The organism is Mycobacterium shunyiense, from assembly GCF_058270035.1.
Genome location: NZ_JBZDPT010000040.1, coordinates 1 through 113,017 on the forward strand (window position 1 = coordinate 1; position 113,017 = coordinate 113,017).

The window sequence follows — 113,017 nt, forward strand, 5'->3', positions numbered from 1 at the left end:
CCCGCATCGTCTACCGCCGACTCCATACCGACGAACAAGCACGCCTCAACGACCCCCAACCCGCCGCCGCTTGACATAGGAGCAATGCTCGCGGTGCAGAAGGGGCAAACGGGAGCGCGTTTTGGCTGATTGGTGAGTGTTCGGCTACTCTGGTCGGGTTCCACCGAAGACCGTCGGTCACCTAGCAATAGGTTGAAGGTCCGGGAAATGTCCCGGCGGCCCACGCAGGAGGACGAGGCTAGACCAGTTTTGTATTGGTTATTTCTGCGCCCCGACCTGTCTGCGTCGGGGCGTTCGTCATTTCACGGCCCCAAGTTGGTGGAGCGCCCGATACCCACCACAAGGAGGCATGCATGGCCAAGGCTGACAAAGCCACGGCGGTTGCCGACATTGCTGAGCAGTTCAAGGCGTCGACGGCCACCGTCGTCACCGAGTACCGCGGGCTGACTGTGGCGAACCTGGCTGAGCTGCGTCGTTCCCTCGGCGACTCCGCCACGTACACCGTCGCCAAGAACACTCTGGTGAAGCGCGCCGCTTCCGAAGCCGGCATTGAAGGTCTCGACGAGCTGTTCGCCGGTCCCACGGCGATCGCGTTCGTCCAGGGTGAGCCCGTTGACGCCGCCAAGGCGATCAAGAAGTTCGCCAAGGACAACAAGGCGCTCGTCATCAAGGGCGGCTTCATGGACGGCAAGGCGCTGTCCGTCGCCGAGGTCGAGAAGATCGCCGACCTCGAGTCGCGCGAGGTTCTGCTCGCCAAGCTGGCAGGTGCCATGAAGGGCAACCTGTCCAAGGCCGCAGGCCTGTTCAACGCGCCCGCTTCTCAGGTTGCCCGCCTCGCGGCGGCGCTGCAGGAGAAGAAGGCTGCCAGCGACGCTGCCTAGTAGCCGCTTCCGCTCAGCAATCGCAACCGCACAAACCACCCAACATCTGTAAGAAAAATCAGGAAGGACCATAAACATGGCCAAGCTGTCCACCGACGAACTGCTCGACGCGTTCAAGGAAATGACCCTGCTGGAGCTCTCTGAGTTCGTGAAGCAGTTCGAAGAGGTCTTCGAGGTCACCGCTGCCGCCCCGGTCGCCGTTGCCGCCGCGGGTGCCGCCCCGGCCGCCGCCGAGGCAGCCGAGGAGCAGTCCGAGTTCGACGTCATCCTCGAGGGTGCCGGCGACAAGAAGATCGGCGTCATCAAGGTCGTCCGCGAGATCGTCTCCGGCCTGGGTCTGAAGGAAGCCAAGGACCTGGTCGACAGCGCCCCCAAGCCGCTGCTGGAGAAGGTCACCAAGGAAGCCGCCGAGGACGCCAAGAGCAAGCTCGAGGCCGCCGGCGCCAGCGTCAGCGTCAAGTAGTCCAAACCCGGACCGCAAGAACCCCCGAATCCCGACGGATTCGGGGGTTCTTTGCTTGGATGATCACGATTGGTTCGTATGGAGCCCGGGTACTCCCGAATATTGGGAGACAACCATGTGTGTGCGATGCACCGTGCGCTATGGTGACTCAAGCCACAGGCGCAGCAGGTGGCGGGGTGAGCCGTAGGCGGAAGGATCTTTGATGGGCGTCCAAATCGACGTGACGGGACTGAGCAAATCTTTTGGATCGTCAAAGATTTGGGAAGACGTCACGATGTCGATTCCCGAGGGTGAGGTCAGCGTGTTGCTGGGCCCGTCGGGTACCGGCAAGTCAGTGTTCCTGAAGTCCCTGATCGGCCTGCTGCGCCCCGAGCGTGGCTCGATCGTCATCGACGGCACCAACATCCTGGAGTGCTCGGCCAAGGAGCTCTACGAGATCCGCACCCTGTTCGGTGTGCTGTTCCAGGACGGCGCGCTGTTCGGCTCGATGAACATCTACGACAACACCGCCTTCCCGTTGCGCGAGCACACGAAGAAGAGCGAGAGCGAAATCCGCAACATCGTGATGGAGAAGCTCGAGCTCGTCGGTATGCCCAACGATGGGCACAAGTTCCCCGGTGAGATCTCCGGTGGTATGCGCAAGCGTGCCGGCCTGGCCCGTGCCCTGGTGCTCGACCCGCAGATCATCCTGTGCGACGAGCCGGACTCCGGTCTGGACCCGGTGCGTACCGCGTATCTGTCCCAGCTGTTGATCGACATCAATGCGCAGATCGACGCCACGGTGCTGATCGTGACGCACAACATCAACATCGCCCGGACCGTGCCGGACAACATCGGCATGCTCTTCCGTAAGCAGCTGGTCATGTTCGGCCCCCGCGAGGTGCTGCTGACCAGCGAAGAGCCCGTCGTCAAGCAGTTCCTCAACGGACGCCGTATCGGCCCGATCGGTATGTCGGAGGAGAAGGACGAGGCGACCGCGGCCGCCGAGCAGGCCATGCTGGATGCCGGTCAGCACGACGGCGGTGTCGAGGAGATCGAGGGTGTGCCGCCGCAGCTGTCGGCCACTCCCGGTATGCCCGAGCGCAAGGGTGTGGCCCGCCGCCAGGCCCGCGTGCGCGAGATCCTGCACACCCTGCCGCCGGCTGCGCAGGCCGCGATCCTCGATGACCTTGAGGGCACGCACAAACTGCCGGTGCACGAGTTCGGCGACGAGCCCACCGCGCGCCACCACCGCCCGGTCGAGGACGACGCCCCCACCGGGGCCATCGAGGTTCCTCACCAGAGCTGAGTTTTGACAATCAGGCCGGACCCATCGGGTCCGGCCTGATTTGTGTCGTGAGAGAGCAGGAGCCGAATGCACCCGCAGCGGGGCCGCCCCACCCGATTCGAGAAATTGGGCGGTGGCGTCACCCGGGCGCACGGCGTCGCGCACGGGCACATGACCAACCAGCTGGCGCGCGCCGAATACCTCTCCAAACACTGGCTGTGGGTCGTTTTGGCCCTGGTGACCGTGGTCGTCCCCATCCTCGTCGTTCTGTCCGCCCGCGTACCGTTCTCGGGCGAGAATCTCCCTTATCTCCTGTACGGGCTGGTGTTCGCGGTCGCCATGGGGGTCGGGATCTTCACCGTGTTCGGGTTCGGCCTGCTCGTTCTCGCAGGACCCCGGAGTTGGGCGCTCAAGCTGCCTGCCGGCACCGCCATGTGGGCCGAGTTCAGGCCGGAGGCCATCGGTGTCGGCTGGTCGGAGCACTTCAATGCGCTCTACCTCGACCAGGTGCTTCGGGTCCGGCGTGTTGACTCGGTCCTCGTCGTGCAGGGCGTCGGTGACATCGAACTGCTGATCCCCGACGAACTCGTACCGCCGGACATCGCCGCCACGTTGCTGTCCACCTTCAAAGGGCCTCGTCGGGTGGTTCCGTCGTATCCGGACGCGACGCCCGGTGCGAGGCAGCGGACGGGTCCCGACGGGGTGACCCGCACCAGGGACATTGCCGACGCCGGTTTGGCCGGCCAACTGGGCGCCGCGGTCAAGCGCAGTGTCGTGACGCGGTTGGCGCTCGCACTCGCGATCCTGGTACCGCTGGCGGTGCTCGGCTATTCGTACGTCGAGGACGGGGAGCTGACCGCGTCTTCGGTGCTCCGCGCCGCTGTGCTGCTGATCGCGGCCGTCGGTGCGCTCACGTACGTGGTGTACTTCGCCACGCCGGCGAAATTCCGTCAGTTGGTTCCGCCCGGAGCGCCGATCGCCGCCGAGTTCGGTCCGCAGCAGATCGGGGTGCGTCTGGGAGGCCATTTGCAGATCCTGAAGCTGGCGGGTATCGAGCGAATCTGGCACGCTCACCACGTATTTCACGTCTCGGCGCGGGGTTTGGGAACAGGCCTGGTCATCCCGGAGCGGTTGGTCCCGGCGGATGTCGCATCAGGGCTGCTCGCGCAATTCGGCGCGGCGTGACCCGCGGACAAGATAACGCCGGTTCAACCGTTGCGCGAGCTGCGGATCCGGGGCAGAGTTGGGCGCATCAAACCGCGCGTCACCTCTTGACGGAAGGCCATGGACAGGCCAATCTGTTGGGCAGCATGTGTGAAGGGTTTAGTGGACGCCAGCCAGCGCCGGGTGACCCAATTCATGCAGTGGATGTGTGGTGGTTGAGGAATGCGCCGTCTTGCGCTATCGTTGGACGTTGCGCTGGCTGCACCCTGCCCACCCTCACCTGATCTGCACATACTGTTCTAGCCTGAGCGTTGCTCAGTATCTAGTCCTGTGCCGTGCGTATGGGGTTCTGGACAGGTCAAAGCCAGCCGAACCGACGCAGAATCGCGGCCCAGAAGGACGGCTCTTGCTGGCCCTTTCAAAAGTCGCATGAGGTGCTGGAAGGATGCATCTTGGCAGTCTCTAGCCAGAGCACAGCGAACGCTAACACCAATAACTCCGTCCCAGGAGCACCGAACCGAGTTTCATTTGCCAAGCTCCGCGAACCGCTTGAGGTTCCGGGGCTACTCGACGTTCAGACGGATTCCTTCGACTGGCTCGTCGGAGCGGACGGCTGGCGCCAGAAGGCCGTCGATCGCGGCGAGACCGACCCCAAGGGTGGTCTCGAAGAGGTGCTCGAAGAGCTCTCGCCGATCGAGGACTTCTCGGGCTCGATGTCGCTGAGCTTCTCCGACCCGCGCTTCGACGAGGTCAAGGCGCCGGTCGACGAGTGCAAAGACAAGGACATGACGTACGCGGCTCCGCTGTTCGTCACGGCCGAGTTCATCAACAACAACACCGGTGAGATCAAGAGCCAGACGGTCTTCATGGGTGACTTCCCGATGATGACCGAGAAGGGCACCTTCATCATCAACGGCACCGAGCGTGTCGTGGTGAGCCAGCTCGTGCGCTCTCCCGGTGTGTACTTCGACGAGAGCATCGACAAGTCCACCGAAAAGACGCTGCACAGCGTCAAGGTGATCCCGGGCCGCGGTGCGTGGCTGGAGTTCGACGTCGACAAGCGCGACACCGTCGGCGTCCGTATCGACCGCAAGCGTCGTCAGCCGGTCACCGTGCTGCTGAAGGCGCTGGGCTGGACCAGCGAGCAGATCACCGAGCGCTTCGGCTTCTCCGAGATCATGATGGGCACCCTCGAGAAGGACAGCACCGCTGGTCCCGACGAGGCGCTGCTGGACATCTACCGGAAGCTGCGTCCGGGCGAGCCGCCGACCAAGGAGTCCGCGCAGACCCTGCTGGAGAACCTGTTCTTCAAGGAGAAGCGCTACGACCTGGCCCGCGTCGGTCGCTACAAGGTCAACAAGAAGCTGGGCCTGAACGCCGGCCAGCCGATCACGTCGTCGACCCTCACCGAGGAAGACGTCGTCGCCACCATCGAGTACCTGGTGCGTCTGCACGAGGGCCAGACCTCGATGACCGTCCCCGGTGGGGTCGAGGTTCCCGTCGAGGTCGACGACATCGACCACTTCGGCAACCGTCGTCTGCGCACCGTGGGTGAGCTGATCCAGAACCAGATCCGGGTCGGCCTGTCCCGCATGGAGCGTGTCGTGCGTGAGCGCATGACCACTCAGGACGTCGAGGCGATCACGCCGCAGACCCTGATCAACATCCGTCCCGTCGTGGCGGCGATCAAGGAGTTCTTCGGAACGTCGCAGCTGTCGCAGTTCATGGACCAGAACAACCCGCTGTCGGGTCTGACCCACAAGCGTCGCCTGTCGGCGCTGGGCCCCGGCGGTCTGTCCCGTGAGCGCGCCGGCCTTGAGGTCCGTGACGTGCACTCCAGCCACTACGGCCGCATGTGCCCGATCGAGACCCCTGAGGGTCCGAACATCGGTCTGATCGGCTCGCTGTCGGTGTACGCCCGGGTCAACCCGTTCGGCTTCATCGAGACGCCTTACCGCAAGGTCAACGACGGTGTGGTCTCCGACCAGATCGACTACCTGACCGCCGACGAGGAGGACCGCCACGTCGTGGCGCAGGCCAACTCGCCGATCGACACCGACGGTCGCTTCACCGAGGACCGCGTGATGGTTCGCCGTAAGGGTGGCGAGGTCGAGAACGTGGCCCCGTCCGACGTCGACTACATGGACGTCTCGCCGCGCCAGATGGTGTCTGTCGCGACCGCGATGATCCCGTTCCTCGAGCACGACGACGCCAACCGTGCCCTGATGGGTGCCAACATGCAGCGCCAGGCAGTTCCGCTGGTACGCAGCGAGGCCCCGCTGGTCGGTACCGGTATGGAGCTGCGCGCCGCGATCGACGCCGGCGACGTCATCGTCTCGGAGAAGGCGGGCGTCGTCGAGGAGGTCTCGGCCGACTACATCACCGTGATGGCCGACGACGGTTCCCGGCACACCTACCGGATGCGCAAGTTCGCCCGGTCCAACCACGGCACCTGCGCCAACCAGCGTCCGATCGTGGACGCCGGGCAGCGTGTCGAGGCCGGCCAGGTCGTTGCCGACGGTCCCTGCACCGAGAACGGTGAGATGGCCCTGGGCAAGAACCTGCTCGTGGCGATCATGCCGTGGGAGGGTCACAACTACGAGGACGCGATCATCCTCTCGAACCGTCTGGTCGAAGAGGACGTGCTCACCTCGATTCACATCGAAGAGCACGAGATCGATGCCCGCGACACCAAGCTGGGCGCCGAGGAGATCACCCGGGACATCCCGAACGTCTCCGATGAGGTGCTGGCCGATCTCGACGAGCGCGGCATCGTCCGCATCGGCGCCGAGGTCCGCGACGGCGACATCCTGGTCGGCAAGGTCACCCCGAAGGGTGAGACCGAGCTGACCCCGGAAGAGCGCCTGCTGCGTGCCATCTTCGGTGAGAAGGCCCGCGAGGTTCGCGACACGTCGCTGAAGGTGCCCCACGGTGAGTCCGGCAAGGTCATCGGCATCCGCGTGTTCTCGCGCGAGGACGACGACGAGCTGCCCGCCGGCGTCAACGAGCTGGTCCGCGTCTACGTGGCCCAGAAGCGCAAGATCTCCGACGGCGACAAGCTCGCCGGACGCCACGGCAACAAGGGCGTCATCGGCAAGATCCTGCCCGTCGAGGACATGCCGTTCATGCCCGACGGCACCCCGGTGGACATCATCCTGAACACCCACGGTGTGCCGCGTCGTATGAACATCGGCCAGATCCTGGAAACCCACCTCGGGTGGGTGGCCAAGGCCGGCTGGAACATCGATGTGGCCGAGGGAACGCCGGAGTGGGCGAGCAGGCTGCCCGATGGTCTGCACTCGGCCCCGGTCGACAGCATCGTCAGCACCCCGGTGTTCGACGGCGCCCGCGAAGAGGAACTGGCCGGCCTGCTCGGCTCGACGCTGCCCAACCGTGACGGCGACGTCATGGTGAATGCCGACGGCAAGGCGACGTTGTTCGACGGCCGCAGTGGCGAACCGTTCCCGTACCCGGTGACGGTCGGCTACATGTACATCCTCAAGCTGCACCACCTGGTGGACGACAAGATTCACGCCCGCTCCACCGGCCCGTACTCGATGATCACCCAGCAGCCGCTCGGTGGTAAGGCGCAGTTCGGTGGTCAGCGATTCGGTGAGATGGAATGTTGGGCCATGCAGGCGTACGGCGCTGCCTACACCCTGCAGGAGCTGCTGACCATCAAGTCCGACGACACGGTCGGCCGCGTGAAGGTGTACGAGGCCATCGTCAAGGGCGAGAACATCCCTGAACCCGGTATCCCCGAGTCGTTCAAGGTGCTTCTCAAGGAGCTGCAGTCGCTGTGCCTCAACGTTGAGGTGCTCTCCAGCGACGGCGCGGCGATCGAAATGCGTGACGGTGACGACGAGGACCTGGAGCGTGCCGCTGCCAACCTCGGTATCAACCTGTCGCGCAACGAGTCCGCCTCTGTCGAAGATCTCGCCTGAGTTGTTTTCTAGTCCCGAAAGGGGAAAGGGAGTTACGTGCTAGACGTCAACTTCTTCGATGAACTCCGCATCGGCCTCGCCACTGCGGACGACATCCGTAACTGGTCCTTCGGCGAGGTCAAGAAGCCGGAGACCATCAACTACCGCACGCTGAAGCCTGAGAAGGACGGCCTGTTCTGCGAGAAGATCTTCGGACCGACTCGCGACTGGGAGTGCTACTGCGGTAAGTACAAGCGCGTCCGGTTCAAGGGCATCATCTGTGAGCGCTGCGGCGTCGAGGTGACCCGGGCCAAGGTGCGTCGTGAGCGGATGGGCCACATCGAGCTGGCCGCACCCGTCACGCACATCTGGTACTTCAAGGGTGTTCCGTCCCGGTTGGGCTACCTGCTCGACCTGGCCCCGAAGGATCTGGAAAAGATCATCTACTTCGCGGCCTACGTGATCACCGCGGTCGACGACGAGATGCGCCACAACGAGCTGTCGACGCTCGAGGCCGAGATGGCCGTCGAGCGCAAGGCCGTCGAGGATCAGCGCGACGCCGACCTGGAGGCCCGGGCCCAGAAGCTCGAGGCCGACCTGGCCGAGCTCGAGGCCGAGGGTGCCAAGTCCGACGTGCGCCGCAAGGTGCGCGACGGCGGCGAGCGTGAGATGCGTCAGCTCCGCGACCGGGCCCAGCGTGAGCTGGACCGGCTCGACGAGATCTGGACCACCTTCACCAAGCTGGCCCCCAAGCAGCTCATCGTGGACGAAGTTCTGTACCGCGAGCTGCAGGACCGCTACGGCGAGTACTTCACCGGTGCCATGGGTGCGGAGTCGATCAAGAAGCTCATCGAGACCTTCGACATCGAGGCCGAGGCCGAGTCGCTGCGCGACACCATCAAGAACGGCAAGGGCCAGAAGAAGCTGCGCGCCCTCAAGCGACTGAAGGTCGTCGCGGCCTTCCAGCAGTCGGGTAACTCCCCGCTGGGCATGGTGCTCGACGCCGTGCCGGTGATCCCGCCGGAGCTGCGTCCGATGGTTCAGCTCGACGGTGGCCGCTTCGCCACCTCCGACCTGAACGACCTGTACCGCCGCGTGATCAACCGCAACAACCGGCTCAAGCGACTGATCGACCTCGGCGCGCCCGAGATCATCGTCAACAACGAGAAGCGCATGCTTCAGGAGTCGGTGGACGCGCTGTTCGACAACGGCCGTCGTGGCCGGCCGGTCACCGGACCGGGCAACCGTCCGCTCAAGTCGCTGTCCGATCTGCTCAAGGGCAAGCAGGGTCGCTTCCGTCAGAACCTGCTGGGTAAGCGCGTCGACTACTCGGGCCGTTCGGTCATCGTGGTCGGCCCGCAGCTCAAGCTGCACCAGTGCGGTCTGCCCAAGCTGATGGCCCTGGAGCTGTTCAAGCCGTTTGTGATGAAGCGTCTGGTCGACCTGAACCACGCGCAGAACATCAAGAGCGCCAAGCGCATGGTGGAACGTCAGCGTCCCCAGGTGTGGGATGTCCTCGAAGAGGTCATCGCCGAGCACCCGGTGTTGCTGAACCGTGCACCTACGCTGCACCGCCTGGGTATCCAGGCCTTCGAGCCGCAGCTGGTCGAAGGCAAGGCCATCCAGCTGCACCCGCTGGTGTGTGAGGCGTTCAACGCCGACTTCGACGGTGACCAGATGGCCGTGCACCTGCCGCTGTCGGCAGAGGCTCAGGCCGAGGCCCGCATCCTGATGCTGTCCTCGAACAACATCCTGTCCCCGGCGTCGGGTAAGCCGCTGGCCATGCCGCGTCTGGACATGGTGACCGGTCTGTACTTCCTGACCACCGAGGTCGCCGGCGACCCCGGCGAGTACGTGGCCGCCGCCAAGGATCGTGCGGAGCAGGGCGTGTACAGCTCGCCCGCCGAGGCGATCATGGCGCTGGACCGCGGTGCTCTGTCGGTGCGCGCCAAGATCAAGGTGCGGTTGACGCAGCAGCGTCCGCCGGCCGCCGTCGAGGCTGCACTTTTCGGCTCCTCCGAGCACGGTGGCTGGAAGCCGGGCGACGCCTGGACCGCGGAGACCACGCTGGGCCGGGTGCTCTTCAACGAGCTGCTGCCCAAGGGCTACCCGTTCGTCAACGAGCAGATGCACAAGAAGGTCCAGGCCCGGATCATCAACGATCTGGCCGAGCGCTTCCCGATGATCGTGGTGGCGCAGACCGTCGACAAGCTCAAGGACGCCGGCTTCCACTGGGCCACCCGTTCGGGTGTCACGGTCTCGATGGCCGACGTTCTGGTGCCGCCGCAGAAGCAGGAGATCCTGGAGCGGCACGAGGCCGAGGCCGAGGCGATCGAGCGCAAGTACCAGCGCGGCGCGCTGAACCACAACGAGCGCAACGAGTCGTTGGTCAAGATCTGGCAGGACGCCACCGAAGAGGTCGGTAAGGCGATGGAGGAGTACTACCCGGCCGACAACCCGATCATCACGATCGTGAAGTCCGGCGCCACGGGTAACCTCACCCAGACCCGCACCCTGGCCGGCATGAAGGGTCTGGTGACCAACCCGAAGGGTGAGTTCATCCCTCGCCCGATCAAGTCCTCGTTCCGCGAAGGCTTGACGGTGTTGGAGTACTTCATCAACACCCACGGTGCCCGTAAGGGTCTGGCCGACACCGCTCTGCGTACCGCCGACTCGGGCTACCTGACCCGTCGTCTGGTGGACGTGTCGCAGGACGTCATCGTCCGCGAGACCGACTGCGAGACCGAGCGCGGCATCGTCGTCACGCTGGCCGAGCGCGGTCCCGATGGTTCGCTGATCCGCGATGCGCACGTCGAGACCTCGGCGTTCGCCCGCACCCTGGCCACCGATGCAGTCGATGACAAGGGCAACGTCGTCATCGAGCGCGGCCATGACCTGGGTGACCCGGCCATCGACGCGCTGCTGGCTGCCGGCGTCGCCCAGGTGAAGGTCCGCTCCGTGCTGACCTGTGCCTCGGCCTCCGGCGTGTGTGCCAAGTGCTACGGCCGCTCGATGGCCACCGGCAAGCTGGTCGACATCGGCGAGGCCGTCGGCATCGTCGCCGCCCAGTCCATCGGTGAGCCCGGTACCCAGCTGACCATGCGTACCTTCCACCAGGGTGGTGTTACCGGTGGCGCCGACATCGTCGGTGGTCTGCCTCGCGTGCAGGAGCTGTTCGAGGCCCGTATTCCGCGGAACAAGGCGCCCATCGCCGACGTCGCGGGCCGGGTCCGGCTGGAGGAGAGCGACAAGTTCTTCAAGATCACCATCGTCCCCGACGACGGTGGCGAGGAAGTTGTCTACGAGAAGCTCTCCAAGCGCCAGCGGCTGCGTGTGCTCACCCACGAGGACGGCTCCGAAGGCGTGCTGTCCGACGGTGACCACGTCGAGGTCGGCGACCAGCTGATGGAAGGCTCCGCCGATCCGCACGAGGTGCTGCGTGTCCAGGGCCCCCGCGAGGTGCAGATCCACCTCGTCAAGGAGGTCCAGGAGGTCTACCGGGCCCAGGGCGTGTCGATCCACGACAAGCACATCGAGGTCATCGTCCGGCAGATGCTGCGTCGCGTCACGATCATCGATTCGGGTGCGACGGAGTTCCTGCCCGGTTCGCTGACCGAGCGTGCCGAGTTCGAGACCGCGAACCGTCGCGTCGTGGCCGAGGGCGGCGAGCCCGCGGCCGGACGTCCGGTGCTGATGGGTATCACCAAGGCATCGCTGGCCACGGATTCGTGGCTGTCGGCGGCGTCGTTCCAGGAGACCACTCGCGTGCTTACCGATGCGGCGATCAACTGCCGCAGCGACAAGCTGCAGGGTCTGAAGGAGAACGTGATCATCGGTAAGTTGATCCCGGCCGGTACCGGTATCGCCCGTTACCGCGACATCCAGGTGCAGCCGACCGAAGAGGCCCGCGCTGCGGCGTACACGATTCCGTCCTACGAGGATCAGTACTACAGCCCGGACTTCGGTGCGGCCACCGGTGCTGCGGTGCCACTGGACGATTACGGATACAGCGACTATCGGTAAGGCCGACCGCTAGTTGTCAGTACGAGAAGGGCCCCCGCTTTCGAGCGGGGGCCTTTTTCGTGCGCCGACCGCTGCGAGTGGCCACTTGTCGCACGTGCACGGGCATCTCTGGTGCAATAGGTGGCCACTCGGCGGAGGAAGTGTGTGTCTGTGTGCCCGCCTAGACTTGGCGGCGTGCTCATCGGCTCGCATGTAGACAACACCGATCCATTGGCCGCGGCCGCCGCAGACGGCGCCGACGTGGTGCAGTTCTTCCTCGGCAACCCGCAGAGCTGGAAAAAACCCAAGCCCCGCGAGGACGCCGAGGTGCTCAAGGCCTCGGGGGTGCCGTTGTACGTGCATGCGCCGTACCTGATCAACGTGGCCTCGGCCAACAACCGGGTGCGGATCCCGTCCCGCAAGATCCTGCAGGACACGTGCGACGCCGCCGCCGAGATCGGCGCGACCGCGGTGATCGTGCACGGCGGCCACGCTGACGACAACGACATGGACGCCGGGTTCGAGCGATGGGCCAAGGCGCTGGACTATCTGAACACCGACGTGCCGGTGTACCTGGAGAACACCGCAGGCGGGGATCACGCCATGGCGCGGCATTTCGACACGATCAGCCGGTTGTGGGATCACATCGGGGACAAAGGAATTGGCTTCTGTCTCGACACCTGCCATGCGTGGGCGGCGGGGGAGGCGCTGATCGACGCGGTAGACCGGATCAAGGGCATCACCGGACGCATCGACCTCGTGCACTGCAATGACTCGCGCGATGCGGCCGGCTCGGGCGCCGACCGTCATGCCAATTTCGGTGCCGGGCAGATCGATCTGCAGTTGCTGGCGGCGGTGGTCAAGGCGGCCGATGCGCCCGTGATCTGTGAGACCGCAGAAGAGGGACGCAAGGACGACATCGCGTTTCTCCGCGAGCACGTCGGCTGACACGTTCGGCAACTTGAACCGTTTTCAACGGCACCGTGACGCAAAGGTGAACTAACGTCACCTCTGTGACCGCGGTAGATGATTCGGTAACCGAAGAAGCTCCCGCGCAATCAGGCGCGACCAACCGTGCCAGTCGGCTGCGCATACTGCGGTACTGCGCGATCGCCGGGTGGGCGGCTGTGGTCATCTACCGCACCGTCACCGACGGCTTCGCCTTCAACCGGGAATTGTTGCTGCTCTACATCGCGACCGGTCTGCTGGCAGCGAGTATCGGGCAGGGGCGCCGGATGCTCTACGTCATCCGCGACTGGCTGCCATTCGCACTGGTGCTGGCCGCTTACGACCTGAGCCGGGGCGCTGCCACCCTGGTCGGTCGGCCGACGCTGTGGCACTGGCAGGTCGACGCGGATCGGTGGATGTTCTTCGGCACGGTGCCCACGGTGTGGCTGCAGGAGCGGCTGAAACTGCTCCACCCGCCGTGGTGGGAGGTCGTGATCAGCACGGTGTACATGTCTTTTTTCATCCTTCCCTACGTCGTGGCCGGTGTGCTGTGGCTGCGTGACCGCGAGGAGTGGAAGCGGTTCGTGCGGTTGTTCGTCGGACTGTCGTTCGCGGCGCTGGTCATCTATGCGCTGTTGCCTGCCGCGCCGCCGTGGGCCGCGGCGAGATGCACCGCCGACGATGTCGACGGCGGCCCGTCGGGCCCGGGGTGCATGTTCCGGTCGGCGCGTGTAGCCGTCGACGGAGGCCTGCTCGGCGCCATGCAGGGCAGTCAGGACGGTGCGCACGACTGGATCGAACGGATCGTCACCCGCGGTTGGGGCAAGCTCCACCTGCACACCGCGACGGCATTGATCGACCAGGGCCAGGCCAGCGTGAACCTGGTCGCGGCCATCCCGTCCCTGCACGCCGGCCTGACCGCGGCGGTAGCGGTGTTCCTGTGGAACCGGGTGAACCGTGGATGGCGGCCGTTGTTGGTGGCCTATCCGCTCATCATGGCCTTCACACTCGTATACACCGCCGAGCACTACGTGGTCGACATCCTGCTCGGCTGGACCTTGGCGGCCGTGGTGTTGTTCGCGCTCAATCGGTACGAAACGCGGTCTGCGGGCTCGGCGGAGCGCGACGAACAACCCCGCGACAACGAGGACGTACCGACCGTCGTCGGAGAACTCGACCCGGCCTGATTCGCGGGCCGGGGGCGATCGGCCGGGGTGCCCCTGTTGCCACGCCAGTTCTGACGCGTTTGTCACGCCCGCTCTGTCAGGCCCGTTCTGTCACGCCAGCGTGGCCGTCGACCGCGAGCGCCACGCTGGCGTGACGCGCTCGGGTCCGGCACGTGGGCCCAATCGTCGAGCGTCACGCTGGGGTGGCACCCGGAGTCGAGAGCCACTCCAGCGTGACAACGGGCGATCGGCCGGGGTGGCCGTCCTATTACAACTATTGTGCAGTTGTCGAGAATTTGTAACACTGGGTGCATGGCTGATACGCACGTCGTCACCAATCAGGTCCCCACGCTGGAGGACTACAACCCCGCCACCTCGCCGGTGCTCGCCGAGGCCCTCATCCGCGAAGGCGGAGAGTGGGGCATCGACGAGGTCCACGAACTAGGTGCGATCAACGGCAGCGTCCAGGCGCAGCGCTGGGGTGAGCTGGCCGACCGCAATCAGCCGGTGCTGCACACCCATGACCGCTACGGCAACCGGATCGACGAGGTCGAATACGACCCGGCCTATCACGAGCTGATGAATGTGGCCGTCACCCACGGCCTGCACGGTGCCCCGTGGGCCGATGAGCGGGAGGGCTCGCACGTGGTGCGGGCCGCCAAGACCTCGGTGTGGACGGTCGAGCCCGGGCACGTCTGCCCGATCTCGATGACCTATGCCGTCGTGCCCGCGCTGCGGTTCAACCCCGAGCTGGCCGCGGTCTACGAGCCGCTGCTGACCAGCCGGGTGTACGACCCCGAACTGAAGCTCGCGACGACGAAAGCCGGTATCACCGCGGGCATGTCGATGACCGAGAAGCAGGGCGGCTCCGACGTTCGCGCCGGCACCACCGAGGCCACACCGAACGGTGACGGCACCTACTCACTGCGCGGGCACAAATGGTTCACCTCGGCCCCGATGGGGGACATCTTCCTCGTGCTCGCCCAGGCCCCGGGCGGCCTGAGCTGTTTCTTCCTGCCGCGCATCCTGCCCGACGGCAGCCGCAACCGGATGTTCCTGCAGCGCCTCAAGGACAAGCTCGGCAATCACGCCAACGCCTCCAGTGAGGTCGAGTACGACGGTGCCACGGCCTGGCTGGTTGGTGAGGAGGGCCGCGGCGTGCCGACCATCATCGAGATGGTCAACCTCACGCGTCTGGACTGCACCCTTGGTAGTGCCACCAGCATGCGCACCGGCCTGACTCGGGCCGTGCACCACGCCCAGCACCGGAAGGCATTCGGCGCCTACCTGATCGATCAGCCGCTGATGCGCAACGTCCTCGCGGACCTGGCCGTAGAGGCCGAGGCGGCGACCATGCTGGCGATGCGGATGGCCGGCGCCACCGACAAGGCGGTGCGCGGTGACGAGCGTGAAGCGCTGTTGCGCCGCATCGGTCTGGCGGCGGGCAAGTACTGGGTGTGCAAGCGGGCCACCCCGCACGCCGCCGAGGCGATGGAATGCCTCGGCGGCAACGGTTATGTGGAGGAATCCGGTATGCCGCGGCTTTATCGCGAGGCTCCGCTGATGGGCATCTGGGAAGGCTCAGGCAATGTCAGCGCGCTGGACACCTTGCGCGCCATGGCAACCCGGCCGGAGAGTGTCGCGGTGCTGTTCGACGAACTGTCCAAGACCGCCGGTCAGGATCCGCGCCTGGACCGTCACGTCACGTCGTTGCAGAACGACCTCGCGGACCTCGAGACCATCCAGTACCGGGGGCGCAAGGTGGCCGAGGACATCTCACTCGCACTGCAGGGCGCGCTGCTGGTGCGGCACGGCCACCCCGCGGTGGCCGAGGCTTTCCTGGCCAGCCGGCTCGGTGGGCAGCGGGGTCAGGCCTTCGGCACGCTGCCGACCGGGCTCGACCTCGCCCCGATCCTCGAGCGGGCGCTGGTCAAGGGATGAGCGTCGAGACGCTCAAGACGATGACCTACGAGGTCACCGACCGGATCGCACGAATCACGTTCAACCGCCCCGAAAAAGGCAACTCGATCGTCGCCGACACCCCACTGGAACTGCAGATGCTGGTCGAGCGGGCTGACCTGGACCCGAACGTCCACGTCATCCTGGTGTCGGGCCGCGGCGAGGGGTTCTGCGCCGGGTTCGACCTGTCGGCCTACGCCGATGGAACCGGCGAGGCCGGGGGTGGCCGTTACGACGGAACCGTGCTGTCCGGCAGAACCCAGGCCATCAACCACCTCCCGGACCAACCCTGGGACCCGATGGTCGACTACCAGATGATGAGCCGGTTCGTGCGTGGATTCTCCAGCCTGATGCATGCCGACAAGCCGACCGTGGTCAAGATCCACGGCTACTGCGTGGCCGGCGGTACCGACATCGCGTTGCACGCTGACCAGGTGATCGCCGCCACCGACGCCAAGATCGGCTATCCGCCCATGCGGGTATGGGGCGTTCCGGCCGCCGGCCTGTGGGCGCACCGGCTGGGGGATCAACGCGCCAAACGCCTTCTGTTCACCGGGGATTGCATCACCGGCGCGCAGGCCGCCGAATGGGGTCTGGCCGTGGAGGCGCCTGAGCCCGAGGATCTGGACGAGCGCACCGAGCGTCTCGTCGCGCGCATCGCCGCGATGCCCGTCAACCAGCTCATCATGGCCAAGCTGGCCTGCAACTCCGCCTTGCTGCAGCAGGGTGTTGCCACCAGTCGGATGGTCAGTACGGTGTTCGACGGCATCGCCCGGCACACTCCCGAAGGACACGCCTTCGTGGCCGACGCCGTCGAACACGGCTTCCGTGAGGCGGTGCGCCATCGCGACGAACCGATGGGTGACTACGGGCGCAGGTCTTCCGGGGTCTGAGATGTCCGCGCTCAAACGGATGACGGCCCGCTCGGTGGTGCTGAGCGTGCTGCTCGGCGCGCATCCGGCATGGGCGAGTGCCGCCGAGCTGATCAGGCTGACAGCCGATTTCGACATCAGAGAGCCGACGCTGCGGGTGGCGCTGACGCGCATGGTCAGTGCCGGTGACCTGGTTCGCTCCGAGGACGGTTACCGACTGTCGGACCGGCTGCTGACCCGTCAGCGCCGCCAGGACGACGCGATCGATCCCCGGTTGCGTGAGTATGGCGGTCAATGGCTGACGCTGGTCATCACCAGCGTCGGTACCGACGCCCGTACCCGCGCGTCGTTGCGGAACACCCTGCAGCAGTATCGGTTCGGTGAGCTGCGCGAGGGCGTGTGGATGCGCCCGGACAATCTCGACCAGGCGTTGCCGCAGGAGATCACCCATCGGGTGCGGGTCTTGCACACCCGGGACGACGATCCGGCCGGCCTGGTCGCCGCGCTGTGGGACCTTCCCGGCTGGCGGCGCACCGGCGAGCACTTGTTGGACGAGATGGCTGACGCGGCCGACGTTCCAGGACGGTTCGTCGCGGCCGCGGGCATCGTGCGTCACCTGCTCTCGGACCCCGTGCTGCCCGACGAACTGCTGCCGGGCAGTTGGCCGGGTACTGAATTGCGTAAGGCCTACAACGACTTCGCTGCCGAACTCGTTGATCGGCGCGATCAGAACGAACTCATGGAGGCGACGTGACCGAAGCTGTCCGGGTCGAACGCAACGGGGCGGTGACCACGGTCATCATCGATCGCCCGCACGCCCGTAATGCGGTCGACGGTCCTACCGCGGCGGCCTTGTTCGCCGCGTTCGAGCAGTTCGACGCCGATGACGACGCGGCGGTCGCGGTTCTGACCGGGGCCGGTGGAACCTTCTGCGCCGGTGCCGACCTCAAAGCCTTCGGCACACCTCAGGTGAACCGGCTGGACCCCGCCGGACCCGGGCCGATGGGACCGAGCCGAATGGTGTTGTCCAAGCCGGTGATCGCGGCGATCAGCGGCCACGCCGTGGCCGGCGGATTGGAGCTGGCCCTGTGGTGTGACCTGCGCGTGGTCGACGAGGATGCGGTGATGGGCGTGTTCTGCCGCCGGTGGGGAGTGCCACTGATCGACGGCGGCACCGTCCGGTTGCCCCGGCTGATCGGGCAGAGCCGCGCCATGGACCTGATCCTGACCGGACGCGCCGTCGACGCCGCCGAGGCCCACGCGATCGGTCTGGCCAACCGGGTGGTCCCGAAAGGCCAGGCCCGCGAACATGCCGAGGAGCTCGCCGCCCAGCTCTCTCGGCTCCCACAGCAATGTCTGCGGGCCGACCGGCTCTCGGCACTGCATCAGTGGGGCGAATCCGAGCAGGCAGCAATGGAATTCGAGTTCGCCAGCATCAACCGGGTCGCGGGTGAGGCGGCCGAGGGAGCCGGTCGGTTCGCCGGGGGAGCCGGCCGGCACGGTGCCAGCGCGAGCTAGCCCTTGTTGACCTTGTTGTTGCTGCCGGTATTGGTGACCTTCGGGTCGCCCGCCGCGTAGCTGACAGTGTTGTTGAGCCCGATGATGGTGAGGCCCTTGTCGATCCGCTCGAAGGTGATCTTGTTGTCGGAACCGCCGATGTTCACGTTCGCGCAGGTGCCCTTGACGGTCAGCGTGTTGTTGGTGCCGCCCACCGTGAGGGATTTGCCGTCGGCGCAGTCGATGTCGGTCGTGGTGCCGACCGACATGTAGTTGATGGTGTTGCCGACCTCGACATTGACCCCGGATTCTCCCGCAGTGGCGCTGGGGGTGGCGGTGTCCGAGCTTTCGGATCCACAGGCCGCCAGGGTGAGAGCGGCCGCGGCGGCGCCGACCGCGAGGACCAGCTGGGTATGGGGGAAACGGGTGAGCACGGGGTCTGCCTCTGCTTTCTTCCTCAGGCTTGGTCAGGCGGGAACGCGGCTGATCTGGTTGACCATCGCCAGTTCTCGGCCGCGGTCGACGATAATCGGGTCGCCGTTCTTGAAGAACACCGTCTGGTCCCAGCCGTACACGGTGATGTCGTTGATGACATTGTCGGCGACGATCACGTTGGACGTCCCCTGAACCGTGATCGCCCAGCAGGTGCCCAAGGCGTTGACCCGGTTGTTGGATCCGTTGACGAGCAGCGTGGCGTTGTTGCAGTCGATTGTTTGTTCCAGGCTCTGGCCGGTGACGGTGGTGTCACCGTTCTTGGCTGCGGCGCCGGGCGCGCCGACGGTGAGCGCCAACGGCAATGCGACCAGACCGGCCATCACTGTCCGGCTCACAGCTGTCCAATTCACGATGAGTTCCCCTTCCGATGCGCTGCGAGAAGAGTACGTGGCGCTGTCGCGGTGACGGCAGGTGTTCGTCAGTTTGACGGGCGGTTGCCGACGGGTCGCGTGTGGTGTCGGTGCTGGGTACCGTGTTCAGCAATGCGCCGGTGTGTTGTTCATGCTGCTGCCGTGGCAGTCACAGCCGTGGTGACCGTCGCGGGGTGTTCGCACACCATCGACGGGGCTGCCCGCCGTGCGTCGGCCGATACCGCCGATCCCGATCGCAGTTTCGGGTACGTCGACGACCGGTGCGGTCTGTTGGTCGACAGCACGGTCCAGGAGATCCTTGCCGCAGACAATGTGGTGCGCCCGTACAGCGGCGCGGTGTGCCAGTACGTGTTGTCGCGTAAGACCGGCGGGACGCCGAACGCCGGCGGGCCGGCAATGCTCGACGTGATCTTCTCCTGGTTCGAAGAAGGGTCCCTGGATCGGGAGCGGGCGGTGGCCCGCAGTCGCGACGCCCAGATCACCGACACCGTGGTGGAGCGGCACCAGGCATTCCTCGCCCGTCGCGATGTCACCGGCGCGGCCTGCTCGGCGACCGCCTCGGCCGGATCGGGCGTCATCAGCTGGTGGGTGCAGTTCCGTCGCGCGGCCGGTGCCGGACCGGCTGCCAAGGGCGACCCCTGCCAGGACGCCAAGAAGCTGCTCTCGGCCACCCTGCAATCGGAACTCTGACCCGTGACGCATCGCTGCCTCGCCGCGAGGTACTTGGTCGGCTTCGCAGCCGCAGTGGCGTTGCTGACCGCCTGCGGGCCGTCGGACACGTCGCCGGCTCCCGGGCCTGCAGCTCCCGGCGGCGGTTTCCATGGCGCGGACTGCAACGGGGTCACCGACGCCGATATCACCGATGCCGTCGGATCGTCGATGTTCACCAAGGCCGTGGTCAGCGACAACGGGTGCTTCTGGCAGGAGAACTCGGTGCTGGGCACGTTCGGTGCCGGCATGGGCATCTCCACGTGGTGGTACCGGGGCAGCGACATGGACACCGAACGGACATTGGAGACCCGGGCCGGACGCACGCTCACCGAATTGTCGATCGACGGGAACAAGGGCTTCCGGGCGGCCGACGCAAATGTGTGCAGCATCTATGTGGCCAAAGGCGAAGACGTCATCACGTGGTCGATCCAGACGATGAATCCGGCCACGCTGCCCGATCTGTGTCAGGTCATCGAGAAACTCGCCCGGCTCAGTCAGGGCCGGGTCAACTGATCTGCGCTGTCTGAGGGGCTACAGTTTCACGGCGACCCCAACGGTGGGGTCGATCACATCGACTCGAAGGCAGTACCTACATGTCAGCTCGGCCGGAGCCACAGGCGGCTGGCACTCGACGCTCTCCGTCACGGCCGGCGCGGACCACGAAGCTCAGCCGTGACGCGATTGTCAATGCGGCGTTGACGTTCTTGGACCGCGAGGGTTGGGACGCGCTGACCATCAATGCCCTGGCCAATCAGCTCGGCACGAAGGGCCCGTCGCTCTACAACCACGTGGACAGCCTGGACGACCTGCGACGCACGGTCCGGATGCGGGTGATCGACGACATCATCGAGATGCTCAACACCGTCGGCTCCGGCCGCACCCGTGACGATGCCGTGTCGGTGATGGCCAGCGCCTACCGCAGCTACGCCCACCACCATCCGGGTCGCTACTCGGCTTTCACCCGGATGCCGTTCGGCGGTGACGATCCGGAGTACTCGGCTGCCACCAGGAACGCGGCCGGACCGGTCATCCAGGTGCTGACGTCTTATGGGCTGGAAGGCGAGGATGCCTTCTACGCCGCGCTGCAGTTCTGGTCGGCTCTGCACGGCTTCGTACTCCTGGAAATGACCGGGGTTATGGACGATATCGACACCGATGCGGTATTCACCGATATGCTGCGACGACTGGCCGCCGGTATGGGGCAGCGAGAGTCGTAGCGTCTGACCTGGGGATAGGTCGTCGTGAGCGGGTTTGGTTCGGCGAGGCCAGCCCTGGTATCGTGGTAGATCGTGCCTGGCCGGAAGACGCCTGCGGCTGAGTGTTTCGCAGGCGTGCCCGCACGCCGGGCCAATCTGCATGTCTAACACGCATCGGAATTCCACCGGTGTAAGCACGTGCGACACGCCCGGACGCGGGGTACGCGGCCGGGGGATAACTGCAGTACAGAGACTTAGAACAGTAGAGAGCAACACAGAGAAAGCCGGTACATGCCAACCATCAACCAGCTGGTCCGCAAGGGTCGCCGCGACAAGGTCGCGAAGGTCAAGACCGCGGCCCTCAAGGGCAGCCCGCAGCGCCGTGGTGTGTGCACCCGCGTGTACACCACCACCCCGAAGAAGCCGAACTCGGCGCTTCGCAAGGTCGCGCGCGTCAAGCTGACCAGTGGGGTTGAGGTCACCGCCTACATCCCCGGTGAAGGCCACAACCTGCAGGAGCACTCGATGGTGCTGGTGCGCGGCGGTCGTGTGAAGGACCTTCCGGGTGTCCGTTACAAGATCATCCGCGGGTCGCTGGACACCCAGGGCGTCAAGAACCGCAAGCAGGCCCGTAGCCGCTACGGCGCCAAGAAGGAGAAGAGCTGATGCCGCGCAAGGGTCCCGCGCCGAAGCGTCCGTTGGTCAACGATCCGGTCTACGGGTCGCAGCTGGTCACTCAGCTGGTCAACAAGGTTCTGCTGGACGGCAAGAAGTCACTGGCGGAGCGCATCGTCTACGGTGCGCTGGAGCAGGCTCGCGACAAGACCGGCACCGATCCGGTCGTCACCCTCAAGCGCGCGCTCGACAACGTCAAGCCCGCCCTCGAGGTGCGTAGCCGCCGCGTCGGTGGTGCCACCTACCAGGTTCCGGTCGAGGTTCGCCCCGATCGCTCCACCACCCTGGCTCTGCGCTGGCTGGTCAGCTTCTCCAAGGCCCGGCGTGAGAAGACCATGATCGAGCGCCTCGCCAACGAGATCCTGGATGCGAGCAACGGTCTGGGTGCAGCTGTGAAGCGCCGTGAGGACACTCACAAGATGGCCGAAGCGAACCGGGCTTTCGCGCACTACCGCTGGTGATACCCGCGCCCGGCATCCAGCGTCGGGTGCCGGTACGCGCGCAATCGAACACCTAATCAAGCAAGCGAAAGAGTTGGGAAGACTTCCGTGGCACAGGACGTGCTGACTGACCTGAACAAGGTCCGCAACATCGGCATCATGGCGCACATCGACGCCGGCAAGACGACGACGACCGAGCGCATCCTTTATTACACCGGCGTCAATTACAAGATCGGTGAGACGCACGACGGTGCCTCCACCACCGACTGGATGGAGCAGGAGCAGGAGCGTGGTATCACCATCACCTCCGCAGCCGTCACCTGCTTCTGGAACAACAACCAGATCAACATCATCGATACCCCCGGGCACGTCGACTTCACCGTTGAGGTGGAGCGCAGCCTGCGTGTGCTCGACGGTGCCGTTGCCGTCTTCGACGGCAAGGAGGGTGTTGAGCCCCAGTCCGAGCAGGTGTGGCGTCAGGCCGACAAGTACGACGTGCCCCGGATCTGCTTCGTCAACAAGATGGACAAGCTCGGCGCGGACTTCTACTTCACCGTGCAGACCATCAAGGACCGCCTCGGCGCCAAGCCGCTGGTGATCCAGCTGCCGATCGGTGCCGAGAACGACTTCGAGGGCATCATCGACCTGGTCGAGATGAACGCCAAGGTGTGGCGCGGCGAGACCAAGCTCGGTGAGAGCTACGAGACCGTCGAGATCCCCGCGGATCTGGCCGACAAGGCCGCCGAGTACCGCAGCGAGCTGCTGGACACGGTCGCCGAGACCGACGAGGCGCTTCTGGAGAAGTACCTCGGCGGCGAAGAGCTCACGATCGACGAGATCAAGGGCGCCATCCGCAAGCTGACCGTGGCCAGCGAGCTGTACCCGGTGCTGTGTGGCAGCGCGTTCAAGAACAAGGGTGTGCAGCCGATGCTGGACGCCGTCATCGACTACCTCCCGTCGCCGCTGGATGTCGAGTCCGTCAAGGGCCACGTCCCCGGCAAGGAGGACGAAGAGGTTCTGCGCAAGCCGTCCACCGACGAGCCGTTCGCCGCGCTGGCGTTCAAGATCGCCGTGCACCCCTTCTTCGGCAAGCTCACCTACGTGCGCGTGTACTCGGGCAAGGTCGAGTCCGGTGCGCAGGTCATCAACGCCACCAAGGGCAAGAAGGAGCGGCTGGGCAAGCTGTTCCAGATGCACGCCAACAAGGAGAACCCGGTCGAGTCGGCCTCCGCTGGTCACATCTACGCCGTGATCGGTCTGAAGGACACCACCACCGGTGACACCCTGTGCGATCCGAACCAGCAGGTCGTGCTGGAGTCGATGACCTTCCCCGATCCGGTGATCGAGGTGGCCATCGAGCCCAAGACCAAGAGTGACCAGGAGAAGCTGGGCACCGCGATCCAGAAGCTCGCCGAAGAGGATCCGACCTTCAAGGTGCACCTGGACCAGGAGACCGGCCAGACCGTCATCGGCGGTATGGGCGAGCTGCACCTGGACATCCTGGTGGACCGCATGCGTCGCGAGTTCAAGGTTGAGGCCAACGTCGGTAAGCCCCAGGTGGCCTACCGCGAGACCATCCGCCGCAAGGTGGAGAAGGTCGAATTCACCCACAAGAAGCAGACGGGTGGCTCCGGCCAGTTCGCGAAGGTGCTCATCGACCTCGAGCCGTTTGTCGGCGAGGACGGTGCCACCTACGAGTTCGAGAACAAGGTCACCGGTGGCCGCATCCCGCGCGAGTACATCCCTTCGGTGGATGCCGGTGCGCAGGACGCCATGCAGTACGGCGTGTTGGCCGGCTACCCGCTGGTGAACATCAAGGTGACGCTGCTTGACGGCGCCTACCACGAGGTCGACTCCTCGGAAATGGCGTTCAAGGTGGCGGGTTCGCAGGTGCTGAAGAAGGCTGCTCAGGCGGCCCAGCCGGTCATCCTGGAACCCATCATGGCTGTCGAGGTCATTACACCCGAGGACTACATGGGTGACGTGATCGGCGACCTGAACTCCCGCCGTGGTCAGATCCAGGCCATGGAGGAGCGCAGCGGTGCGCGTGTCGTCAAGGCGCAGGTGCCGCTGTCGGAGATGTTCGGCTACGTCGGCGACCTTCGGTCGAAGACCCAGGGCCGGGCTAACTACTCCATGGTGTTCGACTCGTACGCCGAGGTTCCGGCGAACGTGTCGAAGGAGATCATCGCGAAGGCGACGGGTCAGTAAGCTCGTCGCGGCAACTGTCGCGGCTCACAACTGAACACATCATCATTGCTTTAACCAAAGCACCAACAAGTCCAGGAGGACACCACAGTGGCGAAGGCGAAGTTCGAGCGGACGAAGCCGCACGTCAACATCGGGACCATCGGTCACGTTGACCACGGCAAGACGACGCTGACTGCAGCAATCACCAAGGTTCTGCACGACAAGTACCCCGATTTGAACGAGTCGCGCGCATTCGACCAGATCGACAATGCGCCTGAAGAGCGTCAGCGCGGCATCACGATCAACATCTCCCACGTGGAGTACCAGACCGAGAAGCGGCACTACGCCCACGTGGACGCCCCCGGTCACGCCGACTACATCAAGAACATGATCACCGGTGCCGCCCAGATGGACGGCGCGATCCTGGTGGTCGCCGCGACCGACGGCCCGATGCCGCAGACCCGCGAGCACGTTCTGCTGGGCCGTCAGGTGGGTGTGCCCTACATCCTCGTGGCGCTGAACAAGTCGGACATGGTCGACGACGAGGAGCTCCTGGAGCTCGTCGAGATGGAGGTCCGCGAACTGCTGGCCGCCCAGGAGTTCGACGAGGATGCCCCGGTTATCCGCGTCTCCGCGCTGAAGGCGCTCGAGGGCGACCCGAAGTGGGTCAAGTCGGTTGAGGACCTCATGGAGGCCGTCGACGAGTCGATCCCGGATCCGGTTCGCGAGACCGACAAGCCGTTCCTGATGCCCGTCGAGGACGTCTTCACCATCACCGGTCGTGGCACCGTGGTGACCGGTCGCGTCGAGCGTGGCGTGATCAACGTCAACGAAGAGGTCGAGATCGTCGGCATCCGCCCGACCACGACCAAGACCACCGTCACCGGTGTGGAGATGTTCCGCAAGCTGCTCGACCAGGGCCAGGCGGGCGACAACGTCGGTCTGCTGGTTCGTGGCATCAAGCGCGAGGACGTCGAGCGTGGCCAGGTTGTGGTCAAGCCCGGCACCACCACCCCGCACACCGAGTTCGAGGGCAGCGTCTACATCCTGTCCAAGGACGAGGGTGGCCGCCACACGCCGTTCTTCAACAACTACCGTCCGCAGTTCTACTTCCGTACCACGGACGTGACCGGCGTGGTGACCCTTCCTGAGGGCACCGAGATGGTGATGCCCGGTGACAACACCGACATCTCCGTCAAGCTGATCCAGCCCGTCGCCATGGACGAGGGCCTGCGCTTCGCGATCCGCGAGGGTGGCCGTACCGTCGGCGCCGGCCGCGTTACCAAGATCATCAAGTGATGATCTGACCTAGCACTGCGAAAGCGGCGCTCACCTTCGGGTGAGTGCCGCTTTTGTATTTCCGGTGTGTTCTTGCTGCGTCCGGTGTAACGGCTGTGATAGGTGAGACGATCTTTATTGCATAGGTGAGCTACACGGGTTGGGGACGGACATGGTGCGACGGAAACGGGCATTGGCCTCGGTGGCTTCGGCTGTCGTGCTGGCCGGCACGGCGGTCGGATTTGCGGCGGGTGTGGCGCAGGCAGCGCCGGGATGCCCGGACGTGCACTGGATCGGCGTCGCCGGTTCGGGTGAGCGTGACGATCCCACGGTCGACGCCGGCATGGGCCGGGTGGTCTACAACTCGCTGCGTGATCTGTCCCAGTGGGTGCAGCAGGACGGTCGGACGATTACGGCCGAGGCAGTGGCCTACCCGGCGGCCCCGGTGCCGGCGGACGGCGATCTGCTGGGCTGGGGCGGTTTCATGAGCAGTGTCGACGCCGGGGTGGCGGCGCTGGGGAACCAATACGCGGCGTTCACCCAGCGGTGTCCCTCCAGCGAGGTTGTACTTGCCGGGTATTCGCAGGGCGCGATGGTGGTCCACCGTAACCTGGCAGGCTTGGCGGGCAGCCCGAATCTGGCTGCGGCTCTGTTGGTCGCCGACGGAGACCGCCTGCCTGCCGATCCCACCGTGAACCTGGGCACGGCCACCGCAGTGAGCACCAGGAAGGGTGTCGCGCAGGACTGGCCGATCCTGGCCCATGCGCCGGGCCCCATGTCGCCCTCGGTCGGCAGTCGCACGATCAGCGTGTGCGATCGCGGCGACGCGGTCTGTGACTACGATTCGGACGACGAAGAAGTGACGGCCACCGCTATCGCCGTGCACACCAGCTATGCCCGTTCGAGCGGCGGCGGCTACCGCTGGACCTGGCCGCTGTACCGGATGCTGGGCCCGTCGCCCATGCAGCAGCAGACCGTGCCGGTGGGCGGGTCGACGGATGGAGTCGTTCACTCCTGATCTCGGCGGCTGTTGGCGCTAATCTGATGGCGCCCAACCGACGGCAGGAGCCTGCGATGTCCACTTTCTGGCGGTACGTACGCATTCAGGCCTTCGTGCTGTTGTGTGGCATCGTCGGGCCCATCTTCCTGGTCATCTACTTCGTCGCGGGCGGCGATCCGATGATGAAGTGGATGTTCTGGGCCGGCCTGTTGATCACCGCGATCGACATCCTGATCGCGCTGGGGATCACGGCAGCCGGTGCGAAATCGGCGGCGCAGAACGAGAAACTCGAACAGGTCGGCGTGCTGGCCCTGGCCCAGGTCACCGGCATCCACGAGACCGGCACCCGCATCAACGAGCAGCCTTTGGTGAAGCTGGACCTGCAGATCTCGGGACCCGGCATCGCACCGTTCGCCACTCAGGATCGCGTGCTCGCCTCGGTGTCGCGGCTTCCGATGATCACCAACCGCAAACTGGTCGCCATGGTGGACCCGACCACCAACGAGTACCGGATCGATTGGGAGAGAAGCAGTCTGGTCAGCGGTCTGATGCCCGCGACGTTCACGATCGCGGAGGAGAACAAGACCTACGACCTCACCGGTCAGTCCGGCCCGTTGATGGAGATCCTGCAGATCCTCAAGTCTCACGGCATCGCCATCAACAACATGGTCGATCTGCGGGCCAACCCGGCGGCCCGCGAACAGGTTCAGGCCGTCGTGCGGCGCGCGGCCGCGCAACAGGCGCCGGCGCCGGCGCCCTCGGTTGCCGCGCCTGCAGCGGCCCCGTTCATGGCTCCGCCGGCCCCGTCGACCGCTCAACGCCTTCAGGAACTGGAGACCCTGCGTGCCACCGGTGCCGTCAGCGAAGAGGAATACGCGGCCAAACGACAGCAGATCATCGCCGATCTCTGATCAGGCGGTGGATGAACCCGCGCAGGCCCCGAGTGACCAGCCCCGATCGGCGGTCCTCCCACTGATCGGTATCGGCCAGGAACACGTTCTACTTCTGCTGTTAGCCTGTGGCCAGGCTCACTGAAAGGACCCTGGGATGGCGGCAGGTAACGGAACACTGGAAGGTCGCGTGGCATTCGTCACCGGCGCTGCACGCGGACAGGGGCGTGCGCACGCGGTGCGGTTGGCCAACGAGGGTGCCGACATCATCGCGATCGACGTCTGCCGGCCCGTCGACGGCACAATCACCTATCCGGCCGCGACATCGGAGGATCTGGCCGAGACCGTTGCCGCCGTGGAGGCTGCGGGCCGCAAGGTGCTCGCACGCGAGGTCGACATCCGCGACCTGGCGGCACAGCAGCAGGTGGTGGCCGACGGCGTCGAGCAGTTCGGCCGGCTCGACATCGTGGTGGCCAACGCCGGTGTGCTCAGCTGGGGTCGGTTGTGGGAGCTGAGCCCCGAGCAGTTCGACACCGTCATCGACGTCAACCTCAACGGCACCTGGCGGACCATCCGGGCCGCGGTGCCCGCCATGATCGAGGCAGGCAACGGTGGATCGATCATCATCGTCAGCTCCTCGGCCGGTGTGAAAGCCACCCCGGGCAACGGCCACTACGCTGCCTCCAAACACGGGCTGGTGGCGTTGACCAACACGCTGGCTCTCGAGGTGGGCGAGTACGGCATCCGGGTCAACTCGATCCATCCCTACTCGATCGACACTCCGATGATCGAGCCGGAGGCCATGGCCGAGATCTTCTCGAAGTTCCCCAGCTTCCTGCACAGCTTCGCCCCGATGCCGTATCACAAGGTGACCGACGGCAAGAACGAGGGACTTGCGGCCTTCATGGCGCCTGAAGAGGTCGCCGACGTGGTGGCGTTCCTGGCCAGTGACAACTCGGCAACGCTGTCGGGCAGCCAGATTGCCGTCGACCGCGGCGTGCTCAAGTACTGACCTTTCCGCGAGCCTTTCCCGGCGAGCAGACGCCCCGGTACCCGGAAACGGGCCAACCCGGGTGCTTCCGCGTCTGCTCGCCGGGGTTAGCCCGGTAGGAGCAGAACCGGAACCGGGCTGTGCCGCAGGATCTTTGACCCGTGCGAGCCCAGGAAAACCCGGGCGACCGCGCCGCCGGGTGAGGTTCCGATCGCCAGGATCTCGCCCTCGATCCAGTCGATGGCATCGATCGCCTCGCTCCAGTCGTTGCCGGTGACGACCTTCAGATCGACGTCCTCGCCGATCACCTTCTCGTCTCTCAGCCGGATCATCGCCTGCCGGGCCTGTTTCACCCACTCTTGCAGGATCGCGTCCTCGGCATGTAGCCCGACGGTCGGTGGGTACATGTTGCGTCCCCGCACTGCGAATGTGGCCAGCCGCATCGGCGTAGCCAGTCGCCGGCTCAGGTCGGCGACCTGCTGAACCACCGCCACCGCTTCGAGTGAGCCGGGGTAGGCGCACGTGATACGTGCCAGCGCAGCAGATTTCGACCGACGGTACCCGCGCGGGCTGATCGCCAACGGAACCGGGCAGCAGTGCAGCAGCCGGTCGGCGGTCGAACCGACCACCACCTGGCCCAGTTGGCCATCGGACGCCGAACCGAGAACGAGCACCTCGGCGCCGAGCGAATCGACGGCTTCCAGCAGTCCGCCGGAAACCGACCGGTGCGCGAACTTGTGGAAGCTGACGTCGAGGCGATCGTCGAGTGCGGATACGTGTTGCCGCGCCTGCTCGGCCGACGAGGCTGCCAACTGCGCTGCGTACTCGGCATATTCGGCGTCGACGCGCGCCGGTGACGGGTTCAGCCACGGACGCGGTACGACGGTGGCCACGGCCAGTGAGGTGTTCAGGGTGCGGGCCGCGCCGACTGCGAGGTGCAGCGCCGACGCTCCGCCCTTGCCGGCCAGATACCCGACGACGACGGTCATCGGCTGTCCTCGGTTCTGGGAGTGGTCTTGACGTCGTCCTCGCCGGCCGCCGCACCCGGGATGTAGCCGTCACCGCCGTCGTTCAATGCGCTGTGATGGCGGCTCCACAGCAGGTAGAACGCCAGGACGAAGGCGACCCAGAGGCTGAACCAGAGCCAGGTGATGTGTGGCAGGCCGTAGAGCACGAACAGGCAGGCCAGTACCGAAAGGACCGGTGTCACCGGGTAACCGGGAACCTTGAAGGCCCGCGGAAGATCCGGCTCACGCACCCGCAGGATGATCACCCCGACCGACACCACGATGAATGCCACCAGGGTGCCGATCGACACCAGGTCCCACAGGTAGTCCAGCGGCACCAATCCGGCCAGGGTGCCGGTCACCGCGGCGACCACGACGGTGTTGTTCACCGGAGTCATGGTGCGCGGGTTCACCTTTGCGAACATCGGCGGCAGCAGGCCGTCGCGTCCCATCGCGAACAGGATGCGGGTCTGGCCGTACATCACCACCAGGGTCACCGAGAAGATCGAGATCACCGCGCCCATGGCCAGCACGGTGCTGGCCCAGGTCTGGCCGTGCAGGATGTTGGTGAGCATCACCGACAACCCGGCCTCGGACTGCTCGTCGTACCCGAACTCGTCCGCGGATTGCGTGCCCAGGCCGGCGAACGCCACCAGGATGTAGATGCTGGTGACGACGATCAGTGCTCCGAGGATCGCCCGCGGCATGGTCTTCTGCGGGTTCTTCACCTCGTCGCCCGCAGTGGACACCGCGTCCAGGCCGATGAACGTGAAGAAGATGGTGCTGGCCGCGGCGGTGATGCCGGTGAACCCTTTCTCCCAGAACCCAGCGAAGTGATCGGTGGTGAACGCGGTGAACGCGATGGCGACGAACATGCCGAGCACACACAGTTTGAGGAGCACCATGACGGTGTTGACCGCGGCGGACTCGCTGGCGCCGCGGATCAGCAGGAGCGCACACATGACGATCAGGACTGTCGCCGGCAGGTTGATCAATCCGGGGTTGTCGCCCCATGGGGCCGCGGACAGGGCGTGCGGCAACCGCCAACCGAAGAGGTTGTCCAGCAGTTGATTGAGATAGCCGCTCCAACCGACCGCGGTGGCTGACATCGAGACGCCGTATTCGAGAAGCAGGCAGGCCGCGACGCCCATCGCGATGAACTCGCCCATGGTGGTGTAGGCATAGGAGTACGTGGAGCCCGAAACTGGTACGGCCGCTGCCATTTCCGCGTAGCAGATGGCCGACAGCCCCGCCGCGACGCCGGCGACTAGGAACGACACCAGCACTGCGGGGCCGGCTTTCGGGACGGCCTGCTGCAGCACGATGAAGATGCCGGTGCCGACGGTGGCGCCGACGCCGAACAGCGTCAGCTGGAATGTGCCGATACTTCGTTTGAGGTGGTCGGAAGCGCCGTGGGCGACAGGTGCTCCCATGACCGGCCTGCGCCGCAACATCTGGCTGGTCAGGTTGTTGGCTGGGGCGGACATGGTGCCTCCTTGCGGCCGGTCAACCGATTATCGGCGCGCCTCGGCCAGGGTGTCAGCGAATCGGTCAACGGCCCAGTCGAGCTCGTCGGCGGTCACCACCAGGGGTGGGGCGAACCGCAGCGTCGATCCGTGGGTGTCCTTCACCAGCACACCACGCTCGGCCAACGCCAGGCCGAACTGCTTGCCGGTGCCCAGATCCGGGTCGATGTCGACTCCTGCCCACAGGCCCAGGCCACGCACGGCCGTCACGCCGTGCCCGATCAACCCGGTGAGCCGGCTGTGCAGATGCTCCCCGAGTTGGGTTGAACGGAGCTGGAATTCGCCGCGGCGCAGCATGCCCACCACCGTGGAGCCGATAGCGGTGGCCAGTGGATTGCCGCCGAAGGTCGAGCCGTGTTCGCCGGGGTGCAGCACACCGAGGACATCGCGGTCGGCAACGACCGCGGACAACGGCACCACGCCACCGCCCAGTGCCTTACCGAGCAGGTACACGTCGGGCACCACACCCCAGTGCTCGCAGGCGAAGGTTCGGCCGGTGCGGGCCAGTCCGGACTGGATCTCGTCGGCGATCATCAGCACGTTGTTGCGGGTACAGATATCGCGGACACGTGGCAGGTAGTCGGCGGGCGGGACGATGATGCCCGCCTCTCCTTGGATCGGTTCGATCAGGACGGCGGCCGTGTTCTCGTCGATCGCTTCGGCCAGCGCCCGATCGTCGCCGAATGGCACCGAGCGGAATCCGGGCGTGTAGGGCCCGAAGCCGCGGCGGGCGGTGTCGTCGTCGGAGAAGCTGATGATGGTGGTGGTGCGACCGTGGAAGTTGTTGTGCGCTACGACAATATTCGAGCTGTCGGCTTTCACGCCCTTGACGTCGGTGCCCCACTTGCGGGCCACCTTGATGCCGCTCTCTACGGCCTCGGCGCCGCTGTTCATCGGCAGCACCATGTCTTTCGCGCACAGCCCGGCCAGTGCCTCGGCGAACGGCCCGAGCCGGTCGGAGTGAAAGGCGCGGCTCACCAGCGTCAGCCGGTCCAGTTGGGCGTGGGCGGTGGCGATGATCTCCGGGTTGCGATGACCGAAGTTGACGGCCGAATAGGCGGCCAGACAATCGAGATAGCGGCGGCCCGTCACATCGGTGATCCAGGCCCCTTCGGCGCTTTCGGCGACCACGGGCAGTGGTGAGTAGTTGTGGGCGACATAGCGATCGTCGAGTGTGATCGCGGCGGCGGTCGCAGGGTCCGGGGCGGCCTGGCTGTCCACTCTGTCCAGCATGGTCATCGATACCGCTCCAGGGTGCAGCATTTGACGGATCCGCCGCCTTTGAGGAGTTCGGACAGGTCGACGCCGATCGGCTCGAAGCCGGTCCGGCGCAGCTGGTCGGCGAATCCGGTGGCGGCGGCGGGCATCACGACGTGCCGACCGTCGGACACCACATTGAGGCCGAGGACGAAGGCGTCGGCGGAGCCCACTTCGATCGCGTCACCGAACAGGTCGGTCAGACGCTTTCGGGCCGCGGCAGTGAAGGCCGGGGGGTGGTAGGCGATGGTCGAATCGTCGAGGACGGCCAGCGCGGTATCGAGGTGATAGAACCGCGGGTCGACGAGTTCCAGACTGACCACGTCAAGGCCGGTAGCGGCCCCGATCTCGTCGTGGGCACGTCGGTCGGTGCGAAAACCGTATCCCGCCAACAAGGTTGATCCGACGAGCAGCAGGTCGCCCTGGCCCTCGTTGATGTGATCGGTGAACACGGTCCGGTAGCCGGCGGCGGTCATCCACTCGGCGTAGGCGTCGGCCTCACCGGCGCGCTGAGGGTAGGCGAAGCGGGCGACCACGGCGGTGTCGCCGACGAGGAAGCCGCCGTTGGCGGCGTAGACCATGTCGGGCAGACCGGCGCGCGGGGCCACCAGGTCGACGGTGTGGCCCAGATCGGCGTACACCCGGCGCAGCGTTTCCCACTGTGACAGTGCGAGCGCGGTGTCAACGGGGCTGGCGGGGTCCATCCACGGGTTGATGGCGTATTCGACGGTGAAGTACTGCGGGGCGGTCATGGCGTAGTGGCGGTTGGTCGCGGCCCGCGCGGGTGCTGCGGCCCCGGATGCGGGCGCAGCGTCAGGCATGACTTCATCGAAAATCGTCATGATTCGACGATATGAAGCCGCTGTGACGCAATCAATCGCTTCTTGTTGCGTCTTGAGCAGGGATACATTGCATGAATTGCCATACTGCGGCGGTTTGTTGCGTGGAGGTCGACATGGAGCGTCTGGACGACACCGACGAGCGGATCCTGGCCGAACTCACCGAGAACGCCAGGGCGACGTTCGCCGAGATCGGACAGCGCGTGAACCTGTCGGCTCCCGCGGTGAAGCGCCGGGTGGACCGGATGGTGTCCGACGGGGTGATCCGGGGCTTCACCACTGTGATCGACCGCAACGTGCTGGGGTGGCGCACCGAGGCTTACGTGCAGGTGTTCTGCCAGGGCACGATCGCCCCGGATCAATTGCGCACGGCCTGGATCGACATTCCCGAGGTGGTCAGTGCGGCCACGGTCACCGGTACCGCCGACGCGATCCTGCATGTGCTGGCTCGCGACATGCGCCACCTCGAAGAGGCACTGGAACGCATCCGGTCGACGGCTCGGATCGAGCGCAGCGAGAGCATCGTGGTGCTCACGAATGTCATCGAGCGGGGCCGGTCCTGATGTGACCCAGCGGCCTGCGCAAACATAGGGTGACGCACAACGCTTAACCGCGATCGTGTAAAAACCCCACGTGACTACTTCAACGGGATCAGCAGCGGGCATCGTCATCGTCGGCGGCGGCCTGGCCGCGGCCCGGACGGCCGAACAGCTGCGCCGGTCGGAGTACGGCGGGCCCATCACGATCGTCAGCGACGAGGACCATCTGCCCTACGATCGGCCGCCGCTGTCCAAGGAGGTGCTGCGCGCCGAGACGGACGACGTCACCCTCAAGCCGGCCGAGTTCTACGCCGAGAACAACATCGCGCTGCGGCTCGGCTCCGCTGCCCAGTCGGTGGACACCGCCGCCAAGACGCTGAAGCTGGCCGACGGCAGCGACGTCGCCTACGACGAGCTGATCATCGCGACCGGGCTGGTGCCCAAGCGCATCCGCTCCTTCGGCGACCTGGCCGGAATCCACGTGCTGCGCAACTACGACGAGAGCATGGCGCTGCGGGAGCACGCCGGTAAGGCCCGGCGGGCCGTGGTGGTCGGTGCCGGCTTCATCGGCTGCGAGGTGGCCGCGAGCCTTCGCAAGCTCGGTGTCGAGGTGACGCTGGTGGAGCCGCAGCCGACCCCGCTAGCCTCGGTGCTGGGCGAGCAGATCGGGGCCCTGGTGACCCGGTTGCACCAGGCCGAGGGCGTCGACGTGCGCTGCGGTGTGGGGGTCAGCGAAGTGCGTGGCGCCGACAAGGTCGAGGAGGTCGTGCTGGGCGACGGCACCGAACTCGACGCCGACCTGGTGGTGGTCGGCATCGGTTCGCACCCGGCGGTCGAGTGGCTCGAGGGCAGCGGGATCGCGCTCGACAACGGCGTGGTGTGCGACGAGGTCGGGCGCTCCAGTGCCGCAGGCGTGTGGGCCATCGGCGATGTCGCATCGTGGCGCGATCACGTGGGTGACCAAGCGCGCGTTGAGCATTGGAGCAACGTCGCCGATCAGGCGCGAGCAATGGTGCCGGCGATCCTGGGCCAGGAGGCCTCGCCCGTCGTGTCGGTGCCGTACTTCTGGAGCGATCAGTACGACGTCAAGATCCAGTGCCTCGGTGAGCCCGAGGCCGACGATGTCGTGCACGTGGTCGAGGACGACGGCCGCAAGTTCCTGGCCTTCTACGAGCGCGACGGTGTCGTGGTCGGCGTGGTCGGCGGCGGCATGCCCGGCAAGGTGATGAAGGCCCGCGGCAAGATCGCCGCAGGCGCTCCCATCTCCGACGTCCTGGGCTGACTTTTCCTCGCGGTTAGACCTGGCCGAGGTAGAAGCGGACACCCTGGTCGTCGGTGCACTCGGCCATGAAGCCGTAGTCCTGTCGTGACGGCTGCTGCAGCACGGTGCCGCCTGCCTCGCGGACCCGGGCGACCGCGGCGTCGATATCGGCGACCGTCCACATCGGCACAGCGGTGGCTCTCTCGGCGCCGCCGGCCACCCCCGACATCGGCTGACTGCCCTGTACGCCCCAACCGTCGTTGATCCGGCCGGGTTCGAAGGTCCAGAAGAAGACTCGGCTGTAGAACTCCTTGAACGCCGTCGAGTCGGGCACCTCGTAGGTGAGGTACGAAAGCTCGCCTGGCCCTGCGCCGTTCAGTTCCGGCCGCGGCGTGCCCGGTGTCGGCAGGAACACTGCGAACGGGGTGCCGGCCGGATCGGTGGCGTCGAGCACGGTGCCGAAGTCGAATTCCTGGGTCTGGCCGGGTTGGCCGCCGCCGGCGAGGATCGCCTGGCGTGCTCCGTCCAGGTCGGTCACCGCGTAGCAGCAGAACAGGTTGCCGGCGCCCGCGACGCTGAAGATGCCGATGGGCTGTCGCGTGTTGGTGACCTGGCCGGTGGCCGGGTCGTAGGTCCAGCCCAGCACGTGGCCGTAGAAGGCCGCGGCGCGTGCGGCGTCGGGAGCCCACACCGAGACGTATCCGACATCGCCGTGCTGGATCGTGACGGCCGCGCCGGTGACCGGTCCGGACAGCATCCACCGGTGGCCGAACGGGTCGATGATCGTGGCGTTGCGCGCCCCGTAGTTCTCGTAGGGCTCCCGGTGCACGACGGCGCCGAGCGCGCGCGCCCGTTCCATGGCGGCGTCGGTGTCGGCCACATGCAGCATCAGACTCACCGAATTAATCTGTGATACAGGTGCTTTGAGGCCCAGCTCGGGGTATTCGTCGGCCAGGTACAGCACGCCGTCACCGATCCGCAGCTCGGCATGTCCGATGCGGCCGTCGTCCATCTCGTACGTCTCGCCGACGACGGACGCGCCGAAGACATCGGCATACCAGGCGATGGCCTCACGGGCACCGGCCACGGCCAGGTACGGGATCGCGGCCGCGGCGGGCCGCGAATCGGGCCCGGGCCGTGGGGGAGCCGGGGTGGCCGGCGTGGCCGCGGGCTCGTTCAGTTCGGCGATGGCAGTTTCGGTTCCACTCATGTCAACTCCTTCGGTGCGTTGGGGAAGGGTGAGCGCCGATTCCAGCCGCGCGCGCAGCCGGGCGGCGAACGCCGGGTCGGGGGAGACCGGTGGGTCGTCGCCGCTGAGCACGGTCAACGGATCGTGGCTGTTGATCACGACGTCCCTCCCTCCGGTGTCGGGTACTGGGCTCTGAAGGCTCGGCGGGCCCGGACCAGCAGAGCCTCGGTGGCATGCACCGTGCGCCCGATCAGCTCGGCGCATTCACCCACCGAGCAGTCGTCGAGGTAACGCAGGGCGAGCACGGTGCGGTGCTGTTCGGGTAGCCGGGCCAGAACCGCTTCGGCGACAATGCGATCCAGTTCCGCGTCCCAGTCATCGGCCGGGTCCACCGGTTCGGGCAGTTCGGCCACCGGCACGGTGAACCGGTCGTGGCGGCGGCGGTAGTGGTCGGCGAGTTTGTGCCTGGCCACCCCGATCAACCACGGCACCGAGATCTGCGGCGGCGACGGTCTGCGGGCCGCGTCCATGGCGGCCAGGAACGTCTCCGACGTCAGGTCTTCGGCGGTTCCGCGGTCGCCGCAGCGGCGTACGAAGTAGCCGTACACCGCAGGCAGGGCCTCGTCGTAGCACCTCAGCAGCGCCCGCGGAGCGTCTGTTTCGGCGCTCACACCCTTATCGTCGCCGCCGGGCACCGAACTCCGACGGCCTTGGGCGAAGTTTTTTCGCCGGAAAACCATTGGCGCCGGTCAGGGGAGGTGCGTCATGGTGGTCGGCGTGGTGGACGTCGAGGCATTCAAGCGGGACGGGTTCGTCAAGGTCGAGCAGGCCGCGCCGGCCGAAATCGCCGATGCCGCGCGGGATCTGCTCTGGACGCAGATCGGACTGTCTCCGGATGAGCCCGCGTCGTGGACGAGTGCGGTGGTGTGGACGGCCGATCTGACCGGCGCCGGCCCGTTCCGGCAACTGGTGGACAACGCAGCGCTCACCGATGCCCTGGACGCGATCTGTGGACGAGGAGGTTGGCTGCCGCGTGGGGCCCTGGGCAACATCCCGGTGCGGTTTCCGGTCGATCCGCCCGCAGCGGACCGGGGCTGGCACGTCGACGCCAACACCCCCTTGCCGGGCGGGGAGTGGACGGTCAGCGGGCGTCCGCACACCGTCCTGGTGTTGACCCTGCTGTCCGAGGTGGGACCCGCCGACGCGCCGACGCGGATTCGGGTGGGTTCGCATCGCGACGTCGCCCGGGTGCTCGGGCCCGACCCCGTCGAGTTCATCGAGGCCGGTGCCATGGTGGACGTGGCCAGCCGAACCTGTCCGGTGGACCATGCGACGGGCCGGCCCGGCGACATGTACGTGCTGCATCCGTTCACCGCGCACGCCGCCGATGTACATCGCGGTCGCTCACCGCGTTTCATGTCGCAGGCGCCGATCCTGCTCACCGAGAGGCTCGGTCCGCAGGGCCCGGCGGCGCTGGCGGCAGCGTGGGACGGGTTACTGCGGGGCTAGCCGCTCCAACCCCGGACGCGCCACTTCGAAGGCCCGGCCGATGGCGTCCGGCAGTGCGACGGACTCGTCGGCAAGCCAGTGTTCGTAGGCCGAGAGCGCGACTCCGAGCATCAGCCATCCGACGGTCTGAGGCATCAGGTCCTCTGGGGTCGCGCCGATGCGTTGGGCCACGTAGGTGGCGATGACCTCACGCCATCCGGCGTACATCGTCATCGAATATGCCTGCAGCCCTGCGGTTTCCAGAATGACGCGCATACGCAGGCGGTGTTGGGCCATCTCCTGGGCGTCGTAGGTGTTGAACGACAGCAGTGCTTCGCGCAGGGCCTCGGCCAGCGGGATCTCGGAGCTCAGCGCGGCGAGCAGGTCGCGCAGGTGTTGCAGGTGGGCGTCGAAGTCTCCCCAGGGGATGGCGTTCTTGGAGGCGTAGTAGCGGAACAGCGTGCGTCGCGCGATGCCGGCCGCTTTGGCCACGTCGTCGACGCTCACCTCGTCGAAGCCGTGGGCGGCGAACAATGCCAGTGCGACGTCGGTGATGTGGTCCTGCGTGGTGGACGGACGCCTGCCGACGCGGGGCCCGGATCCCTGCCGCATAAAACCCGCCCTTCCATTTGTGCACTCGATGCCATATTCTTGCGACTCAGGTCACAATTGTCGAGACCCACAGTTACAGGAAAGGTGCGATTCATGGATCAGAACCCGCAGGCCGAAACCGAAACCCAGCTCGTCACCGAGACGCTCGTCGAAGAGGTCTCGATCGACGGTATGTGCGGGGTTTACTGACCGTGTCTACACAGGTTGCCGATACGGCCGGGCACGTCGGCGTCGTCTTCGACCCGAATGTCAGCTGGCGGTTGCACCACCAGGTGGCGGTGCGGCCGGAGCCGTTCGGTGCCCTGCTGTATCACTTCGGAACCCGCAAGCTGTCGTTTCTGAAGAACCGGACGGTCGTCGAGGTGGTCAACTCACTGGCTGACCACCCCGACGCCCGGTCCGCGTGTCGCGCTGTCGGTATCGCCGACTCCGACCAAGGCCCTTACCTGCACGCGCTGAGCGTGCTGGTGTCCTCGAAGATGCTCATCCCCGGGAATCCACAATGACTTCTGTTGCGCCCGTGCGCACGCCTGTTCCAAGGCTCGTCGAGCAGTTCGAACACGGACTCGACGCCCCCATCTGCCTGACCTGGGAGCTCACCTACGCCTGCAACCTGGCGTGTGTGCACTGCCTGTCCTCGTCGGGGAAGCGCGATCCTCGTGAACTGTCCACCCAGCAGTGCAAGGACATCATCGACGAACTGGAACGCATGCAGGTGTTCTACGTGAACATCGGCGGTGGGGAACCGACTGTGCGCCCGGACTTCTGGGAACTTGTCGATTACGCAACCGCCCATCATGTCGGCGTCAAGTTCTCGACCAACGGGGTGCGCATCACGCCCGAGGTGGCTGCGAAACTCGCTGCCAGCGACTACGTCGATGTGCAGATCTCCCTGGACGGCGCCAACGCCGAGGTCAACGACGCGGTGCGCGGCAAGGGTTCGTTCGACATGGCTGTGCGTGCACTGGAAAACCTTGCCGCCGCCGGCTTTTCGGACGCCAAGATCTCGGTGGTGGTCACCCGCCACAACGTCGACCAGCTCGACGAGTTCAAGGCGTTGGCCGACCGCTACGGTGCCACGCTGCGGATCACGCGGCTGCGCCCGTCGGGCCGTGGCGCCGATGTCTGGGATGAGCTGCACCCGACCCCGGAGCAGCAGCGCCAGCTGTACAACTGGCTGGTCGCCCACGGTGAGCGGGTGCTGACCGGTGACTCGTTCTTCCACCTGTCGGGGCTGGGTGAGCCCGGTGCACTGGCCGGGCTGAACCTGTGCGGCGCCGGCCGCGTGGTGTGCCTGATCGATCCGGTGGGCGACGTCTACGCCTGCCCGTTCGCCATCCACGACAAGTTCCTGGCCGGAAACATTCTGGAAGACACCGGTTTCGGCGCCGGATTCCAGAACGTCTGGCAGAACTCCCCGCTCTTCCGCGAACTGCGCGAGCCCCAGTCGGCCGGCGCCTGCAGCGGCTGCGGACACTACGACGCCTGCCGCGGCGGCTGCATGGCTGCCAAGTTCTTCACCGGTCTGCCGATGGACGGGCCGGATCCCGAGTGCGTCGAAGGCTGGGGCGAGCCCGCCCTCGCGGCCGAGCGCGTCAAACCCAAGCCCAGCGGTGACCACTCCCGCGGCACCAAGCAGGGCCCGGTCGCACTGAAGTTGCTGACCAAGCCGCCCGCCCGCATCTGTAACGAAAGTCCGGTGTAACCCCATGGCTCGTGATACCTGGTTCGAGACCGTCGCCATTGCCCAGCAGCGGGCGAAGAAGCGGCTGCCCAAGTCCGCCTACTCCTCGCTGATCTCTGCCAGCGAGAAGGGCGTGACGGTCTCCGACAACGTGGAGTCGTTCGCCGAGCTCGGTTTCGCGCCGCACGTGGTGGGTGCCACGGAGAAGCGTGAGATGGCGACAACGGTGATGGGGCAGGATATTTCGATGCCCGTCATCATCTCGCCGACCGGCGTGCAGGCCGTTGACCCCGATGGTGAGGTGGCCGTCGCCCGGGCCGCCGCAGCACGCGGCACGGCCATGGGGCTGTCCTCCTTCGCCAGCAAGCCGATGGAGGAAGTCACCGCGGTCAACGACAAGATCTTCTTCCAGATCTACTGGCTCGGGTCGCGCGACGAGATCGCCGAGCGTGTGCAGCGGGCCAAGGACGCCGGCGCCGTCGGGCTCATCGCCACGACCGACTGGAGCTTCAGCCACGGCCGCGACTGGGGTAGCCCGAAGATCCCGGAGCGAATGGACCTGCGCACGATGCTGCGGATGTCTCCGGAGGTGCTCACCAAGCCACGCTGGCTGTGGAGCTTCGGCAAGCACCTGCGTCCGCCGGACCTGCGGGTGCCGAACCAGGGTCGCGCCGGCGAGCCGGGGCCGACGTTCTTCGAGGCCTACGGGCAGTGGATGGGTACCCCGCCCCCGACCTGGGAGGACATCGCCTGGTTGCGGGAGCAGTGGGGCGGTCCTTTCCTGCTCAAGGGAATGGTGCGGGTTGACGACGCCAAACGTGCCGTGGATGCGGGTGTTTCGGCGATCACGGTGTCCAATCACGGCGGCAACAACCTGGACGGCACGCCCGCGGCGATCCGCTGCCTGCCTGCCATCGCCGACGCGGTGGGGGATCAGGTCGAGGTTTTGCTGGACGGTGGGATCCGCCGGGGTAGCGATGTCGTGAAGGCCGTGGCGCTGGGCGCCCGGGCGGTCATGATCGGCCGCGCCTATCTGTGGGGTCTGGCCGCCAACGGCCAGGCGGGTGTCGAGAACGTGTTGGACATCCTCAGCGGCGGCATCGACTCCGCGCTGCGCGGGTTGGGCAAGTCGTCGATCCACGACCTGACACCGGAGGACATCCTGGTGCCGGAGGGCTTCACCCGGACCCTCGGTGTGCCGCGCGCCTGACACTGACGTTCACCCTGAGGTGCAGCGTGACAGGGGTGGCGGGAGAGACGTACGTGATGTTCACGACCGGTGCCGGGAAAGCTACGGCAAATCAATTGCTGCCTGTGCTCCAACAATTGGCGCACAGTAGGTGAATTGGGCCTACCATCGGCACGTGGCTTTCCCCAGCGGGCTCGGGAACTCAACGTCGAGACAGCTACGCAGCATGTCGCCAATGTTGATCGTCCCAGTGGGCTCTACCGAGCAACATGGTCCGCACCTGCCTCTGGACACCGACACGCGCATCGCCGCCGCAGTCTCGCATGCGCTGCTCGAGCACGTCGATGACGCGTCGTCCGGTGACTGGGTGGTCGCGCCGCCCGTCCATTACGGGGCCAGCGGCGAGCACGAGGGGTTCCCCGGCACGGTGTCGATCGGCACCGCGGCCCTGCGGTTGTTGCTGCTGGAGTACGGGCGTTCCGCATTGAGTTGGACGTCGCGTCTGGTGTTCGTCAATGGTCACGGGGGGAATGTGGAGGCGCTGGCCGCTGCGGTGGCCCTGTTGCGCCAGGAGAGCCGCGACGTCGGCTGGGTCCCGTGCATCGCCGCGGGCGCCGACGCACACGCGGGGCATACCGAAACATCTGTATTGCTACATATTTCGCCCGGCGATGTCTGGGCTGACGGCCTGGCTCCCGGGAACACCGCCCCGCTGGCCGAGCTCATGCCGGCGATGCGCAGTGGCGGGATCGCGGCCGTAAGCGAAGTCGGGGTGCTGGGTGACCCGACAACCGCCACGGCTGCCGAGGGGGAGCGTATCTTTGCTGAGATGGTCAACGGCTGCGCCGGTCGGATACGGCGGTGGCAACCGGACCGGAACGGATTGCTGACATGACCGGACCGAGGCTGCCCGACGGTTTTGCCGTACAGGTGGATCGCCGTGTCAAGGTGCTGGGGGCCGGCGCGGCCCTACTCGGCGGGTCGCCGACCCGGTTGCTGCGGCTGGCGCCGACGGCGCAGACCATGCTCAACGGCGGCCGTCTCGAGGTGCACGACGCGCAGAGTGCGCAACTGGCCCGGACTTTGCTCGACGCCACGGTCGCCCATCCCCGTCCGCCCAGCGGTCCGTCCCACCGTGATGTGACGGTCATTATCCCGGTGCGCGACAACGTATCCGGTCTGCACCGGCTCATCTCGGCGTTGCGGGGCCTTCGGGTGATCGTGGTCGACGACGGCTCGGCGGTTCCGGTCTCGCAATCAGAATTCGCCGGGATGCACTGCGACGTGCAGGTCCTCCGGCACTTCCGTAGCAACGGTCCGGCGGCCGCCCGCAACACCGGCCTCGCCGCGACGGAGACCGATTTCGTCGCGTTCCTCGACTCGGACGTGGTGCCTCGGCGCGGGTGGCTCGAGGCGTTGCTCGGCCACTTCTGCGACCCGGCCGTGGCGCTGGTCGCACCCCGCATCGTCGGACTGCACACCGCCGACAATGTGGTGGCCAGGTACGAGGCGGTGCGTTCGTCCCTGGACCTCGGGGTGCGCGAGGCACCGGTGGTGCCCTATGGCCCGGTGTCCTACGTACCCAGCGCGGCGATCATCTGCCGGCGCGCGGCGCTGGCCGCGGTGGGCGGCTTCGACGAGACCATGCAGTCCGGTGAGGATGTCGATCTGTGCTGGCGCCTGGTCGAAACCGGGTCCCGCCTGCGTTATGAGCCCATTGCGCTGGTTGCCCACGATCACCGGACAGACCTGCGAGAGTGGTTCAACCGCAAGGCTTTCTACGGCACTTCGGCAGCTCCGTTGACGGTCCGCCATCCAGGCAAGACGGCCCCTGTGGTGATCTCCGGGTGGACGCTGATGGTCTGGCTGCTGCTTGCGATGGGGTCGTGTTTCGGGTACCTGGGCTCGGTGGTGATCGCGATCTTCACCGGTCGGCGTATCGCCCGGTCCCTCAGCACGGTCGACACCGAACCCACCGAGGTCGCCGCGGTGACCGCGCGCGGGCTGTGGTCGGCGGCTCTGCAGCTGTGTTCGGCGATCTGCCGGCACTACTGGCCGGTCGCCCTCGTCGCCGCCCTGATGTTCCGGCGGGCCAGACACGCGGTCCTGGTGGCCGCGGTGCTGGACGGTGTGGTCGACTGGGCGACCCGACGCGGCAATGCCGACGACGACACCAAGCCCGTCGGCCTGCTGACCCACATCCTGCTCAAGCGTCTGGACGATCTCGCCTATGGGATCGGCCTGTGGACCGGTGTGGTGCGTGAACGTCAGCTGGGCGCGCTCAAGCCGCAGCTTCGGAGCTAACCCGAGTTGGAGCGAGACGTCCTGATCGTCGGTGCCGGAAGCGCCGGATCAATTCTGGCTGAACGGCTTTCCGTCGATCCAAGCTGCCATGTCACGGTCGTGGAAGCCGGTCCGGAGCCCAGTGACCCCCGGGTGGCGGCGCAGATCACCGATGCGCTGCGCCTGCCGATCGGGGCTGCCAGTTCGGTGGTCCGTCACTACGCCTCGGTACTGACCGAACACCCGCCCCGGCACGCCGAGATCATCCGGGGATCGGTGGTGGGTGGCTCCGGTGCGGTCAATGGCGGTTATTTCTGCCGGGGGCTGCCAGGAGACTTCGACCGGTGGGCCGTGCCGGGCTGGGGCTGGGACGATGTACTGCCGCACTTCCGTGCCATCGAGACGGATCTGGATTTCGACACCTCCCTGCATGGCGATGCCGGGCCGATCACCGTGCGGCGGGTCCGCGAATTTGACGGTTGCACAGCATCTTTCGTCGACGCAGCGATAGGTACCGGATTCGGCTGGATCGACGACCTCAATGGGTCCACCGCTGCGGCGGCACTCCCGGCGGGGGTCGGTGCCGTTCCGCTGAACATCAACGGCGGCAACAGGGTTGGTCCGGGTGGTGCCTACCTGCAACCCGCGCTGGGTCGGCCCAACCTCCAGCTGGTGACGGACACCCGGGTCCACCGCGTGCTGTTCCGCGCGAACCAGGCCGTCGGAGTGCAGTGCGAAGACGGCTCTGTGCTCGGTGCCGAACGAATTGTTCTGTGTTCTGGCGCAATTGGGTCAGCGCACCTGTTGCTGCTGTCGGGCATCGGGCCGGCGGCAGAGCTCGAAGCGCTCGGCATCGAGGTGGTCTCCGATCTGCCGGTCGGCATGCACACCGTGGACCATCCGGAATGGGTGCTGCCGGTCTCCTGGACGCCGACTCACGACCTGCCGCCGCTGGAGGCTGTGCTGACCACCGACGACGGCATCGAAGTGCGTCCCTACACCGCAGGTTTTTCGGCCATGGTGCACGGGCCGGGGCACGATCCTGCCGAACTTCCGCACCTCGGTGTGGCGCTGATGCGCCCGCACTCACGGGGCCGGGTCGGGTTGGCATCGGCCGACCCGACGGTGGCACCGGTGATCGAGCATCGGTATGACACGGTGGCAGAGGATGTCGACACTTTGCGCCGTGGCGCGGAACTGGCTCGTGAATTGGTCAGTCACACAGCAGAAGTCGGTGAGGCTTCGTGGTCGACATCGCAGCATCTGGCCGGTACGGCGCCCATGGGCACCGGCGTGCAGGCAGTGCTGGATCCGACCTGCCGGGTGCTGGGCGTCGAGAATCTGTGGGTGGTCGACGGGTCGATCATGCCGGCCATCACCAGCCGCGGCCCGCACGCGACCATTGCCATGATCGGTCATCGGGCTGCGGAGTTCCTGGCGACCTGAGCCGCCGGATCACTCGGAGCTGCTCACCGTCGCGGCCCGGAGCCCAGATCCCGACGAACACCGCCGCCACCGCCAGGACCGCCGCCATCACCAGCAGGGCCGAGTTGGTCGCGTCGAGAAACGCCTGCTTGGCCAGCCCGGCGACGGTCACGCCCTGCGGACCCAAATGCCCGGCCACGGTGAGTGCCTCGGCCAGTGAGCTCAGGATGGGTTCACGCACCTCGGCGGGTAGCCCGGTCAGCTTGGGCCCCAGGTGGTTCTGGTATTGCGCGGCCAGGATCGAGCCGGCGACCGCGATGCCCAGGGCGGCACCGACTTCCCGAGTGGTGTCGTTGACCGCGGAGGCCACGCCTTGTTTCTCGTCGGGAACCGCGCCCATGATGGCCGAGGTCGTCGGCGCCGTGCACAGCCCGATGCCGATACTGATGATCAGCAGTGGCCAGGCGTACTGCGGATAGCTGGAGTCGATCTGCAGCCAGCGCATACTCAGCAGCCCCGCCGAGATCACCAGCAGTCCGACGAAAACACAGGTCCGGAGGCCGAGCCGAGGCAGGTACAGGTGTGTGGTGGCACTGAGGATCAGGAGCGGTATGGCCAACGGGCACAGGGCGATTGCGGTTTGGATCGGGCTATATCCCATGACCAGCTGGATGTACTGCATGCTGACGTAGAAGTAGCCGAAGTTGACGAAGAACAGGAATGTCACGCCCACTGCCCCGGTCGCGAAGTCGGGCTTTCCGAACAGTCGGACATCGAGCAGCGGGTGCCGGATCTTGAGTTGCACCACGGTGAACGCAGCAGCGAGGACGACCCCGCCGGCCATGCAACCCCACACCGCCGGGTGCGTCCAGCCTCGGATCGGGGCCTCGACCACGCCGAGCACGAAGACCGCCACGGCCGCGCCGATCAGGACGGCGCCGGTCCAATCCACCGGGGCGCTGTGTTCGTCGCGTGAAGAGGGCACGGTGCAGGTCAGGATGAACAACCCGACCCCGGCGACGACGAAGGTCGCGAAGATGGACTGCCATCCCCAGAAGTGCAGCAAGCCACCCGTGACGAGGAAGCCGACGATGGCGCCGGACCCCACCACGCCGGCCCAGATCCCAACTGCCTTGTTGCGCTCGGATTTCGGAAACGCCGCGGTGAGTAGGGACAGGGTCGCCGGCATGATGAAGGCGGCGCCTGCCCCGGCCACCGCACGAGAAATGATCAGGTGTACGGGATCGTCGAAAAGCAGGGGTGCCGCGGAGGCCAGGACGAAGACCACGAGGCCGGTCAACAGGGCGCCGCGGCGGCCGTAGCGGTCGCCGATCGCGCCGGCCGGGAGCAGCAGGCAGGCGAGCACCAGGGTGTAGCCGTCGATCACCCAGGTGAGTTGGGCCTGGGTGGCCGCGGTCTGGCGGGCGATGTCGGGCAGCGCGGCGTTCAGGGCCACCATCGAGGCGATCACGATGGAGACGTCCATGCAGGCGACCGCGAGCAGCCAGTATCGCTTCCGGATCGACAGATAGGACAGGCCGGGATCTATATCCTGGCCAGAATCGACGAGGGTGTCAGACATGCTGCGCCTCCTCGGTCGGTGAGGTTTCGAGACTATCAGTCTCGTAGCGAGACGGTAAGTCTGTTTTTATGGAGGTGTTGGCGCATGACCGCCGAAAGCAGTGACCCGCGTCCGGCCCGATCCCGGGCCCGGTTGCTCGAGGCGGCGACGACGCTGTTGCGGTCGGGCGGTCCCAGTGCGGTGACGGTGGACGCGGTCACCAGGGCCGCGAACGTGGCCAGGGCAACGCTGTACCGGCACTTCCCGAGCGGAAATGACTTGCTGGCAGCGGCATTTCGCGCACTCATCCCGGCCGCGCCGATGCCGCCGGCGGACGGAACGCTCCGCGATCGGCTGATCGCCCTGGTTCAGGCGCAGGCCGACTTGATCGCCGAGGCTCCGATCAGCATCACTGCTATGTCGTGGCTGGCGCTCGGTGGTGACATGGAGCAGTTGCCGTGGCGGACCGATGACAGCGCCGAGGTGCGGACGTTGCGCGAGCGGGTGGCCGAGCAGTACGCGTTGCCGTTCGAGGCGATCTTCGACAGTCCCGAGGCGGTCGACGAACTCGGCGAGGTGGATCGGACGCAGGCCGCCGCGCTACTGCTGGGGCCGATCGTGTTGGGTAAGCTCAGCACGCTGACCGAGTTCGATTACACCCGTTGCGTGCAGTCCGCGGTGGATGGCTTCCTGGCCACCCACCGGCGGACCGGGCAGACTCAGCGCAGCGAGTAACGAATCGGCAGGTGCTTGAGCCCACCGACGAATGTGGTCGCGGAAAGCTCTGGCGTCCCGGCCAATTCGATGGAATCCAGCCGACTGAGCAGTTCGGTGAACAAGCTGTTCATCTCCATCCTGGCCAGTGCTGCACCCAGGCAGAAGTGCACGCCGTATCCGAATGCCAGGTGCTTGTTCGGATCCCGGCCGACGTCGAAGCGATGTGGGTTGGCGAAGATCTCTTCGTCGCGGTTGCCGGAAACGTAGGCCAGGTAGACGGATTCGCCCTTGGCGATCGGTACGCCGCGCACGGTGGTATCCGCGGTGGCGGTGCGCATGAACTCCTTGACCGGGGTGGACCACCGGATCATCTCTTCGACCGCGGTGCCCATCAGATCGGGTTGCGCCTTCAGTCTGGCCAGTTGGTCGGGGTTCTCGATGAGTGCATGGAGTCCGCCGGAGATCGCGTCCTTCGTGGTGTCGTGTCCCGCACTGGCGACGATCACGTAATACGACGCGGTGTCGACGTCGGACAGCGGTTCCCCGTCGATGGTGCCGTTGGCGATCGCCGACGCCAGGTCCGCGGTCGGGTTGGCGCGGCGGGACGCGGTGAGCGTCGAGAAGTAGGCGAAGAAGTCCATCAGTACGGCGAGCTGGTCCTCCAGTGAGCCCCCCTCGCGCTTGTACTCGTCGTCGTCGCCGCCGAACATCTCCTGGGTCAGCATGTGCATGCGGGCGAAGTCCTCTTCGGGGAGCCCGAGCAGGGACATGATCACGTAGAGCGGGAAGTCGACGGCGATCGCGGTGACGAAATCGCACTCGGGCCCGATATCGCGCATCTTGTCGACATGCCGTTTGGCGAGCTCGTCCACCCGGACCTTGAGATCACGCATTGCCTTGGGGCGGAACCAATCTGCCCCGATCGCCCGAACCTTGCGGTGGTGCGGGTCGTCCATGTGGATCAAGGTGCGCAGGCCCATGCCGGCCTCGAGCTGTTGCTTGGCGAGATCGTCGGCGGCCGCGGTGGCCAGCAGGGGCCGGGGCTCGCTGATGAACAGCTCGTTGTCCCGCTCGATGGCCATGATGTCGGCGTGCTTGGTGATGGCCCAGAACGGCCGGTAGGGCCGATTGTCGACCCAGGCCACCGGGTTGTTGGCGCGCAGGTGGGTCAGCGCGGTGTGCAGGCGTGCATCGTCGGCGTAAGCCGTCGGATCGGCGAGCACCTTCGCGGCGTCATCCATTGTCGGCGCGCTCATACAGACTCCTCACTGGCAGAACTTGACGGGTGTCAATTGCCACCATATGTGATCGGCGCCACGTAAGGGAGTCGATTATGCCGATCGGCCCCGTACGCTCGCAGCCATGCGGTCCGGGCGTCGCGTCGTCGCGTTGCTGGCAGTGTTGGCCATGCTGGTGGGAGGCTGTGCACGAGGTGGCGGCCGGGCGGCGACGCCCGGCCGTTCAGCTGACCCTCCGGCCGGCCTGGTGCAAGGGCCGGACCCGGCAGTGGTCCGGACCGCGGCCGGAACCTTGCGCGGCACAGTGGTATCCGACCATCGGTTGTTCGCCGGGGTGCCGTACGCCGCCGCGCCGGTGGGCCCCATGCGATTTGCGGCACCGGTCCCCGCGCCGGGTTGGCCGGGTGAGCGCGACGCCACCCGCCCGGGCCCGCGGTGCATCCAGGACCCCGATTCCGATCCCGAACGCGGAGCCAACACGGCCGAGGACTGCCTGAACCTGAACGTCTGGACGCCGCCGGTCTCGGAGGAGAAGCGTCCCGTCATGGTCTGGATCCACGGCGGCGCGTTCGCCGGCGGTAGCAGTGGCATCTACGACGCGGGACGACTGGCCGCGCGCGGCGACATCGTCGTGGTGACGATCAACTACCGCCTAGGCACACTGGGCTTCCTGGCCCACCCTGCCCTGGGCGTCGGTGGGGACGTCGGCAACTACGGTCTGGCCGACCAGCAGGCGGCGCTCCGCTGGGTGCGCGACAACATCGCCAACTTCGGCGGCGATCCGGAAAAGGTCACCGTCGCCGGTGAATCCGCGGGCGGCATGTCGGTGTGTGACCACCTGGTGTCGCCGGGCTCGGCGGGATTGTTCCGAGCCGCGATCCTGATGAGCGCGCCGTGCCAGGCTCAGGCCGACCTCGCCTCCGCGACTCGCCGCTCGCTCGATTACGCGGCCGCTGCCGGATGCCCCGATCCCGCGGTGGCGGCCACTTGCTTGCGTGCCCTGCCGGTGGACAGTCTGCGGAAGCCGGTGTGGTACTTCAATATCGGCAGTGACGAGCTGACCGGTCCGGTCACCGGGTCGACTGTGATTCCGCAGGCCCCGCTGGCGGCGTTCGCATCGGATCGGGCCGAACCGGTGCCGGTGCTCATCGGCACCACCCGCGATGAGTTCACGCTCTTCGTGGCGTTGCGCTACCTGCGTCTGGGGCAGCGCTATGTCGCGGGGGATTACCCGCGGCTGCTGTCCGAGACGTTCGGTGCCGATGCCGTGGCCGTCGGCGCACACTACCCCGTCGACCGGTACGGCGGTGTGGCGCAGGCATATTCGGCGGCGGTCACCGACGGCGAATTCGCCTGTGTGTCGGAGCGGATGGCCGGTGAGCTCTCGCGCACCGGACCGGTCTACGCCTACGAGTTCAACGATCGCTCTGCCCCGGCGCCGGAGGTCATGCGAACGCTGCCCTTCCCGGTCGGAGCCAGTCACTCGCTGGAGCTTCGCTACCTGTTCGACGTCGGCGGGGCGCCGCCGTTGGACCCGGCGCAGCAGCGACTTTCGGACCAGATGATCGACTACTGGAGCGCTTTCGTGCGCACCGGCGAGCCGGCGGTCGAGGGGCAGCCCGACTGGCCCGGGTTCGATCCGGCGGGAGAGGGCGCCAGAATTTCGTTGCAGGCCGACGGCAGTCGCGTCGACAATGGCTACCCACAGGAGCATCAATGCCCGTTCTGGGCCGGGTTGAGGGAGAAGTGAACTCGATGGCGACACCGGATCCGCAGGCGTTCGCCGAGGAATGGGTGCGTGCGTGGAACGCGCACGACGTGGACGCGGTACTCGCCCACTTCCACGACGATGTGTTGTTCAGTTCGCCGGTAGCGGCCCGCCTCTTTCCCGAGACCGGGGGTGTGGTGCGGGGCAAGGACTCGTTGCGCCACTACTGGACGACGGCGCTGGCCGGCATGCCGGATCTGCAGTTCGAGGTGCTGGCGACCTACCGCGGCGAATCGGCCTTGGTGATCCACTACCGCAATCAGAACGGCGGGTTGGTCAACGAGGTGCTGCTGTTCGACGGTGCACTGGTGCGCGAGGGACACGGCACCTATCTGGACTAGCGCCGAGATCAACGCAGCGGCTGTCGCCGGGACGTGAACACAGCCATGGCGTTGATCTCGCGGGCCGCGAGCGTCTGGATCAGCGCCTAGGCCGGCGTCACCCAGGTGGTGATGTCGGCGTGCACCACCTCGACGCCGTGGCGGTCGGTGATGCTGACCGGCACCACGATGTCGGTGCCTTCGGTGATGGTGCCGAAATCCGGGGGCGTCAGCTCGGCGCGGGCCCGCAGCGAGGTGGTGGCCTTGGCGAGGTACTGCACGTTCATGGCCTTGGGGATCCAGCGGTGCGTTGTCGGCACAGTGGCCTCCATCAGCATGCCCATCGCCATCTCGGCGGCATTGCACGACGCGATGGCGTGCACGGTGTGCAGATGGTTGTAGACGTAGAACCACTTCGGCACCGTCACCTCAGCCAGCCCCGGTTCCATCCGGACGACGTGGGGGAGGATCGACGCGAAGTAGGGCACCCGGGCCATGGCTGCGGCGGAGAAGGCCCAGCTGCCGCCGGGAAGCGGTGACAACTTCGTCCATGCTCTATAGGTAGCGCTGGGTGTCCTCACGGGAGACTGCGTCATGCGCCATACCTTACTCAAAAGTAAGTTCGGTCGAGCGGTCCGCGGCGCGATCTTCCGCCGCGGCGCCACCTACGCGGACAGAGCCGGCCGGCCGGTGCCTGAGGTCGGAAAACACTGGGAAATCCGCGAGTTGGAGGCTCGATGCGTCCGGCCGCATCGACGGGCCCCGACCTGCTCGATCGCGGATTTGGAGCACGCCCGGATCTAAGGCATACTGTTCGGGTTGCCTTGAGCCGGGTATTCCTGGCCGGGCATCCGACCCGCGCCCCCACGGGCGCATCCGGTCCCAACATTAGATCGCGACTGATTTTCAGGGCGAGAAAATGTGCGCGAAGGCGACACGCCCGACCGCGGGGGCCGGTGGACCACAGACAGGTAAACAGCGGCGGCAATACTCGGCGCACCCGCGCCGGGGACCAGGCCCGACGGGTTTCGGTGGGTTTTCCCATCGTGGCTTCGATACGGCCGGCCGATGTACGAAGTAGAGGTAGGAGAAGCGTGGCGGGACAGAAGATCCGCATCAGGCTCAAGGCCTACGACCATGAGGCCATTGATGCCTCGGCGCGCAAGATCGTCGAGACGGTCACCCGTACCGGTGCCAGTGTGGTGGGCCCCGTGCCGCTGCCGACCGAGAAGAACGTGTACTGCGTGATTCGGTCGCCGCACAAGTACAAGGACTCGCGGGAGCATTTCGAAATGCGTACCCACAAGCGACTGATCGACATCCTCGACCCGACGCCGAAGACGGTTGACGCGCTCATGCGCATCGATCTGCCGGCCAGTGTCGACGTCAACATCCAGTAGGAGACCCGAGAAAAATGGCTAGAAAAGGCATTTTGGGCACCAAGCTGGGCATGACGCAGGTGTTCGATGAGAACAACAAAGTCGTCCCGGTGACGGTCGTCAAGGCCGGCCCCAACGTGGTGACCCTTATCCGTACCCCCGAGCGCGACGGCTACAGCGCCGTGCAGCTTGCTTATGGCGAGATCAGCCCGCGCAAGGTCAACAAGCCCGTCAGCGGTCAGTTCGCCGCCGCGGGTGTCAACCCGCGCCGCCACCTGGCTGAGCTCCGGGTCGACGAGGCTGCTGCCGCCGAGTACGAGGTGGGCCAGGAGCTGACCGCCGAGATCTTCGCCGACGGTGCTTACGTCGACGTGACCGGCACCAGCAAGGGCAAGGGCTTCGCCGGCACCATGAAGCGTCACGGCTTCGCCGGCCAGGGCGCCTCGCACGGCGCCCAGGCAGTGCACCGCCGCCCCGGCTCCATCGGTGGCTGCGCCACCCCGGGCCGCGTGTTCAAGGGCACCCGGATGTCGGGCCGCATGGGCCACGACCGGGTGACCACGCAGAACCTCAAGGTTCACAAGGTCGATGCCGAGAACGGCGTGCTGTTGATCAAGGGCGCCATCCCCGGACGCAACGGTGGTCTGGTGGTTGTCCGCAGCGCAATCAAGCGAGGCGAGAAGTAATGACTCTCAAAATTGATGTGAAGACGCCGGCAGGCAAGAAGGACGGCTCCGTAGAGCTGCCCGCCGCGCTGTTCGACGTCGAGCCGAACATCGCTCTGATGCACCAGGTCGTCAACGCACAGTTGGCCGCCAAGCGCCAGGGCACGCATGCCACCAAGACGCGGGCCATGGTGTCCGGTGGTGGCAAGAAGCCGTACCGCCAGAAGGGCACCGGCCGCGCCCGCCAGGGTTCGACCCGCGCACCGCAGTTCACCGGTGGTGGCGTCGTCCACGGCCCGCAGCCGCGCGACTACAGCCAGCGGACCCCGAAGAAGATGATCGCCGCCGCTCTGCGCGGTGCGCTCTCGGACCGGGCCCGCAACGAGCGCATCCACGCGATCACCGAGCTCGTCGAGGGTCAGACCCCGTCGACCAAGAGCGCAAAGGCGTTCCTGGGCAGCCTGACCGAGAACAAGAAGGTGCTCGTCGTCATCGGTCGCACCGATGAGGTCGGCGCCCGCAGCGTTCGCAATCTGCCTGGTGTGCACGTGATCTCGCCGGATCAGCTGAACACCTACGACGTGCTCAACGCCGACGACCTGGTGTTCTCGGTCGAGGCGCTGAACGCCTACATCGAGGCCAACACGAAGAAAGAGGAGGTGTCGGCCTGATGGCTACCGTGACCGACCCCCGCGACATCATCTTGGCCCCGGTCATCTCGGAGAAGTCGTACGGGCTGATCGAGGACAACGTGTACACGTTCGTCGTGCACCCGGACTCCAACAAGACGCAGATCAAGATCGCCATCGAGAAGATCTTCGACGTCAAGGTGAGCTCGGTGAACACCGCCAACCGGCAGGGCAAGCGCAAGCGCACCCGCTCGGGCTTCGGTAAGCGCAAGGACACCAAGCGCGCCATCGTGACCCTGGCCGCCGGCAGCAAGCCGATCGAGCTTTTCGGAGCCCCGGCGTAACGCCGGGAACTAAGAGGATTTAACTGATATGGGAATTCGCAAGTACAAGCCGACGACCCCGGGTCGTCGCGGTTCGAGCGTCTCCGATTTCGCCGAGATCACTCGCTCGACTCCGGAGAAGTCGCTCATCCGTCCGCTGCACGGCACCGGTGGGCGTAACGCGCACGGCCGCATCACCACCCGGCACAAGGGTGGCGGCCACAAGCGTGCTTACCGCCTCATCGACTTCCGTCGCCATGACAAGGACGGCGTCAACGCCAAGGTCGCTCACATCGAGTACGACCCCAACCGCACCGCGAACATCGCGCTGCTGCACTACCTGGACGGCGAGAAGCGCTACATCATCGCGCCGCAGGGTCTGAAGCAGGGCGACGTCATCGAGCAGGGGCCGAACGCCGACATCAAGCCCGGCAACAACCTGCCGCTGCGCAACATCCCCGCCGGCACCGTGATCCACGCTGTGGAGCTGCGGCCCGGTGGCGGTGCCAAGCTCGCCCGCTCGGCCGGCGTGAGCATCCAGCTGTTGGGTAAGGAAGGCACCTACGCCTCGCTGCGTATGCCGTCCGGTGAGATCCGTCGTGTCGACGTGCGCTGCCGCGCCACCGTCGGCGAGGTGGGCAACGCCGAGCAGGCCAACATCAACTGGGGCAAGGCCGGCCGTATGCGGTGGAAGGGCAAGCGCCCGACCGTCCGTGGTGTCGTCATGAACCCGGTTGACCACCCGCATGGTGGTGGTGAAGGCAAGACCTCCGGTGGCCGCCACCCGGTCAGCCCGTGGGGCAAGCCCGAGGGCCGCACCCGCAAGCCCAACAAGCCGAGCGACAAGCTCATCGTCCGTCGCCGGCGCACCGGCAAGAAGCGCTAGGCCGCGGAAGGAGTAGCAGCGATGCCTCGTAGTCTCAAAAAGGGTCCGTTCGTCGACGACCATCTGCTCAAGAAGGTCGACGTTCAGAACGAGAAAAACACCAAGCAGGTCATCAAGACCTGGTCGCGTCGGTCGACCATCCTCCCCGACTTCATCGGGCACACCTTTGCGGTGCATGACGGCCGCAAGCATGTCCCGGTGTTCGTCACCGAGGCGATGGTCGGGCACAAGCTCGGCGAATTCGCCCCGACGCGCACCTTCAAGGGTCACATCAAGGACGACCGGAAGAGCAAGCGGCGATGAGTACCACAGTCAGCAATGTCATCGAATACCCGTCGGCAACCGCCAGGGCGCGCTTCGTGCGCGTCTCGGCGAGCAAGGCCCGCCGTGTCATCGATCTGGTCCGCGGCAAGAGCGTCGAGGAAGCCCTCGACATCTTGCGGTGGGCGCCGCAGGGTGCCAGCGAGCCGGTCGCCAAGGTGATCGCCAGCGCGGCGGCCAACGCGCAGAACAACGACGGCCTGGACCCGACGACGCTGGTGGTTGCGACCATCACCGCCGACGAGGGTCCGACCGCCAAGCGCATCCGTCCGCGTGCCCAGGGGCGCGCGTTCCGGATCCGCAAGCGGACCAGCCACATCACGGTGATCGTTGAGAGCCGTCCGCCCAAGCAAAAGGGTGCGGCCGCCGCATCCGCGCGCAGCCGTCGTGCGCAGGGCAGCAAGGCTGCTGCTGCGAAGGGCACGGCCGAGACGAAGGGAGGCTCGGAGTAGTGGGCCAGAAGATCAATCCCCACGGTTTCCGGCTCGGTATCACCACCGAGTGGAAGTCCCGCTGGTACGCCGACAAGCAGTACAAGGACTACGTGAAGGAAGACGTCGCCATCCGGCGTCTGCTGGCCACTGGTCTTGAGCGTGCAGGCATCGCCGACGTGGAGATCGAGCGCACCCGCGACCGGGTTCGCGTCGATATCCACACCGCGCGTCCCGGCATCGTCATCGGTCGCCGCGGCACCGAGGCCGACCGCATCCGTGCCGACCTGGAGAAGCTGACCGGCAAGCAGGTTCAGCTCAACATCCTCGAGGTGAAGAACCCTGAGTCGACGGCACAGCTCGTCGCCCAGGGTGTTGCCGAGCAGCTGAGCAACCGTGTGGCGTTCCGCCGCGCGATGCGCAAGGCGATCCAGTCGGCGATGCGTCAGCCCAACGTCAAGGGCATCCGGGTGCAGTGCTCGGGCCGCCTCGGCGGTGCTGAGATGAGCCGCTCGGAGTTCTACCGCGAGGGTCGGGTTCCGCTGCACACGCTGCGCGCGGACATCGACTACGGCCTGTACGAGGCCAAGACCACCTTCGGCCGGATCGGCGTGAAGGTGTGGATCTACAAGGGCGACATCGTCGGTGGTAAGCGTGAGCTGACCGCCGCCGCACCGGCCAGCGACCGGCCGCGTCGTGAGCGTCCGTCGGGCACCCGGCCGCGTCGTAGCGGTTCCTCGGGCACCACGGCGACGAGCACCGAAGCCGGCCGCGCCGCCACCGGAGATGCGCCCGCCGCTACTGAGGTTGTCGCTGCTGAGGCAGCGCCGGCCGCTGAGAGCACGGAGAGCTAAACCATGCTGATTCCCCGTAAGGTCAAGCACCGCAAGCAGCACCACCCGCGCCAGCGTGGCATCGCCAGCGGTGGCACGTCGGTGAGCTTCGGTGATTACGGCATCCAGGCCCTCGGCCACGCCTACATCACCAACCGGCAGATCGAGTCCGCTCGTATCGCCATCAACCGGCACATCAAGCGTGGCGGCAAGGTGTGGATCAACATCTTCCCGGACCGTCCGCTGACCAAGAAGCCCGCCGAGACCCGCATGGGTTCCGGTAAGGGTTCGCCGGAGTGGTGGGTCGCCAACGTCAAGCCGGGCCGCATTTTGTTCGAGATCAGCTACCCGGACGAGAAGATCGCCAAGGAAGCACTGACTCGCGCAATCCACAAGCTGCCGATCAAGGCACGCATCGTGAGTCGAGAGGAGCAGTTCTGATGGCAGTGGGAACTACGCCTGGTGAGCTGCGTGAACTGTCCGACACCGAGTTGACGGCGAAGCTGCGCGAGTCCAAGGAAGAGCTGTTCAACCTGCGCTTCCAGATGGCGACCGGTCAGCTGGCCAACAACCGTCGGCTGCGCGTCGTGCGCCAGGAGATTGCACGGGTTTACACCGTGCTGCGTGAACGTGAGTTGGGTCTGGCTTCCGGACCCGTTGGTGAGGATTCGTAATGGCAGAGACCAAGGGCCCCAAGCACACCCCGGCCACCGAGAAGCCGCGCGGCCGTCGTAAGACCGCCATCGGCTACGTGGTGAGCGACAAGATGCAGAAGACCATCGTGGTCGAGCTGGAAGATCGTAAGAGCCACCCGCTCTACGGCAAGATCATCCGGACCACCAAGAAGGTCAAGGCGCACGACGAGAATGGCGACGCCGGTATCGGCGACCGCGTCTCGTTGATGGAGACTCGGCCGACGTCGGCCACCAAGCGGTGGCGGCTGGTCGAGGTTCTCGAGAAGGCGAAGTAGCGAAAGCTCATCTCGCCGCGCGAGCAGACGCCAAAAGTGCCCCAAGCCTTCGGGTTTGGGGCACTTTCGTGTGTGGGGGGTCAGCCGGCGGGCGGCATCAGCACCGTGTCGATGAGGTAGACGGTGGCGTTGGCGGTGTGGACTCCGCCGCACACCACGGATGCGTCATTGACTTTCAGTGCGTCACCCGAGCCGGTCACCGTCACGGGTGCGCCCTGCACGCTTGGCCGGCTGCCGACGACCTTGGCCGGGCTGGCCTGCCCCGGTACGACGTGATAGGTCAGGATGTTGGTCAGCATCGCGGAGTCCGTCTTCAACACCTCGATGGTGGCCGGGTCGATCTTGGCGAATGCGTCATCAGTGGGCGCGAACACGGTGAACTCACCTCCGTTGAGGGTGTCCACCAGGTTCACGTTCGGATTCAGCTTTCCCGACAGCGCTGCGGTGAGCGTCGTCAGCAGCGGGTTGTTCGACGCGGCGACGGTGACCGGATCCTGTGCCATCCCCATCACCGACCCGGGGCCCGACGGCACCTTTTCCGCGTAGGACGCGCAGCCCGGACCCACCAGGTCTGATGCCGGGTCGGCGGCCATGGCGGGCGCACTGGTGGCCTCCGGTGTCGCGGGTGCGGACCGCGCGGTGTCGCTTGAGCAGGCGGGCAGCGCGAACATGACGGCGGCTGACATCCCCGCCACCGCGGCCAACTTGTATTGAGAAATCAACATTTTCCGACTCCTGTGGCTGATTGACGGTGACCCCCGTCACTTTCTCGGTCACTGGGTATTCGGAGCGGGCCCGCATCCGGATGGGTGTCGATTTCGACCAATCCGGCACAGCGTCGGTGCCGAATACCCGGCATGTACACCTTGGTGCTCATCGGATTCCTCGGCGGACTCATCACCGGCATCTCGCCGTGCATCCTGCCGGTATTGCCCGTGATCTTCTTCTCCGGAGCGCAGAGCGCTCGCGTCACCGAGTCGGGCGGCACGACAGTCGTTGCGACGAAGCCGACACTGGCCGAGACGCTGCGCCCCTATCGGGTGATCGCCGGCCTGGTGCTGAGTTTCAGCGTGGTGACCCTGGCGGGCTCGGCGCTACTGCAGCTGTTGCACCTACCTCAGGACGCACTCCGCTGGGCGGGCCTTGTCGCACTGACACTGATCGGGCTGGGCCTGATCTTCCCGCGCTTCGAGCAGCTGCTGGAGAAACCGTTCAGCTGGATCCCGCAGAAGCAGTTCGGCTCGGGCAGTAGCGGTTTCGGACTGGGTCTCGCGCTCGGCGTGCTCTATGTGCCGTGCGCGGGACCCGTGCTCGCAGCGATCGTCGTTGCCGGCGCCACCGGCTCGATCGGTGCCGATACCGTTGCATTGACCCTCTCGTTCGCCGTCGGTGCCGCGCTTCCCCTACTCGCCTTCGCGCTCGCCGGGCGTCGGGTTGCGGAGCGGGTCAATGCCTTCCGTCGTCAGCAGCGCAAGATCCGGCTGATCGGAGGAGTGGTGATGCTGGTTTTCGCGGTGGCGTTGGCCGCCAACGTGCCTGCGAAGCTGCAGCGGGCGATCCCGGATTACACCAGCGGGTTACAGGACCGGGTCGCCACCGCAGGTGAGGTCCAAGACCGGCTGAGCCCGACCGCAGGAGGGGAACTGTCGAATTGCCCAGAAGGCGCGGAAGAACTCCAGAACTGCGGTGCTGCACCGGAGATCACCGGCATCACCAGTTGGCTCAACACCCCTGACGGCGCACCTGTCGACCTCAAGTCCTTGCGCGGCAAGGTGGTACTCATCGACTTCTGGGCGTACTCGTGCATCAACTGCCAGCGAGCGATTCCCCACGTCGTCGACTGGTACGACAGATACAAGGACTCCGGTCTGACGGTGGTCGGCGTCCACACCCCGGAATACGCCTTCGAGCGGGTACCCGGCAATGTGGCCAAGGGTGCGGCCGACTTGGGTATCACCTACCCGGTCGCCCTGGACAACTCGTACTCCACCTGGACGAACTACCACAATCGCTACTGGCCGGCCGAGTACCTCATCGATGCGAATGGCGTTGTGCGGCACGTGAAGTTCGGTGAGGGTGGCTACGACACGACCGAGCGGCTGATTCGCGAGTTGCTCATGGACGCGAAGAACGCCGCGTTGCCCGCGCCGGTGAACTCGCCCGACACGACGCCGACGTCGGCACTCACCCCTGAGACGTACCTCGGAGTCGGCAAGGAGATCAACTACGCCGGTGGTGGCACGTACGACGAGGGCGACGCGGTGTTCGGCTACCCGACGAGTCTGCCTGCCGACTCGTTCGCGCTGGATGGGCCGTGGCACCTGGACTACCAGGGCGCGACCGCCCAAAGCTCAGATTCGGCCATCAAGCTCAATTACCAGGCCAAGCAGGTCTATCTCGTCGTGGGTGGGACCGGCGCCGTGACCGTGCTTCGCGGCGGCGAGACCACGACGGTGCCGGTGAGCGGCCCGCCCACCCTGCACCAGATCGTCGACGATCGTGAAGCGCATCGTGGCGAGATCGAGTTGCGGTTGAGTCAAGGGCTGCAGGCTTTCTCGTTCACCTACGGGTGACCGGCGATGGCCACCGTCTACTCGGCGCTAGGCTACCGGTCGATGGCACGTACGCCGGAGGTGAGTAGCGTCCTCGACGCGCAGCTGCGTCGGGTGGCCCGCGGCGACGCGGAGGCGTTCGCCGGGCTGTACGACGCCACGAGCGCCCGGGTATACGGATTGGTGATCCGCATCCTGCGGGATCCCGGATACAGCGAGGAGACCACGCAGGATGTCTACACCCAGGTGTGGCGCTCTGCCGCCGACTATGACCCGGAGCAAGGGTCTGCGCTGGCGTGGCTCATGACCTTGGCGCATCGCCGCGCGGTGGACCGGGTGCGGGCCGAGGTGGCCTCCAGCCGGCGCGAGGCGCGTTACGTCGCGGCGAGCGCCGAGCCCGACACCGACGTGGTCGCCGACTCGGCCATCCGGTCTGACGAGCAGCGGCAGGTGGCCGACTGCCTGGGATCACTGACGGACCTGCAGCGCCAGGCCATCGAGCTGGCGTACTACGACGGCCTGACCTACCCACAGGTGTCCGAACGGCTGTCGGTCAGCCTGGGCACCGTCAAAACCCGGATGCGGGACGGGCTTCGTAGGCTTCGTGATTGTCTGGGGGTGGCATGACCAGCGACTCCGAGCTGCCAGACCTGGCCACGGCCTACGCACTGGATGCGGTTACCGACGCCGAGCGTGCCGACATCGAGCGCCGGTTGGCCGAGTCTCCCGCTGAGATCGCAGAGGCGTTCCGCTCGGAGGTTCGTGCGGTGCACGAGACGATGGCAGAGGCCTCGACTGCGACCGCTGTGACGCCGCCGGCGTCGCTGCGACAGCAGGCACTTGCGGTCTCACGCGGTGCTCGACCCGACCGTTTCGGTTGGCGCAAAGGATTATTGGCGACTGCCGCTGCGGTGGTGGTCGCCGCGGGCGGCTTCGGAGCGGGGTTGGCGCTGCGCCCGGTGAATGCGCCGACCCCCGCCGAGCAGGTGCTTGCAGCCGGCGATGTCCGCACGGTGACCGGACAACTCCGTGTCGGTGGTACTGCGACGTTCATGTACTCGCGCGATGAGCGAACGGGTGTGTTGGTGATGAACAACGTCGCGCCGCCGCCGCCCGGCATGGTCTATCAGATGTGGCTCATGACCGATCAGGGGCCGCAGTCGGCGGGGACGATGGGAAGCATGGCTCCCTCGACGACTGCCATGGTGCGCGATATCGGGAACTCGAGTGCGTTGGCATTCACCATGGAGCCCGGTGGCGGGTCGCCGAAGCCGACCGGGGAGATGGTGGCCAGGCTTTCGCTTGCGTGAGGTCGACGTGAGGTGATCGATGCGGCAGAGCCATACGTTTCGGTGCCGTTTGCCGGAGGGGCTGATTGGCCTATCAGAAATTGCCGCGTCCGCAAAAAGGTCGCAGCGGTTTCGCGTTGCCGCCGCAGACGAATCCGCCCGTGGACGAATTCGCGATGATGGTTGGTTGCCGAGAGGTGAACTCAGCGAATTCCCGGGCTGTTTTTTGCCTTGCGATCCGACCGACATCTGGGCCACGTCGCGAACAGGTTGGGATATCGATTGCGGTAAAGGTGGGTGTATCCGCAATGGCCGATCTAGACTGACGCGGGTGACTTCCCGCATATGGTCCCTGCTTGCGGCAACGGTGCTCATCGCAGGAACCGCGGTTGGTCCCGGGGTCGCTGCGGCCGCGCCGGAAGACGACCCGTCGCTGGTGAGTTCCCCGACATTGAATCTGCGAACGCTCGGTGTGAATGCGGATATCGCGTTATACGGAATTCAGGGTTCACAGACGCTGACAATTCCGGTGCCGCGCGGTCTGATTCCCGCCGAGCTGGTTGCCACGGTGCAACTTCCGGTCAATACCCGCGGCGGCACTCTCGAGGTCAGTCAGGACCAGCGGGTTTTGTCGCGTGTGCCGCTGCCGCCGGATCAATCACCGATCACGATTCCTCTGGGCGGCGCCCGGGTGGTGGAGAACGCTGTGACGGTGCAGCTGACCGCCTACCTCTCCGTGCCGGACGGGTATTGCGTGTACGACCCGACCAATCCGTTGCGGTTGATCAACAGTGATGTTCGGTTCACCGGTACCGAACAGCCCCCGACGGTGATCGCCGATTTCCTTCCGCCGGTGCTGGGCAAGCTCACGCTGTTCGTCCCGCCGAATCCGTCGCAATCCGAATCGGACGCCGCAATCCGGATCGCGACGTCAGTGGTGGCCCGGTACGGTCTGCAACGTCCTGCCGTCGACATCGTCACTACAGACGGTGGCCCGATCGCACCGCCGCAGCCGCTGGAGCGGCAGGTGATCGTGCGTGAGGGGGAGGCGCCAGGATTGAGCCTGCTGGGCCCCAATGCTGTTCCGGCCCTGCTTATTTCGGGTCCTGCCGGAGAGGTCACCAACCAGGCCCGGTTGCTGTCCAGTGACATCTCGAAACTCGCCGTGCAGTCGAAGGCTGTTGTGGGGCCGCTTTCCAACACTCCGCAACTGCCGAGTGACCACACGACGATCCGTCAGCTCGGCCAGCCCGGTGTCAACGCCACCGCACTGGTCAATCCCCGCGTCACGATTCCGCTGGATCAGACCCGGCTGGGCCGTGCCGTCCACGATGTCCGAATTCACCTGCAGGGTTCGTACACGCCGCTGCCTGCCAGCATCGCCGGACAGGTGGTGGTCAGCATCGGGGGGCAGACCGTCGACCGGTGGCCTACCGAGGCCAACGGCCGGATCGACCGGTGGGTCGACGTCCCGGATTGGCATCTGCAGCGCTACACCAATGTGGATGTCGCGATCGACGCGGCAGGCAATACCGGTCGGTGCGGCGAGTTCCAGCCGATCACCTTGACCATCGACGGAGAAAGTCCGGCGGAGAGCAAACGGGCCAAACCGCCTGTGCCAACGGGCTTCCAGTCGCTGCCGCAGGCTTTGATGCCACGGGTCGAGGTCGGGTTGGACCCCGGTTTCGACAACCTCCGTCGTGCGGTACAGATCCTGACGGGGTTGCAGCGCCTGAGCTCACGTCCCTTTGACGCCGAGGTCCGCTCGCTGGCCGACGCCGTCGCTTCGCCCAACGCGGCGTTGCTGATCAGTGCCGACGGCTGGAACGACGAGCGAATCACCTTGCCCGTCGCGGTGAATTCCGAGGGCGTGATCACCGTCGAAAACGTTGACGGGTCGGGTAACTCCTCCACTCTGACGCTGGACCCGACGGTGGGCTTCGGGTCACTTCAGACCGTCTACACCGGTGGACGCTCGGTGCTGATCGCCACCTCCAGCAAGGCACCGCAGGAACTGGACCGGCTGTTGAGCTGGCTGGACGGTGACGTGGCGCGATGGTCGGGCTTGTCCGGCAATGCCGCGCTCGCGATGCCGGGGCGGGCGCCGTTCACACTGACCACCCCGTCCGCCCAGCCTGAAAGTGCCGCGTCCGCCGACCACAAGTCGCTGCGGCTGCGCGTCGGCGTCGGTGTCGTGGTGCTCGCGGCACTGGGAGCCGGATTGGTCGCATGGCGTGGGCGGTCCCGGGGACAGTCGTGACGACAACGCTGGAGGGTACCCGGCGCGATTGGGACCGGCTGGCGCAGTGGTGGTTCGGTCTACCTCCGACGGTCCGGCTGGTGGCGCGTTGGGCGCTCATCGGGGTGCTCACGTTGGTGGCTTTCCGCGCGAGTCTGCGCAACCTCGTTGAGACCACCCTGCAGGGCGGACTCATCGGTTACGTCTGGATGGTCCCGATCGCCGCCGCGTTGGCCGCGGTAGGGGTGAACTTTCGGCGACGCACCGAGCTGCCGATCCATGACCGGCAGACCGACATTATCGTCGGAGTGATCGGCCTGGGTCTGGCGCTCATGGTCCAGGGGGTTCTGCTCAAGCGGTACTCAGAGTTCTTCCACTTGATGCGGCTGGATCTGCTGGCGCTCTGGTTGTTCATGGTCAGCAGTGCCCTGGTGCTGTTCGGAGTGCGGCCGGTGGCCCGGTTCGGATGGGTGTGGGTGCTGTTGTCGCTGATATGCCCCCTGCCGTATCAGGTGGTCGTCATTGCACTGGGGGGCGGAAACTTCGCCGCCGGTGTCGGCACGCTGTTGATCGCCGCCGCGGCCACCGCAATCGCGGTGGGCCGCAACCGCAAGCGTGCGGTGGTCGGCGCGCTCGTCGCATTCGCATTCGGTTTCGTGATCCTCTTCGTGATCGACAAACTGTGGCCGCATGCGCCGGTGATCGTCTATCAGATGATTCCGTCGCTCACGTCGATCGTCACGGTGGGCATCGCGGCCTGGTTTTATACCCGCCGGGGCCGGCCGAAAAAGCTGCTCGACCGCAAGATCGAACCTCTCGCCGCCAAACAGATCTGGACCGCGATTCCGCTGGTGACCGCGGTCGCGGTCGCGCTCGCGTTCATGCCGTTGCCGAACCAACTGAGCGCCACGCTGGTCAGCCGAGGCGCCCCCTACGATCTGACGCCAGGCATGCGGCTGGCGCCGCCCCCGGGCTGGTCGGTCACCGGGGATCAGCAATACAGCGGGGTGAAGCGGTATTACGGCGACCAAGCCGTTCTCATCCGCCAGCGGATGACCGCAGACGTCGGGGATCCGCGGTTCGACAAGCTGTCGGCGCGGCGAAACCTCATGGTGGACAGCATCGTCAGTGAGTTGCCGTTCTCGTTCGACGCATACCCGGGACAGGTTCTCTATGACACCACCGGGACCCGGCTGAGCAAGCCCCGTCCGGTCGACCTCGGCCACGGCGTGACCGGAAAGTTGTTCTCTGCGATCGATGACCGGCTGCTGGTGAGCTGGGATGTGCTGCGCTTCGCCTGGGGCGACCAGGACGAGGATCAGGTTGTCGACATCTTCGCGGTGGACAATCACCTGCCCGACGCGCCGTTCCCCAATCCGCAGCGGGGTTTGGTTTCCACGCTGCGAAACCTGTTCACCGTGCTGTTCCGCGGCAATGCCGTGTTGGTGCAGCGCAAGCCGGCGTACAAAGACGCCGAGTTGCTCACCGAATTCGGCCGCGCCCTGGTGGCGGCACAGTTCGTGAAGGGTGCCGGTCAATGACCTTCGACGAGACATTCGACCCGGAGACCGTCACCGCGGATCAGCGCGATTACGCGCTCAACCGGGCGATCAACGGGTTGCGTGAGGACGATCCCGTTCATTCGGCGTCGAAGCCGCTGATCGGTTGGCAGAAGCCGGTGCTGTGGGGCCTGCTGGCGATCGTGATCGCTTTCGGCATCTGGCGTCCCCTGCAGACCACGGTGACGCTCATCGGGTTGTGCACGCTGGCATATCTTTTGACTCTCGGCGACCGGGTGTTGATCTTCAAGCGCGGGTTGGCGTCGCGTCCCATCGTGATCCCCGACGAGGTGGCGCGCGGGATTCCCGATGACGAACTGCCGCCGTACACGATCCTGGTGCCGGCCTACAACGAGCCGGAAGTGGTCGCCGACCTCATCGCGGCCATGGATGCGCTGGAGTACCCGAGGGACCGGCTCCAGGTTCTGTTGCTGCTCGAAGCAGATGACCAGGTGACGATCGATGCCGCGAAGGCGTGTGGCGAATCCGACGTCATCACCATCCTTTTGGTGCCGCCCGCCGAACCACGCACCAAACCCAAGGCGTGCAACTACGGTCTGCATTTCGCCACGGGCGACATCGTCACGATCTTCGACGCGGAAGATCTGCCCGAGCCTCTGCAGTTGCGACGGGTGGTGGCAGCCTTCCGGGATCTCCCCGACGACGTCGCGTGTGTGCAGGCCAAGCTGGTGTATCACAACGGCCACCAGAATCTGCTCACCGCCTGGTTCACCGCCGAGTACGCGCTCTGGTTCGGTTACCTGCTGCCCGGCATGATGGTGAGCACCTCGCCGATTCCGTTGGGCGGCACCTCCAATCACCTCCGCCGTGACATCTTGCGGAGAATCGGGGCCTGGGACCCGTTCAACGTCACCGAAGATGCCGACCTCGGCCTGCGCATCGCCTCGAACGGCTATCACACCGCGGTGATCGACTCCTACACGCTGGAGGAGGCGAACAGTGACGTGATCAACTGGATCCGCCAGCGCTCCCGGTGGTACAAGGGCTACCTGCAGACCTGGCTGGTGCACACCCGTGAGCCGGTGAAGCTGTACCGCACGTTGGGGTTACGGAGTTTCATCCGGTTCAACCTGGTGCTGGCGGGAACTCCCATCATCGCGGTACTGAACCTGCTTTTCTGGTTCATCACGGTGTTGTGGTTCCTGGGGCAGCCGGCCGTCGTCGGCTCCGTGTTCCCGCCGCTGATCTACTTCCCGGCGCTGATCGCGATGATCATCGGCAACTTCACGGTGATGTACATGAACATGATCGCCCTGCGCGAGGATGACAGATCTGATCTGCTGCTCGCCGCGCTCAGCGTGCCGCTGTTCTGGCTGATGATGAGCATTGCGGCCGCAAAGGGTGCGTACCAGATGATCAGGCAGCCGTCGTTCTGGGAGAAGACCTTTCACGGGTTGGCCGAGCGTCCGGAGGACAAGGCTGCCCATGAGCAGATGGCTTCGGCGTGATGTCAGCAGCGGCCGGACGGTCGGATTTCAGGCTGAAGCTGACGATCTTCGTCTTTCTGCTCTTCGTCTACCTCGCGGTCGGGCACTGGTTGCAGGTCCAGCACGGATTCATCATGGGCGACACGTTGTCCCGGGTGGTGGCCACCCAGTCGGTGCTGTTCAGCCGGGATCCGCACCTGGCTGCGCTCGGTTTCATCTTCACCCCGGTGGCCGCCATGGTGCAGATCCCGGCGGTCGCGCTGGGCACGATCTGGCCGGATATCGCGGGCCGGGCGTTCGCAGGCACGATCATGTCGGCAACCTTCATGGCCGGCGCGGGAGTGCAGATGCTGAGTATGGGCACCGATCGTGGTCTGCCACGGGCATATTCGGTGACGCTCACGCTGTTGTTCGCGCTCAACCCGATGATCATCTTCTACGGGTCCAACGGGATGAGCGAGGCGCCATTCATCTTCTTCATGACCTGGGCCGTGCGTCGGCTCATCTTGTGGATGGTCGACGACGATGTGCACCACCTCGTCGCCGCGGGCGGTATCGCGATGGGATTGGCCTACCTCACCCGCTACGACGCCGCGGCCTGTGTGGCGGCGGCCGGATTCCTGGTGGGCATCACGACGTACCTGCGGGCCAAGCCGCCGCCGCGGTTGCGGCGCGCCTTTCTGGACTTGTTGATCGTCGCCGGCCCCGGCTTTCTGGCGTTCTTGGGCTGGGCGGCGGCGGGTTGGCTGATCACCGGTGAGGCGTTCGCACAGTTCACCTCGCAGTACGGCAATACGGCCATTCTCGAGCAATCCGGACAGACGGCGCCGAATTTCGCCGACGGCGTGGAGTTCGCGCTGGTCTGCATGATGTTGCTGGCGCCCACCATGCTGCCGCTGGCGTTGTGGGCGGTGATGCAGCGATGGGGACGGCCGAACTGGCAGATGCTGATCGTGCCCCTCGCGTTGTTCGGTGCGGTGCTCGCATTTCAGACCTACAGCCACGCGTCGGGATCGACATTCCCGTTCTTGCGCTTCTTCATCATCGTGATACCGCTGTGCGTGACCATGGCGATGCTCGGGGTTCCGGACGGAGCCTTCAGGACGCCGACGCGCCGAGGCAGATACGCGCCACCGGTCCAGGCCGCTGAACCGGTCAAACCAAGGTCTGCCGCGCCGTACGTCGCCGTCGCGGCGACGGTCGCCATCGGCATCCCGGTGACGATGCTCGGCATGGCCCAACCGAAGTACGCGCCACAGGAATACGGGCTCGGTGCGGTGCTCAATCCGGATCCTTACAACGTGACCGAGCGTAAGGCCATCGAGCACCAGATCGCCCGGACGTTCAAGACCGAACGGGAGATCGCGCAGTATCTGGAGAACCTCGACCTGCCGGACAGTTCGGTCATCACCGATACGGTATATGGGTTCGGCATCCTGGCCGCGTCGAACCGGCCCCGGGTCTTCGTGATCCCGTCAGACCCGGACTTCACCGAATTGCTCAACGATCCGACTGCCAACGGGGTCAGGTATCTGCTCGCGGTTCCGGCGACCGGCCGCGGCACGTCCGATGCGCTCAACGTGCGCTACCCGACGTTGTACGACACCGGGGCCGAGGTGGCCACGTTGGAGCTGGAGGTGCCCAATGACGGTGACGGCCAGCCGGATTGGCGGCTCTATCGGGTGAACGAGCCGGTCGGCAGCAGATGATCGGCCGTCAGGGGTGGGCTGCGGTGAACGCCGGGCAATCATTGGCTGCCGGGACCGATTTCATCCGATCGTTGAGCCAGCCCAACGCCGCGAGGGGTTCGGGCTGTTCGCGGGTGGCATCGGGCCAGAAGGCGATCTGGATGCCGTCGCCCATCTTGCAGGCCGCGGCGAGCGCCCGCTCGGTCGAAGCAGCCGGGATCACCGAGTCCCTGCCCGCATAGATGACGTACATCGGTGCCTTCGTAGGTCCCTGAGGGAGGTTCGTCTTCTGGACGTAGCCCCGCAGCGTATCCAGTGCCGCGGGATTGGAAGGCCGCAGATCATCGGCACTCAGCTTGTCGGCCAGTGACTTTCGTTGCGCGTTGTCGGTGCAGCCGAGCAGGGCGTCCCAATTCTCCTGCGCGGCACCACGACGGTAGTCGTCGAGTTCGAAGTCGTAGTAGTACTGGTCCTTCAACGCGGCGAGGTAGGCGACGTAGGCCAATTTCTGATCGGTGTTGAGTGTGCCGGCCATGGCCGCGTCCGCGAGGACGTCGATGTTCGCCATGGGTGCCAGAGCCGCGGTAGCGACCAGCTTGAGGTCATAGCCGTAGTTGTCGATGAGTTCGTTTGCGGCCCAGGCGGCTTGTCCTCCTTCGCGGGCGCCCAGTGCCGCCCAGGACGTGGAGGTGTTCGGCACGATCGTCCGGGCGGCCCGTACGGCGTCGATCACGTTGTACCCGGCAGTGGTGGAGTCCAGGTACGGGTGGAAGTCGTACTCGTCGGGTTTGGTCGGTTTACCCAGACCCTGGTAGTCGGGGACGGTGACGACGTAACCGGCGTTGAGCAGCGCCACCACTGTCGGCGCCTCGCCGCGCAGGTCGGGGGACAGCGAGGGTGCGCAGTCCGCCGATGTGCCGGTGGTCGAGTGTCCCAGTGCCACCACCGGAAAACCTCCCGCCGGCGGGTTGCCCTTCGGGACGAACACCGTTCCTGTCACGTGCGATACCGCGTCGTTCACCCCGTTGCGAGAGGCGTAGGTCATGACCTTGGCCTGTGCGCTCGCGTCGCGCAACGCCGGCGCCAGGTTTTCCAAGGGTGCTTCGGAGACGACGTGGCCCGCGCTGTCCGGGTCTTCGGCCGAGCCCTGGTTCGGCGTTCCACCGCAGGCCGTGAGAACGGCGAGGGCGACTGACAGCAGAACAGCGACTCGAATCATCGAACGACCCCTACCTGGTGATCCGTGTTGGTTGGCGGGCAACCTCCATCTTTTCATCGTGGTGTGGGTGAGGTCTGGCAGATTGGGCACCATGTCTGTGATCGATGTGATGTCGCACGGCGCCACGGGGGACGGCACGACCGACGATCATGCGGCGGTCCTGAGTGCCATCAAGGCGGCGGACGAAGCGGGTGGTGGCACCGTGTTATTCCCGGCGGGCGACTATGCATTGTCGGATTCGATCGGCAACGGCGCTGATGGTTTCACCCAGATTTGCCTGCTGGGTGCGGGTGAGCGGGCCGCACGCTTGCGGGTGACCGCGAATGTCGCGCCGATCAGCGGACGTTGGGTCGAATGCCGGATCGAAAACCTCAAGATAGATGCGAACTTTCAGGGATCACCGGGACTCGACGTCGACCTGGACAAGAGCTATGTCAGGCATTGTTGGATCGTTGGCTGGACCGATCAAGGCATGCGGCTGAATTCTGCTGCGGAAGGATTGCTGAACTGGATCGACGACAATTTCATCGAGCAGAGCACGGGCTACGGCATCTACACCACTTATCGGTTCTTCGATTCGTGGATCGTGAACAACAACATCGGGTCGACAGGCCCCAACCTGTCGATCGAGGCAGGTCCGGTACGCATTCTGGCCAACCACCTCGACGGGGCCCCGCAGAACAACATCGAGCTGCGCGGCAACAAGCAACTGACGATCATCGGCAACATCTGCGAGGGCGCCCGGAAGGAGGCCATCGTCTTCACGATGCCGTCGTGGCTGGAGTCCGATGACGAACAGGTGGCGATTGTCGGTAACAACATCACCAACGGCGGTAAGGGTGCGCCGAACAAGTATCCCGCCATCGGCATCTATTCCGTCGACGCCGACCACCGCACCAAAGGCTTCAACGTCACCGGAAACTTCATCGCCAATACCGACGAGGGGGCCGGCTGGAGCTATGCCGTGGATGCCCGGTACGTCGATGACATCGCGATTTCGGGAAACCAGTGGGACAACAACGGATACAGCGTGGCGCCGGTACGGGCTGAAGGGCGCAATGTCGGGATTGCAGGCAATACATCGGGGAATCTGGTGACGCCCGCGGGGCGTGTCGTCGTCACGTTGTCGGCACCCGGCACGTTCGAGGATTCGCCCGGGGCCGACTACGTGTACCTGCTGTCCCCGGGAGCGTCGAAAGCCAAGCTGCCGTCTGCCCTACACAACTCCTCCCGCTACACGGTCAAGAATGTCTCGGGCGCCGACGCGATCCTGAGCGCCCCACGGCATCAGATGATCGACGGTGAATCCGATTTCACGCTCGCAGCCGGTGCGGCGGTCGATGTGATCTCCGACGGGACGAATTGGTGGACCATATGACGTATTTGCGCAAGCGATGTGTGACGATCAGAATCTGAAACGGCAATCCGACACTCGTTTGCTTGCTGGGCGATTCGATTCGCCGGCAACGTGCCGGTAGGTTCCGTGTTCGCGCTATGAGTTTGGTCGCTGGGGTGATTTGCGCTCGAATTGGGCGGTGGGGCGGCATAATTTACGGGCATGGATTCCAATTCGAAGTCATATCAAACCGATAAGCCTCACGAATTGCGAGCGAAGCTGCCGCGGCGCAGGATGCTGGGTGGATTGGCCGTAGCCGGTGTCGCGACCACACTGATCGCCGCGTGCGATGACAACTCGGGCAGCGGGTCTTCTGGTGGCGGCGGCAATGGCGGAGTAAAGACCGACAGCAGTGTCAAGGGCGCCACCGAGGCCACTAAGGCGGCCAACAAGAAGGTTGCCGACGCGCTGCCGTTCAACGACAAATCTGACTTCGAGGATGCCAAGCGCGGACTTCTCGAACGGCCTGAGACCCTGACGATCAAGGATGCCAACGGCAACGTGGTGTGGGACCTTGAGGAGTACAAGAAGTACATCACCGACGAAAAGCCGGCGCCGGACACCGTCAACCCCAGCCTGTGGCGCAATGCCCAGCTGTGCATGGAGTACGGCCTTTTCGAGGTAGTTCCGGACAAGATCTATCAGGTCCGCGGGTACGACCTGTCCAACATCACGTTCATCAAGGGCAACACCGGCTGGCTTGTGTACGACACGCTTATTTCGCCGGAAACCGCAAAGGCCGCACTCGATCTGGTCAACCAGAAGCTGGGCCCACGGCCAATTGTTGCCGTCCTGCACAGCCATTCGCATGTGGATCACTATGGCGGTGTCCGCGGCATCATCAATCAAGCTGATGTCGACGCCGGAAAGGTGAAAGTCATTGCTCCGGCGAACTTCGTCGAAGATGCCGTCAGTGAGAACGTGATCGCGGGCAACGCGATGGGTCGGCGGGCGGTCTACATGTACGGCGCCCTGCTGCCTCGCAACGCCGAAGGAGGCGTCAACGGCGGTCTCGGCATGACGGTGTCCACTGGTCTGCCGACGTTGGTGTTGCCGACCGACACCGTCTCGGCATCCGGGCAGAAGATGACGATCGACGGCGTGGACATGGAGTTCCAGTTCACACCCGGCACCGAGGCGCCCACGGAGATGAACACGTTCTTCCCCCAGTTCAAGGCCATGTGGATGGCCGAGAACACCACCAACACGATGCACAACCTGCTCACCCTGCGCGGCGCGCAGGTTCGCGATGCCCGGATCTGGGCGAAGTTCCTCGACGACACCATCAACATCTACGGGCCGAACGTCGACGTGAAGTTCCAGAGTCACCACTGGCCGATGTGGGGTCGGGACAAGATCATCGACTACTGGAAAAAGCAGCGTGACATGTACAAGTACATTCACGACCAGTCGGTACGTCTGATGAACAACGGCCTCATCGGTTCAGAGATCGCCGAAGAGATCCAGATGCCGCCGGAGCTGAGCAACTTCTGGCCGGACCGCGGGTATTACGGCACGCTGAAGCACAATTCGCGGGCCGTGTACCAGCGCTACATGGGCTGGTATGACGGTAATCCAGCCGACCTCGACGATCTGCCGCCGGAGCCGGCGGGCAAGAAGTACGTCGAATACATGGGTGGCGAGGACGCGATCCTGGAGAAGGCCAAGAAGGACTTCGACGAGGGTAACTACCGCTGGACGGCGATGGTGCTCAAGCATGTGGTGTTCGCCAACCCGAACAACACGGATGCCAAGAACCTGCTGGCCGACAGCTTCGAGCAGATGGGTTATCAGGCCGAGTCCGGACCATGGCGGTCGGTGTACCTGCAAGGTGCATACGAATTGCGCAACGGCGTGCCCGACGCGGGTGGAACGGACGTCGCCAGTCCGGACACCATCAATGCCATGCCGCCCGAGATGATGTTCGACTACCTCGCCGTGCGACTGAACGGACAGAAGGCCGCCGGCAAGAACATCACGATGAACGTGGACTTCACAGACCTCAAGAAGCAGTACGGTCTGTCGGTTCAGAACGGCGTGCTGAACTACACCACTGCGCCGATCCCGAATGCCAATGCGAACCTGAAGCTGACCAAGGACACGATGAATCAGATCCAGTTGGGCAAGCTCAAACTCAACGACGGGATCGACCAGAACAAGGTCACCCTCGACGGAAACCGGCAGTCTGTCGACGACTTCGTGGGCATGCTCGACACGTTCCCGTTCTGGTTCAACATCGTCACGCCGTAGCTGGGTCGACGGTGCGCCGCCCGCTAACGTGACGACGTGACCGACGAACTCGTCAACGTTTACGACACCGACGGCAATGTGACTGGCGCGGCGCCACGTTCACGTGTCTACGCCGAGGGCTTGTGGCACGCCAGCGCCGGAGTGCTGGTGCGTTCTGTGGACGGGACCCGCATCTACGTCCACCGCCGCACCATGACCAAGTCGGTGTTCGCCGGCATGCACGACTGTCTGGCGGGCGGGGTCGTCGACCCGGGGGAGACGCCGCTGCAGGCGGCAACCCGGGAATTGGCCGAGGAACTCGGTATCAGCGGCGTGCCGTTGAGACCGATGGCCTCGGTTGTCTGGAACGGACAATGGGCCGGAAAGCCCATGCGTTGTCACCTTTTCGCGTTCGAGGCACACTGGGACGGCCCGATCAAACACCAACCCGAAGAGATCGTGGACGGCTGGTGGTGGACGGATGAGGAGCTCGCGGCGCATCTGGCTGATCCGTCCTGGCCGTTTGTGCCCGATACCCGGGTACTGATCCCGCAGCTGCTGCGCTTACGTCAACGCCCTTGAGGTAGTGCTGCAGATCCGTCTTACTGGGTAGTACCTCACTGCCCAGGAAGATATCGTGCAAACCGTTTTCGAACGAAACACCCCCGCCACCGGCCTCGTCGACCGCGCGCTGGCCACGACTGCGCTCCAGCCGTTCTGGCTCGACGACATTCCTGGTCAACGCGCCTACCCGGGGTTGGTCAAGCCCTCGTCGCGCTACGACCTGATCGTGGTGGGCGGGGGGTACACCGGCCTGTGGTCCGCCTTGCTGGCAAAGCAGCGTGAGCCGGGTCTACGGGTCGCCCTCATCGAAGGTCAGACGATCGGATGGGCGGCCTCGGGCCGCAACGGCGGTTTCGTCGAGGCGTCGCTCACCCACGGTGCCGAGAACGGCCGCAGCCGCTGGCCCGACGAGATCGAGATTCTCGAGCGGCTGGGGCTGGAGAACCTCGACGGCATCGAGAAGACCGTCGATTCGCTGGGCCTGGATTGCGACTTCGAGCGGACCGGCTCGATCGCCGTGGCGGTCGAGCCCTACCAGGCAGCCGAACTGGCCACCGCGGTGCTGCGGCCGGATCAGGTGTACTTCGACCAGCAGGCGATCCGTGCCGAGGTGAACTCGCCCACCTACCTTGCCGCAGTGTGGTCCAAGGACGCCGCCGCGCTGGTTCACCCGGCCAAACTCGCGAGTGAACTCGCCCGCGCCGCAAGCGAACTCGGTGTCGAGATCTTCGAGAACAGCAAGGTTCTCGGTCTGGGCCAGGACCGTCGGGGCGGGCCGCTGTCGGTGCGCACAGAGCGGGTGACCGCCTACGCCGACCGAGTGATCCTGGCGACCAACGGGTTTCCGTCGCTGCTGAAGCGATACCGCTACCACACGGTGCCGGTGTACGACTACGCCTTGATGACCGAGCCGCTGACCGATACCCAGCTGGCCGAGATCGGTTGGGGCAACCGGCAAGGCATCAGTGACATGTCGAACCAGTTCCATTACTACCGGTTGTCGAAAGACAATCGCATTCTGTGGGGCGGGTACGACGCCATCTATCACTTCGGCGGCCGGATCCGGCCTCAGTACGAGGACCGCGATGCCACCTACCGCCGGCTTGCCGGCCACTTCTTCACCACGTTCCCGCAACTCGAGGATGTCAGCTTCACGCACCGCTGGGCCGGCGTGATCGACACCTCGACGCGGTTCTGTGCGTTCTTCGGGTCCGCGTACGGCGACCGTGTCGGGTATGCCGCCGGGTTCACCGGGCTCGGCGTCGCGGCCACGCGTTTCGCCGCCGAGGTGATGCTGGACCGTTTCGCCGGCACGCCGACGGTTCGCACCGAACTCGACATGGTCCGGTCTATCCCGGCGCCGTTCCCCCCGGAGCCGTTGGCTTCGGCCGGGATTCAGGCGACCCGGTGGTCACTCGACCGCGCCGACCATCGTGAGGGCCGCCGCAATGTCCTGCTGAAGGCGCTCGACTCCGTCGGACTCGGGTTTGACTCGTGAGCGCGGGTGTCGACGCGTCGAGTCTGGCGCTCGACCACGCTCCGCTGCCCGGTGAGTCTGTGGTGAACGGGGCGCCGACCACCGGCCATCGTGACGTGACATCGTTGGCCGGTCTGACGGTGGGCATCTGGGAACACACGCCCGGCGTCTCCCGGGACGTGGAGTCGGACGAGGTGTTCGTCGTCCTGAGCGGGGACGCCAGCATCGCGTTCGACGACGGTTGCCCGACGATCGATCTGCGGCCGGGCAGCCTGGTTCGCCTGCATGCCGGACAGCGCACCACCTGGACGGTCAGGGAGACGCTGCGGAAAGTCTTCGTCGCATAGCGTTTCCATGCGCCGAGGCGCGGTGGACCGCACAATGTGTCGCAGGCGTTGACATAAGCGCCGGGAGGCAGTGCGGATGAGCCGAACATTGAAGTCCGAGTCGCCGCGGCGACGACGGCGACAGACGAAACAGGGCGTGGTGCTGTCCGAGCAGCTCATCGTCGAGGCTGCCCTGCGCGTGTTGCAGTACCACGGCGCGGCCGGCCTGAGCGTCAGGCGCCTGGGTGTCGCACTCGGTGCCGACCCGACCGCCCTGTACCGCTACTTCCGTGGCATCGAGGACGTGGTGCTGGCGATCACCGACGAGCTGTTGCGACGAGTGGTGGAAGGATGGGAACCGACCGGCCGCTGGCGGGACGACATGCGGGAACTCGGGTTGCGCCTGCACCGTGTCTACCTCGAGCATCCGCAGGCCGGGGTGCTGGCCGCGAGCCGGGTGACCGGGGGCGCCCACGAGATCCGGATCATCGAAACGGTTCTGGGCTCGCTACGGTCGGCCGGCTTTCCCGAGCGGGAGGCCGTCGAGGTGTATCACGCCTTCATCGACCAGATGCTGGGGTTCGCCGCGCTTGACGCGGCTTTCGAAGCCTTGCCCACCGAACACCAGAAGCGCGACGACGACAAGTGGCGGGACACCTATGCGCAGCTGCCCGCCGAGAACTATCCGAACATCGCCGCCACCAGCGGTCTGCTCGATGAGTCGATGCGGCGCAGTGCATGTGAATCAGCTCTGGATCTGCTGCTCGACGGTATTGCCGCGCGACTGGAGGTCCGTCGGCCGTGACCGGCGCTCACCCTGCCTTGACGGCGATTCCGTCGGCGGCACGCACCGGTGCCCGGTCGCCGTCATTGAGCGGTGTCTGAGGTGGCGGTGATCCGATCGATCACGGCCAGCAAGCCGTCGTCCTGTTCGGCCGTTGCAACGTGGCCGCCGAGCGCGCGGTGCAGAGCGCTGTAATAGAGGCCGTCGCCCATGAGTTTGACCGCGCGGGCCACGTCGAGGTCGCCGAGGGCGTCGTGCAGGACGTCGAGCCAGTCGGCCGAAACGGTTTCGATGACCGTGCGGGCATGGCCATCGCCCGCCTGCTGCAACCGGGACACCGCCACCAGGGCGCGATCGAGCGGTGTGCCCGCGTAGTGCGAGGACCGGATGTAGTAGCGCGCCGGCCCGTCCGGAGCTGTGCGCATGGCTTCCACGTCCTCGGCCGCCAGTGCCAGCAGCCGGTCGCACAATGCGGCGGCGAGCCGGTCCTTGGACGGAAAGTGGTAGAGCAGACCGCCTTTCGACACACCCGCTTTGGCGGCCACCGCGTCGAGGGTGGCGTGGCGCTCGCCTTCGACGGCGAGTACATCCTCATAAGCGTCGAGGATGCGGTCCCGCGACGAAGCCATTCCGAGAGCTTACGACAATGCCATGGAACTGTACCGTCTGGACGGTATAGTTTATGCCGGTCACGTCGGTCGAGTCACATGGAGAAGCTGGTCATGCGGGTGTATCGCGACGTGCTCCGGACTCCCGGTGTCCTCAATGTGACGGCGTCGCAGCTGTTCGCCCGCCTCCCGCTGGGCATGCTCAACCTGGCGATCCTGCTGCACGTGCAGTCGAGGACGGAGTCCTACGCACTGGCCGGCGCGGCGGTGGCGTGCGTCAGCATCGGGGAGGCGCTGGCGATGCCCGTCACTGCGCGCCTCGCCGGCCGCGTCATGGCGATGACCCTGATCGTTGCGGCCCTGACCAATGGCGCCGCGATGCTGGCGCTGGCGTTCACCGGTGCCTCTGCGCCGCTGTTGCTGATGCTGGGGGTGCTCATCGGTGCATCCGTGCCGCCACTGATGCCCGTGGTTCGGGCGCTCTACCCGCAGTTGGTGCCCGGCGACGGGGTCCGGGCGTTGTTCGCATTCGACACCACCGCACAGGAACTGATCTGGGTTGTCGGTCCGGTGGCCACGACCTTTTTCGCCTCTGCGCTGTCGACTGCGATGCCGCTGGTGGCATCCGCGGTCGTCACCATCGTCGGGACCGGGTGGTTTCTGTTGAGTGCCAGCCATCTTCGGCCGCACACGGGCAGCGGCGCATCAGCGTTCGGCCGGGTCATCGCCAACCGCACCGTCATCCTCGCGATGGTCACCAGCCTCGCGCTGGTCGCCTCGTTCATGGCCCTGGAAGTCGGGATCGTCGCCGCCCTCGGACGCACCGGGGTCACCGCGGGCCTCGCGATCGCCGTGGCCAGCGCGGGATCCCTGGTCGGAGGCTTGGTGTTCGGGCACCGGCGATTTGGGCTCACGGGGCTGGTGGCCGCGTTGGGAATCGTGGCTGCCGGGACGGTGGTGTTCGGCCTCGTCGATCACCTCGTCCTGCAGTTCTCCGCTTTGTTCGGATCGGGATTGGGCTTCGCCCCGGCGATGTCCGCGGTTTATCTCTTGGTGTCGCGCGAGATCGAAGAGCACTCGGCAGCAGAGGCGTTCGGATGGCTCAACAGCGCAGCACTGGTGGGTGGGGCGGCGGGTACCGCCCTCGCCGGCGTGGCCGCCGACGCGCATGGCGCCCACGGTGCCGTCGTGGTGTCGGCGGTGCTGGCCACGCTGGCCGCCTGCAGCCCGATCGTGGCTCGGATGGCCGGTCCGCTAAGAGGTCTCGGTGATCAACCTGAGCCGGCAAATTACCGGTCGGCAACGTCAATTTGCCCGGTGCAAGCCGGCGAGCAGGTGTAACCTCCTCCGCGACAGGCTTACTGGTGCCGAATCGCCAACCGGAGTGAGGTCGCCATGGCAACCGAGTTCAACGGCAAGATCGAACTGGATATCAGGGATTCCGAACCGGACTGGAGCCCCTACGCGGCGCCCACCGCTGTCGAGAACGCGCCGAACGTTCTGTATCTGGTGTGGGATGACACCGGCATCGCCACCTGGGACTGCTTCGGCGGCTTGGTGGACATGCCCGCCATGAGCCGGATCGCCGAACGCGGAGTTCGGCTGTCGCAGTTCCACACCACGGCACTGTGCTCGCCCACCCGCGCGTCACTGCTCACCGGTCGCAACGCCACCACGGTCGGGATGGCCACCATCGAAGAGTTCACCGATGGATTCCCCAACTGCAACGGGCGGATTCCGCTGGAGACCGCCCTGCTCTCGGAGGTGCTCGTCGAGAACGGCTACAACACCTACTGCGTGGGCAAGTGGCACCTGACTCCGCTGGAAGAATCCAACCTCGCTGCCACCAAACGGCATTGGCCTTGCTCGCGGGGATTCGAGAGGTTCTACGGATTCATGGGCGGCGAGACCGATCAGTGGTACCCGGACCTGGTGTACGACAACCATCCCGTCGATCCGCCGGGTACGCCCGAGCAGGGGTATCACCTCTCGCAAGACCTCGCCGACAGGACCATCGAGTTCATCCGGGACGCCAAGGTGATCGCCCCGGACAAACCCTGGTTCACCTACCTGTGCCCGGGTGCCGGGCACGCGCCGCATCACGTGTTCAAAGAGTGGGCAGACCGGTACGCGGGTCGGTTCGACATGGGCTATGAGGCCTACCGGGACATCGTGCTGGAGAACCAGAAGCGGATGGGCATCGTGCCTCCCGACACCGAGCTGTCACCGGTCAACCCCTATGCGGACGTCAAGGGGCCCAACGGCGAACCGTGGCCCACGCAGGACACGGTCCGGCCGTGGGAGTCCTTGTCGGCCGAAGAGAAGCGGCTGTTCGCCCGGATGGCCGAGGTGTTCGCCGGATTCCTGTCCTACACGGACGCCCAGATCGGCAGGGTGCTGGATTTCCTGGAAGAGACAGGACAGCTCGACAACACGATCATCGTGGTGATCTCCGACAACGGGGCCAGCGGCGAGGGAGGGCCGAACGGGTCGGTCAACGAGACGAAGTTCTTCAACGGCTACATCGACACCGCCGAGGAGGGGCTCAGGTTCATCGACCGCCTAGGGTCACCGGAGACCTACAACCATTACCCGATCGGGTGGGCGATGGCGTTCAACACCCCCTACAAGCTGTTCAAGCGTTACGCCTCCCATGAGGGCGGGATCGCCGACACCGCGATCATCTCCTGGCCCAACGGGATTGGCGCCCATGGCGCGGTGCGCGACAACTACGTCAACGTCTGCGACATCACTCCCACCGTGTACGACCTGCTCGACATCACGCCCCCGGCCAGCGTTCGCGGAGTTCCGCAGAAGCCGCTGGACGGAATGAGTTTCAAAGTGGCACTGGATGATCCGGACGCTCCGACCGGGAAAGAGACCCAGTTCTATACGATGCTCGGCACCCGTGGCATCTGGCACAAGGGGTGGTTCGCCAACTCCGTGCACGCGGCCACTCCCTCGGGATGGTCCCACTTCGACGCCGACCGCTGGGAGCTGTTCCACATCGAGGCCGACCGCAGCCAGTGCCACGACCTGGCTGCCGAACATCCGGAAAGACTCGCGGAACTCCAAAAGCTGTGGTTCAGCGAGGCCGACAAGTACAACGGCCTGCCGCTGGCCGACCTCAACATCCTCGAGACGATGACCCGGTGGCGGCCCTACCTGGTGGGGGAGCGGTCCCGCTACACCTACTACCCGAACACCGCGGAAGTTGGCCTGGGCGCGGCCGCCGAGCTGCGCGGGCAGTCGTTCACCGTGCTTGCCGACGTGACCGTGGACGGCGATGACACGCAAGGCGTGTTGTTCAAACAAGGTGGCGCGCACGGCGGTCACGTCCTGTTCATCGCCGGCGGGCGGCTGCACTACGTCTACAACTTCCTCGGTGAACACGAGCAGTCTCTGGTCTCACCCGATCAGATCCCGTTGGGGCGGCACATCTTCGGTGTGCAGTACGAGCGGACCGGCACCGTCGAGGGCAGCCACACCCCGCTGGGGAACACCACCCTGTATGTCGACGACGCCGCGGTGGCCACGCTCGACGGAATGCAAACCCACCCCGGCATGTTCGCGCTCGCCGGGGGTGGCATCTGCATCGGCCGCAACACCGGATCGGCGGTGTCGCAGCAATACCGGGCACCGTTCGCGTTCGGCGGCGGCACCATCGGGCAGGTCACCGTCGACCTGTCGGGCGAGCCGTACCGGGACCTGGAGAGGGAACTCGCTGTCGCGTTCTCCAAGGACTGAGGGGACTGGAGGGGGCTGATCGATGAGAGTGAACGCCATCTGGGTGGGCGCGTGTGCGTTGGCGCTGCTGGTGCTGTCGGGCTGCGGGGACGGCGTCGACATCGCGGATCCACTCGCCGAAACCACGACGGCGGCGGCGCCCGTCACGACACTGCCCGTGACAACGCCTCAGCGGGAACGTCCGTCGGAGTTCGCCGTGCCGGCTTACGGGGTCGAGCCGACCACCACGAGGGTGCTGGCTCCGGGCGAGGTCACCTGCCCGCCCCCGGCCGGCCCGACCGTCACCGCCGGGAGCCAGGCGCCCGGCTCGCCGACGCTCACCGTCGCCGTGCCCGAAGGGTTCACCGAGGTGACACCGCATGCGGCAGCGGTGCGGCTGACCGGCCCGGCGGGGATGACCGCCGAGATCACGCTCACCCCGACGACGCGGACCGCCCGGGCGGATTTCGAGGAGTACGCCGACGATCGTGTCGCGAAGTACCCGATCAACAGCGTCAGCGTGCTGCCCGGGGACCTGTGCGGTTACAGCGGGCAGAAGCTGATGGGCATCCTGGCGGAGCGGCCGGGAAAGGGCATCGAGTATGCCGACCGGGTCGTGCACGTATGGACCAATCAGGGCGCTTTCCTGGCCGTGGTGCGGCTCGAAGCCCCGAGTGAGACGCCGGGTTTCGACGAAGCGAGTTCGGCGATGCTCGCCGACTTCGGAATCGCCATGCCGGGCTGAACCGACCGATGGCCGGGCGCGACTAGCCTCGGTGGCGTGGCCACCGAACTCATCGAGCTTCCCGGCGGGACCTTCCGGATGGGCTCGACGGCGTTCTACCCCGAAGAAGCCCCTGTGCACGCCGTGACCGTCGGTGCGTTCGCCATCGAACAACATCCGGTCACCACTGCCCAGTTCGGCGCGTTCGTCGAGGCCACCGGATACGTGACGGTCGCCGAACGGCCGATGGACCCCGCGTTGTATCCCGGTGTGGACGAGGCGGACCTGGTGCCCGGCGCCCTGGTGTTCAGGCCCGCCGAGGGCCCGGTCGACCTGCGGGACTGGCGGCAGTGGTGGGACTGGGCGCCCGGCGCCAACTGGCGTCGGCCCTTCGGCCCCGACCGCGAACCCGCCGCACCGGACCACCCCGTCGTGCAGGTCGCCTATCCCGATGCGGCGGCCTACGCCGCCTGGGCCGGCCGCCGGCTGCCCACCGAAGCCGAGTGGGAGTACGCCGCCCGCGGGGGAGTCGAGGGCACCTACGCCTGGGGTGACGAGGTCACCCCAGGCGGAGCGCTCATGGCCAACACCTGGCAGGGCCGGTTCCCGTATCGCAACGACGGCGCGCTGGGCTGGCGTGGCACCTCACCGATCGGAAGCTTCCCGGCCAACGCGTTCGGCTTGGCCGACATGATCGGCAATGTGTGGGAGTGGACCACCACCCGATTCGCCGGACATCACCGGCCGGATGCCGACGCGCCGGCGTGCTGCCCACCGCCCGCGGACCCCGATCCGATGGTGAACCAGGTGCTCAAGGGCGGTTCGCACCTCTGCGCGCCGGAGTACTGTCACCGCTACCGCCCGGCCGCGCGATCACCGCAGTCACAGGACAGCTCGACCACCCACATCGGGTTCCGCTGCGTGACGAGCTGACCCCGCGACGCACTCACGCCGAGTGTGCGGTGCAGATCGCGTTTCAGCCCGCAGATGCGATCTCACCGCACGTTCGGCGAGTAGATCTGCCGCGATTTGGTGCATTCGCCGTGCTCACCTACTATGTAGGGGTTGCCTTGGGCAGACCTCGGTTGACTGCTGTTTAAGAGTCGGCCCTGCGTGCCCTTCGGTAACAAAGACCGCGCACGTCCAGGTCGGTATCTGGCGTGCATACAAATCCAGGTCAGGAGATCGAGTGATTCAGCAGGAATCGCGGTTGAAGGTCGCCGACAACACGGGCGCCAAGGAGATCTTGTGCATCCGCGTGCTCGGTGGCTCATCGCGACGCTACGCCGGCATCGGTGATGTCATCGTTGCGACCGTCAAGGACGCCATCCCCGGCGGCAACGTCAAGCGCGGCGATGTCGTCAAGGCCGTCGTGGTCCGCACCGTCAAGGAGCGTCGCCGCGCCGACGGCAGCTACATCAAGTTCGACGAGAACGCGGCCGTCATCATCAAGGCCGACAACGACCCGCGCGGTACCCGCATCTTCGGGCCGGTCGGCCGCGAACTGCGCGAGAAGCGCTTCATGAAGATCGTTTCGCTGGCGCCGGAGGTTTTGTGATGAAGGTCCACAAGGGCGACACCGTTCTGGTGGTCTCGGGCAAGGACAAGGGCGCGAAGGGCAAGGTCATCGAGGCCTACCCGACCCGCGACAAGGTTCTGGTCGAGGGCGTCAACCGGATCAAGAAGCACACTGCCCAGTCGCAGAACGAGCGTGGCGCATCGTCGGGTGGCATCGTCACCCAGGAAGCCGCCATCCACGTGTCCAACGTGATGGTGGTCGATTCCGACGGCAAGCCGACTCGTGTGGGTTACCGCGTCGATGAAGAGACCGGCAAGAAGGTCCGCATCGCCAAGACCAATGGCAAGGACATCTGATGACCGCACCAGAAAAGGTTCAGCCCCGCCTGAAGCAGCGCTACCGCGAAGAGATCCGCGAGGCGCTGAACAAGCAGTTCGAGTTCGACAACGTCATGCAGATCCCAGGCGTGGTCAAGGTTGTCGTCAACATGGGTGTCGGTGACGCCGCCCGTGACGCCAAGCTGATCAACGGCGCGGTCGCCGACCTGGCCTTGATCACCGGCCAGAAGCCGGAGATCCGCAAGGCCCGCAAGTCCATCGCACAGTTCAAGCTGCGCGAGGGCATGCCCATCGGCGCGCGCGTCACGCTGCGCGGCGACCGGATGTGGGAGTTCCTGGACCGGCTGATCTCCATCGCCCTGCCCCGTATCCGCGACTTCCGCGGCCTCAACGGCAAGCAGTTCGACGGCACCGGTAACTACACCTTCGGCCTCAACGAGCAGTCGATGTTCCACGAGATCGACGTCGATTCCATCGACCGTCCCCGCGGTATGGACATCACCGTGGTCACCTCGGCGACCAACGACGACGAAGGCCGTGCGCTGCTGAAGGCGCTGGGCTTCCCCTTCAAGGAGAACTGAGCACATGGCAAAGAAGGCGCTGGTCCACAAGGCCAACAAGAAGCCCAAGTTCGCGGTTCGCGCGTACACGCGGTGCAACAAGTGCGGTCGCCCGCACTCGGTCTACCGCAAGTTCGGGCTCTGCCGTATCTGCCTGCGCGAGATGGCGCACGCAGGTGAGCTGCCCGGTGTGCAGAAGTCCAGCTGGTAATCCAGCCGGCATCTGCGCAGTAGACCACACAGACCAATCCAAACAGGTTGCGGAAGGCCCTGAACAGGGAACCGCCGCGAGGAAGGTGAGCCGGTTGTCATGACGATGACTGACCCGATCGCAGACTTCTTGACACGTCTGCGCAACGCCAATTCGGCGTACCACGATGAGGTGACCCTGCCCCACTCGAAGATCAAGGCGAACATCGCCGAGATCCTCAAGAAAGAGGGCTACATCTCCGATTACCGCACCGAGGATGCCCGCGTCGGCAAGTCCCTGGTGGTGTCGCTCAAGTACGGCCCCAGCCGTGAGCGCAGCATCGCCGGGCTGCGTCGCGTAAGCAAGCCCGGTCTGCGGGTTTACGCAAAGTCCACCAATCTGCCTCGGGTGCTCGGCGGCCTGGGCGTGGCGATCATCTCCACGTCCTCGGGCCTGCTCACCGACCGTCAGGCGGCACGAAGCGGCGTGGGCGGCGAAGTCCTCGCCTACGTGTGGTGAGGGGATAGAAGACATGTCGCGTATTGGTAAGCAGCCGGTCCTGGTTCCCGCCGGGGTCGATGTGACGATTGACGGCCGCAACGTCTCGGTCAAGGGCCCCAAGGGCACCCTGACCCTCGATGTCGCCGAGCCGATCACCGTCGAGCGCAACGAAGACGGCGCCATCGTGGTCAGCCGTCCCGATGACGAGCGGCGCAGCCGCTCCCTGCACGGGCTCTCCCGCACCCTGGTGGCCAACCTGGTCACCGGCGTCACCGAGGGCTACACCCGCAAGATGGAGATCTTCGGCGTCGGCTACCGCGTCGCACTCAAGGGTTCCAACCTGGAGTTCGCACTCGGCTACAGCCACCCCGTGGTGATCGAGGCGCCCGAGGGCATCACCTTCGCCGTCGAGACGCCCACCAAGTTCTCGGTCACGGGTATCGACAAGCAAAAGGTCGGTCAGATCTCCGCGGTCATCCGCCGCCTGCGCCGCCCCGACCCGTACAAGGGCAAGGGTGTGCGTTACGAGGGTGAGCAGATCCGCCGCAAGGTCGGAAAGACAGGTAAGTAACCATGGCTGCAAAGACTCAAGCTGCCGCCGTCCGCAAGCCGGTGGGGCAGAACATCTCTGAGACTCGCCGTAACTCCCGGCTGCGCCGGCACGCCCGGTTGCGCAAGAAGGTCTCCGGCACCGCCGAGACCCCGCGTCTGGTGGTCAACCGCTCGGCACGGCACATCCACGTCCAGCTCATCGACGACCTGGAAGGCGTCACGCTGGCGGCTGCCAGCTCGATCGAGGCCGACGTGCGTGCCGTCGAGGGTGACAAGAAGGCGCACAGCGTTCGGGTCGGTCAGCTGATCGCCGAGCGTGCCAAGGCTGCCGGCGTCGACACGGTTGTGTTCGACCGCGGTGGCTACACCTATGGCGGCCGGATCGCCGCGCTGGCGGATGCCGCGCGCGAGGGCGGGCTGAAATTCTGATGACTGTCAACGAGAGGACTGCATGATGGCCGAGCAGGCAACTGGTGCCGGCGGCCCAGGCGCTTCCGACAACCGCGGTGGCCGTGGCCGCCGCGACGACCGCGGTGGCCGTGGTGGCCGCGACAGCGGCGAGAAGAGCAACTACATCGAGCGCGTGGTGTCGATCAACCGCGTCTCCAAGGTGGTCAAGGGTGGTCGGCGCTTCAGCTTCACCGCGCTGGTCATCGTCGGTGACGGCAAGGGCATGGTTGGCGTCGGCTACGGCAAGGCCAAGGAAGTTCCGGCCGCCATCGCCAAGGGCGTCGAGGAGGCTCGCAAGGGCTTCTTCCGGGTTCCGCTGATCGGCGGCACCATCGTCCATCCGGTTCAGGGCGAAGCCGCTGCCGGTGTGGTGATGCTGCGTCCGGCCAGCCCGGGTACCGGTGTGATCGCCGGTGGTGCGGCTCGCGCGGTGCTGGAATGCGCTGGCGTGCACGACATCCTGGCCAAGTCGCTGGGCAGTGACAACGCGATCAACGTGGTGCATGCCACCGTTGCCGCGCTGAAGATGATCCAGCGTCCCGAAGAGGTGGCGGCCCGTCGCGGTCTGCCCCTCGAGGACGTGGCGCCGGCCGGCATGCTGAAGGCCCGGCGCGAGAGCGAAGCGCTTGCTGCCGCAGCAGCGCGTGAGGGATCGGCATAACCATGGCAGAACTCAAGATCACCCAGGTGCGCGGAACCATCGGCGCACGCTGGAAGCAGCGCGAAAGCCTGCGGACCCTGGGGCTGAAGAAGATTCGTCAGTCCGTGGTGCGTGAGGACAACGCGCAGACCCGCGGTCTGATCAAGGCCGTTCATCACCTCATCGAGGTGGAGGAGGTGAAGTCCTGATGTCCGTTATCAAGCTTCACGACCTGAGGCCCGCCCCCGGAGAGAAGAAGGCCAAGACCCGCGTCGGTCGTGGTGAGGGCTCCAAGGGTAAGACCGCCGGTCGTGGTACCAAGGGCACCAAGGCCCGCAAGAACGTCCCCGCGACGTTCGAGGGTGGCCAGATGCCGATCCACATGCGGCTGCCGAAGCTCAAGGGCTTCAAGAACCGCTTCCGGACCGAGTACGAGGTCGTCAACGTCGGCGACATCGCCAAGGCCTTCCCGCAGGGCGGCACCATCGGTGTCGACGAGCTGGTTGCCAAGGGCCTCGTTCGCAAGAACAGCCTGGTGAAGGTGCTCGGCGACGGCAAGCTGGCCGTCAAGGTCGACGTGACCGCCAACAAGTTCAGCGGTAGCGCCCGTGAGGCGATCTCCGCTGCCGGCGGTTCGGCCACCGAGCTCTAGTTTCGCTGCGTCAGCAGACACAAAAGTGCCCCTTTTCTTTTGAAAAGGGGCACTTTTGTTGGGGGCCCCTCCCGCTTGCGGGGGACTGGTCGCGGAACCTAGGTGAGCTGCGGGATCACGTCGGCGGCAAGCCGTTCCATCTGTTCGCGGTCCTCGGCGATCGTGGCGCCGGTGGGGTTGAGTACGACGGTCTGTGCCCCCGCTTCGAGCACCTCGCGCAGACCCCGGACCACGTCGTCCACGGTCCCGGCGACCGCCACCTCGCCCAGGTGCGTCCGGTCCCCGTAGATCCGCCGAAGGCCCGCGTCCACCCGCTCGCGAGCACGGGCAGGGTCGTCGTCGACGATCAGATACACCCGCTTGCCGATCCGGAATCCGGCCTGATCCTTGCCCTGCTCGTCGATTTCGCGGTGCACCGTCCGGACCGCCTCGGCGAAGGCCGCGGTGGTCGACGAGCCGGCTCCCAGAAACGCATCGCCGTAACGGACCGCCCGCGCCAGAGCCCTCGGTGCGTTGGCCCCGAACCAGATCGGCGGGTGTGGCCGCTGAACGGGTTTGGGGCTGATGGCCAGATCGTCGACATCGCGGAAGCGGCCGTGGAAGGTGATCCGGGGTTCATCCGACCAGGCGGCTTTCATCAACTCCAAACCCTCGGTGAAGCTGGAGATGAATGTCGACGAGTCCACCCCGAACGCCGGGAACTGCCGGAAGCTGCCGCCCGGGGCCACGCCGACGTCGAGGCGGCCGTGGCTGAGCCGGTCCACCGCCGTGATCGCCGAAGCCAACTGCAACGGGTCGTGCAATGAGGTGACCAGAACCGCGACCCCCAGCCGCAGCCTCGTGGTGACCGCCGCGGCATACGACAACAGTTCCAACGGGGCGATCGTCGGTGCCGGCCCCACGGTCTGCTCTATCGTCCAACCGCCCTCGAAACCGAGTTCCTCGGCGCGGGCCAGATACGCCTTGAAGGCCGCGTCGTCGAAGCCGTCGTGATCGAGTTGCGGGAGCGAGATGGAGAACGTCACCCGTCTCACGGTACGACGGTGGTCCGGTAGGGCGACAGTTCTCGTCGCCGCGCGCGGAATCCGCCGATCGGTAGGCTCGGTCCATGTTCGCTTTTCTCCCAGGACTACCCGGCCCGGACGATCTCAAGGTGTTGGCCCGGCGCGTGGACACCGCCCGGCACAACGGAGTGCCCAACGGGTGTGTGCTGGAGTTGGATCTGATGTCGACGCCGCCGGAGACCGCCGGATTCGACCCGTTGGCCGTGATCGCGGGCGGGGGCCGCCCGCTGGTGTTGCGGCAGGCCGTCGCCGCGATCCACCGCGCAGCCGAGGACGACCGGGTGGCCGGGTTGATCGCGCGGGTGCAGTTGCCCGCCGCTGCGCCCGGCCCGGTACAGGAACTGCGGGATGCCATCGCGGCGTTCAGCGCGGTGAAGCCCACGGTGGCGTGGGCCGAGACGTACCCCGGCACGCTGTCTTATTACCTGGCATCCGCCTTCCGCGAAGTGTGGATGCAGCCTTCGGGCACAGTCGGGCTGGTCGGTTTCGCCACCAATGCGATGTTCCTGCGCGACGCGCTGGACAAGGTGGGTGTCGAGGCACAGTTCGTCGCGCGCGGCGAATACAAGTCCGCGGCAAACGTTTTCACGGAAGCCCGCTACACCGACGCGCAGCGTGAGGCCGACGGCCGGATGATCGAGAGCCTGCAATCGCAGGTGTGGCAGGCCATCGCCGAATCGCGGGGCCTGACCTCGGAGGCGGTCAACGTACTGGCGGACAAGGCGCCGGTGCTGCGAGATGACGCCGTCACCGCCGGCCTGATCGACCGGATCGGGTTCCGTGACGAAGCCTATTCACGCATCGGGGAACTGTCCGGCGGGCCGACCGAGGCAGGCGCCGATGCCGACAGTCACCCCGATGCTCTACCGCGGCTTTATCTTTCGCGCTATGCGCGGACCACTCCGAAGGTTCCGACGCCACAGATACCGGGCCGTAAGTCCAAGCCCACGATCGCGCTGGTGACGTTGCACGGCCCGATCGTGAGCGGCCGCGGCGGGCCACAGGTGCTGCCGCTGGGTAATTCCAGTGCCGGCGGCGACACCATCGCCGCGGCTCTGCGTGAGGCCGCTGCCGACGATGAGGTGTCGGCGATCGTGCTGCGCGTCGACAGCCCCGGCGGCTCGGTGTCCGGGTCGGAAACCATTTGGCGCGAGGTGGTTCGGATTCGCGAGCGCGGTAAGCCCATCGTCGCCTCGATGGGGGCGGTGGCAGCATCGGGCGGCTACTACGTGTCGATGGCCGCAGACGAGATCGTGGCCAATGCGGGCACCATCACCGGGTCCATCGGTGTGATCACCGGCAAGTTGGTCTCCCGTGAGCTCAAGGACAAGTTGGGCGTCGGATCGGATTCCTTGCGTACCAACCCGAATGCCGATGCCTGGTCGTCGAACTCACCGTTCACCGACGAACAGCACGCCCAAATCGAAGCCGAGACCGACCTGCTCTACACCGATTTCATCACCCGCGTGGCCGAGGGGCGCAAGCTCTCGGTCGAGCAGGTGGACCAGGTGGCGCGCGGTCGGATCTGGACGGGCGCCGACGCCAAGGGGCACGGCCTCGTCGACGAACTCGGTGGCCTACGTACCGCGGTCACCCGCGCCAAGGTCCTGGCCGGGCTGGATCCGGACACCAAGGTGCGGGTGCTGAGCTATCCCGGTTCGTCCTGGTTGGACATGTTGCGGCCCAAGCCGTCCTCTCAACCCGCAGCCGCGTCGGTGCCGCAGGCTGTCGGCAACCTGCTGGGGCAATCGGTGGTCGGAGTACTCGAGAACGCCGGGCGCGCGGTGACCGGATCCCACGCGCTCTGGCTGGGAGAACCCCGGTTTTGACGCTTGCGATAGTTACGACGCGGTAGCGGGCGGCGCTTTGTCGGCCGTGGGGCTGTAACGTCAGATCTTGGCAACTATTGAATTGTCGACGAAACGACGGCCTGGCCCTGCGGTGTTCAACCCAGTCAGAGCAGCCGTAACAGAGTGCGCGGCGGGGAACGGTGTCGTCAGACACATGGAGGACTCGTGCCCGCGCATAACAGCCCGATGAGGGGCTTCGGAGACAAACCGGAGATCGACTATCGCGAACCCTCAGAGGATCCGCCCGACCCCGGTGTGTTGAAGCGGGCCATCGCCGCGTCGGCGATCGGTAACGCCACAGAATGGTTCGACTACGGCATCTACGCCTATGGCGTGGGCTACATTTCCGCCGCCATCTTCCCCGGAGACGCCCAACAGGCGACCCTGCTGGCCCTCGCGACGTTCGCTGTGTCGTTCCTGGTCCGCCCGCTCGGCGGATTCGTCTGGGGGCCACTCGGCGACCGGCTGGGCCGTAAACACGTGCTCGCGATCACCATCGTGTTGATGGCGGGCGCGACGTTCTGCGCCGGCCTGATTCCGTCCTATGCCGCGATCGGGATGTGGGCCCCGGTGCTCATGGTCGCGCTGCGGATGATCCAGGGCTTCTCCACCGGAGGAGAATACGGCGGAGCCGCGACATTCATGGCCGAGTACGCTCCGTCGCGTCGGCGCGGTTTCCTCGGCAGTTTCCTCGAATTCGGCACCCTCGCGGGCTTTTCGATGGGCGCGCTGTTGATGCTCGGCTTCTCGGCGCTGCTCTCCGATGAGCAGATGGGGCAATGGGGTTGGCGGCTACCGTTTCTCGTGGCCGCCCCGCTCGGACTGGTCGGTGTCTACCTACGTTCGAAGCTGGAGGACACCCCGATCTTCCGCGAACTCGAAACCAAGGGGGAGCGGGAAGGTGGGCCCGCGTCCGAGCTCAAGGATCTGGTGGTCGAGTACTGGGGCCCCATCCTGCGATTGGGCGGTTTGGTCGTTGCGCTCAACGTGGTCAACTACACGCTGCTGACCTACATGCCGACGTATCTGGAGCAGACGATCGGCTTGTCGAGCAGCCACGCCCTGGTGGTACCCATCATCGGCATGCTGTCGATGATGGTGTTCCTGCCATTCGCGGGCCACATCTCCGACCGGGTGGGCCGCAAACCGATGTGGTGGGTCTCGCTGATCGGTCTCTTCGTCGCCGGCATCCCGATGTTCCTGCTGATGTCGACGAACATGGTCGGTGCAATCATCGCGTTCGCGGTGCTGGGCCTGCTCTATGTGCCCCAGCTGTCGACGATCTCCGCGACGTTCCCGGCGATGTTCCCCACCCAGGTGCGTTACGCCGGCTTCGCCATCGCCTACAACGTGTCGACATCGCTGTTCGGTGGCACCGCCCCCGCGGTCAACGATTGGGTGGTGGCAAAGACCGGTGATCAACTGGTGCCGGCCTATTACATGATGATTGCCTGCGTGATCGGGATGATCGCGCTGATCAAGGTGCCCGAGACCGCGCGATGTCCGATCAGCGGCACCGAGATCCCCGGCACGCCCGAAGCGCCGGCGCAATTGGAGTACGAGCCCGAACCCGAGACGGACACAGGTACGCCGTCTGCGTCAGCCGGCCGGTAGTCGCGCGATCAACCGGTCGACGGCGTCCTCCATGTGGGCCAGCATCAACTTGTCCGTGAGTGCGACGTCTCCGGACTGGATGGCGCCCGCCAGTGCCTGGTGCTCGTTCACCCGGTCGGTGGCGGCGTCGTAGGTGTCGGCCAGTGCGTGCACACACATCCTGGTCTCGACAAGAAAGGTCTGGTGCAGGCGTGAGAGCCGCGGGCTGCCTGCGAGTTCGACGAGCACCTCGTGGAAACGCATGTCGGCTTCGCTGACTTCATCGAGGTCGCGGGCTGCTGCCATCTCGTCGACCACGGCGAGTAGCGCGTCTCCGGCGCTCGCATAGTCGCCCTGCAGGATCTGGCGGCTCGCGGTCCGCTCGATTGCCTCGCGGGCCAGGTACATGTCGCGGATCTCGCCGGAGTCCATCGTGTTGACGAACACTCCGCGGTTGCGGATCGCGATCAGCAGACCTTCCTGGGTGAGGCGCTGCATGCCCTCCCGCAGGGGTCCGCGGCTGACTCCGAAGCTGCGCGCCAACTCGGCCTCGCCGAGTTGCGTGCCGGGGACGAGCTCGCCGTGCGCGATGGCCTGGCGGAGCTTCTCGGCGACGATGCTGGGTGTCGACTCCTGCTCGACGGGAGTGATGAAGTCGGTCACGGCCTGGCTCCGAACAGGCGGCCGAGCCCGGGGAGCGGCGGCACGGGGCCGAGTAGGTGCAGGCCCTTCCAGACCGTCACCTGGTTGGCGGTGAGCACCGGTTTGCCGACGGCGCATTCCAGCTGATCGATGAAACCCATTGTGTGCATGGCGGTGTCGGGTACCAGCACAGCATCGGCGTCGGGGTGGTCGGCGGCTGTGACCATGGCGAGCACCTGTGCCTGCGGCAGCCGGCCCACCTCGGCTGCGGTGAGGATGTCGTGGCTGCCCATCGACACCACGTCGATGCCGCCGGCCGACAGGAACGCGACGAAGTGTGCCGCCACGTCCCCCGGGTAGGAGGCGGCCACGGCAACCCGGTGGATACCCAAGTGCTGCAATGCATCTACGAAGGCGATCGATGTCGACGAAGCCGGGACGCCGGAGGCGGCGGCCACATCGTCGGCTTGGCGTCGGGCTCCGTCGCGCCCGAAGACGAAACTGCCCGACGTACACGCCCACATCATCGAATCCGGACGTGCCGCCCCCAGGCGCATGACACCGTCGGCGAGGCGTTCGGTCCGGCCGAGGTCGAGGAGGGCATCGACACGATGGGCGTCCTCGCCGACCGACGTGATCGCGACGGGCAGTCTGACCGCCGACTGCAGACGTGCCTCCAGCGCGCCGAAGTCGTCTTCGGCGCTGTGGCCGGGATAGAGGATCCCCACCGTGGTCATGCATCGTCCTTTCAATGGTGGCCAGGTCGCTACCGCGCGTTCAGGTCTCCAGCAGTCGCTGACCGGCTCCCACGGCCTTGCGGCCCGCGACGGCCAGTGCCGCCCACATGGTCACCTGGTTGGCGGTGACCACCGGCTTGCCGAGCTCGCGCTCCAGCGGTGCGATCAGATCGTAGGTCGGCAGATTCGTGCAACTGATGACGACAGCCTCGGCATCGGAACAATCTGTGGCACAAACCAACTCGGCCGTTGTCGCATACGGCACCGCCCAGATCTGCGATGTCATCCCCAGGCCTGCGGTGGCGGCCACCTCGATCCCGGCTTCCATGAGATAACTGGTCAGCCCGCTCGTGAGGTCGGCGGTGTAGGGAGTGACCGTGGCGACCGTCTTCACCCCGAGGTGCCGGAGCGCGGCGAGCATGGAGCCGCTGGTGGTCACCGCGGCCGGGGCTCCGGCCGCGCGCATCGCCGCGACCAGTGCGGCCTCGCCTGCCATTCCCTTGACGAAGCTTCCCGCGGTACACGCATAGGCCGTCACCAGCGGAGCCACCGCGAGCACGTTCGCGGCGCCGGCCTCGACCTGCTCGGGTTCGGAGACATGCACCGCCATGTCGACCGTCACCGGCAGCGGCGCATATCGCAACCGGGTGACGTAGAGGCTGACGTCGTTGGGCGCCCAACGCCACAGTTCGCGGTCGAGAGCGAAGTCGTACGGTGTCACAACACCTATCCCCACCTGCTGTAACGGTGGGGGAGGAATGACTTCCTCGAGTGTCATGTCCATAGTGTGAGGCCGAGTCGGCCAACCGGCAACAGATTGTTGACAATCCTACGAAGACGCCTAGCCTCGGAACCGTGCCGCCTGCAGCCGCCCGCCCCGTGATCGCGGTGCTGTGTGAGCACGAGACCGACCGGGTGCCGGGCCTGTCCTGCGTGGATGCCGACTTCCGCTACTGCGACGCCGACGGGCTGGGGCAGGCGGTCGAAGGGGCGCGGGCCCTGCTGCTGTGGGACTACTTCTCCACTGCGTTGCGTGAAGTGTGGGCGCGTGCGGATGCGCTGGAGTGGATTCACGTCCCCGCGGCCGGTGTCGACACACTGCTGTTCGACGAGCTGCGGGAATCGGACGTGGTGGTCACCAATGCCCGCGGTGTATTCGACCGTCCCATAGCTGAATACGTTCTCGGCGCGGTGCTGGCCCATGCCAAGGGGACCCAGGCCAGCCTGGATTTCCAACGCCGGCATGAGTGGCGCTACCGCGAGACCCGCAGCATCGCGGGTGCGACGGCACTCGTGGTCGGGACGGGCGGCATCGGCCGTGAGATCGCGCGTCTGCTGCGCGCGGCCGGTCTGTCCGTGCGCGGTGCCGGGCGTAAAGCGGTCGCCGAGGATCCGGATTTCGGTGCGGTGGTCACCACCGACGATCTGGTCTCGGCCGTCGGCTGGTGCGATCACCTCGTGCTTGCGGCTCCGCTCACCCCGGCGACGCGTGGTCTCGTGGACGCGGCCGTCCTGAAGGCGATGAAACCCGATGCGCACCTTGTGAATATCGCGCGGGGACCGATCGTCGACGAGGATGCGCTGCTTGCCGCGCTGACCGAACACCGCATCGCCGGAGCAACCCTGGACGTGTTCAGCATTGAGCCGTTGCCCGCCGGACACCCGCTGTGGGACGCGCCCGGTACCGTCATCACCGCACACATGTCCGGCGACGTCGTGGGGTTCCGGGAGACTCTCGCCGATCAGTTCGCCGACAATGCGCGGCGCTGGCTGGCCGGGCAGCCGTTGGTCAACGTTGTCGACAAGGCGCTCGGTTACGTACCGGGGGAGCAGACGTGACCATCCCACAGGCCGTCGAGTTGCTCGAGGCCTACCGGACCAAGACGCTCTCGCCGGTGGAGGCGACCCGAGCGGCGCTGTCGGCCATCGACCACCACAACGACGCGGTCAACGCATTTGTGCTCGTTGACTCCGACGGTGCGATGGCCGCCGCGCGGGCGTCCGAAAAGCGTTGGCATGACGGGTGTCCGCTGGGCCCCGGCGACGGGATCCCGACATCGATCAAGGACGCGCTGTGGACCAGAGGCTGGCCGACCCTGCGTGGCAGCTGGCTCATCGACGAGGCGGGCCCGTGGAACGAGGACGCGCCCAGCGTGGCGCGGCTGCGCGAATCCGGCGCGGTGCTGCTCGGCAAGACCACCACTCCGGAGTACTCGTGGAAGGGCGTGACCGACTCGCCGCGCTACGGAGTGACCGGCAACCCGTGGGATCCCGCGGTGACTGCGGGCGGGTCGAGCGGGGGCAGTGCCGCGGCCGTGGCACTGGGCATGGGCGCGTGGTCGGTGGGCACCGACGGCGGTGGTTCGGTGCGCATTCCTGGCGCGTTCACGGGCACCGTCGCCCTCAAACCGACCTACGGTCTCATCCCGTTGTATCCGCCGAGCCCGTTCGGCACGCTTTCGCACGCCGGCCCGATGGCGCGCACGGTCGCCGACGTTGCCGCCTTGCTGGACGTCGTCACCGGGTTCGACGGGCGGGACTGGTCGGCAATGCCCTCTCCGCGTTCGTCTTTCCGTGCCGTGCTGACCGGTGGCATCGCCGGGCTGCGGGTCGCCTACTCGCCGACCCTCGGCTTCGGGGTCAACGACCCTGAGGTCGATGTCGCGGTACGGGCAGCGGTGGAGGTACTTGCGGCGGCAGGCGCGCACGTAGAGGAGGTCGATCCGGGCTTCGCCGACCCGGTGCACGCCTTCCAGGTGCTGTGGTTCGCCGGTGAGGCAAAGGTGTTGGAAGGCAAGCTGACTGGTCCGGACGCCGGGCGTATCGATCCCGGTCTACGGCGCACGGCCGAGACCGGGGCAACCTTCACCGCGTCGGACTACCTGGATGCGACCGCCGTCCGGATGCACCTGGGGGAACTGATGGGCAGGTTCCACCAGACCTATGACGTCCTGGTCACCCCGACGCTGCCGCTGACCGCCTTCGCCGTCGGCCGGGACGTGCCCGACGGTTCGGCCTCACCGGACTGGACGAGCTGGACGCCCTACACGTATCCGTTCAATCTGACCCAGCAGCCCGCACTTTCGGTGCCGTGCGGGTTCAGCACGGGCGGCCTGCCCGTCGGGCTGCAGATCGTCGGTCCCCGACATTCGGATGCCCTGGTGCTGCGGGTGGGGGACGTGTACCAGGGCGCCACGGACTGGCATCGCCGGATGCCCGCGCTGCTCACCGAGGAGGTTGCATGAGCCGGTTGGTCACGGTGTCGCTGGACAAACGCGGAGTCAGTTGTGTGGCCCGACTCCTCGACGACGCGGCGCCGCGCACCTGCGCCGCGGTGTGGGACGCCCTGCCGTTGGCGGCGCAGGTATTTCACGGCAAGTACGCCCGTAACGAGATCTACACCCTGCTGCCGGCATTCGGCACCGACCCCGGCAAGGAGAACACCACGGTCACCCCGATACCGGGCGATCTGTGCTGGTTCTCGTTCGACTCGGACGATCTGGGCAACCCCGCGTACGGATACGAGAACAGCGCCGGTACCGGAACCACCGGCGCGATCGTCGACCTGGCGCTGTTCTACGGCCGCAACAACCTGCTGATCAACGGGGACCAGGGCTGGGTGCCCGGCAACGTGTTCGGCGAGATCATCGAGGGACTCGACGACATGGCCGCGGCCTGCCAGGACCTGTGGATGGGCGGAGCCAGGGGCGAGACGTTGCGCTTTGCCAGGGTATCGTGACGCCGCTCAGTCCAGAGTCCCGCTGACGTAGACGATTTCACCCATCGGGTCGTTGTCGTCGCGGTCGGGCACCGGCAGGCCGTGGCGGACGAACAGCTCCGACCGGGGCGTACCGGACATCTCCCAACCCTTGGCGTTCAGATAGTCGGCGGCCGAATGCCTCTCGCCGTGGTAGATCAGCGACGGCATGTCCATGTTCAGACCGAGCTGGCTGAACGTCGCGGTGGCGGCGCGTGCCTTTTCCGGGTCGAAATCCTTGAGCGCGGGCACGAATTCGGTGGCCACCGCGCTGCCGGGTGCGCTGAGCGCGGCGATGTTGTCGAACAGCCGGTCCTGCGCCTCGGGCGGCAGGTAGATCAGTAGACCCTCGGCGCACCACGCGGTCGGTTTTGCCGGGTCGAATCCCGCGGCGCGCAGGGCGGCCGGCCAGTCGTTCCGCAGGTCGATCGGTACGGTGCGTCGTTCCGCCTTCGGCTCCGCGCCAAGGTCGGCGAGGGTGCGCGTCTTGAACTCGATCACCTCGGGCTGGTCGATCTCGTAGACCACGGTGCCCGCCGGCCAGGGCAGCCGGTATGCGCGCGAGTCCAGGCCGGAGGCCAGGATCACCGCCTGCCGGATACCGGCCTCGCCCGACGTGATGAAGAAGTCGTCGAAGAACCGGGTACGCACCGCCATCTCGTCGATATTCGAGCGAGCGCGCTCAGCTGCATCCGGTGCGAGCTGGGCGAGGGTATCCAGACTCAGCTCACCGTCGACCATCTTGGTGAACACGTCGATGCCCACCGCGCGCACCAACGGCGCCGCGAACGGATCGTCGATCAGGCCGTGGGAATCCTGGCTGGCGATCGCCCGCCCCGTGGCCACCAGAGTGGCGGTGGCGCCGACGCTGGAGGCCAGATCCCAACTGTCGTCATCGGTTCGTGCCATCGTGCGCCTCCCGGTCGTCTATTTCGATGTCTTGAGTGTTGCTGACAGATAACCAGAATCACCGGCGAGGTCGTCAAGCTCCTCGGGGTAGGGGAAACCGTGCGACGCGTAGGCGGCCCGGGTGGGCTGCACTGTCGCGTCCCATCCGTGCGCGGTGAGGTAGTCGCGGGCGGCCGTTCGCTCGCCGGAGTAGAACAGGTCCTTCAGATCCATATCGGAGCCGACCTTCTTCGACCACTGGCTGACCCGCTCGGTCCACTTGTCGTTGAGCGAGGCGGCGTCCATGTGCTCGGTGGCGAGCCGGCTGCCTGGGGCGCTGAGCGCGGTGATGTTGTCGAACAACCGGTCCTGGGCTTCCGGCGGCAGATAGATCAGCAGACCCTCGGCGATCCAGGCGGTCGGCAGCTGTGGATCGAAACCGTTGGCGCGCAACGCCGCGGGCCAGTCATCGCGCAGGTCGACGGGCACGGTGTGCAGCTCGGCGGCCGGCTCGGCCTCGAGATCGGTCAGGGTGCGGGTCTTGAACTCCAGCACGGCCGGCTGATCCACCTCGAACACGACGCTGCCGGCCGGCCAGGGCAGCCGGTAGGCGCGCGTGTCCAGGCCGGAGGCCAGGATCACCGCCTGCCGGATACCGGCCGCCGAAGCATCGGTGAAGAAGTCGTCGAAAAAGCGGGTACGGACGGCGATCTGCTCACACATCCGCTGCCGGTCCAGCATCACATCGCCCTCGACGCACACCTCGCCGTCGGCGAGCCGGATGCTGTGCTCCAGACCGACCGCACGCACCAGCGCGTCGGCGAACGGATCGTTGATGAGTGGGTCGGGCTGCTTGGTGGCCAGCGCCCGGGAGGCCGCGACACCGGTCGCGGTCGCGCCGACGCTCGTGGCCAGATCCCAGCTGTCGCCTTCGGTGCGGGTCATGAAATGGTGCTCCTAGTCTCGGATGGCGATGACAGCCTGCGAGTTGCGTTGTGGCGCAGCGGCTTCTGCGGTGGGGAACTCGCGGCCGTATTCGGCGAAAAGCTCAGGCCGGCGCCGGGCGGTGACCGACCATCCGCGGTCGGTCAGGTAGTCGACGACCGAATTGCGCTCGCCGTCGTACCAGAGGTTGGCCAGGTCGAGGTCCAGTCCGTGCTGACGCCACTGCTCGCTCAGCACCTGTCCGCGCTCGCGCAGGTCCACCGCCATGCCCGGCAGGTGATACTCGGTGGCCAGCCGGCTGCGCGGGGCGCTGAGCGCGGTGATGTTGTCGAACAACCGGTCCTGGGCGTCAGGCGGCAGATAGGCCAGCAGGCCCTCGGCACTCCATGCGCTCGGTGCGGTCGGATCGAAGCCGGCCGCCCGCAGGGCCGCGGGCCAATCATCCCGGAGATCGACGGCCACCGTGCGGCGGTCGGCCGTTGGGGTGGCCCCGATCTGCGCCATGGTGGCCGACTTGGCGCCGATCACCGCGGGCTGGTCGATCTCGTAGACCACCGTGCCGTCCGGCCACGGCAGCCGATAGGCGCGCGAGTCCAGGCCCGAGGCCAGGATCACGGCCTGCCGGATCCCGGCGTCGCCGGCAGCTGCGGAATTGCCGCCTACGGCGGCACCGTTGGAATTGCCGCCTACGGCGGCCTCCGTGGAATTGCCGCCTACGGCGGCGGTGAAGAAGTCGTCGAAGAACTTTGTCCGCACCGCCATCACACCGGTCATCAGCGCGGCGCCGTCGGCCAGCTCGCCGTCGAGGTCGATCTCGCCGTCGACGAGTTTGGTGAAGAACTCCACCCCGACCGCACGCACCAGATCCGCCGCGTAGGGGTCGTTGATCAGCGGATCGGGTTCGGCAGACGCCATCGCGCGGGCCGCGGCGACCATCGTCGCCGTCGCGCCCACGCTGGAGGCCAGATCCCAGCTGTCGGCGTCAGACCGTGCCATCGCTCGCCCGCCTCACTTCTCGGCGCTGATGTAGAGGACCGATGCCGCGTGGGCCTCATCCTCGACCGGGGGCAGACCCGTACGGACCAGCAGATCGTTGGACGAGATGCTCGTGGTCTTCCAGGCATGTCCTTCCAGATACGTCGTCACATCGGCACGGTCTCCGAGGAAGATCAGCTCGTTGAGGTCCATGTCCAGGCCGTGTGCCCGCCAGCGGTCGGTGAACTCCTGCATTCTGGCCCGGATCGTCTCTTCGTCGTTGGACTCGGTGGCGGGCACGCCCTCGACACCGAATCGGCTGCCGGGCGCACTCAGCGCGGTGACCTGGTCGAGCAAACGGTCCTGGGCGTCCCCCGGCAGATACCCCAGCAACCCCTCGGCGATCCATGCCGTCGGTAGCGACGGGTCGAACCCGGCCTCGGTCAACGCCGAGGGCCAGTCGAAGCGCAGGTCGATGGCCACGGTGCGGCGGTCGGTGGTCGGTACTGCGCCGAGGTCCGCCAGGGTGGCGCTCTTGAACTCGATCACCTCGGGCTGGTCGACCTCGTAGACGACGGTGCCGTCCGGCCACGGCAGCCGGTAGGCCCGCGAGTCCAGCCCGGTCGCGAGGATGACCGCCTGCCGGATACCGGCACGGCACGCGCTCAGGAAGAAGTCGTCGAAGAATCGGGTGCGGGCGGCCATGCCGTTGGCGAATCGGATCAGCCCTGTTGTGGCCTCCTCGTCGAGTCCTTCGGTGGTGAAGTTCTCGTCGGCCAGTTTGGTGAAGAAGTCCATCCCGACAGCGCGGACCAGGGGAGCGGCGAAGGGGTCGTCGATCACCGGATCATCGGCATTGGTGGCCATTGCGCGCGCTGCCGCGACCATCGTCGCCGTGGCACCCACGCTGGAGGCCAGATCCCACGAGTCGTCAGCAGTCCGGGCCATGAATTCCCCTTTGTTCAGTCGAAATCAACGTGTTAGTTAGGTGGTGTAATGAGCTGTCGCCGACTGTACGCTCCGATTCTGAAGAGAAGCTCTGCTCCGCAGCTCGGCCTGACACCGGCCGGATCGAGGCGGGCGGGCGCGGGTGCATGACGGGGGTACTCGGGGGCAACTGTTACTCTCGTAGACTGATTTGACGACTGAGTTCGCAGGCTGCGCGCCTGCCGGGCGGTCGTACACGACTTGACCATTGACGCTGGCTCCACCAGCCCCGTTTGGCACGCCGCGCTGAGAGGTCGGCTGCGCAGGAGGAAGAGTGCTTTCGGCTTTCATCTCATCGCTGCGGACGGCCGACCTCAGACGCAAGATCCTGTTCACGTTGGGCCTGGTGATTCTCTACCGGGCCGGCGCGTCGATCCCGTCTCCGGGGGTTAACTACCCGAACGTCCAAAAGTGCATCGAGCAGGTCAGCGGCGGCGACTCCGCCCAGATCTACTCGTTGATCAACCTGTTCTCCGGCGGCGCGCTGCTGCAGCTGACGGTGTTCGCGGTGGGCGTCATGCCCTACATCACCGCCAGCATCATCGTGCAGCTGTTGGTCGTGGTGATCCCGCGTTTCGAGCAGCTGCAGAAGGAAGGCCAGGCCGGTCAGGCCAAGATGACGCAGTACACGCGTTATCTCTCGATCGCGCTGGCGGTCCTGCAGGCCACCAGCATCGTGGCGCTGGCCGCCAACGGCGGGCTGCTGCAAGGCTGCAGCCTCGACATCATCCAGGACAGCTCGGTCTTCGGACTGATCGTCATCGTGCTGGTGATGACCGCAGGCGCAGCGCTGGTGATGTGGATGGGCGAGCTCATCACCGAGCGGGGCATCGGCAACGGCATGTCGCTGCTGATCTTCGCCGGTATCGCCGCCCGGATCCCGTCCGAGGGCCAGACCATCCTGGAGAGCCGCGGCGGCCTGGTGTTCACCGCCGTCGTTGCCGCGACGCTGCTGATCATCATCGGCGTGGTGTTCGTCGAGCAGGGCCAGCGCCGTATCCCGGTCCAGTACGCCAAGCGCATGGTGGGCCGCAAGATGTACGGCGGTACCTCCACCTACCTGCCGCTCAAGGTCAACCAGGCCGGCGTCATCCCGGTGATCTTCGCGTCCTCGCTGATCTACATCCCGCACCTGATCACCCAGCTGATCCAGAGCGGCAGCTCCAACCCGGGCACCGGATGGTGGGACAAGTTCGTCGCCGACTACCTGACGAATCCCGCCGATCCCGTCTACATCGCGATCTACTTCGGCCTGATCATCTTCTTCACGTACTTCTACGTGTCGATCACGTTCAACCCGGACGAGCGCGCCGATGAGATGAAGAAGTTCGGCGGATTCATCCCGGGCATCCGTCCCGGCAAGCCCACCGCGGACTACCTGCGGTACGTGCTCGGCCGGATCACCCTGCCCGGTTCGATCTACCTCGGTGTGATCGCCGTTCTGCCGAACCTGTTCCTGCAGATCGGCAACACCGGCTCGGTGCAGAATCTGCCGTTCGGCGGTACCGCGGTTCTCATCATGATCGGTGTGGGTCTGGATACCGTGAAACAGATCGAGAGCCAGCTCATGCAACGTAACTACGAAGGGTTCCTGAAGTGAGAGTCGTTCTACTCGGACCGCCCGGTGCGGGCAAAGGCACGCAGGCAGAGAAGCTGTCCGAGAAGCTCGGCATCCCGCAAATCTCCACCGGGGATCTGTTCCGCAAGAACATCGGTGACGGCACTCCGCTCGGACTGGAGGCCAAGCGCTACCTGGACGCCGGCGATCTGGTGCCTGCCGAGCTGACGAACCGCCTCGTGGAGGACCGTATCGACCAGGCCGACGCCGCCGACGGGTTCATCCTCGACGGCTACCCCCGCTCGGTCGAGCAGGCGGGCGCGCTCAAGGACATGCTCGCCGCGCGCAACCACAAGCTCGACGCAGTGGTGGAGTTCCAGGTGTCCGAGGACGAGCTGCTGACCCGGCTCAAGGGCCGTGGCCGCGCTGACGACACCGACGAGGTCATCCGTAACCGCATGAAGGTCTACCGCGACGAGACCGAGCCGCTGCTGGAGTACTACCGCGACGACCTCAAGACCGTGGATGCGGTGGGCGCCCTCGACGAGGTGTTCGCCCGCGCATTGCAGGCACTGGGTAAGTGATCAGATTGCCGGGGTTGCGCAAGCGCAAGGTCGTTGCGCAGCGCAGCGCCGGAGAGTTGGACGCGATGGCTGTGGCCGGGGCGCTCGTCGCCTCGGCACTGCGGGCCGTCCAGGCGGCCGCCGCCCCCGGCGTATCCACACTCGAGCTGGATCAGATCGCCGAGTCCGTCATCCGTGACGGTGGCGGCACCCCGTCGTTCCTCGGCTATCACGGATTTCCGGCCAGCATCTGCGCCTCGGTCAATGACCGTGTGGTGCACGGCATTCCGTCAGCGGGCGAGAAATTGGCCGCCGGCGATCTGGTGTCCATCGACTGCGGCGCGATCGTCGACGGATGGCACGGTGACTCGGCCGTCACCTTCGGCGTCGGCGCACTCATCGCCGCCGACGAAGCTCTTTCTGCAGCAACGAAATCCGCCATGGAGGCCGGGATCGCCGCGATGCTGCCCGGAAACCGGCTCACCGACGTCTCGCACGCGATCGAGGTCGAGACCCACGCCGCCGAGGCCCGGCACGACCGCAAGTACGGCATCGTCGACGGCTACGGTGGTCACGGTATCGGCCGCCAGATGCACATGGATCCGTTCCTGCCCAACGAGGGTTCACCCGGCCGCGGTCCGTACCTGGAGCCCGGCTCGGTACTGGCGATCGAGCCCATGCTGACCCTGGGCACCACCGAGACCGTGATTCTCGACGACGAGTGGACCGTCGTCACCGCCGACGGGACCCGTGCGGCGCACTGGGAGCACACGGTCGCCGTCACCGAAAACGGCCCCCGAATCCTCACCCGGTAATTAACGCCAGCAATCAATACTCGAAACGTGCGCCATTGCTGGTGTCAGCCGGAGCGCAAAGGTTCTAATTGAACCGGATCGCCACCAACGTCGTGTCACAGACGGAGGTAGGGAAGTGGATGATCCGGAGGCCGCCATGATGCGGATGCTCTACGACGAGCATGCTGCTGCGCTATGGCGCTATGCCCTGCGGCTCACGGGCGATCGGGCCCGGGCCGAGGACGTGGTGCAGGAAACGTTGCTGCGTGCGTGGCGTCATAAGCCTGACGGTCTTCTCGCAAGCGCTCATCCGCCTGACGCCGCTCCAGATACCGAGCGTTCGGCACGGGCGTGGTTGTTTACGGTGGCGCGAAACATGATCATTGATGAACGCCGAAGCGCCCGCTTTCGGAACGAAACCGGGGTGCCCGACCCCGAACAGGTGGCAGAGCATTCAAAGGCTGCCGCCACCCCAGACAAAGTGGACAACGCGTTGGACCGAATCCTCCTGACCACGGCATTGAGCCAACTATCCGACGAACACCGGGCAGTGGTCCGCCGGGCGTACTACCAGGGCTGGACCACCGGGCAGATCGCGGACGATCTGCATATACCCGAGGGCACCGTGAAATCGCGGCTGCACTATGCGGTACGCGCACTGAGACTGAACTTGCAGGAAATGGGGGTGACACGATGACACGGTTCGATGTGCCCCACATCCCTGATCCGGCTGAGCTCGACAAGTACCGGACCTGGGATGCGGCCTACGTGCTGGGTTCGCTGGAAAGCAGCGAGCGACGCGAGTACGAGGCTCACCTGGATGGCTGTGCGCAGTGCCGTTCCGCGGTGGCCGAGTTGACTGGCATGCCCGCTCTACTGGCCATGCTCGATCTGGACGACGTGCTCGCCCTCGAATCCGAACAGCCCGATCCGCCGCTGCGGCCCGAGGTGTTGCAGTCCGTGCTGGCCAAGGTCAGCTGGGGGCGGCGCCGGTCGCGCTGGGTGACCACGGCCGCCGTGGGTGTGGCCGCTGCGCTGCTGGCGCTCGGTGTGGTGGTCGGCATCCGCCCCGAGGTGTTCGGTCTGCACAGCGGTTCCGAGCAGCAGAGCGCCCAGATGCTGGCGATGAGCAAGGTCTCCGACACGCCCATCAACGCCAGCATCGCGATGACCAGTTACTCCTGGGGGACCCGCATCGACATGGCCTGCAGTTATGGCAGCTGGGGCAAGCAGGACGCGCCCCCGCAGAATCTCGGCATGATGGTGGTCGGCCGGGACGGCAGCCGCAACGAGGTCGCGACGTGGATCGGGTTGTCCGGCGCCACCGCACTGCCCAGCGGCAACACCCAGATGCCGATGTCGGATATCGCTGCGGTGCAACTGGTTACGTCGCCCGAAGGCAAGGTACTGCTCGAAAAGCAGCTCTGAGCGAGCGCCGAGCGTCCGGTTCGGTTACGGCGCTCGGGGCAGCTCGGGATCCTTGTGAGCGCTCAGCAGGAAGCCGGACATCACGATATGCCCGGCACCGTCACGCTCCACCCCGGGCGCTGACGCCGGCCCGCCGGCGCCGGCAGCCGGGTTGTCGTTGCCGTACAACTTGGCCGGGCGCACCTCGTCGACCGTCCAACCGGTGGCGACGGTGTCGCGCAATTCGTCGGCGGTGAAGCCGTTGGGCCCGGGTACTTCGCCGCCGAAGGGCCTCGCCGCGAACGCCAGGATGTACAGTTCCGCGTTCGGTGCCGAGGCCCGGTGGATGGCCTGGATGTAGGGCCGGCGCCCATCGATCGGTAGCGCGTGCAGAAGGCCGCTGTCGATCACGGTGTTGAACCTGCCGTCGTAACCGGTGAAGGTGGTCATGTCGGCTTGCGCGAAACTGGCTGTGGTCAAGCCACGTTCGGCTGCGGCCGCGGCCGCAGCTGCGATCGCCGTCGGGCTGGAATCCAGTCCGACCACGGTGAAACCCCGCTCGGCCAGGGCCAGCGAGAGTGCGGCATGGCCGCATCCGGAGTCGAGCACCTCGCCGCGCACCTTGCCCTGCTCGATCAATCGCGCAAGCTCCGGCTGTGGGGCACCGATGCTCCACGGCGGCGGCGTTTCCTGACGATAGGCGTCTTCCCAATCGATACCCGGCTGTGCCATCCGATGCCTCCGATCACGGGGTCCTGCGGTCCCCGGTAACAACAACCCCCGTCCTCCACTATCCCCCTCGGTTCCGGCTGATCTTGATGATGTCCTGAGCATTTCCTGCGGTGTCGCCGGGAGTTCGGACGAATCCGTCCCCACGGTGAACCGCCGCCGCCCACTGGTCGTGTCACTGGCAGAGCACGGAAGTAGGTGACACATGGTCAAGGCGCACAGGGTGGTGGACCACATCGTCGGGTACCTGGCCGCAAATGGGATCTCGCACCTCTTCGGGGTGGACGGTGCCAACATCGAGGACCTCTACGACGCGGCCTACTTTCGTGACGACATCACCGCAGTGCTGGCCAAACACGAATTCTCCGCTGCCACAATGGCAGACGGTTACAGCCGCAGCGGTGCCGGGATCGGCGTGGTGGCGGCGACCTCCGGTGGCGGCTGCCTCAACACCGTGCCCGGCCTCGGGGAGTCCCTGGCCAGCCGGGTTCCGGTGCTGGCCCTGATCGGGCAGGCACCGACGACACTCGACGGCCGCGGGGCCTTCCAGGACACCAGCGGCGACAACGGGAGCCTGGACGCGTACGCCCTGTTCTCGGCGGTCTCGGTCTACTGCCGCAGGGTTCTGAGGCCCGCCGACATCCTCACCGCGCTGCCCGAGGCGCTGGCAGCCGCCCGAACCGGCGGGCCAGCAGTCCTGTTGCTGCCCAAGGATGTTCAGCAGGCCGATGTGGCTTGCGTGGATGGAGGCGGCGTCAACGGACGAGCCAACGGGAGCGTCTACCTGGCCGGAGCAGGCATCCGCTTCGGCGATCCGCAGGTGCTCGAACAGGCGTTGCGCCGGGCCGACGGGCCGATCACGATCATCGCCGGCGAGCAGGTGGCCCGCGACGACGCTCGCGCCGAACTCGAACTACTTCGGGCGACACTGCGCGCACGGGTGGCCACCGTCCCCGATGCCAAAGACGTGGCCGGCACCCCGGGTCTCGGCTCATCCTCCGCACTGGGGGTTGCCGGTGTGATGGGGCACCCCGGGGTGGCTGTCGCCGCTGGTCAGAGTGCTTTGTGCCTGCTGGTGGGGACCCGCATGACGGTGACGGCCCGGGCCGGTCTGGACCGCGTGCTGGGCTCGGTGCCGACCTACTCGATCGGCGCCCAGGTGCCCTATCCGTCGTGCACCCATGTCCACTCGGGCGACCTGCGGGAATCGTTGACGCAGCTGGCCCGCGCGTTGTCCGGGACTGGCCGTCCGACCCAGGTCCGGGTGCCCGATCACCTGCCGCGCACCGAACTACGCACACCGGACCACCACGGCCCGGGTATCCGGTACCGCGACGCGATGGCCGTGCTCGACGCAGACCTGGCCGACGGCACCGATATCGTCGTCGACGCCGGCAACGTGGGAGCCTCGGCCATTCACTACCTGCCTGCCCGCCGTGACGGCCGCTTCATGGTGGCGCTCGGCATGGGCGGCATGGGCTACAGCTTCGGCGCCGGGATCGGGATGACGTTTCACCGCGCCGCTGACGCGGCCGCCGCCGGCACCGCCCGGCGCACCGTGGTGATCGCCGGTGACGGCTCATTCTTTATGCACGGCATGGAGATTCACACCGCGATGCAGTACCGGCTGCCGATCACCTTCGTACTGTTCGACAACCACGCGCACGCCATGTGCGTCACCCGCGAGCAGCTGTTCTACGAGGACCGCTACTCATACAACAGGTTCGGCCCGAGCCGGCTCGGCGCCGGGCTGGCCGCGATGTTCCCCGGCCTACCCGCCTACGACGTCGCCGACGTCGACCAACTGCCCCGGGCGTTGGGTATGGCGCTGGACACCGACGGACCGTCGGTGCTCAGCATCGAATGTTCAGCCGACGAAATCCCGCCGTTCGCAGCGTTTCTCGCCACCGACCGTGCCCATTCCAATCCAGACGACCCTTCCAATCCAGAGGAGAACAGGACCCATGTCACTGCCCGCACTTGAAGACATCACGGTCCATCGGGGTACCCACACCCCGCTGGATGGCCTCATCCGGATCGAGACCTCACCGAAGGAGCAGGCCACCCCGATCATCATGGACATGATGCGGTCGGTCTACCCGCACGACCAGGTGTTCGGTCAATACTGCACGGTCAACGACTACATCGAGTGCCCACCCGACGAGTTGTTCGACTACCTGTCCGACACCCGATGCCTGGAGGAGTGGACCTACAGCCTGCGTGGTTTCACCCCGACCGAGGAGCCCGGGCTGTGGCTGGCCCACGACCGGCTCGGCGCCGGCCCGTCGGGGCCCGGCAGCGCGATCTACACCCGCACCGTGGCCCACCGCGACGCGCTGACCGTCGACTACCACTGCGCCTGGGATCAGGGCAAGCACCTGTGGATGATCTACCTGATGCGCATCGTCGACGCGCAAGTGGTCTTCGACAGGCCGGGTTCGGTTGTGCTGTGGACGAATTGCCATCATCCCTTCTACGACGAGAACCCGTACCCGGAGACCGCGCCCCCAGCGCGACCGGTGTGGGTGGGGGATTTCTGGGACATGTTCGGCCCAGGCCACCTGCTGGAATTGCGAAACCTCAAGGCAATTGCCGAATACCGGCACCGCAACGGCCTGTCGGTCACCCCGGCCTGGATGAAGTGAGGTTCAGCCATGACTGAGCAGACACCCGTCAGCCTCATCGATGTGTCCACCTACCTGCCCGGTGACCCGGTCAGTGCCGACTACTACGCCGGGTTCGCCGAAACCGACGAGCTGGCCGAGAACGTGATGTTCCGGGCGCCGCGGTTCCGTCATCACGTCGGGCCCGACGAAACCGCGATCGACATGGTGGAGCGGGCCGCCGCCGGATTGATCGAGCGGCACGGCGCAGATGTCATCGCCGGGGCCGACGTGTTGATCACTCACACCCAACTGCCCGACATGCCGTTCTACGGTGGTGGCGGCGGCATGGCCCACCGGCTGGGCATGAAGCCCAACTGGGTGATCGACCTACACAACGGTGGCTGTGCTGCGTTCGTTCTGGGGCTGAAAGTGGCGCGCACCCTGTTGCGTTCGGGTGAGGGCCGGACCGCGGTGATCGCGATCGCCCAGAACTCGGCGGGCCAGGTGTTCGATCAGGAGACCATCCGGCGTAAGGCGCAGGCGGCGGTTCCCGGCGACGGGGCCGCGGTCGGGTTGGTGACGCTGTCCGATGCGTCACCCATCCTCGACGTCGAATGCCGTACCTACGGGGAGTACGCGGGCGATATGACCGTCGTCATGGACCCCCCGCGCAAATGGTGGCAGGCCGGCCCGGGGGAGGCCTGCATCGGGTTCACCGAGAGCAAGATCACCAAGGTGCTGGCCCGGGGCAACCGGCAGGTGCCCGAGGTGTCCTATACGGTCTGCGATCGAATCGGTGTGCAGCCCAAGGATATCGACCTGTTTGTCACCAACCAGCCCAACCGCGTGTTCCTGCGGAACTGGCGCGACGCATTGGAGTTGCCGCCCGAACGACACGTCGACACGTTTGATGAGTGCGGAAACCTGTTCGCCGCAGGAATTCCCGTCAACTTCGACCGGGCCGTCACCGGCGGTCGGGTGAAGGCCGGCGATACCGTGCTGATGGCCGCCTTCGCCCACGCCGGTGACTTCGCCGGCGCCGCCGCCGTGCGCTGGGGCGGCCGCGACGACGCTGGGAACGCGTGATGGTGGCTCCCCGCTCGGCACTGCTCGACGCTGTCGGGGCGCTGCCGCAGGCGGTCAACCCGCTGGCACTGTCGCTCAACGAATGCCCTTTCCCGCCGTTGCCCGCAGTGCGTTCGGCATTACGGGCATGCGATGAGGCCGCCAACCGGTATCCGGAGTTCCTGCCACAGCGGTTGCGCTCTCTGATCGCCCGTCATGACGGGATAGCTGAGGAGCAGGTGATCGTCGGAGCCGGTGCGACCGGGGTCATCATGCAGGTGCTGCATGCGGTGACCAGCCCCGGCGACACCATGGTGATGGCGACTCCCACCTTCGACGGCTATCCGATCTTCGCCCAGATGGCACGGTTGCGGACGGTCACCGTTCCACTCGATGAACACGGCAGGCACGACCTCGATGCGATGGCCGAGGCGGCCGGGCAGGCCAGGGTGGTGGCGGTCTGCCGGCCGCACAATCCGACCGGCACGATCGAACCGGCCGCTGAGATCGAGCGCTTCCTGACCCGGCTACCCGCGGACACCGTCGTCCTGTTGGACGAGGCATACGTGGAGTTCCTGGCCGCCGAGCACCGCATCGACGGACCGACCCTGGTCGCCAGGTTCGGCAATGTCGTAGTGGTGCGCACCTTTTCAAAGGCCTACGGTCTGGCCGGGCTTCGGATCGGCTATGGGTTCTGCGCACCGGACCTCGCCCGCGAGCTGTGGCGGATGCAGTTGCCGTTCGGGATCGGGATCAGCGCCCAGGTCGCGGTCGCGGCGTCCTATTCTGCGGAAAGTCAACTGCGTCAACGTATCCGGATGATCGCCGCGGAACGGCGCTATCTGCAGATGCGGTTGCGGGCACTCGGCGTCTACAGCACCGACGGGCAGGCCAACTTCCTGTTCCTGCCGGGCCGGCCCACGCCGTGGCCGGAGGTGTTCGACGGCAGCGGACTGCAATTGCGTCACTACGCCGACGGCGGGGTGCGGATCACCGTCGGATCGCGGCAGTCCACCCGGGCGGTGCTGAGCGCGGTGACCGCTGCGAGTTGAGGACCGGCCGGCCGGACCCGATGCGCGCAGAATGCGCGGTACCCGCGGGACGATGCGGTAAGAAGAGGCGTGACCTCGCCACCAGACAAGCGTGACCCGATCGCGCAGGCCCGCGCCAACTGGGAGGCGGCCGGTTGGGGCGAGGTGGCCGGCGGAATGGTCGCAGTGACCTCGGTGATGCGGGCCCACCAGATCCTGCTGGCCCGGGTGGAGACCGCGCTACGGCCATACGATCTGAGCTTCTCGCGGTTCGAACTGCTGCGTCTGTTGGCCTTCAGCCGGGCCGGCGCGCTGCCGATCACGAAGGCTTCCGATCGCCTTCAGGTGCACGTCACCAGCGTCACGCACGCGATCCGACGCCTGGAGGCCAATGGTCTGGTGGAACGGGTCCCGCACCCGACCGATGGGCGCACCACGCTGGTCCGCATCACCGAACTCGGGCGATCGACGGTCGAGGACGCCACGGTGACCTTGAACGAGCAGGTGTTCGCCGATGTCGGGATGTCGGACGAGCAGTCACGTGCGCTGGTCGTCTCGATCGAGACCCTGCGCCGACACTCCGGTGATTTCTGAGTCGGCTTTGTGGCTACCCCACTAGCGTTGAACGCAGTGGAGGGGAGTGTCGATGAACGCCAAGCGGGTGGGTGCGGCGCTCGGCGCCGCCGCTGTCGTATTGATGGCGGCCTGTAGTACCACGACTTCCGGGACGGCCACCGCCCCCGACGACGTCACGCCGTTCACGGCGACATCGACGGCGCCCAAGCGAACTCTGACTCAGGTCCCCAGGCCGACCACCGGCTCGCCGCGCGGTTCCGCGGGGTTGCCGCCGGAAGCGTTCGCCGAGGTCCGCGCCGCCGGCATCCAGGGTTCCGACAACGCCATCGGTGATCAGCTGATGATGGCCTGCATCATGGCCGGCGGCAGCTTCAACAAGACCAAGCAGGATGTCGTCAACGTGCTGACACAGATGGGCAGCAAGCTCCCGCCCGACGCGCTCATGACAATCGTGAACGTGGCGCTCAAGTACGAGTGCCCCGAACTCGCCGGGAAACTGGGCGGTTAATCGGCGATCTTCAGGCTGAGGAACTCCGGGGCCTTGATCACCCGGCGCAGCATGAAGCGGATGAACGCGGGCATGTCGGTGGCCTTGTCGTCGGTGTACACCTCGGGTGCGGTCAGCCGGTAGGTGTGGCGGCGCGACTCCAGTTCGCACCCGCCGGCGGCCAGTACATTGCGCACCCAGTCGGCCTGCGGGCCGTAGGTCAGCGCGATGACGTAGCCGTGCTCGCGTCGGAACGCCCACAGTGGCGTCCGGAAGGTGCGGCCGGACTTGCGTCCCCGGTGGATGACCACCGCCCACCCCGGCGCCCATGGCGCGATGAACCGGGTGAGCTTGTTCAGGCCGATCTTGTTGGCTTGTGCGACCCATCGCGGAGCGGGCATCAGATAACTCCTCAGTTGTGGAATTAATGATCCGAGCGTAATCCGGGCCCGAGCAAGAAGTCAACGACTGTAGAATTTCGGGACTATGCCGCCACGTGGACGACGACCGGGACAGCCCGGAACCCGTGACGAGCTGGTGGCCACGGCCCGGCGGATGTTCGCCGAGGGTGGCTACGACAAGACCTCACTACGCGACATCGCGGCGGCCGCACAGGTGGACCCGGCCCTGATCCGGCACTACTTCGGCAGCAAGGCCGACCTGTTCCGGGCCACCGTCGGCTGGCCGTTCGACCCAGAACAATTCAGCGGACGCATCCTCGACGAGGGCCCCGACGGCCTCGCCGAACGGCTGACCGAGGCCTTCTTCGAACTCTGGGAACATGCCGACACCCGCGCGCCCCTGTTGGCGATCCTGCGCGGCGCGGCCACCCACGAGGAATCGGCAGCCCTGGTCCGTCAGTTCATCGAGCAGCGGCTCTACCCGCAGATCGCCAGCGCGTTGCCCGGCCCGGAGGCCGAACTACGGGTGGACCTGGCCATGGGTCAGCTGCTGGGCATCGCGTATCTGCGCCACATCCTGCGTATCGAGCCGATCGCGTCGCAATCGACCGAGGAGTTGATCGCCCGGGCGGTGCCCGCGGTGCGGGCACACCTCCAGGAGGGCTGACTGCACTACGTGATCGGGGACGGCAGCGGGATGGATGCGGTCACGGTGGTGCCCGCGCCCGGCCTCGACCGGATGTGCAGCCGGCCGCCGACGATCTCAGCCCGCTCGGCCATCGACAACAATCCGTAGCCGCCCATCTCGTCACTTCCCAGCGGGTGCTCGAAGGTATCGAATCCTTTTCCATCGTCGACGATTTCGAGCCGGGCCACCCCGTCGTCGACCGAGAAGGTGAGTCGGGCCCGAACCGCCTCGGCGTGTTTGATCACGTTCTGCAGGCATTCCTGGGCGATGCGGTACAGCGCCAGCTCGATATGGTCGGGCACCCGGGTCTCGGCGAGGTCGACGTCGATGGGGATCCGCGGGATCGAACGGGCCAGGCTGGCCAGTCCGCCCGACAGACCCAGATCGTCGAGCACCGGCGGGCGCAGCCCGCTGATCGCGGCCCTGGCTTCCTGCAGTGTCAGCGCTACCAGTTCGCGCGCAGCCGCCAGCTGTTCGGCCACCGTCTCCGGGTCGACCGCTCGGGCCGCGGCGTCGAGCCGGTACGACAGCGTCACCAACCGCTGGGAGATGCCGTCGTGAATATCGCCGGCCAGCCGGCGCCGCTCGAGTTCCTGCGCCTCGATCACCTGCTCGACGAAATTCTCGTGTGCGCGCTCGCGCGCCACCAGCTGGCGGTGCAGTCGGGCCTGGTGCAACGCGCCTGCGATGAGCCGGCCGATCACCAACAACAACTCCACGTCGCGCGGGGTGAACTCCCGGCGGTCGACGGTGTGCACGTTCAGCACCCCGACCAGTCCACCCGGCCCGGTCTCCATCGGGACCGACACCATCGAGGTGAAGTCACGCCCGCGCAGCGATTCGAAGGGCATGTAGCGGGGATCGGACTCCTTGTCGTGGCTGATCACCACGGGCTGCCGGTGGCTGGCAACCCACCCCGAGATGCCCTGCCCGAGCGGCAGTCGGATCTTGCCGATCTCGGCATCGAACGGCGGCGTGGCCCCGGCCAGCGTCAGCGCGCGGTCGGAATCGTCGAGCACGTGCACGAAGCACACGTCGGTGGCGGTCGACGCGGTGATCATCCTGGCGGCCGCGGCGGCCAGCGGCTCCACTCCCGGACCACTCGATGCGGCCCGGATGAGCTCACGCAGCAGCGCCAGTTCCCCCTCGGCGGTCAGCTCGATGGGGCCCGGTTCGGAGCTCACATCGCGTCCCGGCTTCTCTGGCTCGGCGTTCACTGGTAGATGCCCTCCCGCAGTGCAGTGGCCACCGCGCCCGCCCGGTCGCTGACCCCGAGCTTGCGGTAGATGGAGCGCAGGTGGGTCTTCACGGTTTCCTCGCCGATCACCAGCTTGTTGGCGATCCCGCGGTTGGACAGGCCCGCGACCACGAAGGACAGGATCTCGCTCTCGCGCTGGGTCAGTCCCTGCCGGACACCGGGCCAGAACTCGTCACGTTGCAGGCGGGCCGCGGTACCGGCCGCCCGCGCCGCCATCCCCGGATCGATCGCGGTCTGCCCGCTGTGGGCGAATTCGAGCTGGCGGACCAGCTCGTCACTGCTGATGCTCTTGAGCAGATACCCCGACGCACCCACCCGCAGCGCCTGGAACAGGTATTGCTCGTCGTCGTAGACCGACAGCATGACCACCTTGCGGTCCGGGTCGCGCTCGCGCAGCACCCGGCACAGATCCAGTCCGCTGGAACCCTCCATGCGGACGTCGCACAACACGATGTCGGGGTCCAGCG

At 66.2% G+C, this 113,017-nt stretch carries 117 protein-coding genes (1 of these 117 cut by a window edge); 90 read left to right on the forward strand and 27 right to left on the reverse strand.

Annotation, left to right across the window (positions count from 1 at the left end):
- The first annotated feature begins 353 nt into the window (after positions 1-353).
- The 12 genes from rplJ (at position 354) to AC4ELS_RS21330 (ending at position 18,163) form a co-directional block, all read left to right on the forward strand.
- The gene (rplJ, locus tag AC4ELS_RS21275; RefSeq protein WP_064886329.1) at positions 354-881 is read left to right on the forward strand and encodes a 50S ribosomal protein L10; all 528 of its coding nucleotides are present in this window, start codon (positions 354-356) and stop codon (positions 879-881) included.
- 76 nt (positions 882-957) lie between these two features.
- The gene (rplL, locus tag AC4ELS_RS21280; RefSeq protein WP_064886328.1) at positions 958-1,344 is read left to right on the forward strand and encodes a 50S ribosomal protein L7/L12; all 387 of its coding nucleotides are present in this window, start codon (positions 958-960) and stop codon (positions 1,342-1,344) included.
- Between the two features lie 202 nt (positions 1,345-1,546).
- On the forward strand, positions 1,547-2,632 hold the full coding sequence (locus AC4ELS_RS21285; RefSeq protein ID WP_448448206.1) for an ABC transporter ATP-binding protein: 1,086 nt from the start codon (positions 1,547-1,549) through the stop codon (positions 2,630-2,632).
- Between the two features lie 66 nt (positions 2,633-2,698).
- A complete protein-coding gene (locus AC4ELS_RS21290; RefSeq protein ID WP_499049176.1) occupies positions 2,699-3,796 on the forward strand; it encodes a hypothetical protein in 1,098 nt (365 codons plus the stop codon).
- Between the two features lie 413 nt (positions 3,797-4,209).
- Complete coding sequence (rpoB, locus tag AC4ELS_RS21295) at positions 4,210-7,719, forward strand: DNA-directed RNA polymerase subunit beta (protein WP_064886325.1); 3,510 nt, start codon at positions 4,210-4,212, stop codon at positions 7,717-7,719.
- Positions 7,720-7,755: 36 nt separating this feature from the next.
- Positions 7,756-11,721, forward strand: coding sequence for a DNA-directed RNA polymerase subunit beta' (locus AC4ELS_RS21300; RefSeq protein ID WP_498885574.1), 3,966 nt, complete (start codon positions 7,756-7,758; stop codon positions 11,719-11,721).
- 174 nt (positions 11,722-11,895) lie between these two features.
- Complete coding sequence (locus tag AC4ELS_RS21305) at positions 11,896-12,648, forward strand: deoxyribonuclease IV (RefSeq protein WP_499049178.1); 753 nt, start codon at positions 11,896-11,898, stop codon at positions 12,646-12,648.
- 65 nt (positions 12,649-12,713) lie between these two features.
- A complete protein-coding gene (locus AC4ELS_RS21310) occupies positions 12,714-13,835 on the forward strand; it encodes a phosphatase PAP2 family protein (RefSeq protein WP_499049181.1) in 1,122 nt (373 codons plus the stop codon).
- Positions 13,836-14,126: 291 nt separating this feature from the next.
- Positions 14,127-15,755, forward strand: coding sequence for an acyl-CoA dehydrogenase family protein (locus AC4ELS_RS21315; RefSeq protein ID WP_499049184.1), 1,629 nt, complete (start codon positions 14,127-14,129; stop codon positions 15,753-15,755).
- On the forward strand, positions 15,752-16,666 hold the full coding sequence (locus AC4ELS_RS21320) for a crotonase/enoyl-CoA hydratase family protein (protein ID WP_064959287.1): 915 nt from the start codon (positions 15,752-15,754) through the stop codon (positions 16,664-16,666). The genes AC4ELS_RS21315 and AC4ELS_RS21320 overlap by 4 nt, the downstream gene beginning before the upstream one ends.
- Position 16,667: 1 nt before the next feature.
- Positions 16,668-17,399 (forward strand): PaaX family transcriptional regulator C-terminal domain-containing protein, encoded by a 732-nt coding sequence (locus AC4ELS_RS21325; protein WP_499049187.1) that lies wholly within the window; start codon positions 16,668-16,670, stop codon positions 17,397-17,399.
- Positions 17,396-18,163, forward strand: coding sequence for a crotonase/enoyl-CoA hydratase family protein (locus tag AC4ELS_RS21330; protein WP_448448213.1), 768 nt, complete (start codon positions 17,396-17,398; stop codon positions 18,161-18,163). The genes AC4ELS_RS21325 and AC4ELS_RS21330 overlap by 4 nt, the downstream gene beginning before the upstream one ends.
- On the opposite strand, the gene AC4ELS_RS21335 is transcribed toward AC4ELS_RS21330, so the two are convergent.
- Positions 18,160-18,576: a DUF3060 domain-containing protein gene (locus AC4ELS_RS21335; RefSeq protein ID WP_064886317.1), complete on the reverse strand. Its 417-nt coding sequence runs from the start codon at positions 18,574-18,576 to the stop codon at positions 18,160-18,162. The two genes, AC4ELS_RS21330 and AC4ELS_RS21335, sit on opposite strands and share 4 nt — an antisense overlap.
- A 33-nt stretch (positions 18,577-18,609) precedes the next feature.
- Positions 18,610-18,957 carry a DUF3060 domain-containing protein gene (locus tag AC4ELS_RS21340; RefSeq protein WP_413784937.1) on the reverse strand — a complete coding sequence of 116 codons (348 nt, stop codon included), beginning with the start codon at positions 18,955-18,957 and terminating at the stop codon, positions 18,610-18,612.
- A 162-nt stretch (positions 18,958-19,119) separates the two neighbouring features.
- Between AC4ELS_RS21340 and AC4ELS_RS21345 the strand changes: the two genes are divergently transcribed.
- The 10 genes from AC4ELS_RS21345 (at position 19,120) to AC4ELS_RS21390 (ending at position 28,400) form a co-directional block, all read left to right on the forward strand.
- On the forward strand, positions 19,120-19,698 hold the full coding sequence (locus tag AC4ELS_RS21345; RefSeq protein WP_064886315.1) for a DUF3558 domain-containing protein: 579 nt from the start codon (positions 19,120-19,122) through the stop codon (positions 19,696-19,698).
- 54 nt (positions 19,699-19,752) lie between these two features.
- Positions 19,753-20,232 carry a DUF3558 domain-containing protein gene (locus AC4ELS_RS21350; RefSeq protein WP_499049190.1) on the forward strand — a complete coding sequence of 160 codons (480 nt, stop codon included), beginning with the start codon at positions 19,753-19,755 and terminating at the stop codon, positions 20,230-20,232.
- Positions 20,233-20,312: 80 nt separating this feature from the next.
- On the forward strand, positions 20,313-20,936 hold the full coding sequence (locus tag AC4ELS_RS21355) for a TetR/AcrR family transcriptional regulator (protein ID WP_055110023.1): 624 nt from the start codon (positions 20,313-20,315) through the stop codon (positions 20,934-20,936).
- Between the two features lie 270 nt (positions 20,937-21,206).
- Entirely contained in the window at positions 21,207-21,581 is a 375-nt protein-coding gene (rpsL, locus tag AC4ELS_RS21360; RefSeq protein WP_003881867.1) for a 30S ribosomal protein S12, read from the forward strand.
- Positions 21,581-22,051, forward strand: coding sequence for a 30S ribosomal protein S7 (gene rpsG, locus AC4ELS_RS21365; protein WP_003881868.1), 471 nt, complete (start codon positions 21,581-21,583; stop codon positions 22,049-22,051). The genes rpsL and rpsG overlap by 1 nt, the downstream gene beginning before the upstream one ends.
- A gap of 87 nt (positions 22,052-22,138) precedes the next feature.
- Positions 22,139-24,241 carry an elongation factor G gene (gene fusA / locus AC4ELS_RS21370; protein ID WP_064932890.1) on the forward strand — a complete coding sequence of 701 codons (2,103 nt, stop codon included), beginning with the start codon at positions 22,139-22,141 and terminating at the stop codon, positions 24,239-24,241.
- Between the two features lie 87 nt (positions 24,242-24,328).
- Positions 24,329-25,519: an elongation factor Tu gene (gene tuf, locus AC4ELS_RS21375; RefSeq protein WP_003881870.1), complete on the forward strand. Its 1,191-nt coding sequence runs from the start codon at positions 24,329-24,331 to the stop codon at positions 25,517-25,519.
- Positions 25,520-25,670: 151 nt separating this feature from the next.
- Positions 25,671-26,516: a cutinase family protein gene (locus AC4ELS_RS21380; RefSeq protein WP_448448214.1), complete on the forward strand. Its 846-nt coding sequence runs from the start codon at positions 25,671-25,673 to the stop codon at positions 26,514-26,516.
- Positions 26,517-26,572: 56 nt separating this feature from the next.
- Complete coding sequence (locus AC4ELS_RS21385) at positions 26,573-27,409, forward strand: SHOCT domain-containing protein (protein ID WP_499049194.1); 837 nt, start codon at positions 26,573-26,575, stop codon at positions 27,407-27,409.
- A gap of 136 nt (positions 27,410-27,545) precedes the next feature.
- Complete coding sequence (locus AC4ELS_RS21390; RefSeq protein ID WP_448448215.1) at positions 27,546-28,400, forward strand: SDR family mycofactocin-dependent oxidoreductase; 855 nt, start codon at positions 27,546-27,548, stop codon at positions 28,398-28,400.
- Between the two features lie 86 nt (positions 28,401-28,486).
- Here the strand turns inward: AC4ELS_RS21390 and AC4ELS_RS21395 are convergent, their stop codons facing one another.
- The 4 genes from AC4ELS_RS21395 to ddaH are packed head-to-tail and all read right to left on the reverse strand — an operon-like array spanning position 28,487 to position 33,011.
- Complete coding sequence (locus AC4ELS_RS21395; RefSeq protein ID WP_499049197.1) at positions 28,487-29,368, reverse strand: universal stress protein; 882 nt, start codon at positions 29,366-29,368, stop codon at positions 28,487-28,489.
- Entirely contained in the window at positions 29,365-30,873 is a 1,509-nt protein-coding gene (locus AC4ELS_RS21400) for an amino acid permease (RefSeq protein WP_499049200.1), read from the reverse strand. The genes AC4ELS_RS21395 and AC4ELS_RS21400 overlap by 4 nt, the downstream gene beginning before the upstream one ends.
- A gap of 27 nt (positions 30,874-30,900) precedes the next feature.
- A complete protein-coding gene (gene rocD, locus AC4ELS_RS21405; RefSeq protein WP_499049203.1) occupies positions 30,901-32,151 on the reverse strand; it encodes an ornithine--oxo-acid transaminase in 1,251 nt (416 codons plus the stop codon).
- Positions 32,148-33,011, reverse strand: coding sequence for a dimethylargininase (gene ddaH / locus AC4ELS_RS21410; RefSeq protein ID WP_499049206.1), 864 nt, complete (start codon positions 33,009-33,011; stop codon positions 32,148-32,150). The genes rocD and ddaH overlap by 4 nt, the downstream gene beginning before the upstream one ends.
- 113 nt (positions 33,012-33,124) lie before the next feature.
- Here ddaH and AC4ELS_RS21415 point away from each other — a divergent pair, with 113 nt between their 5' ends.
- The gene (locus AC4ELS_RS21415; RefSeq protein ID WP_448448220.1) at positions 33,125-33,571 is read left to right on the forward strand and encodes an Rv2324 family transcriptional regulator; all 447 of its coding nucleotides are present in this window, start codon (positions 33,125-33,127) and stop codon (positions 33,569-33,571) included.
- A 70-nt stretch (positions 33,572-33,641) separates the two neighbouring features.
- Complete coding sequence (locus tag AC4ELS_RS21420) at positions 33,642-34,829, forward strand: NAD(P)/FAD-dependent oxidoreductase (RefSeq protein ID WP_064886304.1); 1,188 nt, start codon at positions 33,642-33,644, stop codon at positions 34,827-34,829.
- 13 nt (positions 34,830-34,842) lie between these two features.
- Here AC4ELS_RS21420 and AC4ELS_RS21425 read toward each other — a convergent pair whose 3' ends face one another.
- Positions 34,843-36,156 (reverse strand): VOC family protein, encoded by a 1,314-nt coding sequence (locus tag AC4ELS_RS21425; RefSeq protein WP_499049210.1) that lies wholly within the window; start codon positions 36,154-36,156, stop codon positions 34,843-34,845.
- A complete protein-coding gene (locus AC4ELS_RS21430; RefSeq protein WP_055111492.1) occupies positions 36,153-36,668 on the reverse strand; it encodes an RNA polymerase sigma factor in 516 nt (171 codons plus the stop codon). Before AC4ELS_RS21430 ends, AC4ELS_RS21425 begins: the two co-directional genes overlap by 4 nt.
- 94 nt (positions 36,669-36,762) lie before the next feature.
- Between AC4ELS_RS21430 and AC4ELS_RS21435 the strand changes: the two genes are divergently transcribed.
- Complete coding sequence (locus AC4ELS_RS21435; protein ID WP_499049213.1) at positions 36,763-37,506, forward strand: phytanoyl-CoA dioxygenase family protein; 744 nt, start codon at positions 36,763-36,765, stop codon at positions 37,504-37,506.
- Here AC4ELS_RS21435 and mftR read toward each other — a convergent pair.
- Positions 37,492-38,097: a mycofactocin system transcriptional regulator MftR gene (mftR, locus tag AC4ELS_RS21440; protein WP_064886302.1), complete on the reverse strand. Its 606-nt coding sequence runs from the start codon at positions 38,095-38,097 to the stop codon at positions 37,492-37,494. The two genes, AC4ELS_RS21435 and mftR, sit on opposite strands and share 15 nt — an antisense overlap.
- 93 nt (positions 38,098-38,190) lie before the next feature.
- Here mftR and mftA point away from each other — a divergent pair, with 93 nt between their 5' ends.
- The 7 genes from mftA (at position 38,191) to mftG (ending at position 44,699) form a co-directional block, all read left to right on the forward strand.
- Positions 38,191-38,286 carry a mycofactocin precursor MftA gene (mftA, locus tag AC4ELS_RS21445; protein ID WP_003881928.1) on the forward strand — a complete coding sequence of 32 codons (96 nt, stop codon included), beginning with the start codon at positions 38,191-38,193 and terminating at the stop codon, positions 38,284-38,286.
- Between the two features lie 2 nt (positions 38,287-38,288).
- On the forward strand, positions 38,289-38,603 hold the full coding sequence (gene mftB, locus AC4ELS_RS21450) for a mycofactocin biosynthesis chaperone MftB (RefSeq protein WP_055110001.1): 315 nt from the start codon (positions 38,289-38,291) through the stop codon (positions 38,601-38,603).
- A 14-nt stretch (positions 38,604-38,617) separates the two neighbouring features.
- Positions 38,618-39,802: a mycofactocin radical SAM maturase gene (gene mftC, locus AC4ELS_RS21455; protein WP_498885549.1), complete on the forward strand. Its 1,185-nt coding sequence runs from the start codon at positions 38,618-38,620 to the stop codon at positions 39,800-39,802.
- A 4-nt stretch (positions 39,803-39,806) separates the two neighbouring features.
- Complete coding sequence (mftD, locus tag AC4ELS_RS21460) at positions 39,807-40,991, forward strand: pre-mycofactocin synthase MftD (protein WP_055109998.1); 1,185 nt, start codon at positions 39,807-39,809, stop codon at positions 40,989-40,991.
- 130 nt (positions 40,992-41,121) lie between these two features.
- The gene (mftE, locus tag AC4ELS_RS21465; protein WP_064885115.1) at positions 41,122-41,865 is read left to right on the forward strand and encodes a mycofactocin biosynthesis peptidyl-dipeptidase MftE; all 744 of its coding nucleotides are present in this window, start codon (positions 41,122-41,124) and stop codon (positions 41,863-41,865) included.
- Positions 41,862-43,274, forward strand: a complete 1,413-nt coding sequence (mftF, locus tag AC4ELS_RS21470; RefSeq protein ID WP_448448224.1) for a mycofactocin biosynthesis glycosyltransferase MftF — start codon at positions 41,862-41,864, stop codon at positions 43,272-43,274. Before mftE ends, mftF begins: the two co-directional genes overlap by 4 nt.
- Before the next feature lie 6 nt (positions 43,275-43,280).
- Positions 43,281-44,699 (forward strand): mycofactocin dehydrogenase MftG, encoded by a 1,419-nt coding sequence (gene mftG / locus AC4ELS_RS21475; RefSeq protein WP_499049217.1) that lies wholly within the window; start codon positions 43,281-43,283, stop codon positions 44,697-44,699.
- Here the strand turns inward: mftG and AC4ELS_RS21480 are convergent.
- Positions 44,629-46,260 carry an MFS transporter gene (locus AC4ELS_RS21480; RefSeq protein ID WP_499049220.1) on the reverse strand — a complete coding sequence of 544 codons (1,632 nt, stop codon included), beginning with the start codon at positions 46,258-46,260 and terminating at the stop codon, positions 44,629-44,631. The genes mftG and AC4ELS_RS21480 overlap by 71 nt on opposite strands.
- 84 nt (positions 46,261-46,344) lie before the next feature.
- Here AC4ELS_RS21480 and AC4ELS_RS21485 point away from each other — a divergent pair, with 84 nt between their 5' ends.
- Positions 46,345-46,974 carry a TetR/AcrR family transcriptional regulator gene (locus AC4ELS_RS21485; RefSeq protein WP_499049222.1) on the forward strand — a complete coding sequence of 210 codons (630 nt, stop codon included), beginning with the start codon at positions 46,345-46,347 and terminating at the stop codon, positions 46,972-46,974.
- Here the strand turns inward: AC4ELS_RS21485 and AC4ELS_RS21490 are convergent.
- Complete coding sequence (locus AC4ELS_RS21490; RefSeq protein ID WP_499049225.1) at positions 46,959-48,212, reverse strand: cytochrome P450; 1,254 nt, start codon at positions 48,210-48,212, stop codon at positions 46,959-46,961. The two genes, AC4ELS_RS21485 and AC4ELS_RS21490, sit on opposite strands and share 16 nt — an antisense overlap.
- Positions 48,213-48,318: 106 nt before the next feature.
- On the opposite strand from AC4ELS_RS21490, the gene AC4ELS_RS21495 reads away from it, so the two are divergent.
- Together AC4ELS_RS21495 and AC4ELS_RS21500 are read left to right on the forward strand one after the other, a co-directional pair.
- Positions 48,319-49,944 carry a carboxylesterase/lipase family protein gene (locus AC4ELS_RS21495; RefSeq protein ID WP_499049228.1) on the forward strand — a complete coding sequence of 542 codons (1,626 nt, stop codon included), beginning with the start codon at positions 48,319-48,321 and terminating at the stop codon, positions 49,942-49,944.
- Between the two features lie 5 nt (positions 49,945-49,949).
- On the forward strand, positions 49,950-50,303 hold the full coding sequence (locus AC4ELS_RS21500; RefSeq protein ID WP_064933059.1) for a nuclear transport factor 2 family protein: 354 nt from the start codon (positions 49,950-49,952) through the stop codon (positions 50,301-50,303).
- 86 nt (positions 50,304-50,389) lie between these two features.
- On the opposite strand, the gene AC4ELS_RS21505 is transcribed toward AC4ELS_RS21500, so the two are convergent.
- Positions 50,390-50,878: a hotdog fold domain-containing protein gene (locus AC4ELS_RS21505; protein ID WP_448446037.1), complete on the reverse strand. Its 489-nt coding sequence runs from the start codon at positions 50,876-50,878 to the stop codon at positions 50,390-50,392.
- Positions 50,879-51,376: 498 nt separating this feature from the next.
- Here AC4ELS_RS21505 and rpsJ point away from each other — a divergent pair, with 498 nt between their 5' ends.
- The 11 genes from rpsJ to rpsQ are packed head-to-tail and all read left to right on the forward strand — an operon-like array spanning position 51,377 to position 56,719.
- Complete coding sequence (gene rpsJ, locus AC4ELS_RS21510; protein WP_003883485.1) at positions 51,377-51,682, forward strand: 30S ribosomal protein S10; 306 nt, start codon at positions 51,377-51,379, stop codon at positions 51,680-51,682.
- A 14-nt stretch (positions 51,683-51,696) separates the two neighbouring features.
- Complete coding sequence (rplC, locus tag AC4ELS_RS21515) at positions 51,697-52,347, forward strand: 50S ribosomal protein L3 (protein ID WP_064885131.1); 651 nt, start codon at positions 51,697-51,699, stop codon at positions 52,345-52,347.
- Positions 52,347-52,997 carry a 50S ribosomal protein L4 gene (rplD, locus tag AC4ELS_RS21520; protein ID WP_448446034.1) on the forward strand — a complete coding sequence of 217 codons (651 nt, stop codon included), beginning with the start codon at positions 52,347-52,349 and terminating at the stop codon, positions 52,995-52,997. The genes rplC and rplD overlap by 1 nt, the downstream gene beginning before the upstream one ends.
- Positions 52,997-53,299, forward strand: coding sequence for a 50S ribosomal protein L23 (gene rplW, locus AC4ELS_RS21525; protein ID WP_064885135.1), 303 nt, complete (start codon positions 52,997-52,999; stop codon positions 53,297-53,299). Before rplD ends, rplW begins: the two co-directional genes overlap by 1 nt.
- Positions 53,300-53,327: 28 nt before the next feature.
- A complete protein-coding gene (gene rplB / locus AC4ELS_RS21530) occupies positions 53,328-54,164 on the forward strand; it encodes a 50S ribosomal protein L2 (protein ID WP_044516133.1) in 837 nt (278 codons plus the stop codon).
- 21 nt (positions 54,165-54,185) lie between these two features.
- On the forward strand, positions 54,186-54,467 hold the full coding sequence (gene rpsS / locus AC4ELS_RS21535) for a 30S ribosomal protein S19 (protein WP_003883480.1): 282 nt from the start codon (positions 54,186-54,188) through the stop codon (positions 54,465-54,467).
- Positions 54,464-54,937, forward strand: a complete 474-nt coding sequence (gene rplV, locus AC4ELS_RS21540) for a 50S ribosomal protein L22 (protein WP_064885137.1) — start codon at positions 54,464-54,466, stop codon at positions 54,935-54,937. Before rpsS ends, rplV begins: the two co-directional genes overlap by 4 nt.
- Complete coding sequence (rpsC, locus tag AC4ELS_RS21545) at positions 54,937-55,770, forward strand: 30S ribosomal protein S3 (RefSeq protein WP_055109980.1); 834 nt, start codon at positions 54,937-54,939, stop codon at positions 55,768-55,770. Before rplV ends, rpsC begins: the two co-directional genes overlap by 1 nt.
- Before the next feature lie 3 nt (positions 55,771-55,773).
- Positions 55,774-56,190: a 50S ribosomal protein L16 gene (rplP, locus tag AC4ELS_RS21550; protein ID WP_019348878.1), complete on the forward strand. Its 417-nt coding sequence runs from the start codon at positions 55,774-55,776 to the stop codon at positions 56,188-56,190.
- The gene (gene rpmC / locus AC4ELS_RS21555; RefSeq protein WP_055109978.1) at positions 56,190-56,423 is read left to right on the forward strand and encodes a 50S ribosomal protein L29; all 234 of its coding nucleotides are present in this window, start codon (positions 56,190-56,192) and stop codon (positions 56,421-56,423) included. Before rplP ends, rpmC begins: the two co-directional genes overlap by 1 nt.
- Positions 56,423-56,719, forward strand: coding sequence for a 30S ribosomal protein S17 (gene rpsQ / locus AC4ELS_RS21560; RefSeq protein WP_055109976.1), 297 nt, complete (start codon positions 56,423-56,425; stop codon positions 56,717-56,719). The genes rpmC and rpsQ overlap by 1 nt, the downstream gene beginning before the upstream one ends.
- Before the next feature lie 80 nt (positions 56,720-56,799).
- Here rpsQ and AC4ELS_RS21565 read toward each other — a convergent pair whose 3' ends face one another.
- Positions 56,800-57,444 (reverse strand): fasciclin domain-containing protein, encoded by a 645-nt coding sequence (locus AC4ELS_RS21565; protein ID WP_064885139.1) that lies wholly within the window; start codon positions 57,442-57,444, stop codon positions 56,800-56,802.
- Between the two features lie 132 nt (positions 57,445-57,576).
- Between AC4ELS_RS21565 and AC4ELS_RS21570 the strand changes: the two genes are divergently transcribed.
- From AC4ELS_RS21570 to AC4ELS_RS21600, 7 genes are all read left to right on the forward strand, one after another.
- Complete coding sequence (locus AC4ELS_RS21570; RefSeq protein ID WP_064959314.1) at positions 57,577-59,292, forward strand: cytochrome c biogenesis protein DipZ; 1,716 nt, start codon at positions 57,577-57,579, stop codon at positions 59,290-59,292.
- A 42-nt stretch (positions 59,293-59,334) separates the two neighbouring features.
- Positions 59,335-59,898: an ECF RNA polymerase sigma factor SigK gene (locus AC4ELS_RS21575; RefSeq protein WP_499049233.1), complete on the forward strand. Its 564-nt coding sequence runs from the start codon at positions 59,335-59,337 to the stop codon at positions 59,896-59,898.
- Positions 59,895-60,581 carry an anti-sigma factor gene (locus AC4ELS_RS21580; protein ID WP_448446026.1) on the forward strand — a complete coding sequence of 229 codons (687 nt, stop codon included), beginning with the start codon at positions 59,895-59,897 and terminating at the stop codon, positions 60,579-60,581. Before AC4ELS_RS21575 ends, AC4ELS_RS21580 begins: the two co-directional genes overlap by 4 nt.
- 310 nt (positions 60,582-60,891) lie before the next feature.
- Entirely contained in the window at positions 60,892-62,820 is a 1,929-nt protein-coding gene (locus AC4ELS_RS21585; RefSeq protein WP_499049236.1) for a cellulose biosynthesis cyclic di-GMP-binding regulatory protein BcsB, read from the forward strand.
- Complete coding sequence (locus tag AC4ELS_RS21590; protein WP_499049239.1) at positions 62,817-64,340, forward strand: hypothetical protein; 1,524 nt, start codon at positions 62,817-62,819, stop codon at positions 64,338-64,340. The genes AC4ELS_RS21585 and AC4ELS_RS21590 overlap by 4 nt, the downstream gene beginning before the upstream one ends.
- Positions 64,337-65,827 (forward strand): glycosyltransferase, encoded by a 1,491-nt coding sequence (locus AC4ELS_RS21595; protein WP_499049242.1) that lies wholly within the window; start codon positions 64,337-64,339, stop codon positions 65,825-65,827. Before AC4ELS_RS21590 ends, AC4ELS_RS21595 begins: the two co-directional genes overlap by 4 nt.
- Positions 65,827-67,515 (forward strand): ArnT family glycosyltransferase, encoded by a 1,689-nt coding sequence (locus AC4ELS_RS21600; RefSeq protein WP_499049472.1) that lies wholly within the window; start codon positions 65,827-65,829, stop codon positions 67,513-67,515. Before AC4ELS_RS21595 ends, AC4ELS_RS21600 begins: the two co-directional genes overlap by 1 nt.
- A gap of 7 nt (positions 67,516-67,522) precedes the next feature.
- Here the strand turns inward: AC4ELS_RS21600 and AC4ELS_RS21605 are convergent, their stop codons facing one another.
- Positions 67,523-68,713, reverse strand: a complete 1,191-nt coding sequence (locus AC4ELS_RS21605; protein ID WP_499049245.1) for a lipase family protein — start codon at positions 68,711-68,713, stop codon at positions 67,523-67,525.
- A gap of 91 nt (positions 68,714-68,804) precedes the next feature.
- On the opposite strand from AC4ELS_RS21605, the gene AC4ELS_RS21610 reads away from it, so the two are divergent.
- The 6 genes from AC4ELS_RS21610 (at position 68,805) to AC4ELS_RS21635 (ending at position 75,510) form a co-directional block, all read left to right on the forward strand.
- Entirely contained in the window at positions 68,805-70,091 is a 1,287-nt protein-coding gene (locus AC4ELS_RS21610) for a glycosyl hydrolase family 28-related protein (protein WP_499049248.1), read from the forward strand.
- Between the two features lie 225 nt (positions 70,092-70,316).
- Positions 70,317-72,359, forward strand: coding sequence for an alkyl/aryl-sulfatase (locus tag AC4ELS_RS21615; RefSeq protein WP_418049219.1), 2,043 nt, complete (start codon positions 70,317-70,319; stop codon positions 72,357-72,359).
- Positions 72,360-72,395: 36 nt separating this feature from the next.
- Complete coding sequence (locus AC4ELS_RS21620; RefSeq protein ID WP_499049252.1) at positions 72,396-72,920, forward strand: NUDIX hydrolase; 525 nt, start codon at positions 72,396-72,398, stop codon at positions 72,918-72,920.
- Positions 72,921-72,972: 52 nt separating this feature from the next.
- Positions 72,973-74,400, forward strand: a complete 1,428-nt coding sequence (locus AC4ELS_RS21625; RefSeq protein WP_499049474.1) for an NAD(P)/FAD-dependent oxidoreductase — start codon at positions 72,973-72,975, stop codon at positions 74,398-74,400.
- Positions 74,397-74,726 carry a cupin domain-containing protein gene (locus tag AC4ELS_RS21630; RefSeq protein ID WP_499049255.1) on the forward strand — a complete coding sequence of 110 codons (330 nt, stop codon included), beginning with the start codon at positions 74,397-74,399 and terminating at the stop codon, positions 74,724-74,726. The genes AC4ELS_RS21625 and AC4ELS_RS21630 overlap by 4 nt, the downstream gene beginning before the upstream one ends.
- A 76-nt stretch (positions 74,727-74,802) precedes the next feature.
- Complete coding sequence (locus AC4ELS_RS21635; RefSeq protein WP_499049257.1) at positions 74,803-75,510, forward strand: TetR/AcrR family transcriptional regulator; 708 nt, start codon at positions 74,803-74,805, stop codon at positions 75,508-75,510.
- Positions 75,511-75,572: 62 nt separating this feature from the next.
- On the opposite strand, the gene AC4ELS_RS21640 is transcribed toward AC4ELS_RS21635, so the two are convergent.
- Positions 75,573-76,118 carry a TetR/AcrR family transcriptional regulator gene (locus AC4ELS_RS21640; protein WP_499049259.1) on the reverse strand — a complete coding sequence of 182 codons (546 nt, stop codon included), beginning with the start codon at positions 76,116-76,118 and terminating at the stop codon, positions 75,573-75,575.
- A gap of 78 nt (positions 76,119-76,196) precedes the next feature.
- Between AC4ELS_RS21640 and AC4ELS_RS21645 the strand changes: the two genes are divergently transcribed.
- The 14 genes from AC4ELS_RS21645 (at position 76,197) to rplO (ending at position 85,949) form a co-directional block, all read left to right on the forward strand.
- The gene (locus AC4ELS_RS21645) at positions 76,197-77,438 is read left to right on the forward strand and encodes an MFS transporter (protein WP_499049261.1); all 1,242 of its coding nucleotides are present in this window, start codon (positions 76,197-76,199) and stop codon (positions 77,436-77,438) included.
- 54 nt (positions 77,439-77,492) lie between these two features.
- Positions 77,493-79,844, forward strand: a complete 2,352-nt coding sequence (locus AC4ELS_RS21650; protein ID WP_499049263.1) for an arylsulfatase — start codon at positions 77,493-77,495, stop codon at positions 79,842-79,844.
- 22 nt (positions 79,845-79,866) lie between these two features.
- Positions 79,867-80,568 (forward strand): hypothetical protein, encoded by a 702-nt coding sequence (locus AC4ELS_RS21655; protein WP_499049264.1) that lies wholly within the window; start codon positions 79,867-79,869, stop codon positions 80,566-80,568.
- Between the two features lie 36 nt (positions 80,569-80,604).
- Positions 80,605-81,480 carry a formylglycine-generating enzyme family protein gene (locus AC4ELS_RS21660; protein ID WP_499049266.1) on the forward strand — a complete coding sequence of 292 codons (876 nt, stop codon included), beginning with the start codon at positions 80,605-80,607 and terminating at the stop codon, positions 81,478-81,480.
- Positions 81,481-81,736: 256 nt separating this feature from the next.
- Positions 81,737-82,105 (forward strand): 50S ribosomal protein L14, encoded by a 369-nt coding sequence (gene rplN / locus AC4ELS_RS21665; protein ID WP_003883432.1) that lies wholly within the window; start codon positions 81,737-81,739, stop codon positions 82,103-82,105.
- On the forward strand, positions 82,105-82,422 hold the full coding sequence (gene rplX, locus AC4ELS_RS21670; protein WP_003883431.1) for a 50S ribosomal protein L24: 318 nt from the start codon (positions 82,105-82,107) through the stop codon (positions 82,420-82,422). The genes rplN and rplX overlap by 1 nt, the downstream gene beginning before the upstream one ends.
- Positions 82,422-82,985: a 50S ribosomal protein L5 gene (gene rplE, locus AC4ELS_RS21675; RefSeq protein WP_055109951.1), complete on the forward strand. Its 564-nt coding sequence runs from the start codon at positions 82,422-82,424 to the stop codon at positions 82,983-82,985. The genes rplX and rplE overlap by 1 nt, the downstream gene beginning before the upstream one ends.
- Before the next feature lie 4 nt (positions 82,986-82,989).
- A complete protein-coding gene (locus tag AC4ELS_RS21680) occupies positions 82,990-83,175 on the forward strand; it encodes a type Z 30S ribosomal protein S14 (protein WP_003892855.1) in 186 nt (61 codons plus the stop codon).
- A gap of 99 nt (positions 83,176-83,274) precedes the next feature.
- Positions 83,275-83,673, forward strand: a complete 399-nt coding sequence (rpsH, locus tag AC4ELS_RS21685; protein ID WP_029106887.1) for a 30S ribosomal protein S8 — start codon at positions 83,275-83,277, stop codon at positions 83,671-83,673.
- Between the two features lie 13 nt (positions 83,674-83,686).
- A complete protein-coding gene (gene rplF / locus AC4ELS_RS21690) occupies positions 83,687-84,226 on the forward strand; it encodes a 50S ribosomal protein L6 (protein WP_055109950.1) in 540 nt (179 codons plus the stop codon).
- Between the two features lie 2 nt (positions 84,227-84,228).
- Positions 84,229-84,636: a 50S ribosomal protein L18 gene (gene rplR / locus AC4ELS_RS21695; RefSeq protein ID WP_055109948.1), complete on the forward strand. Its 408-nt coding sequence runs from the start codon at positions 84,229-84,231 to the stop codon at positions 84,634-84,636.
- A gap of 25 nt (positions 84,637-84,661) precedes the next feature.
- Entirely contained in the window at positions 84,662-85,318 is a 657-nt protein-coding gene (rpsE, locus tag AC4ELS_RS21700) for a 30S ribosomal protein S5 (protein WP_072279034.1), read from the forward strand.
- A 2-nt stretch (positions 85,319-85,320) separates the two neighbouring features.
- Positions 85,321-85,506, forward strand: coding sequence for a 50S ribosomal protein L30 (rpmD, locus tag AC4ELS_RS21705; protein WP_029106891.1), 186 nt, complete (start codon positions 85,321-85,323; stop codon positions 85,504-85,506).
- Complete coding sequence (gene rplO / locus AC4ELS_RS21710; RefSeq protein WP_064883273.1) at positions 85,506-85,949, forward strand: 50S ribosomal protein L15; 444 nt, start codon at positions 85,506-85,508, stop codon at positions 85,947-85,949. Before rpmD ends, rplO begins: the two co-directional genes overlap by 1 nt.
- A gap of 98 nt (positions 85,950-86,047) precedes the next feature.
- Here rplO and AC4ELS_RS21715 read toward each other — a convergent pair whose 3' ends face one another.
- Positions 86,048-86,974, reverse strand: a complete 927-nt coding sequence (locus tag AC4ELS_RS21715; RefSeq protein ID WP_064883271.1) for an LLM class flavin-dependent oxidoreductase — start codon at positions 86,972-86,974, stop codon at positions 86,048-86,050.
- A gap of 83 nt (positions 86,975-87,057) precedes the next feature.
- On the opposite strand from AC4ELS_RS21715, the gene sppA reads away from it, so the two are divergent.
- Both sppA and AC4ELS_RS21725 read left to right on the forward strand, forming a co-directional pair.
- The gene (gene sppA, locus AC4ELS_RS21720; protein ID WP_498885501.1) at positions 87,058-88,842 is read left to right on the forward strand and encodes a signal peptide peptidase SppA; all 1,785 of its coding nucleotides are present in this window, start codon (positions 87,058-87,060) and stop codon (positions 88,840-88,842) included.
- A 207-nt stretch (positions 88,843-89,049) separates the two neighbouring features.
- Positions 89,050-90,477, forward strand: coding sequence for an MFS transporter (locus AC4ELS_RS21725; RefSeq protein ID WP_498885499.1), 1,428 nt, complete (start codon positions 89,050-89,052; stop codon positions 90,475-90,477).
- Here AC4ELS_RS21725 and AC4ELS_RS21730 read toward each other — a convergent pair.
- From AC4ELS_RS21730 to AC4ELS_RS21740, 3 genes are read right to left on the reverse strand one after another with little or no spacing between them, the layout of a single operon-like run.
- On the reverse strand, positions 90,463-91,119 hold the full coding sequence (locus AC4ELS_RS21730; protein WP_498885497.1) for a GntR family transcriptional regulator: 657 nt from the start codon (positions 91,117-91,119) through the stop codon (positions 90,463-90,465). The two genes, AC4ELS_RS21725 and AC4ELS_RS21730, sit on opposite strands and share 15 nt — an antisense overlap.
- A complete protein-coding gene (locus AC4ELS_RS21735; RefSeq protein ID WP_498885495.1) occupies positions 91,116-91,835 on the reverse strand; it encodes a maleate cis-trans isomerase family protein in 720 nt (239 codons plus the stop codon). The genes AC4ELS_RS21730 and AC4ELS_RS21735 overlap by 4 nt, the downstream gene beginning before the upstream one ends.
- Positions 91,836-91,875: 40 nt before the next feature.
- Positions 91,876-92,613, reverse strand: coding sequence for a maleate cis-trans isomerase family protein (locus AC4ELS_RS21740; protein ID WP_498885493.1), 738 nt, complete (start codon positions 92,611-92,613; stop codon positions 91,876-91,878).
- A gap of 77 nt (positions 92,614-92,690) precedes the next feature.
- Here AC4ELS_RS21740 and AC4ELS_RS21745 point away from each other — a divergent pair, with 77 nt between their 5' ends.
- Genes AC4ELS_RS21745 through AC4ELS_RS21755 form a run of 3 tightly spaced genes read left to right on the forward strand, consistent with a single transcriptional unit; the run spans position 92,691 to position 95,574 of the window.
- A complete protein-coding gene (locus AC4ELS_RS21745) occupies positions 92,691-93,674 on the forward strand; it encodes a D-2-hydroxyacid dehydrogenase (protein WP_499049268.1) in 984 nt (327 codons plus the stop codon).
- Positions 93,671-95,080 carry an amidase gene (locus tag AC4ELS_RS21750; protein ID WP_498885489.1) on the forward strand — a complete coding sequence of 470 codons (1,410 nt, stop codon included), beginning with the start codon at positions 93,671-93,673 and terminating at the stop codon, positions 95,078-95,080. The genes AC4ELS_RS21745 and AC4ELS_RS21750 overlap by 4 nt, the downstream gene beginning before the upstream one ends.
- The gene (locus AC4ELS_RS21755; protein ID WP_498885487.1) at positions 95,077-95,574 is read left to right on the forward strand and encodes a DUF3830 family protein; all 498 of its coding nucleotides are present in this window, start codon (positions 95,077-95,079) and stop codon (positions 95,572-95,574) included. The genes AC4ELS_RS21750 and AC4ELS_RS21755 overlap by 4 nt, the downstream gene beginning before the upstream one ends.
- A gap of 6 nt (positions 95,575-95,580) precedes the next feature.
- Here AC4ELS_RS21755 and AC4ELS_RS21760 read toward each other — a convergent pair whose 3' ends face one another.
- The 4 genes from AC4ELS_RS21760 to AC4ELS_RS21775 are packed head-to-tail and all read right to left on the reverse strand — an operon-like array spanning position 95,581 to position 99,348.
- A complete protein-coding gene (locus AC4ELS_RS21760) occupies positions 95,581-96,501 on the reverse strand; it encodes a class I SAM-dependent methyltransferase (protein WP_064883259.1) in 921 nt (306 codons plus the stop codon).
- Positions 96,502-96,519: 18 nt separating this feature from the next.
- On the reverse strand, positions 96,520-97,425 hold the full coding sequence (locus AC4ELS_RS21765) for a class I SAM-dependent methyltransferase (protein WP_448445973.1): 906 nt from the start codon (positions 97,423-97,425) through the stop codon (positions 96,520-96,522).
- 12 nt (positions 97,426-97,437) lie between these two features.
- Entirely contained in the window at positions 97,438-98,421 is a 984-nt protein-coding gene (locus AC4ELS_RS21770; RefSeq protein ID WP_499049270.1) for an SAM-dependent methyltransferase, read from the reverse strand.
- Between the two features lie 12 nt (positions 98,422-98,433).
- Positions 98,434-99,348: a class I SAM-dependent methyltransferase gene (locus AC4ELS_RS21775; RefSeq protein WP_064883252.1), complete on the reverse strand. Its 915-nt coding sequence runs from the start codon at positions 99,346-99,348 to the stop codon at positions 98,434-98,436.
- A gap of 313 nt (positions 99,349-99,661) precedes the next feature.
- On the opposite strand from AC4ELS_RS21775, the gene secY reads away from it, so the two are divergent.
- From secY to AC4ELS_RS21800, 5 genes are all read left to right on the forward strand, one after another.
- A complete protein-coding gene (secY, locus tag AC4ELS_RS21780; protein ID WP_064883250.1) occupies positions 99,662-100,987 on the forward strand; it encodes a preprotein translocase subunit SecY in 1,326 nt (441 codons plus the stop codon).
- Positions 100,984-101,529 (forward strand): adenylate kinase, encoded by a 546-nt coding sequence (locus tag AC4ELS_RS21785; protein ID WP_055109924.1) that lies wholly within the window; start codon positions 100,984-100,986, stop codon positions 101,527-101,529. Before secY ends, AC4ELS_RS21785 begins: the two co-directional genes overlap by 4 nt.
- Positions 101,526-102,323, forward strand: a complete 798-nt coding sequence (gene map / locus AC4ELS_RS21790) for a type I methionyl aminopeptidase (protein ID WP_064883248.1) — start codon at positions 101,526-101,528, stop codon at positions 102,321-102,323. The genes AC4ELS_RS21785 and map overlap by 4 nt, the downstream gene beginning before the upstream one ends.
- 115 nt (positions 102,324-102,438) lie before the next feature.
- On the forward strand, positions 102,439-102,999 hold the full coding sequence (locus AC4ELS_RS21795) for a sigma-70 family RNA polymerase sigma factor (protein ID WP_064883246.1): 561 nt from the start codon (positions 102,439-102,441) through the stop codon (positions 102,997-102,999).
- Positions 102,996-103,730, forward strand: coding sequence for an anti-sigma factor family protein (locus tag AC4ELS_RS21800; protein WP_064883244.1), 735 nt, complete (start codon positions 102,996-102,998; stop codon positions 103,728-103,730). The genes AC4ELS_RS21795 and AC4ELS_RS21800 overlap by 4 nt, the downstream gene beginning before the upstream one ends.
- Positions 103,731-103,754: 24 nt before the next feature.
- Here AC4ELS_RS21800 and AC4ELS_RS21805 read toward each other — a convergent pair whose 3' ends face one another.
- Positions 103,755-104,441, reverse strand: a complete 687-nt coding sequence (locus AC4ELS_RS21805) for a class I SAM-dependent methyltransferase (protein ID WP_448445964.1) — start codon at positions 104,439-104,441, stop codon at positions 103,755-103,757.
- Positions 104,442-104,643: 202 nt separating this feature from the next.
- On the opposite strand from AC4ELS_RS21805, the gene AC4ELS_RS21810 reads away from it, so the two are divergent.
- From AC4ELS_RS21810 to AC4ELS_RS21835, 6 genes are all read left to right on the forward strand, one after another.
- Positions 104,644-106,422, forward strand: a complete 1,779-nt coding sequence (locus AC4ELS_RS21810; protein ID WP_499049272.1) for a thiamine pyrophosphate-binding protein — start codon at positions 104,644-104,646, stop codon at positions 106,420-106,422.
- A complete protein-coding gene (locus AC4ELS_RS21815) occupies positions 106,403-107,083 on the forward strand; it encodes an SRPBCC family protein (RefSeq protein WP_499049274.1) in 681 nt (226 codons plus the stop codon). Before AC4ELS_RS21810 ends, AC4ELS_RS21815 begins: the two co-directional genes overlap by 20 nt.
- Before the next feature lie 9 nt (positions 107,084-107,092).
- Complete coding sequence (locus AC4ELS_RS21820) at positions 107,093-108,130, forward strand: 3-oxoacyl-ACP synthase III family protein (protein ID WP_499049276.1); 1,038 nt, start codon at positions 107,093-107,095, stop codon at positions 108,128-108,130.
- On the forward strand, positions 108,130-109,161 hold the full coding sequence (locus AC4ELS_RS21825; protein ID WP_499049278.1) for a pyridoxal phosphate-dependent aminotransferase: 1,032 nt from the start codon (positions 108,130-108,132) through the stop codon (positions 109,159-109,161). The genes AC4ELS_RS21820 and AC4ELS_RS21825 overlap by 1 nt, the downstream gene beginning before the upstream one ends.
- Positions 109,162-109,230: 69 nt before the next feature.
- Positions 109,231-109,734 carry a MarR family transcriptional regulator gene (locus AC4ELS_RS21830; RefSeq protein WP_499049280.1) on the forward strand — a complete coding sequence of 168 codons (504 nt, stop codon included), beginning with the start codon at positions 109,231-109,233 and terminating at the stop codon, positions 109,732-109,734.
- A gap of 52 nt (positions 109,735-109,786) precedes the next feature.
- Positions 109,787-110,224: a hypothetical protein gene (locus AC4ELS_RS21835; protein WP_064883231.1), complete on the forward strand. Its 438-nt coding sequence runs from the start codon at positions 109,787-109,789 to the stop codon at positions 110,222-110,224.
- Here AC4ELS_RS21835 and AC4ELS_RS21840 read toward each other — a convergent pair.
- Positions 110,221-110,604, reverse strand: coding sequence for a nitroreductase family deazaflavin-dependent oxidoreductase (locus AC4ELS_RS21840; RefSeq protein WP_064959346.1), 384 nt, complete (start codon positions 110,602-110,604; stop codon positions 110,221-110,223). The genes AC4ELS_RS21835 and AC4ELS_RS21840 overlap by 4 nt on opposite strands.
- A gap of 85 nt (positions 110,605-110,689) precedes the next feature.
- Between AC4ELS_RS21840 and AC4ELS_RS21845 the strand changes: the two genes are divergently transcribed.
- Entirely contained in the window at positions 110,690-111,271 is a 582-nt protein-coding gene (locus AC4ELS_RS21845) for a TetR/AcrR family transcriptional regulator (protein WP_499049283.1), read from the forward strand.
- Positions 111,272-111,276: 5 nt separating this feature from the next.
- Here AC4ELS_RS21845 and AC4ELS_RS21850 read toward each other — a convergent pair whose 3' ends face one another.
- Both AC4ELS_RS21850 and AC4ELS_RS21855 read right to left on the reverse strand, forming a co-directional pair.
- A complete protein-coding gene (locus AC4ELS_RS21850) occupies positions 111,277-112,476 on the reverse strand; it encodes a GAF domain-containing sensor histidine kinase (RefSeq protein WP_499049287.1) in 1,200 nt (399 codons plus the stop codon).
- Between the two features lie 29 nt (positions 112,477-112,505).
- A protein-coding gene (locus AC4ELS_RS21855) for a response regulator (protein WP_064883226.1) crosses the window boundary here: on the reverse strand, positions 112,506-113,017 show its 3' portion. Its footprint extends 151 nt past the window's final position; the window shows 512 of its 663 coding nt (coding positions 152-663); the start codon falls outside the window, past its right edge; the stop codon is at positions 112,506-112,508.

Coding starts and splice junctions, on each gene's coding strand:
- rplJ (WP_064886329.1), top strand. CDS start 354: ATGGCCAAGGCTGACAAAGCCACGGCGGTTGCCGACATTGCTGAGCAG.
- rplL (WP_064886328.1), top strand. CDS start 958: ATGGCCAAGCTGTCCACCGACGAACTGCTCGACGCGTTCAAGGAAATG.
- AC4ELS_RS21285 (WP_448448206.1), top strand. CDS start 1,547: ATGGGCGTCCAAATCGACGTGACGGGACTGAGCAAATCTTTTGGATCG.
- AC4ELS_RS21290 (WP_499049176.1), top strand. CDS start 2,699: ATGCACCCGCAGCGGGGCCGCCCCACCCGATTCGAGAAATTGGGCGGT.
- AC4ELS_RS21315 (WP_499049184.1), top strand. CDS start 14,127: ATGGCTGATACGCACGTCGTCACCAATCAGGTCCCCACGCTGGAGGAC.
- AC4ELS_RS21320 (WP_064959287.1), top strand. CDS start 15,752: ATGAGCGTCGAGACGCTCAAGACGATGACCTACGAGGTCACCGACCGG.
- AC4ELS_RS21325 (WP_499049187.1), top strand. CDS start 16,668: ATGTCCGCGCTCAAACGGATGACGGCCCGCTCGGTGGTGCTGAGCGTG.
- AC4ELS_RS21340 (WP_413784937.1), bottom strand. CDS start 18,957: ATGGCCGGTCTGGTCGCATTGCCGTTGGCGCTCACCGTCGGCGCGCCC.
- AC4ELS_RS21345 (WP_064886315.1), top strand. CDS start 19,120: ATGCGCCGGTGTGTTGTTCATGCTGCTGCCGTGGCAGTCACAGCCGTG.
- AC4ELS_RS21355 (WP_055110023.1), top strand. CDS start 20,313: ATGTCAGCTCGGCCGGAGCCACAGGCGGCTGGCACTCGACGCTCTCCG.
- rpsL (WP_003881867.1), top strand. CDS start 21,207: ATGCCAACCATCAACCAGCTGGTCCGCAAGGGTCGCCGCGACAAGGTC.
- rpsG (WP_003881868.1), top strand. CDS start 21,581: ATGCCGCGCAAGGGTCCCGCGCCGAAGCGTCCGTTGGTCAACGATCCG.
- AC4ELS_RS21380 (WP_448448214.1), top strand. CDS start 25,671: ATGGTGCGACGGAAACGGGCATTGGCCTCGGTGGCTTCGGCTGTCGTG.
- AC4ELS_RS21385 (WP_499049194.1), top strand. CDS start 26,573: ATGTCCACTTTCTGGCGGTACGTACGCATTCAGGCCTTCGTGCTGTTG.
- AC4ELS_RS21390 (WP_448448215.1), top strand. CDS start 27,546: ATGGCGGCAGGTAACGGAACACTGGAAGGTCGCGTGGCATTCGTCACC.
- AC4ELS_RS21395 (WP_499049197.1), bottom strand. CDS start 29,368: ATGACCGTCGTCGTCGGGTATCTGGCCGGCAAGGGCGGAGCGTCGGCG.
- AC4ELS_RS21400 (WP_499049200.1), bottom strand. CDS start 30,873: ATGTCCGCCCCAGCCAACAACCTGACCAGCCAGATGTTGCGGCGCAGG.
- rocD (WP_499049203.1), bottom strand. CDS start 32,151: ATGACCATGCTGGACAGAGTGGACAGCCAGGCCGCCCCGGACCCTGCG.
- ddaH (WP_499049206.1), bottom strand. CDS start 33,011: ATGACGATTTTCGATGAAGTCATGCCTGACGCTGCGCCCGCATCCGGG.
- AC4ELS_RS21415 (WP_448448220.1), top strand. CDS start 33,125: ATGGAGCGTCTGGACGACACCGACGAGCGGATCCTGGCCGAACTCACC.
- AC4ELS_RS21435 (WP_499049213.1), top strand. CDS start 36,763: ATGGTGGTCGGCGTGGTGGACGTCGAGGCATTCAAGCGGGACGGGTTC.
- mftR (WP_064886302.1), bottom strand. CDS start 38,097: ATGCGGCAGGGATCCGGGCCCCGCGTCGGCAGGCGTCCGTCCACCACG.
- mftA (WP_003881928.1), top strand. CDS start 38,191: ATGGATCAGAACCCGCAGGCCGAAACCGAAACCCAGCTCGTCACCGAG.
- mftD (WP_055109998.1), top strand. CDS start 39,807: ATGGCTCGTGATACCTGGTTCGAGACCGTCGCCATTGCCCAGCAGCGG.
- mftF (WP_448448224.1), top strand. CDS start 41,862: ATGACCGGACCGAGGCTGCCCGACGGTTTTGCCGTACAGGTGGATCGC.
- AC4ELS_RS21480 (WP_499049220.1), bottom strand. CDS start 46,260: ATGTCTGACACCCTCGTCGATTCTGGCCAGGATATAGATCCCGGCCTG.
- AC4ELS_RS21485 (WP_499049222.1), top strand. CDS start 46,345: ATGACCGCCGAAAGCAGTGACCCGCGTCCGGCCCGATCCCGGGCCCGG.
- AC4ELS_RS21490 (WP_499049225.1), bottom strand. CDS start 48,212: ATGAGCGCGCCGACAATGGATGACGCCGCGAAGGTGCTCGCCGATCCG.
- AC4ELS_RS21495 (WP_499049228.1), top strand. CDS start 48,319: ATGCGGTCCGGGCGTCGCGTCGTCGCGTTGCTGGCAGTGTTGGCCATG.
- AC4ELS_RS21500 (WP_064933059.1), top strand. CDS start 49,950: ATGGCGACACCGGATCCGCAGGCGTTCGCCGAGGAATGGGTGCGTGCG.
- AC4ELS_RS21505 (WP_448446037.1), bottom strand. CDS start 50,878: ATGACGCAGTCTCCCGTGAGGACACCCAGCGCTACCTATAGAGCATGG.
- rplC (WP_064885131.1), top strand. CDS start 51,697: ATGGCTAGAAAAGGCATTTTGGGCACCAAGCTGGGCATGACGCAGGTG.
- rplD (WP_448446034.1), top strand. CDS start 52,347: ATGACTCTCAAAATTGATGTGAAGACGCCGGCAGGCAAGAAGGACGGC.
- rplW (WP_064885135.1), top strand. CDS start 52,997: ATGGCTACCGTGACCGACCCCCGCGACATCATCTTGGCCCCGGTCATC.
- rplB (WP_044516133.1), top strand. CDS start 53,328: ATGGGAATTCGCAAGTACAAGCCGACGACCCCGGGTCGTCGCGGTTCG.
- rpsS (WP_003883480.1), top strand. CDS start 54,186: ATGCCTCGTAGTCTCAAAAAGGGTCCGTTCGTCGACGACCATCTGCTC.
- rplV (WP_064885137.1), top strand. CDS start 54,464: ATGAGTACCACAGTCAGCAATGTCATCGAATACCCGTCGGCAACCGCC.
- rplP (WP_019348878.1), top strand. CDS start 55,774: ATGCTGATTCCCCGTAAGGTCAAGCACCGCAAGCAGCACCACCCGCGC.
- rpmC (WP_055109978.1), top strand. CDS start 56,190: ATGGCAGTGGGAACTACGCCTGGTGAGCTGCGTGAACTGTCCGACACC.
- rpsQ (WP_055109976.1), top strand. CDS start 56,423: ATGGCAGAGACCAAGGGCCCCAAGCACACCCCGGCCACCGAGAAGCCG.
- AC4ELS_RS21565 (WP_064885139.1), bottom strand. CDS start 57,444: ATGTTGATTTCTCAATACAAGTTGGCCGCGGTGGCGGGGATGTCAGCC.
- AC4ELS_RS21570 (WP_064959314.1), top strand. CDS start 57,577: ATGTACACCTTGGTGCTCATCGGATTCCTCGGCGGACTCATCACCGGC.
- AC4ELS_RS21575 (WP_499049233.1), top strand. CDS start 59,335: ATGGCACGTACGCCGGAGGTGAGTAGCGTCCTCGACGCGCAGCTGCGT.
- AC4ELS_RS21580 (WP_448446026.1), top strand. CDS start 59,895: ATGACCAGCGACTCCGAGCTGCCAGACCTGGCCACGGCCTACGCACTG.
- AC4ELS_RS21595 (WP_499049242.1), top strand. CDS start 64,337: ATGACCTTCGACGAGACATTCGACCCGGAGACCGTCACCGCGGATCAG.
- AC4ELS_RS21600 (WP_499049472.1), top strand. CDS start 65,827: ATGTCAGCAGCGGCCGGACGGTCGGATTTCAGGCTGAAGCTGACGATC.
- AC4ELS_RS21605 (WP_499049245.1), bottom strand. CDS start 68,713: ATGATTCGAGTCGCTGTTCTGCTGTCAGTCGCCCTCGCCGTTCTCACG.
- AC4ELS_RS21610 (WP_499049248.1), top strand. CDS start 68,805: ATGTCTGTGATCGATGTGATGTCGCACGGCGCCACGGGGGACGGCACG.
- AC4ELS_RS21635 (WP_499049257.1), top strand. CDS start 74,803: ATGAGCCGAACATTGAAGTCCGAGTCGCCGCGGCGACGACGGCGACAG.
- AC4ELS_RS21640 (WP_499049259.1), bottom strand. CDS start 76,118: ATGGCTTCGTCGCGGGACCGCATCCTCGACGCTTATGAGGATGTACTC.
- AC4ELS_RS21645 (WP_499049261.1), top strand. CDS start 76,197: ATGGAGAAGCTGGTCATGCGGGTGTATCGCGACGTGCTCCGGACTCCC.
- AC4ELS_RS21650 (WP_499049263.1), top strand. CDS start 77,493: ATGGCAACCGAGTTCAACGGCAAGATCGAACTGGATATCAGGGATTCC.
- AC4ELS_RS21655 (WP_499049264.1), top strand. CDS start 79,867: ATGAGAGTGAACGCCATCTGGGTGGGCGCGTGTGCGTTGGCGCTGCTG.
- rplX (WP_003883431.1), top strand. CDS start 82,105: ATGAAGGTCCACAAGGGCGACACCGTTCTGGTGGTCTCGGGCAAGGAC.
- rplE (WP_055109951.1), top strand. CDS start 82,422: ATGACCGCACCAGAAAAGGTTCAGCCCCGCCTGAAGCAGCGCTACCGC.
- AC4ELS_RS21680 (WP_003892855.1), top strand. CDS start 82,990: ATGGCAAAGAAGGCGCTGGTCCACAAGGCCAACAAGAAGCCCAAGTTC.
- rpsH (WP_029106887.1), top strand. CDS start 83,275: ATGACGATGACTGACCCGATCGCAGACTTCTTGACACGTCTGCGCAAC.
- rplF (WP_055109950.1), top strand. CDS start 83,687: ATGTCGCGTATTGGTAAGCAGCCGGTCCTGGTTCCCGCCGGGGTCGAT.
- rplR (WP_055109948.1), top strand. CDS start 84,229: ATGGCTGCAAAGACTCAAGCTGCCGCCGTCCGCAAGCCGGTGGGGCAG.
- rpsE (WP_072279034.1), top strand. CDS start 84,662: ATGGCCGAGCAGGCAACTGGTGCCGGCGGCCCAGGCGCTTCCGACAAC.
- rpmD (WP_029106891.1), top strand. CDS start 85,321: ATGGCAGAACTCAAGATCACCCAGGTGCGCGGAACCATCGGCGCACGC.
- rplO (WP_064883273.1), top strand. CDS start 85,506: ATGTCCGTTATCAAGCTTCACGACCTGAGGCCCGCCCCCGGAGAGAAG.
- sppA (WP_498885501.1), top strand. CDS start 87,058: ATGTTCGCTTTTCTCCCAGGACTACCCGGCCCGGACGATCTCAAGGTG.
- AC4ELS_RS21725 (WP_498885499.1), top strand. CDS start 89,050: ATGAGGGGCTTCGGAGACAAACCGGAGATCGACTATCGCGAACCCTCA.
- AC4ELS_RS21735 (WP_498885495.1), bottom strand. CDS start 91,835: ATGACCACGGTGGGGATCCTCTATCCCGGCCACAGCGCCGAAGACGAC.
- AC4ELS_RS21740 (WP_498885493.1), bottom strand. CDS start 92,613: ATGACACTCGAGGAAGTCATTCCTCCCCCACCGTTACAGCAGGTGGGG.
- AC4ELS_RS21755 (WP_498885487.1), top strand. CDS start 95,077: ATGAGCCGGTTGGTCACGGTGTCGCTGGACAAACGCGGAGTCAGTTGT.
- AC4ELS_RS21760 (WP_064883259.1), bottom strand. CDS start 96,501: ATGGCACGAACCGATGACGACAGTTGGGATCTGGCCTCCAGCGTCGGC.
- AC4ELS_RS21765 (WP_448445973.1), bottom strand. CDS start 97,425: ATGACCCGCACCGAAGGCGACAGCTGGGATCTGGCCACGAGCGTCGGC.
- AC4ELS_RS21770 (WP_499049270.1), bottom strand. CDS start 98,421: ATGGCACGGTCTGACGCCGACAGCTGGGATCTGGCCTCCAGCGTGGGC.
- AC4ELS_RS21775 (WP_064883252.1), bottom strand. CDS start 99,348: ATGGCCCGGACTGCTGACGACTCGTGGGATCTGGCCTCCAGCGTGGGT.
- AC4ELS_RS21800 (WP_064883244.1), top strand. CDS start 102,996: ATGACACGGTTCGATGTGCCCCACATCCCTGATCCGGCTGAGCTCGAC.
- AC4ELS_RS21805 (WP_448445964.1), bottom strand. CDS start 104,441: ATGGCACAGCCGGGTATCGATTGGGAAGACGCCTATCGTCAGGAAACG.
- AC4ELS_RS21810 (WP_499049272.1), top strand. CDS start 104,644: ATGGTCAAGGCGCACAGGGTGGTGGACCACATCGTCGGGTACCTGGCC.
- AC4ELS_RS21815 (WP_499049274.1), top strand. CDS start 106,403: ATGTCACTGCCCGCACTTGAAGACATCACGGTCCATCGGGGTACCCAC.
- AC4ELS_RS21820 (WP_499049276.1), top strand. CDS start 107,093: ATGACTGAGCAGACACCCGTCAGCCTCATCGATGTGTCCACCTACCTG.
- AC4ELS_RS21825 (WP_499049278.1), top strand. CDS start 108,130: ATGGTGGCTCCCCGCTCGGCACTGCTCGACGCTGTCGGGGCGCTGCCG.
- AC4ELS_RS21835 (WP_064883231.1), top strand. CDS start 109,787: ATGAACGCCAAGCGGGTGGGTGCGGCGCTCGGCGCCGCCGCTGTCGTA.
- AC4ELS_RS21840 (WP_064959346.1), bottom strand. CDS start 110,604: ATGCCCGCTCCGCGATGGGTCGCACAAGCCAACAAGATCGGCCTGAAC.
- AC4ELS_RS21845 (WP_499049283.1), top strand. CDS start 110,690: ATGCCGCCACGTGGACGACGACCGGGACAGCCCGGAACCCGTGACGAG.